Annotated in this window: 86 protein-coding genes, 1 rRNA gene, 1 other RNA gene and 1 pseudogene (1 of these 89 only partly in view); 29 read left to right on the top strand and 60 right to left on the bottom strand. The window is 70.8% G+C overall.

Features of this window, described 5'->3' with window-relative positions; translation table 11 throughout:
- The 3 genes from LY41_RS21840 to LY41_RS21830 form a co-directional block, all read right to left on the bottom strand.
- Positions 1–147, bottom strand: a 16S ribosomal RNA gene (locus tag LY41_RS21840); the annotation flags it as partial.
- A gap of 389 nt (positions 148–536) precedes the next feature.
- The gene (glnA, locus tag LY41_RS21835; RefSeq protein WP_253866129.1) at positions 537–1,880 is read right to left on the bottom strand and encodes a type I glutamate--ammonia ligase; all 1,344 of its coding nucleotides are present in this window, start codon (positions 1,878–1,880) and stop codon (positions 537–539) included.
- Positions 1,881–2,032: 152 nt separating this feature from the next.
- Positions 2,033–2,635: a DJ-1/PfpI family protein gene (locus tag LY41_RS21830; protein ID WP_253866127.1), complete on the bottom strand. Its 603-nt coding sequence runs from the start codon at positions 2,633–2,635 to the stop codon at positions 2,033–2,035.
- Positions 2,636–2,755: 120 nt separating this feature from the next.
- Here LY41_RS21830 and LY41_RS21825 point away from each other — a divergent pair, with 120 nt between their 5' ends.
- Both LY41_RS21825 and LY41_RS21820 read left to right on the top strand, forming a co-directional pair.
- The gene (locus LY41_RS21825; RefSeq protein ID WP_253866126.1) at positions 2,756–3,760 is read left to right on the top strand and encodes a GlxA family transcriptional regulator; all 1,005 of its coding nucleotides are present in this window, start codon (positions 2,756–2,758) and stop codon (positions 3,758–3,760) included.
- A 53-nt stretch (positions 3,761–3,813) separates the two neighbouring features.
- A complete protein-coding gene (locus LY41_RS21820) occupies positions 3,814–4,590 on the top strand; it encodes an LppX_LprAFG lipoprotein (RefSeq protein WP_253866125.1) in 777 nt (258 codons plus the stop codon).
- 72 nt (positions 4,591–4,662) lie between these two features.
- Here LY41_RS21820 and LY41_RS21815 read toward each other — a convergent pair whose 3' ends face one another.
- A complete protein-coding gene (locus tag LY41_RS21815) occupies positions 4,663–6,222 on the bottom strand; it encodes an alpha/beta hydrolase (RefSeq protein ID WP_253866124.1) in 1,560 nt (519 codons plus the stop codon).
- 49 nt (positions 6,223–6,271) lie between these two features.
- On the opposite strand from LY41_RS21815, the gene secA2 reads away from it, so the two are divergent.
- Both secA2 and LY41_RS21805 read left to right on the top strand, forming a co-directional pair.
- A complete protein-coding gene (secA2, locus tag LY41_RS21810; protein ID WP_253866123.1) occupies positions 6,272–8,875 on the top strand; it encodes an accessory Sec system translocase SecA2 in 2,604 nt (867 codons plus the stop codon).
- A gap of 53 nt (positions 8,876–8,928) precedes the next feature.
- Positions 8,929–10,647, top strand: a complete 1,719-nt coding sequence (locus tag LY41_RS21805; RefSeq protein WP_253866122.1) for an NAD+ synthase — start codon at positions 8,929–8,931, stop codon at positions 10,645–10,647.
- 8 nt (positions 10,648–10,655) lie between these two features.
- On the opposite strand, the gene LY41_RS21800 is transcribed toward LY41_RS21805, so the two are convergent.
- Positions 10,656–11,336: a DUF998 domain-containing protein gene (locus LY41_RS21800; protein WP_253866121.1), complete on the bottom strand. Its 681-nt coding sequence runs from the start codon at positions 11,334–11,336 to the stop codon at positions 10,656–10,658.
- A 222-nt stretch (positions 11,337–11,558) separates the two neighbouring features.
- Between LY41_RS21800 and panB the strand changes: the two genes are divergently transcribed.
- Positions 11,559–12,458: a 3-methyl-2-oxobutanoate hydroxymethyltransferase gene (gene panB, locus LY41_RS21795; protein WP_253866120.1), complete on the top strand. Its 900-nt coding sequence runs from the start codon at positions 11,559–11,561 to the stop codon at positions 12,456–12,458.
- 13 nt (positions 12,459–12,471) lie between these two features.
- On the opposite strand, the gene LY41_RS21790 is transcribed toward panB, so the two are convergent.
- Positions 12,472–13,275: a helical backbone metal receptor gene (locus LY41_RS21790; RefSeq protein WP_253866119.1), complete on the bottom strand. Its 804-nt coding sequence runs from the start codon at positions 13,273–13,275 to the stop codon at positions 12,472–12,474.
- Positions 13,276–13,373: 98 nt separating this feature from the next.
- Here LY41_RS21790 and LY41_RS21785 point away from each other — a divergent pair, with 98 nt between their 5' ends.
- Positions 13,374–14,318: an ATP-binding protein gene (locus tag LY41_RS21785; RefSeq protein ID WP_253866118.1), complete on the top strand. Its 945-nt coding sequence runs from the start codon at positions 13,374–13,376 to the stop codon at positions 14,316–14,318.
- Positions 14,319–14,324: 6 nt separating this feature from the next.
- Here LY41_RS21785 and LY41_RS21780 read toward each other — a convergent pair whose 3' ends face one another.
- The 15 genes from LY41_RS21780 to LY41_RS21710 all read right to left on the bottom strand — a co-directional run bounded on the left by LY41_RS21780 (position 14,325) and on the right by LY41_RS21710 (position 28,687).
- Positions 14,325–14,594 carry a hypothetical protein gene (locus tag LY41_RS21780; protein WP_253866116.1) on the bottom strand — a complete coding sequence of 90 codons (270 nt, stop codon included), beginning with the start codon at positions 14,592–14,594 and terminating at the stop codon, positions 14,325–14,327.
- A 24-nt stretch (positions 14,595–14,618) separates the two neighbouring features.
- Positions 14,619–15,563: a hypothetical protein gene (locus tag LY41_RS21775; protein WP_253866114.1), complete on the bottom strand. Its 945-nt coding sequence runs from the start codon at positions 15,561–15,563 to the stop codon at positions 14,619–14,621.
- A gap of 15 nt (positions 15,564–15,578) precedes the next feature.
- Entirely contained in the window at positions 15,579–16,580 is a 1,002-nt protein-coding gene (locus LY41_RS21770; RefSeq protein ID WP_253866112.1) for a C40 family peptidase, read from the bottom strand.
- Positions 16,581–16,582: 2 nt separating this feature from the next.
- On the bottom strand, positions 16,583–17,209 hold the full coding sequence (locus LY41_RS21765) for a hypothetical protein (protein ID WP_253866110.1): 627 nt from the start codon (positions 17,207–17,209) through the stop codon (positions 16,583–16,585).
- An 8-nt stretch (positions 17,210–17,217) separates the two neighbouring features.
- Entirely contained in the window at positions 17,218–19,305 is a 2,088-nt protein-coding gene (locus LY41_RS21760) for a magnesium transporter (protein WP_253866108.1), read from the bottom strand.
- Entirely contained in the window at positions 19,302–22,397 is a 3,096-nt protein-coding gene (locus tag LY41_RS21755; protein ID WP_253866106.1) for an ATP-binding protein, read from the bottom strand. Before LY41_RS21755 ends, LY41_RS21760 begins: the two co-directional genes overlap by 4 nt.
- 3 nt (positions 22,398–22,400) lie before the next feature.
- Positions 22,401–22,907 carry a hypothetical protein gene (locus LY41_RS21750; RefSeq protein ID WP_253866104.1) on the bottom strand — a complete coding sequence of 169 codons (507 nt, stop codon included), beginning with the start codon at positions 22,905–22,907 and terminating at the stop codon, positions 22,401–22,403.
- Between the two features lie 15 nt (positions 22,908–22,922).
- Positions 22,923–23,186, bottom strand: coding sequence for a hypothetical protein (locus LY41_RS21745; RefSeq protein WP_253866102.1), 264 nt, complete (start codon positions 23,184–23,186; stop codon positions 22,923–22,925).
- Between the two features lie 620 nt (positions 23,187–23,806).
- Positions 23,807–24,112 carry a putative quinol monooxygenase gene (locus tag LY41_RS21740; RefSeq protein WP_253866100.1) on the bottom strand — a complete coding sequence of 102 codons (306 nt, stop codon included), beginning with the start codon at positions 24,110–24,112 and terminating at the stop codon, positions 23,807–23,809.
- Positions 24,113–24,181: 69 nt separating this feature from the next.
- Positions 24,182–24,856, bottom strand: coding sequence for a class I SAM-dependent DNA methyltransferase (locus tag LY41_RS21735; protein WP_253866098.1), 675 nt, complete (start codon positions 24,854–24,856; stop codon positions 24,182–24,184).
- Positions 24,857–24,951: 95 nt separating this feature from the next.
- A complete protein-coding gene (locus tag LY41_RS21730; protein ID WP_253866096.1) occupies positions 24,952–25,224 on the bottom strand; it encodes a hypothetical protein in 273 nt (90 codons plus the stop codon).
- A gap of 206 nt (positions 25,225–25,430) precedes the next feature.
- Positions 25,431–25,854: RNase P RNA component class A (gene rnpB / locus LY41_RS21725), an RNA gene on the bottom strand.
- Positions 25,855–25,893: 39 nt separating this feature from the next.
- Positions 25,894–27,093: a bifunctional RNase H/acid phosphatase gene (locus LY41_RS21720; RefSeq protein WP_253866094.1), complete on the bottom strand. Its 1,200-nt coding sequence runs from the start codon at positions 27,091–27,093 to the stop codon at positions 25,894–25,896.
- Positions 27,090–27,827 (bottom strand): zinc ribbon domain-containing protein, encoded by a 738-nt coding sequence (locus tag LY41_RS21715; protein WP_253866092.1) that lies wholly within the window; start codon positions 27,825–27,827, stop codon positions 27,090–27,092. The genes LY41_RS21720 and LY41_RS21715 overlap by 4 nt, the downstream gene beginning before the upstream one ends.
- Positions 27,824–28,687 carry a Nif3-like dinuclear metal center hexameric protein gene (locus LY41_RS21710; RefSeq protein ID WP_253866090.1) on the bottom strand — a complete coding sequence of 288 codons (864 nt, stop codon included), beginning with the start codon at positions 28,685–28,687 and terminating at the stop codon, positions 27,824–27,826. The genes LY41_RS21715 and LY41_RS21710 overlap by 4 nt, the downstream gene beginning before the upstream one ends.
- A 459-nt stretch (positions 28,688–29,146) precedes the next feature.
- On the opposite strand from LY41_RS21710, the gene LY41_RS21705 reads away from it, so the two are divergent.
- The 5 genes from LY41_RS21705 to LY41_RS21685 all read left to right on the top strand — a co-directional run bounded on the left by LY41_RS21705 (position 29,147) and on the right by LY41_RS21685 (position 33,891).
- Positions 29,147–30,637 (top strand): HNH endonuclease signature motif containing protein, encoded by a 1,491-nt coding sequence (locus LY41_RS21705; RefSeq protein ID WP_253866089.1) that lies wholly within the window; start codon positions 29,147–29,149, stop codon positions 30,635–30,637.
- Positions 30,638–30,644: 7 nt separating this feature from the next.
- On the top strand, positions 30,645–31,130 hold the full coding sequence (locus LY41_RS21700; RefSeq protein ID WP_253866088.1) for a low molecular weight protein-tyrosine-phosphatase: 486 nt from the start codon (positions 30,645–30,647) through the stop codon (positions 31,128–31,130).
- Entirely contained in the window at positions 31,109–32,023 is a 915-nt protein-coding gene (locus LY41_RS21695; RefSeq protein ID WP_253866087.1) for a fructosamine kinase family protein, read from the top strand. The genes LY41_RS21700 and LY41_RS21695 overlap by 22 nt, the downstream gene beginning before the upstream one ends.
- A gap of 66 nt (positions 32,024–32,089) precedes the next feature.
- Positions 32,090–33,013, top strand: a complete 924-nt coding sequence (locus tag LY41_RS21690; RefSeq protein ID WP_253866086.1) for an SURF1 family cytochrome oxidase biogenesis protein — start codon at positions 32,090–32,092, stop codon at positions 33,011–33,013.
- A 131-nt stretch (positions 33,014–33,144) separates the two neighbouring features.
- On the top strand, positions 33,145–33,891 hold the full coding sequence (locus LY41_RS21685) for a M15 family metallopeptidase (RefSeq protein WP_253866085.1): 747 nt from the start codon (positions 33,145–33,147) through the stop codon (positions 33,889–33,891).
- 82 nt (positions 33,892–33,973) lie between these two features.
- Here LY41_RS21685 and LY41_RS21680 read toward each other — a convergent pair whose 3' ends face one another.
- The 6 genes from LY41_RS21680 to LY41_RS21655 form a co-directional block, all read right to left on the bottom strand.
- Positions 33,974–34,924 (bottom strand): cobalamin biosynthesis protein, encoded by a 951-nt coding sequence (locus LY41_RS21680; RefSeq protein ID WP_253866083.1) that lies wholly within the window; start codon positions 34,922–34,924, stop codon positions 33,974–33,976.
- 89 nt (positions 34,925–35,013) lie between these two features.
- Positions 35,014–36,003, bottom strand: a complete 990-nt coding sequence (gene nudC / locus LY41_RS21675; RefSeq protein WP_253866162.1) for an NAD(+) diphosphatase — start codon at positions 36,001–36,003, stop codon at positions 35,014–35,016.
- Positions 35,997–37,382 (bottom strand): M16 family metallopeptidase, encoded by a 1,386-nt coding sequence (locus LY41_RS21670; RefSeq protein ID WP_253866082.1) that lies wholly within the window; start codon positions 37,380–37,382, stop codon positions 35,997–35,999. The genes nudC and LY41_RS21670 overlap by 7 nt, the downstream gene beginning before the upstream one ends.
- Positions 37,379–38,665 (bottom strand): M16 family metallopeptidase, encoded by a 1,287-nt coding sequence (locus LY41_RS21665; RefSeq protein ID WP_253866081.1) that lies wholly within the window; start codon positions 38,663–38,665, stop codon positions 37,379–37,381. The genes LY41_RS21670 and LY41_RS21665 overlap by 4 nt, the downstream gene beginning before the upstream one ends.
- Positions 38,666–38,742: 77 nt before the next feature.
- Positions 38,743–39,636, bottom strand: coding sequence for a YciC family protein (locus LY41_RS21660; RefSeq protein WP_253866080.1), 894 nt, complete (start codon positions 39,634–39,636; stop codon positions 38,743–38,745).
- Between the two features lie 75 nt (positions 39,637–39,711).
- A complete protein-coding gene (locus LY41_RS21655; protein ID WP_253866079.1) occupies positions 39,712–40,668 on the bottom strand; it encodes a DUF7847 domain-containing protein in 957 nt (318 codons plus the stop codon).
- A gap of 114 nt (positions 40,669–40,782) precedes the next feature.
- Here LY41_RS21655 and LY41_RS21650 point away from each other — a divergent pair, with 114 nt between their 5' ends.
- Both LY41_RS21650 and LY41_RS21645 read left to right on the top strand, forming a co-directional pair.
- Complete coding sequence (locus tag LY41_RS21650; RefSeq protein ID WP_253866078.1) at positions 40,783–42,042, top strand: neutral zinc metallopeptidase; 1,260 nt, start codon at positions 40,783–40,785, stop codon at positions 42,040–42,042.
- A gap of 198 nt (positions 42,043–42,240) precedes the next feature.
- Entirely contained in the window at positions 42,241–43,212 is a 972-nt protein-coding gene (locus tag LY41_RS21645) for a neutral zinc metallopeptidase (protein WP_253866077.1), read from the top strand.
- A 31-nt stretch (positions 43,213–43,243) separates the two neighbouring features.
- Here LY41_RS21645 and LY41_RS21640 read toward each other — a convergent pair whose 3' ends face one another.
- The 4 genes from LY41_RS21640 to LY41_RS21625 all read right to left on the bottom strand — a co-directional run bounded on the left by LY41_RS21640 (position 43,244) and on the right by LY41_RS21625 (position 51,767).
- Positions 43,244–43,732 carry a hypothetical protein gene (locus LY41_RS21640; protein ID WP_253866075.1) on the bottom strand — a complete coding sequence of 163 codons (489 nt, stop codon included), beginning with the start codon at positions 43,730–43,732 and terminating at the stop codon, positions 43,244–43,246.
- A 189-nt stretch (positions 43,733–43,921) separates the two neighbouring features.
- Positions 43,922–44,929, bottom strand: a complete 1,008-nt coding sequence (locus tag LY41_RS21635) for a potassium channel family protein (protein WP_253866161.1) — start codon at positions 44,927–44,929, stop codon at positions 43,922–43,924.
- An 83-nt stretch (positions 44,930–45,012) separates the two neighbouring features.
- Positions 45,013–48,375: an ATP-dependent helicase gene (locus tag LY41_RS21630; protein WP_253866073.1), complete on the bottom strand. Its 3,363-nt coding sequence runs from the start codon at positions 48,373–48,375 to the stop codon at positions 45,013–45,015.
- Entirely contained in the window at positions 48,372–51,767 is a 3,396-nt protein-coding gene (locus tag LY41_RS21625) for an ATP-dependent helicase (protein WP_253866071.1), read from the bottom strand. Before LY41_RS21625 ends, LY41_RS21630 begins: the two co-directional genes overlap by 4 nt.
- A 304-nt stretch (positions 51,768–52,071) precedes the next feature.
- On the opposite strand from LY41_RS21625, the gene LY41_RS21620 reads away from it, so the two are divergent.
- The 3 genes from LY41_RS21620 (at position 52,072) to LY41_RS21610 (ending at position 54,047) form a co-directional block, all read left to right on the top strand.
- The gene (locus tag LY41_RS21620) at positions 52,072–52,362 is read left to right on the top strand and encodes an MGMT family protein (RefSeq protein WP_253866069.1); all 291 of its coding nucleotides are present in this window, start codon (positions 52,072–52,074) and stop codon (positions 52,360–52,362) included.
- Between the two features lie 58 nt (positions 52,363–52,420).
- On the top strand, positions 52,421–53,488 hold the full coding sequence (locus LY41_RS21615) for a siderophore-interacting protein (RefSeq protein WP_308292291.1): 1,068 nt from the start codon (positions 52,421–52,423) through the stop codon (positions 53,486–53,488).
- A gap of 61 nt (positions 53,489–53,549) precedes the next feature.
- The gene (locus tag LY41_RS21610; RefSeq protein ID WP_253866067.1) at positions 53,550–54,047 is read left to right on the top strand and encodes a DUF3558 family protein; all 498 of its coding nucleotides are present in this window, start codon (positions 53,550–53,552) and stop codon (positions 54,045–54,047) included.
- Between the two features lie 34 nt (positions 54,048–54,081).
- Here LY41_RS21610 and LY41_RS21605 read toward each other — a convergent pair whose 3' ends face one another.
- The 14 genes from LY41_RS21605 to LY41_RS21535 all read right to left on the bottom strand — a co-directional run bounded on the left by LY41_RS21605 (position 54,082) and on the right by LY41_RS21535 (position 71,923).
- The gene (locus LY41_RS21605; RefSeq protein WP_253866065.1) at positions 54,082–54,975 is read right to left on the bottom strand and encodes a uroporphyrinogen-III synthase; all 894 of its coding nucleotides are present in this window, start codon (positions 54,973–54,975) and stop codon (positions 54,082–54,084) included.
- The gene (locus tag LY41_RS21600; protein ID WP_253866063.1) at positions 54,864–55,721 is read right to left on the bottom strand and encodes a sirohydrochlorin chelatase; all 858 of its coding nucleotides are present in this window, start codon (positions 55,719–55,721) and stop codon (positions 54,864–54,866) included. The genes LY41_RS21605 and LY41_RS21600 overlap by 112 nt, the downstream gene beginning before the upstream one ends.
- Positions 55,718–56,833, bottom strand: a complete 1,116-nt coding sequence (locus LY41_RS21595) for a uroporphyrinogen-III synthase (RefSeq protein WP_253866061.1) — start codon at positions 56,831–56,833, stop codon at positions 55,718–55,720. The genes LY41_RS21600 and LY41_RS21595 overlap by 4 nt, the downstream gene beginning before the upstream one ends.
- Positions 56,830–57,192: a nitrite reductase small subunit NirD gene (gene nirD, locus LY41_RS21590; protein WP_253866060.1), complete on the bottom strand. Its 363-nt coding sequence runs from the start codon at positions 57,190–57,192 to the stop codon at positions 56,830–56,832. The genes LY41_RS21595 and nirD overlap by 4 nt, the downstream gene beginning before the upstream one ends.
- Positions 57,189–59,708, bottom strand: a complete 2,520-nt coding sequence (gene nirB, locus LY41_RS21585) for a nitrite reductase large subunit NirB (protein ID WP_253866059.1) — start codon at positions 59,706–59,708, stop codon at positions 57,189–57,191. The genes nirD and nirB overlap by 4 nt, the downstream gene beginning before the upstream one ends.
- Positions 59,709–59,883: 175 nt before the next feature.
- The gene (locus LY41_RS21580) at positions 59,884–61,272 is read right to left on the bottom strand and encodes an MFS transporter (RefSeq protein WP_253866058.1); all 1,389 of its coding nucleotides are present in this window, start codon (positions 61,270–61,272) and stop codon (positions 59,884–59,886) included.
- Positions 61,273–62,506: 1,234 nt separating this feature from the next.
- Positions 62,507–63,958, bottom strand: coding sequence for an FAD-dependent oxidoreductase (locus tag LY41_RS21570; RefSeq protein ID WP_253866057.1), 1,452 nt, complete (start codon positions 63,956–63,958; stop codon positions 62,507–62,509).
- Entirely contained in the window at positions 63,955–66,105 is a 2,151-nt protein-coding gene (locus LY41_RS21565) for a molybdopterin oxidoreductase family protein (protein ID WP_308292292.1), read from the bottom strand. The genes LY41_RS21570 and LY41_RS21565 overlap by 4 nt, the downstream gene beginning before the upstream one ends.
- A 271-nt stretch (positions 66,106–66,376) precedes the next feature.
- Positions 66,377–66,745, bottom strand: coding sequence for a nuclear transport factor 2 family protein (locus LY41_RS21560; RefSeq protein WP_253866056.1), 369 nt, complete (start codon positions 66,743–66,745; stop codon positions 66,377–66,379).
- The gene (locus tag LY41_RS21555; RefSeq protein WP_253866054.1) at positions 66,742–67,065 is read right to left on the bottom strand and encodes an imine reductase family protein; all 324 of its coding nucleotides are present in this window, start codon (positions 67,063–67,065) and stop codon (positions 66,742–66,744) included. The genes LY41_RS21560 and LY41_RS21555 overlap by 4 nt, the downstream gene beginning before the upstream one ends.
- Before the next feature lie 56 nt (positions 67,066–67,121).
- Entirely contained in the window at positions 67,122–67,928 is an 807-nt protein-coding gene (locus LY41_RS21550) for a TIGR02569 family protein (RefSeq protein ID WP_253866052.1), read from the bottom strand.
- A 319-nt stretch (positions 67,929–68,247) separates the two neighbouring features.
- Positions 68,248–69,426 (bottom strand): adenylyltransferase/sulfurtransferase MoeZ, encoded by a 1,179-nt coding sequence (gene moeZ / locus LY41_RS21545; RefSeq protein ID WP_253866051.1) that lies wholly within the window; start codon positions 69,424–69,426, stop codon positions 68,248–68,250.
- A gap of 106 nt (positions 69,427–69,532) precedes the next feature.
- On the bottom strand, positions 69,533–70,762 hold the full coding sequence (locus LY41_RS21540; protein WP_253866049.1) for a DUF3152 domain-containing protein: 1,230 nt from the start codon (positions 70,760–70,762) through the stop codon (positions 69,533–69,535).
- Positions 70,763–70,813: 51 nt separating this feature from the next.
- Positions 70,814–71,923, bottom strand: a complete 1,110-nt coding sequence (locus LY41_RS21535; protein WP_372493334.1) for an alpha/beta fold hydrolase — start codon at positions 71,921–71,923, stop codon at positions 70,814–70,816.
- 85 nt (positions 71,924–72,008) lie between these two features.
- On the opposite strand from LY41_RS21535, the gene LY41_RS21530 reads away from it, so the two are divergent.
- Positions 72,009–72,632 (top strand): TetR/AcrR family transcriptional regulator, encoded by a 624-nt coding sequence (locus LY41_RS21530; protein WP_253866048.1) that lies wholly within the window; start codon positions 72,009–72,011, stop codon positions 72,630–72,632.
- Here the strand turns inward: LY41_RS21530 and LY41_RS21525 are convergent.
- Both LY41_RS21525 and LY41_RS21520 read right to left on the bottom strand, forming a co-directional pair.
- The gene (locus LY41_RS21525) at positions 72,571–73,572 is read right to left on the bottom strand and encodes an alpha/beta fold hydrolase (protein WP_253866047.1); all 1,002 of its coding nucleotides are present in this window, start codon (positions 73,570–73,572) and stop codon (positions 72,571–72,573) included. The genes LY41_RS21530 and LY41_RS21525 overlap by 62 nt on opposite strands.
- Positions 73,573–73,655: 83 nt before the next feature.
- Positions 73,656–74,561 (bottom strand): AurF N-oxygenase family protein, encoded by a 906-nt coding sequence (locus tag LY41_RS21520; RefSeq protein WP_253866046.1) that lies wholly within the window; start codon positions 74,559–74,561, stop codon positions 73,656–73,658.
- Positions 74,562–74,641: 80 nt separating this feature from the next.
- Between LY41_RS21520 and LY41_RS21515 the strand changes: the two genes are divergently transcribed.
- Together LY41_RS21515 and LY41_RS21510 are read left to right on the top strand one after the other, a co-directional pair.
- Entirely contained in the window at positions 74,642–75,472 is an 831-nt protein-coding gene (locus LY41_RS21515; protein WP_372493333.1) for a TetR/AcrR family transcriptional regulator, read from the top strand.
- Positions 75,469–75,801: a DUF4873 domain-containing protein gene (locus LY41_RS21510; protein ID WP_253866044.1), complete on the top strand. Its 333-nt coding sequence runs from the start codon at positions 75,469–75,471 to the stop codon at positions 75,799–75,801. Before LY41_RS21515 ends, LY41_RS21510 begins: the two co-directional genes overlap by 4 nt.
- Positions 75,802–75,918: 117 nt before the next feature.
- Here the strand turns inward: LY41_RS21510 and LY41_RS21505 are convergent, their stop codons facing one another.
- Both LY41_RS21505 and LY41_RS21500 read right to left on the bottom strand, forming a co-directional pair.
- Positions 75,919–76,149 (bottom strand): DUF3107 domain-containing protein, encoded by a 231-nt coding sequence (locus LY41_RS21505; protein WP_253866043.1) that lies wholly within the window; start codon positions 76,147–76,149, stop codon positions 75,919–75,921.
- 88 nt (positions 76,150–76,237) lie between these two features.
- On the bottom strand, positions 76,238–76,894 hold the full coding sequence (locus tag LY41_RS21500) for a ferritin-like fold-containing protein (RefSeq protein ID WP_253866041.1): 657 nt from the start codon (positions 76,892–76,894) through the stop codon (positions 76,238–76,240).
- A 321-nt stretch (positions 76,895–77,215) separates the two neighbouring features.
- Here LY41_RS21500 and LY41_RS21495 point away from each other — a divergent pair, with 321 nt between their 5' ends.
- The 3 genes from LY41_RS21495 to LY41_RS21485 are packed head-to-tail and all read left to right on the top strand — an operon-like array spanning position 77,216 to position 81,187.
- On the top strand, positions 77,216–78,997 hold the full coding sequence (locus tag LY41_RS21495) for a DEAD/DEAH box helicase (protein ID WP_443678877.1): 1,782 nt from the start codon (positions 77,216–77,218) through the stop codon (positions 78,995–78,997).
- A gap of 5 nt (positions 78,998–79,002) precedes the next feature.
- Entirely contained in the window at positions 79,003–80,307 is a 1,305-nt protein-coding gene (locus LY41_RS21490) for an Rv3212 family protein (RefSeq protein WP_253866039.1), read from the top strand.
- Between the two features lie 49 nt (positions 80,308–80,356).
- The gene (locus LY41_RS21485; protein WP_253866037.1) at positions 80,357–81,187 is read left to right on the top strand and encodes an alpha/beta fold hydrolase; all 831 of its coding nucleotides are present in this window, start codon (positions 80,357–80,359) and stop codon (positions 81,185–81,187) included.
- Between the two features lie 173 nt (positions 81,188–81,360).
- Here the strand turns inward: LY41_RS21485 and LY41_RS21480 are convergent, their stop codons facing one another.
- Positions 81,361–82,290, bottom strand: coding sequence for a LysR family transcriptional regulator (locus LY41_RS21480; RefSeq protein ID WP_253866035.1), 930 nt, complete (start codon positions 82,288–82,290; stop codon positions 81,361–81,363).
- A 3-nt stretch (positions 82,291–82,293) separates the two neighbouring features.
- Between LY41_RS21480 and LY41_RS21475 the strand changes: the two genes are divergently transcribed.
- The 3 genes and pseudogenes from LY41_RS21475 to LY41_RS21465 all read left to right on the top strand — a co-directional run bounded on the left by LY41_RS21475 (position 82,294) and on the right by LY41_RS21465 (position 85,020).
- Positions 82,294–82,932, top strand: a complete 639-nt coding sequence (locus LY41_RS21475) for a sugar O-acetyltransferase (RefSeq protein WP_253866033.1) — start codon at positions 82,294–82,296, stop codon at positions 82,930–82,932.
- Positions 82,933–83,015: 83 nt separating this feature from the next.
- A pseudogene (locus LY41_RS21470) lies at positions 83,016–83,165 on the top strand (IS30 family transposase); the annotation flags it as partial.
- A 205-nt stretch (positions 83,166–83,370) separates the two neighbouring features.
- Positions 83,371–85,020, top strand: coding sequence for a gamma-glutamyltransferase (locus LY41_RS21465; protein ID WP_253866031.1), 1,650 nt, complete (start codon positions 83,371–83,373; stop codon positions 85,018–85,020).
- A gap of 268 nt (positions 85,021–85,288) precedes the next feature.
- Here the strand turns inward: LY41_RS21465 and LY41_RS21460 are convergent, their stop codons facing one another.
- Entirely contained in the window at positions 85,289–85,696 is a 408-nt protein-coding gene (locus LY41_RS21460; protein WP_253866029.1) for a hypothetical protein, read from the bottom strand.
- Between the two features lie 175 nt (positions 85,697–85,871).
- Here LY41_RS21460 and LY41_RS21455 point away from each other — a divergent pair, with 175 nt between their 5' ends.
- Positions 85,872–87,074 carry a PucR family transcriptional regulator gene (locus LY41_RS21455; protein WP_253866027.1) on the top strand — a complete coding sequence of 401 codons (1,203 nt, stop codon included), beginning with the start codon at positions 85,872–85,874 and terminating at the stop codon, positions 87,072–87,074.
- A 24-nt stretch (positions 87,075–87,098) separates the two neighbouring features.
- On the opposite strand, the gene LY41_RS21450 is transcribed toward LY41_RS21455, so the two are convergent.
- The 7 genes from LY41_RS21450 to LY41_RS21420 form a co-directional block, all read right to left on the bottom strand.
- Positions 87,099–88,394: an NAD(P)/FAD-dependent oxidoreductase gene (locus LY41_RS21450; RefSeq protein WP_253866025.1), complete on the bottom strand. Its 1,296-nt coding sequence runs from the start codon at positions 88,392–88,394 to the stop codon at positions 87,099–87,101.
- Between the two features lie 171 nt (positions 88,395–88,565).
- Positions 88,566–88,889 (bottom strand): hypothetical protein, encoded by a 324-nt coding sequence (locus LY41_RS21445; protein WP_253866023.1) that lies wholly within the window; start codon positions 88,887–88,889, stop codon positions 88,566–88,568.
- A gap of 2 nt (positions 88,890–88,891) precedes the next feature.
- Positions 88,892–89,854, bottom strand: a complete 963-nt coding sequence (locus LY41_RS21440; protein ID WP_253866021.1) for a RecB family exonuclease — start codon at positions 89,852–89,854, stop codon at positions 88,892–88,894.
- Between the two features lie 31 nt (positions 89,855–89,885).
- The gene (locus tag LY41_RS21435) at positions 89,886–90,503 is read right to left on the bottom strand and encodes a MarC family protein (protein ID WP_253866019.1); all 618 of its coding nucleotides are present in this window, start codon (positions 90,501–90,503) and stop codon (positions 89,886–89,888) included.
- Between the two features lie 9 nt (positions 90,504–90,512).
- Positions 90,513–91,385, bottom strand: a complete 873-nt coding sequence (locus LY41_RS21430; RefSeq protein WP_253866017.1) for a PHP domain-containing protein — start codon at positions 91,383–91,385, stop codon at positions 90,513–90,515.
- An 88-nt stretch (positions 91,386–91,473) separates the two neighbouring features.
- Entirely contained in the window at positions 91,474–92,034 is a 561-nt protein-coding gene (locus tag LY41_RS21425; RefSeq protein ID WP_253866015.1) for a PH domain-containing protein, read from the bottom strand.
- 19 nt (positions 92,035–92,053) lie between these two features.
- The gene (locus LY41_RS21420; RefSeq protein WP_253866013.1) at positions 92,054–92,215 is read right to left on the bottom strand and encodes a hypothetical protein; all 162 of its coding nucleotides are present in this window, start codon (positions 92,213–92,215) and stop codon (positions 92,054–92,056) included.
- Between the two features lie 247 nt (positions 92,216–92,462).
- On the opposite strand from LY41_RS21420, the gene LY41_RS21415 reads away from it, so the two are divergent.
- Entirely contained in the window at positions 92,463–92,867 is a 405-nt protein-coding gene (locus LY41_RS21415; RefSeq protein WP_253866011.1) for an NUDIX hydrolase, read from the top strand.
- Between the two features lie 55 nt (positions 92,868–92,922).
- On the opposite strand, the gene LY41_RS21410 is transcribed toward LY41_RS21415, so the two are convergent.
- A complete protein-coding gene (locus LY41_RS21410; RefSeq protein WP_253866009.1) occupies positions 92,923–94,032 on the bottom strand; it encodes a DUF2332 domain-containing protein in 1,110 nt (369 codons plus the stop codon).
- A gap of 521 nt (positions 94,033–94,553) precedes the next feature.
- On the opposite strand from LY41_RS21410, the gene corA reads away from it, so the two are divergent.
- The gene (gene corA, locus LY41_RS21405) at positions 94,554–95,651 is read left to right on the top strand and encodes a magnesium/cobalt transporter CorA (RefSeq protein ID WP_253866007.1); all 1,098 of its coding nucleotides are present in this window, start codon (positions 94,554–94,556) and stop codon (positions 95,649–95,651) included.
- A gap of 208 nt (positions 95,652–95,859) precedes the next feature.
- On the opposite strand, the gene LY41_RS21400 is transcribed toward corA, so the two are convergent.
- The gene (locus tag LY41_RS21400) at positions 95,860–96,381 is read right to left on the bottom strand and encodes a YflT domain-containing protein (protein WP_253866005.1); all 522 of its coding nucleotides are present in this window, start codon (positions 96,379–96,381) and stop codon (positions 95,860–95,862) included.
- 304 nt (positions 96,382–96,685) lie between these two features.
- Between LY41_RS21400 and LY41_RS21395 the strand changes: the two genes are divergently transcribed.
- Positions 96,686–97,024: the 5' end (the start) of a magnesium transporter MgtE N-terminal domain-containing protein gene (locus tag LY41_RS21395; RefSeq protein WP_253866003.1), read on the top strand. Its footprint extends 1,080 nt past the window's final position; the window shows 339 of its 1,419 coding nt (coding positions 1–339); the start codon lies at positions 96,686–96,688; the stop codon falls past the right edge of the window.

Raw genomic sequence — 97,024 nt, 5'->3', positions numbered from 1 at the left:
GCTTATCCCAGAGTACAAGGCAGATTACCCACGTGTTACTCACCCGTTCGCCACTCATCCACACCCGAAGATGCTTCAGCGTACGACTTGCATGTGTTAAGCACGCCGCCAGCGTTCGTCCTGAGCCAGGATCAAACTCTCCAACAATGCATTGAAAAATCCAAACCAAGCAAAAAACACAACACCACAACCAACCACGCCAAACACGCGATCAACCATGGCCCTGCGCTAGCTCAAAAAAACCCCAAAAAAGAGGCCCTAAGCAACAAAACAAAGCTCACAAACACACTGTTGAGTTCTCAAACAACACGCAGTTGGTTATTTGGCCCGAAAGCGCCAGCAACCACAGTAACTTATCTCGTGGAGATTCGTTGCTCTGGGTTGTGACCCTCTTGAGGGCCGACCAGAAAGCCTACCCGGTCCGTCTCGCGGAGTCAACCTCCGCCTCGTCCCGTCCGCTCCCTGGCGACAAAGAGAACATTACACGGCCGCGACACCCTCTGAAACAGGGGGGTCCCTTTTTGCGAAGCCGCAGGTCAGAGCACTGGAAGGAGGGTCCGGAGCTCGTACGGCGTCACCGAGCTCCGGTAGTTGTTCCACTCCGTGCGCTTGTTCCGGAGGAAGAAGTCGAAGACGTGCTCGCCGAGCGCCTCGGGCAGCAGCTCCGAGCTCTCCATCTCCGTCAGTGCCTCGCCGAGGTTCTGCGGCAGCTGCTTGTAACCGGCAGCCTTGCGCTCGACCTCGGACAGCGCCCAGATGTCGTCCTCCGCCGCGGGCGGCAGCTCGTAGCCCTTCTCGATCCCGCGCAGACCGGCGGCCAGGATCACCGAGTACGCCAGGTACGGGTTGCACGCCGAGTCGAGCGAGCGGATCTCCACCCGCCGCGACGACGCCTTTCCCGGCGAGTACATCGGCACCCGCACCAGCGCCGACCGGTTCGCCCGGCCCCACGACACCGCCGTCGGAGCCTCTCCGCCGACGATCAGCCGCTTGTACGAGTTCACCCACTGGTTCGTGACCGCGGAGATCTCCCGAGCGTGGTACAGCAGCCCGGCGACGAACGCCTTGCCGGTCTCCGACAGCTCGTACGGATCCTCGGGGTCGTAGAAGGCGTTGCGGTCGCCCTCGAACAACGACACGTGGGTGTGCATGCCCGAGCCCGGATGGCCGGTGAACGGCTTCGGCATGAACGTCGCGCGCACCCCCTGGGTCAGCGCGACCTCCTTGACCACGTACCGGAACGTCATGACGTTGTCGGCCATGGTCAGCGCGTCGGCGTAACGCAGGTCGATCTCCTGCTGCCCGGGCGCGCCCTCGTGGTGACTGAACTCCACCGAGATGCCCATCGCCTCGAGCGCCTCGATGGCGTGCCGCCGGAAGTGCGTGGCCGTGGCGTGGCTGGCCTGGTCGAAGTAACCGCCGTTGTCGGCGGGGACCGGTTCCTTACCGTCCTCGGGCAGGTCCTGAAGGAGGTAGAACTCGATCTCCGGGTGGACGTAGCAGGTGAACCCCGCCTCGCCCGCCTTCGACAACTGGCGGCGCAGCACGTGCCGGGGATCCGCCCACGACGGCGAGGCGTCGGGCATCGCGATGTCGCAGAACATCCGCGCCGAGTAGTGCCCGCCGTCGGCCTGTTCCCACGGCAGCACCTGGAACGTCGACGGGTCCGGCTTGGCGATCATGTCCGACTCGTAGACCCGCGCGAAGCCCTCGATCGCGGATCCGTCGAACCCGATCCCTTCGGAGAACGCGCCTTCCAGCTCCGCGGGGGCGATCGCCACCGACTTGAGGAAGCCGAGTACGTCCGTGAACCAGAGCCGCACGAAGCGGATGTCGCGTTCTTCGAGTGTGCGCAGCACGAACTCCTGCTGACGATCCATGTGCGTGACCCTATGCGGGCCGTGTTAACTCGGTGTTTCGTGGGTTTCGCCGATTCGGCGGATACTCGGCACCCCTGGGCACGGCACCCCTGGGCACGGCACCGCCACGGCTCACCGGCACGGCTCACCGGCACGGGGCGCGACCGGCGTGCTCACACCGGTGGCTGCGGGTCGTACTGAATTCCCCGCCGCACGTCACGGGCACGTTCCGGAGAGGCCAGCCGGGAAACCAGGTGCAGCGCCATGTCGATCCCCGCCGAGATCCCGGCGGAGGTGACGATGTCGCCGTCGTCGACGAACCGCGCGTCGGGACGCACGTCGATCGTCGGGTCGAGTTCGGCGAGATACCCCAGGGACGCCCAGTGCGTCGTCGCCGGACGCCCGCTCAGCAGACCTGCCGCGGCGAAGACCAGCGAACCGGTGCACACACCCGCCACCAGAGGCACCGACCTGCGCTGCGACCTGATCCATTCGACGTGCTCGACGTCGGCGAGCTGCGGGCGCGTCCCGTCGCCGCCGGGATGCACGAGGACGTCGAGGGCCGGCATCTCGCCGATCGCATAGTGCGGCTCGACGGTCAGCCCTTTCGCACAGGTCACGGGCTTTCCCTCGGTCGAGCAGCAGAACACTCGCCACCCGTCGTCCGGGTACGTGCGCGCCCAGAACGACAGCACTTCCCACGGCCCGATCGCGTCGAGCTCCTCGACACCCGGGAACAGCAGGATCCCGATGTTGCGAACGTTCCCGTCGACCATTGCTCACTCCCATCGAAGGCACCCGTCGCGGCGGCCGGTCGTCCCGGCGGTCACCAGCGTGATCGACCTCCGCGGCCGATGACGAGTGGCAGGAATGCCAATATGTGCGACGATCTTGCCATGGACGTGCACCGGGTCGTGGTCCTCGCCATCGGCGAGGTCGTGGGCTACGACCTGCAGATCCCGCCGCAGCTCTTCGCATCCGCCGAACACGGCGGACGGCCGTTGTACGACGTGCGCGTCTGCGGGGTCGACGACCGGCCGGTGCGGGTGTCGTCCGGGTACTCCGCACTGCTCGACCACGGCCCCGACGCGCTCGACGACGCCGACACCGTGATCGTGCCCGGCACCCGGCTGCCCGGCCCGCGCCGCGACGGCTCCCTCCCGGACGACGTCGCCGCCGCACTGGCACGCGCGCCCGCATCCGCCCGCATCATGTCGATCTGCACCGGCGCATACGTGCTCGCCGCGGCCGGAATACTGAACGGCCGCCCGGCGACCACGCACTGGGCACACGCCGAGCGATTCCGCGCCCTCTACCCGGACGTGCACCTCGACGAGAACGTGCTGTTCGTCGACGACGGCGACGTGCTCACCTCCGCCGGCCTCGCCGCGGGTGTCGATCTCTGCCTGCACGTCGTCCGCTCCGACCACGGCAGCGACGTCGCCAACCGCGCCGCCCGGTACTGCGTCGTCCCACCGTGGCGCGACGGCGGGCAATCGCAGTACATCGACCGTCCGATCAGCGATGCCGGCGCCGGCAGCACCGCACCCACCAGGGCCTGGGCGCTGGAGCGGCTCCACGAACCACTCGGACTGGCGGCGCTGGCCACCCACGCGCGGATGAGCATGCGCACCTTCAACCGCCGCTTCCGCGACGAAACCGGCCTGCCGCCGCACACCTGGCTGACCCACCAGCGCGTCCTGCACGCCCGGCACCTGCTCGAAGTCACCGAACTGACCGTCGACCAGATCGCCGCCGAATCGGGCCTCGGCACCGCGGCATCGCTGCGCAAACACCTGCGCGCCGCCCTCGGCGTCTCCCCGCTCGCATACCGGCGCACCTTCGCCGCCCGCACCGAGGCGACCGCCGCACGGCGAGCCGAACCGGCACACCACCGGTAACCGCTCCCACCGCCCAACCGGGCGACCTTCGGTCGGCAGTACGGTCTCAAGACATGTCTCGGCGGATTCTGGTCGTCACCGCATCGCTCGTCGCGCTCGTCGCCGGGTGCACCTCCTCACCCGAGGCACCCGAGAGCGAGCCGCCAGGCGCCTCGCTGGTCCGAGACGCCTCGATCGCGCTCCGCGACGTCACCAGCGTCCGCTTCGACCTGCACACCCAGGGGGCGCTGCCCGGCTTTCCGATCCGGTCGCTCGACGGCGTGGCCACCCGCTCGGGCTGGGCGGCGGGCGAGGTCGACCTGCAGCTGCCCGCCGAACGCGTGCAGTACGAGTACGAACTCGGCCACCGGGACGGCGGGTCCTCGTCCGGCGGTTCGCCCACGTCGGCGGTGCCCGACGGCAGCAGCGCCGAGGCGGCCCACGACAACACCGTCACGCTGACCGACTCCGACGACGTGACCACCACGGCCGTCCTGCCGGAACGGTTCACCGCGAAGAGCCTGCTCGCCCGCGACGGCGGTCTGCGCGACCTGCTCGGCGATGCGACCGAACTGAGCACCGAGAGCCGCGAGGACATCGAGGACGTGCCCACCTACCGCGTCAGCGGCACCCTTCCCCAGGCCGACATCTCCGAACTGCTGCCCGGCGTGACCGACGACGTCGCGGTCAAGTTCTGGGTCACCGACAATCCCGAGCGGACCCTGTTGCGCGTGTGGCTGCAGGTGCCGCCGCGGCGGCCGAACCAGGGCGCCACGATGATCGAACTCGGACTGAGCGAGCACAACCAGCCGATCGACGTCTCCAGCACGCCGCCGTCACCGAGCAGCTGACGCCACCCATCCCGCCCGCAGCCGCTCACCGCCCGCAGCCGCACGTCACGGCCGGTCCGGCGGCCACGCCGCTCACGTGCAGCGCTTGCCCTCCTGCGGCAGGGTGCCGTCGATCAGGTAGCGCGCGCCCACCTGGTCCACGCACTGGTTACCCTGCAGGAACACCGTGTGCTGGTCGCCCTCGAACGTGAGCAGCCTGCCGTTCATGGCCTCGGCCAGCTGCACCCCGGCCTGATACGGCGTCGCGGGATCGTTGGTGGTGGAGACGACCAACGCGGGCGGCACGCCGTCGACGTCGGGCAGATGCGGTTCGGACGTGTGCTCCACGGGCCAGAACGCGCACGCATCCCGTGCCGCCGACGGCCGGGTTCCCGGATCGAGGAACGGTGCGACCTCGGCGTACCGCCGCTGCGCCCGGCGGATCTTCGTCTTGTCCTCGACGGGCGGATCGTCGATGCAGCGGATCGCCACGAACGCGTCCTGGGTGTTGGCGTACCCGCCCGAGGAGTCACGCTGGTTGTACATGTCGGCCAACGCCATCAGGGTCGAACCCGTACCCTGCGACAACTCGGTCAGCCCGGTCTTCAGTTGCGGCCACATGCGCTCCGAGTACAGCGCCTGGACGGTGCCCGTCGTGGCGTCGTCGTAGGACAGCACGCGGTCGCCGACGTCGACGGGGTCGTCGAGCAGGGGCCGCACCAGGTCCTGGTACGCCGTCGTCGGGTTGCCGCTCAGCGGACAGTCCGACTGCTCCTGGCACCACGTCGCGAACTCCTCGAACGACGCGCCGAAACCCTCCCCCTGGGACACGAGCGACTCCACCGTGTCCTGTTCGGGATCGAGCGCGCCGTCGAGGACGAGGGAGCGGACGTTGCCGGGGAACCGCTCGGCGTAGGTGTAGCCGATGCGGGTGCCGTACGAGTAGCCCAGGTAGTTGAGCTTGCGGTCGCCGAGCACCGAACGCAGCACGTCCATGTCCTGGACGACCTCGCGGGTACCGAGGTGGGCGAGCATGTCCTTGCCGTGCTCGGTGCGCTGCGCGCACTTGGCGGCGAACTCGCGTTGCTGCTGCTCCACGGCCTGCACGCTCCGGCTGCTGCCGTCGTATTCGATGTCGTCGGCGCGGTCGGCGTCGCGTTCCTCGTCGGTCAGGCATTCGATCGCCGGCTCGCTCGCGCCGATACCGCGCGGGTCGAAGCCGACCAGGTCGAACCGCTGGCCGATCTCGGTGTCGGCGGTCGGGCCCGCCATCGACGCCGCACTCATCATGCCCGAGGCACCGGGCCCGCCCGGGTTGACGAGCAGCGAGCCGATCCGGTCGTCCCCGGTCGCCTCGTGCCGCAGCAGGCCGAGCGAGATCGTCGTACCGTCGGGCTCGGTGTAGTCCAGCGGCACGCTCAACCGCGCACATTCGAGCCCTTCCGCCCCGAACGCCGAGCGCGCCGTGCCGGAGGTGGCGTACGGCTCGCATTCACCCCAGTCGAGGGCCTGCCCGTAGAACCGGTCGAGCCCCTGTGGCACGGGCCCGACGGGACCCTTCTGCTCGGGCTGGTCGGATGAGCAGGCGGTCGTCAGCCCGCCCAAGGCGAGTACACAGGTGGCGAGGGCCAGGTAGCGTTCGACAGAAAGCACAGAGGTGATCGTGCCATCGCAGGACGAGAAGCGAGATGGGAGACCACGCGTGGCGTTGATGAGCCGGCTGGGCAAGCGGTTGCGCAGGATCATCCAGCGCCCGGCGAGCGTGGAGCTGACTCGGTACGAGGCGTTGCTGCCGCGGATCGAGAAGCGTGAGCCGGAACTGGAGAAGCTCGACGACGGCGCGCTGACGGCCGCCGCCACCGAACTGGGGGACGAGCTGTCCGCCACCGGGACGTTCAGCGACCGGCAGCTCATCGAGGTGTGCGCCCTCGGCAGGGAGGCGGCGCGCCGCTGCCTGGGTGAGCGGGCGTTCGACGTGCAGCTGCTGGGCACGATGGGCCTGCTGACCGGGCACGTCGTGCAGATGCAGACCGGTGAGGGCAAGACGCTCTCCGGTGCGCTCGCCGCCGCCGGGTATGCGTTGCAGGGCAAGCGGGTGCATCTCATTTCGGTCAACGACTACCTGGCCCGCCGCGACGCCGAGTGGATGCGGCCGGTCTACGACCTGCTCGGCGTGTCCGTCGCCTGGGTCGAGCCGTCGTTGGACGCCGCCGATCGGCGCGCCGCGTACGGCGCCGAGATCTGCTACGGCGCGGTCAGCGAGATCGGCTTCGACGTGCTGCGCGACCGGCTCGTCACCGACGCGGGCGAGCTCGTGCAGGCCGAACCGGAGGTGGCCATCGTCGACGAGGCCGACTCGGTGCTCGTCGACGAGGCGCGCGTGCCACTGGTGATGGCGGGTTCGGTCGACGCGGGGGTGGCCGACCTCGAGGTCGCCGACATCGTCCGCAGACTGCGTGTCGGCCTGCACTACGAGACCGATCCCGACGGGCGCAACGCGTGGCTGACGGCCGCGGGCGCCTCGGTGGTCGAGAAGTCGCTCGGCGGTATCGATCTCTACGACGAGGACGGGGCCGACCGGCTCGCCGCCGTCAACGTCGCACTGCACGCACACGCGCTGCTGACCCGGGACGTCGACTACCTCGTGCGCGACGGCAAGGTGCAGCTGATCAACGCGTCCCGTGGCCGGGTCGCCGAACTGCAACGCTGGCCGGACGGCCTGCAGGCTGCGGTCGAGGCGAAGGAACAGCTGTCACCGTCGGACCGGGGCGAGATCCTCGACTCGATCACGGTGCAGGCACTCGTGGCGCGGTACCCCCAGGTGGCGGGTATGACCGGTACCGCGGTGGCCGTCGCCGAGCAGCTGCGCGAGTTCTACGAGCTCGAGGTCGCGGTGATCCCGCCGAACACGCCGAACGTGCGTGAGGACGCCGGGGACCGGATCTACGCGGCGCCGAGCAACAAGCTGCGCGCGATCGTGTCGGAGATCGAACAGGTGCACACCACCGGGCGGCCGATCCTCGTCGGCACCCAGGACGTGGCCGAATCCGAGGAACTCGCCGAGAAACTCGAGAAGGCCGGCCTGTCGTGCGTCGTGCTCAACGCGCGCAACGACGCCGAGGAAGCGGCGATCATCGCCGAGGCAGGCACCTACGAGCGGATCACCGTGTCGACCCAGATGGCGGGCCGCGGCACCGACATCCGCCTCGGCGGCGCCGACGGTTCCGACCGGGAACGGGTCGCCGAACTCGGCGGACTGCACGTCATCGGCACCGCGCGTTACCCCAGCAGCCGCCTCGACGACCAGCTCCGCGGCCGCGCAGGCAGGCAGGGCGATCCGGGCAGTTCGGTGTTCTTCGCCAGCCTCAACGACGAGCTCGTGCTCGGCCACGCGCCGGACGTGCCGGACGGGATCGACGCCGACTCCGAGACCGGCGAGATCACCGACGCCGCCGCCCACCGGCAGCTCAACCACGCCCAGCGCGTCGCCGAAGGCGTCGACCTGGAGATCCACCGCAACACGTGGCGCTACACGCGGTTGATCGAACACCAGCGCTCCGAACTGCTGAAATGGCGGGACGAGGTGCTGCGCACCGACGCCGCCAAGAAGACCCTCGGCGAACTCGCCGCCGCAGGCGACAGCGACGGTGACGCTGCGGGTGACGGCGCGGGTGACGGCGCGGGTGACGGCTCCGATGACAGCACCGATGACAGCACCGGTGACAGCACCGGTGACAGCACCAGGGCCAGCGACAGCGCGGGTGACGAGGCCGGGCCCGACGACCCTGCGGCCGAAGACCCGGCAGTCGGTGACCCAGCAGTCGGTGACCCGACAGCCGACGACACCGGGGACGGCGCAGCACCCGCCCGGGGTTCCGGGGCGAAGCCGCTCGACGAGGCGCGGCTGACCGAGCTGGCCGGGAAACTCGGCGAGGAGGAGCTCACGACGGTGTGCCGGCGCGTCCTGCTGTTCCACATGGACCAGCGGTGGGCCGATCACCTGGCCTTCCTCAACAACGTGCGGGAAACGATCCACCTGCGGGCGATGGCCAGGGAACAGCCGCTGGACGAGTTCCACCGGGCGGCGATCCCGGAGTTCCGCAAGATCCGCGGCGATGTCGAGTCGCGATCGACGGCGACCCTCGCGGACGTCGAGATCACCACCGACGGGATCGACCTCGCGGCGGCGGGCGTGCGCAGGCCGACGTCGACGTGGACCTACCTCGTGCAGGACAACCCGTTCGATTCGGACGCCGAGCAGGCGCTGAAGAAGGTCCGCGGAACGCTGCGCAAGAAGCGCAGCTGAACGTCCGGCGAGCGCACGCGCGAGGCGATGCGCGGGTGCGCGACAATGACGACATGCCGCACCTGCGCATCGCACTGGCCCAGATCAACCCGACCGTCGGCGACCTGACCGGGAACGCCGACCTGATCGTCGAGCGCGCCCGCGACGCCACCGACGCCGGGGCGCACGTCGTCGTGTTCCCGGAGATGACGCTGACCGGGTATCCGGTGGAGGACCTGGCGTTGCGGGAGACGTTCGCGCGCGCGTCCCGCGAGCAGGTCGCCGCCCTCGCGCGGCGGCTCGCCGACGCGGGCTGTGGTGACCTGCTGACCTACGTCGGCTACCTGGATCAGGACGCGGCGGGTCCGCGCAACGCCGTCGCCGCGCTGATGGGCGGTGAGGTCGTGGCCACGCAGTACAAGCACCACCTGCCGAACTACGGCGTGTTCGACGAACGCCGCATCTTCCAGCCCGGCGCCGAGCTCGACGTCGTGCGCCTGCACGGAATCGACATCGGCATGGTCGTCTGCGAGGACCTGTGGCAGGACGGCGGCCCGGTCGCGGCGCTCGGTGAGGCCGGCGTCGACCTGATGGTGGCGCCGAACGCCTCGCCGTACGAACGCGCGAAGGACGACGTGCGCCTGCCGCTGGTCGCGTCGCGGGCACGCGAGGCCGGCGCTCCGGTGGTCTACACCAACTGTGTCGGCGGGCAGGACGATCTCGTGTTCGACGGTGATTCGATCGTCGTGGGTGCCGACGGCACGCTGCTGGCACGCGCCTGCCAGTTCGCCGGGCAGCTGCTCGTGACCGACGTCGACGTGCAGGCCGGCGGGCACACCGCCGACGGCGAGTTCGCCGGACTGACCGTGCACCGGCACTCGCTGAGCGACGGCCCGGCACCGGCGCGCGAACCGCTGGCGGGCCCGGTGATCGGCGAGCCGCTGTCGGACGAGGCCGAGGTGTGGTCGGCCCTCGTGCTGGGGCTGCGCGACTACGTCGGCAAGAACGGATTCGGCACGGTGATGCTCGGCATGTCCGGCGGCATCGACTCGGCCGTGGTGGCCGCACTGGCGGTGGACGCACTGGGCCCGGATGCGGTGTACGGCGTGGCCATGCCGTCGGAGTACTCGTCCGACCATTCCCGGTCCGACGCTGCCGATCTCGCCGAACGGCTGGGCTGCCATTTCCGGGTCGAACCGGTGGCCGACCTGGTGCAGGGGTATGTCGACCGGCTGTCGTTGCGGGGACTGGCCGAGGAGAACATCCAGGCCCGCGTACGCGGGATGCTGCTCATGGCGCTGTCCAACCTGGACGGCCACCTGGTGCTGGCGCCCGGCAACAAGACCGAGCTCGCCGTCGGCTACTCGACGATCTACGGCGACGCCGTCGGCGGCTTCGCCCCGATCAAGGACGTGTTCAAGACCCAGGTGTGGGCGCTCGCACGCTGGCGCAACGACGAGGCCGTCAAGCGCGGGGAGACTCCGCCGGTCCCCGAGAACTCGATCAGCAAGCCGCCGTCGGCCGAGCTGCGGCCCGGCCAGGTCGACACCGACTCACTGCCGGACTACGCGCTGCTCGACGACGTGCTCGACGACTACGTCGAAGGCGACCGCGGGTACGCCGATCTGCTCGCTGCCGGATTCGACGCCGAGCTGATCGACCGGGTGGTGCGCATGGTCGACAGGGCCGAGTACAAGCGCAGGCAGTACCCGCCGGGGACGAAGATCACGTTCAAGGCGTTCGGCCGCGACCGCAGGCTGCCCATGACCAACCTCTGGCGCGAGACACACTGACCTGCGGTTCAGGCCACGCCGCCGGCGCGGTCGTGTCCGGTCCGGTGGAGGTAGGCGACCCCGGCGCCGACGACGATGCTCTCGCTGATCAGCTGCCCGCGGGAAGCCAGGCCCGCGAACTCGCCCGGTCCGACGACATCGTCGAGCACCAGTAGCAGCCACGCGACGGTGCCGAGTACGACACCGACCGTGGGCAGGATCGTCCAGCGGCCGTACCACCAGGTCAGCAACGCGACCGGGCCCACGGAGCAGAACACGTTGACCAGGATCGACGCCGCGATGTGAAGCTGACCGCCCAGCGACGGATCGGGGTCCGGTGTGCAGACGCCTCCGGCCATCGGCTGGCATTCCAGCGGGCAGATTCCCCGGACGAGGTAGAGCAGGCCGAGCATGCCGAGCAACAGCACCGTCACTCGCGCTCTGTTGTCCACCGGGGCGATGCGCAGCAACGGCGGCACCGCCAGCACGAGCGCCACCCCGGCGACCAGTTCCACGGCGCGAAACACCGGTGCATACGGCTGACCCGGCACGGCGAGCGCCGATGTCACCGTCCGCGACGGCGACATGTCGGTGCTCAGCACGAATTCCGCCACCCAGCCGAGCTGGCCGATGATGGCGATGACCAGCAGGGACATCCCCACTCTACGCACCGCGGTCAGGGTCGTGGGACCGCGGAGCTCCGGCAGCATGCCGAACTACTTATCACGCTATCGGCCCAACCGAAACCCGACATGGATTCGCACACAGCGTGATGGCCGCGTTACCCCCGCAGCGTGCCGCCGCCCGGGTGCTGTGAAGCTGCTCGCACGCACTTCCTGGCCCCGAACGGGGCTGCCACGCTCGGGAGGGTAACGATCCACGACCCGGGGACCTGCCGCGCGCGGCCTCGAGGGAAGGACGGTTCGACGACGATGTCTGTCTCCGAAACACCCGGCGACTCCACGGGCGAGCAGCCCGCACCGTACGGCTCCGGCGCTGCCCCGGCAGGCGATCCTCCCGGCCCTGCGCCCGAGCGCAGGAAGGTCCGTGTCCACCACCTCCGGCAGTGGAAGGAACGCGGCGAGCCCTGGCCGATGCTGACGGCCTACGACATGTACACGGCGAAGCTGTTCGACGAGGCGGGGATCCCGGTACTGCTCGTCGGCGACTCGGCCGCCAACAACGTCTTCGGCTACGACACGTCGCTGCCGGTGACGGTCGACGAGCTGCTGCCGCTGGTCCGTGCCGTCTCGAGCGCTGCCACGCACTCGCTCGTGGTGGCCGACCTGCCGTTCGGCTCGTACCAGGTGTCGATCGAGCAGGCCGTCGCCACGGCGGTGCGGTTCATGAAGGAGGGCCGTGCCCACGCCGTGAAGCTCGAAGGCGGGAGCCGGTTCGCCCCGCACGTCGAGGCGATCGTGGCCGCCGGGGTGCCCGTGATGGGCCACATCGGGTTCACGCCGCAGTCCGAGCACACGCTCGGCGGATACCGGGTGCAGGCACGCGGCGAAGCGGGCGTCGAACTGCTGGAGGATGCGCTCGCACTGCAGGACGCCGGGGCGTTCTCGGTGGTGATGGAGATGGTGCCCGGTGAGGCGGCGCGGCAGGTGACGCGCAAGCTGGCGATCCCGACGGTCGGCATCGGCGCCGGTGCGGAGTGCGACGCGCAGGTACTGGTGTGGCAGGACATGGCAGGCCTGCGGACCGGCGGGGCGCCCCGGTTCGTCAAGCGCTACGCCGACGTCGCGGGTGAGTTGACGCGCGCCGCGCAGGAGTTCGCCGCCGACGTGCGCGGCGGCGAGTTCCCGGCCGCCCAGCACACGTTCGACTGACCCGCCACTGCGCTCACGGGAGGACGGCCGAGAGTGTTCGGTGGGCATCCACCAGCGATGGTCCGTACCACGTCAGGTACCGACCGGAGACGAGGACGTACGGAACACCGGGGAACGCGTCGGGGCCGTCGTCGTCGGTGAACTCCCACGGCTCGTCGGGTAGCACGAGCAGGTCGGCGTCGCCGTCGGTGAACCGCAGGCGGAGCTCGTCGAGCTTCGGGCGCGGATAGCGGTCGTCGGCGTCGGCGTGGACGTGGTCGACGCCGAGCCTGCGCAGGACGTCGCCGCCGAACGTGTCCCGGCCGAGCACCACCCACGGCTTGCGCCACACCGGCACCACCGCGCGGGCCCGTACCGGCGGCGGCTCCGACGTCCACAGTCGTTCGGCCTCGGCCAGCCACGCCGGCACGGGCTCCTCCGGCGTCGCCGCTCCGGCGATGTGCATGCCGAACGGCCCCGTCAGCAGTGCGCGCAGCGAGGCGAGTGCTGCGGGCACCGTCGCGGGTGCCTCCATCACCCACACCGCGATCCCGGCCTCGCGCAGCGCCTGCACGTCCTGCGGCCGGTTCTCCTCGGCGTTGGCGAGCACGAGGTCGGGATGCAGCTGTGCCGCGGCATCCGCGGTCGGATACTTCGATCCGCCCACGCGCGGGACATCCAGCTCGGGCGGATGCGTGCAGTAGTCCGTCGCGCCGACGACGAGCCCGGGCATCGTGTGTTCGACGGCCTCGGTCAGTGCCGGTACGAGCGAGACGACCCGTCGCGGCGGTTCCGGCAGCACCACGTCGGCGCCGAGATCGTCGGTGAACGTCGTCATGCGGCCATGCTCCCCCACCCGACCCGATCGGGTCACCGCTGCCCTCGGTACCGTTCCGCCATCCAATAATGAAAACGACTTCCATTTAAGGGGTTCGTATGAAGGTGGCCTTCGTGGGCAAGGGCGGCAGCGGCAAGACGACGCTCAGCGGCCTGTTCACGTCGTATCTCGTCGGCTCGGACGCGCCGGTGCTGGCCATCGACGCCGACATCAACCAGCACCTCGCCGTCGCACTCGGCGCGGCTCCCGACGAGGCGGATGCGCTGCCGACGCTCGGTGACAACGCCGTGCTGATCAAGGACTACCTGCGCGGTGACAATCCCCGGATTCCCAGCGCCGAGTCCATGATCAAAACGACTCCGCCGGGCCGCGGCTCGCGGCTGATGACCCCGCGTGAGGACAACCCGGTCACCGACGCGTGCATGCGCGAGATCGCCGGCGCCCGCGTCGCGGTGACCGGCCGGTTCACCGACGACGACCTCGGCGTCGCCTGCTACCACTCGAAGACCGGTGCCGCGGAGCTGCTGCTCAACCACCTCGTCGACGAGGCGGGCGAGTACGTCGTCGTCGACATGACCGCGGGCGCCGACGCGTTCGCCTCCGGCCTGTTCACGCGCTTCGACGTCACGTTCCTGGTGTGCGAGCCGACGATGCGCAGCGTCGGCGTGTACCGCCAGTACACCGCCTACGCGCGCGACTTCGGCGTGCGTCTCGCCGTCGTGGGCAACAAGGTCGCCGACGACGAGGACGTGGAGTTCCTGCGCGAGGAGGTCGGCGAGGACCTGGTCGGCTGGCTGTCGACGTCGCGGCACGTGCGCGCCGCCGAACGCGGCAGGCACCGTCCGATCGACGAGCTCGAACCCGCCAACCTGGCCGTGCTCGACACCATGCGCTCCACTGTGGACGCCGTCGAACGCGACCGGGCGGCCTACCAGGCGCAGGCCGTCGAGCTGCACCTGCGCAACGCCGAGGCGTGGGCCGGGTCCGCGCTCGCCGACCAGGTCGACCCGGACTTCGTGCCCGCTCCCCCTGCTCGCGTGTAGACCGGCCTACCGGTCGGTTCCTGCCACCCCGCCGCTGCCGTTGTCGCCGCTGCCGTTGTCGTCGTTGTCGTCGCCCGCGGCCCATTCGGCGTCGGCTTCATCGGCGGCCTCGGTCCGCGCCCGGGCGATCTCGAGGGCCTGCCGGGCCGTCGCCTCGTCCGGGTACGGCCCGAGCAGGTCGATCGACCTCGACACCTCGCCGTGCTCGATCTCCCCGGTGCGGGTGTTGTACCACCAGCCCGACGGCGGGTTCGCATCCTTCTGTCGCCAGCCCATACCTCGAGCCTGGCACACCCTGTGTCACCTGCGAAAGCGGTACGGAATCTCCGTCGGTTCCGCGCCCGTCGGCCCGAACACCGCCGCGTCGGCAGCCGCCCGAGCGTCTCCGGAATCCCCGTCTCCGGAACCCGCGGCTGCAGAGCTCGCGTCGGCGGAACCGGTGTCCGCGGAACCCGCGTCGGCGGAGCCTGCCGTGTCGCGTGCCGGCATCTCGTCGAACCAGTCCCGCTGTGCGGTAGCGGACTCGTGCGGCGCAGGCGTCCCGCTCTGCGGGGCGACGGCCGGGAACGAACCACTCGCCGTGACCGGTCCCGACGCGGGCGGGGCCTGCGTCGGAGGAGCCTGCGCGGGCGGCGGGGTCTGTGCGGGCGGCGGGGTCTGTGCGGGCGGCGCGGTGAAACCCGACGGCGGTGTCTGCCACACCGGCTCCGGACCGATGTTCATGGGCGCGGCCCTGCTCTGCTGCGCCGCGGCGGGCGTCTCCTCGGGGCGGCTGCCCCGTACGACCGGGTCCAGACAGGACACGAGCACGGTCACCGAGTCCGGATCGTCGACCTTCCGGCCACTGCGCTCGCGGTAGACCATCTCGCCCTCGGAGTCGATCTCGACGAGGTAACCGGCCTCGGCCAGCTGCTCCTCGTCGAGGTCCACGAGCCGTTCGGGCCGCGAGGGAACGACGCGGTAGGCGGGCCAGTCCAGCCGCACGTGGCCGTCGTGGAACTGGGCGAGCAGGTTCGCCAGCTGCTGCTGCCACGGCAACGGCATGTCCTGCACGAGGGCCCGTGGCAGCACGACGTAGCCATCGGTGACGCCGGGCGGCTCACGCCGCAGGTAATCGGACAGGGGCGTGCTCGAGGCGGGCGGAGCGCTCCGCGGAGCCGGTGGACGCGACTGCATCGCGAACGGATCGATCTGCGCTCCGCCGCGGCCCGCGTTCTTGCCGCGCTTGCCCCACTTCTTGCCCACGACTTCCTCCTGCGTTCACACACCGGGCCGGACGGCCTGCGGGACGAGACCACCCTCGTCCCAGGACACGTCACGGACGTGCACCGGGACGCCACTCTGCTGCGCCTCGACCATTCTGCCGTCCCCGAGATACATCGCCACGTGGTGAATCGTGCTCGGGTCGGCCGTATCGTACGCCCAGAACAGCAGGTCACCCGGCTGTGCCTGTTCGACCGGTAACATCGAGCCCGCCCGGTACTGGTCGCGCGAGACCCGTGGGATCGTGATACCGGCGGCCTCGTAGGCGCGCAACATGAGGCCGGAGCAATCATACGAATCGGGGCCGGTCGCACCCCAGACGTACGGTTTGCCACGCTCGCCCATCGCGAAGTCGATCGCCTGCTGCACCGTCGAGTTCGACGCCAGCACCACACCGCCGCCGGATGTGCCGCAGCCACTCGCGTTGCGGATCTCGCCGACGTTCTGCACGAGGTGGACGGCCATCGGCTCCCACTCGTGGTACCGGTCCGGGAACGCCGACCGCTCGACCTCCTGGGCCGCCTCGCCCGGGCGCATGTGCTGCCAGCCGGGCACGTCTTCGAGCACGTCGTAGAACTTGTTGACCTGGTACGGCGGGTCGGTGACCTGCGCGGGCGTGCCCCAGCCCATCGACGGGCGCATCTGGAAGATGCCCAGCGAGTCGCGGTCGCCGTAGTCGAGGTTCTTCAGCCGCGACTCGGTCATACCCGCCTGGATCGCGATCTGCCACGCCCGCGGCGACAGGTCCCGTTCCTTGCCGATCTTGATGATGAGCGACACGATCTCGCGCTGTTCGCCCTGCAGCGACGAGGCGTCGGCCGCGCCGTTGTGGCCCTGGCCCGGCCTGCTCGGCCCGATCGCGGCGTCGCACGACAGTTCCGTGACTCCGCCGCTCATGGCCTGCTGCCGTGATCCGTCGATGACGGTGATCAGTCCGAGCGCGAGCACCACCGTGAGGGCCGCGGCCGTGATGCATCCGAAGAGCAGTCCCCCGCGCACGGCTAGCCCACCCGGCTGTAGTCGGACACGCGCCAACCCTCGTCGGTCTTGATCACGGTGACCGACAGGTCCGGGCCGTCGGTGGAGATCAGCGCCTCGACCGAACGGGGGTACGAGTCGCCGGCCTCGGCCGTGCCCTCGACCGTGGTTGCCGGGATGTTCGCCGGGTCGACGCTGCGCATGACGGGCAGGAACTCGGCCGTGGTGTACGGGCGCAGACCGTCGAGCCACGCGTCGACCGTCGTGTCGTCGTCGTGCTCGACCCACGCCGCGGCCCACTGCTCGGCGACGCGCAGTGCCTGCGGCGCCGCCGGCGCCTGGGAGGGCGTCTCCCGCGGCTCGGTCAGCCGGGTGACCGGCGGCGCCCCGGAGTCACCGGAACCACCGGAGTCACCGGCACCGTTCGACGTGCCCGGCTCACCCGCCTGCGCGCTGCCGGATTCGGATGTGGGCGGGGTGGACCCCGAGGCCTGCCCGTCGGACACCAGCCGGGGGACGACGATGCCGGCCGCGGCGATGATCGCGACGAACAGGATGATCGTGCCGACCAGATGCGACGGTGAGCGCATCGGCCAGCTCCACAGACGCCGGTAGATCGCCGCGCGGCCGCGGTTGGTGCGAATCGGCATGCCCGCCCCTACCGCACCGCGTGATCGGTGTCACGGATGTCGTCGGGACGCACCTCGAGCCCCCGGGACGGCCGGTACAGGACGTACACGGGCTTGCCGGCGACGAGTTCGCTGTCGGCGCGCCGCGGTTCCGGAGCGGCGGGCGCGGGTGCGGGTGCGGGTGCAGGGGCTGGCGCGGGTGCGGGCACGGCCTGGGCACCGCCCTGACCGCCGGCCCGCCCCGCGGGGGACACGCCTGGCTCGCTCATCCGCGACGGCACCACGAACGGATCCGCGTCGTCGACGCGGTCGATGCCGCGATCGGTGACCGGTGCCGTGTCGACGCGCCTGCTGGGCGCCACCATCGGCTGCCGGTCGCCCGGCCCGCGGTTCGGTGGGGACGTGCTGAACACCGGAGGGGCAGCACCGCCGCCCGCGGGCAGTCCCGGGCTCGCACCGCCCACCCGCTGGGGCGTGCTCGGCCAGTGCGACGCCGGGTGCGCGCCGGTCTGCGGCCCGTCGATCCGCTGGGCGTTGGCCACGACCGCCGCCTCCGGACGGGACCGCCCGCCCGAACCGGCTGCTGCCGCGCCGCGCGTGGACGCGCCGCCCTCGGCCTCGTCGTCGCTCTTGACGTTCTGCCAGAACTCGTCCTGCGGCGTCGGCTGGGACGACTTCTTGCGGAACCGCGAGAACAGGCCTCCGCCCTGGCTCGGCACGGCGGAGCCGACCAGGCTGACCGAGGTCTCGACCATCTGCCACAGCCGCCGCGCAGGCCGTCCCACGACGAACATCATGATCGTCACCAGACCGGCGATCGCCAGCTGCACGATCATGTCCATACCGGATGCGGCGAAGATCGCCTGCAGCAGCAACGCGTGGATACCGGCGAGCACCGACAGCACGAGCAGGTTGAACGCCACGCCCCCGATGACCCGTCCGACCTTGCGCAGCACGTCGTGCTGCAGAATCGCGAGCAGGCCGATCAGCGGCGCGGTGAGGGTGAACAGCCGCACGAGAATCTGTGCGAGCAGCACCGCGACCTTGGCGACCAGTTGGAACAGCGAATACGCCAGGCTCTGCAGCATCGCCAGGAATCCCGTGCCCGCGCGGGAGCCGTCCTCGCCGCTGAAGTAGCCGCTCGAGGCCTGGAGCTGGCCGGCGATGCGGTTGAACTCCTCCTTCTTCTCGTTGATGACGCGCTCGTCGCCGTCCTCCTCGTTGCGCATCTGTTCCCACGTGAACGCCTGCGCGTCGAGCAGGTCCGGACCGTACTCCGCCGCTTCCTCGTCCTGTTGGTCGTTGCCGAACGTGCCGCGCAGCCAGTTCTTGTGGACGACCTCCTCGTGCAGGTCGGTCGGCAGGATGTGCCGGACGACGCGGTCCTGCTCCTCGTCGACGAAACCGGCCTGGATGTTGGTGGTGGTCTGGACGATCGCGTGGTCGATCTCGTCGTGATACTGCAGCAGCGCCAGCGACGAGGCCGCCAGCCACAGGCCACCGATCGCGAACAGCGCGCGCTTGCTCACCGTGGCGAGGTCGCCGCGCCAGATGTTGCGGAACAGGAAGATCGCCAGCAGCAGCGCCGCGAGGCCGAACAGCTGGGCGTAGATGTTGTTGTAGACCGCTTCCGCGCCCTGCGCGACCGCCTCGGTCAGCGGCTGGAGCACGCCGCCGTCGAGCACCTCGTAGTGCAGCGCGTTCGTCGCGCCGACGATGTTCTTGGCGACGTTGAACAGCTGGTTGCCCAGCCAGGTGTCGACGGTCGTGCTCGGATCGGTGAACGCGCTACCGCCACTGCCGTCGCAGTCGTGGACGTGCCAGACCATGCCTGCGTAGCTGTAGTCGGCGTAGACGCTGCCTGCCTCGCCGTTGCCCTCGGGATTGTCGATCGCGCCGACCATGCCGGAACCGGGCCGTTCCGGGTTCGGCGCCTCGCAGTCGGACTGCGCCTGTGCAGGTGAGGCGAGCACCGCCTGGCACGCCAGCACCGCGATCGTGGCCAGCATCGCCGGTCCGCGCCGCGCGAGCTGCGGGCGGCCCGATCCACGGCGGCGGCGCGTACGCAGCCACACCCACGCGCACACCAGCGCGGCGAGCACCGTCATCGTGATCATGCGGCGTCCCTGCCGGTGCCGTTCTTGCCCCGGCCGCCGGCGCGGGCGGGCTCCTGCCTGCCGTCGGCGCCGTCCTCGAAGGCGCCGTCCTCGAAGGTTCTGTCGTCGAAGGTTCCGCCCTCGACGGTGCTGTCGTCGGTGACGCTGTCGTCGAGGGCGCTGTCGCCTGTGGCGCCGGTCCGCAACGTGGTGTCGTCGAAGGCGTTCTCGGACAGCAGCTGGTCCTCGGTCAGCCCGACCTCCAGTTCCGCGGCCAGTTCGAGGTCTTCCTCCTGCTCGGCCCCTGGCGGCTGCGACCCCGGCTGTGTCGGCGGCTGCGACGTCGGCTGTGACGGCGGCTCCTCCACCGTCCTGCCCGGCTCGCTGCCTGCGGCCGGCTGTTCGGTGACCGCGGCCGGCCGTTCGGCGAGGGCGGGCGCCTCTGCCGCGGCCGCCTGCGCGGGCCGGTCCGGCGTCGCACCCGGCGTGGTGTCGAGCGTCTCCCGCAGCTGGTGCAGGTGCGGTCCGGTGAAGTCGACGCGGATGCGCTCCACGCCGCCCGCACCGTCGCCGAAGATGAACTGCCGCGGCTCGCGATCGCGTTCGGCCTCGCGCTGCCCGCCGGGACGGCGGCCGAGTGCGGACACGACCTGTTCGTAGCCCGCCCCCACCGGCACCTTGAGCAGCCGCAACGCGTCGGCCTGCGCCTCGTCCTCGTCGAGTCTGCCGACGAACACCGAGTCCAGCAGCGCGACGAAGCCCTGGATCCGCAGGAAGTCGGCGGGGATCTGCGACGACAGCAGCACGCGCACGTTCCACTTCCGTGAATCACGCGCGAACCGGTTCATCAGCACCCGGCCCGTCGGCACCTCCGACAGGAAGAACGCCTCGTCGATCCACACACCCTTGCGCGCCGACTTGGGCTTGTCGTAGACCGAGCGCGCCGTCAGCCAGGCGGCCAGGTTCATCATCTCGACGCCGAGCGCTTCGGCGTCGGTCCAGTGCTCGCGGCCGACGCCCTCCTTCGGCAGCGTCAGCCCCGCCATGGTGAGCACGGTGAGCCGGTCGTCCCGCTGGTCGGTGTACGGATCGGCGTCGGTCTCCGGGATGAGCAGGGACATGCGTTCGCGCAGCTCGTCGAGGAAGTCGGCGACGACGACGGCGTGGTCGTGGTGCTCGCTGGAGTCGCGGCGCAGCGCGTCGATGACCTGGCCGGGGTCGGCGTCGTGCCGCCCGCCGACCATGCGGACCGCGCGCAGCAGCACGATGCGCGTCTGCGGCATGCGTGCGACGTCGTAGGGCAGCACGCCGGTGAGCACGTCCAGCACGAGCCTGCGGCGCGTGGCCCCGGCGAGCGCGCGTTCCCGTCGCCAGGAGCGTTCCGGGTCCTCCTCGTCCAGGAAGTGCTCGAGCTGCGGTTCGGCGACGACGCGGTACGGGTTGAGGATGCCGGGCTGGGCGTTGAGCAGGTTGATCGGCCGCGCGTACGGGCGCAACTCGGGCAGCTCGCACAGCCGCGACAGCGGACCGGACGGGTCGAGGATCGTCCAGTGCGCACCGGCGCGGAGCGTCTTGTAAACGATGCCGCCACCGAGGAACGACTTGCCGCCACCGAGACCGGCGACGATCGAGGTCAGACCGGACCCGTCCCGGATCTCCTGTGCCATCCACGGATCCCATGCGACGGGACGGCGGGTGGCGGTGCAGGTTTCGCCGAGCAGGATGCCGCGGCGGTCGCCGACCTCGGCCGTGGCCGTGGGCACCGACGAGGCGGCCCAGACCACCGAGCCGCGGCGCAGGTACGCCCCGGACGCGAGCGACTCGCCCGGGATGAACTCCCTGGCCAGCGCGTACTGTGCCTCGGGGTGCTCGATGGCGATCTTCGGCTTGTACAGGTCGAGCAGCTGCTGGGCGAACTTGAGCGCCTCGCGTTCGGTGCTGCCCGAGACCGACATCCGCCACCACGAGCGCACGCGCGTGGCGAGTGCGGTGAAGCCGGACGTCATCTCGTCGTCGACCTCGAGCACCCGCGAGGCCTGCCGGGCCAGCGACTGCGGCGGTTCGAGTTCGTGCTCGTCGGTGTAGTGCTTGACCTGCGAGCGCACCTTGTTCATCTGCCGCTGCAGCTCGCCTGCCACCTCTTCGGGCCTGCGCACGTAGATGCGCGCGGACCACTCCACGGGGGCGGGCAGCCGGTCGGCGTGCTGCACCCACGGGTCGTCGACCTCGGGGATCTGCAGGCCGTGCATCTGGCCGACCGTCAGCACCGCGACATGGCGCTTGACCCCGGCGTTCGATCCGGTGCGGCCGCGGACGGCGACGGTCGGCGCGTACGGATCGGCGTGGAAGTCGGCGGCGTCGGTGAAGCTGGCGAGGTCCTCGGGCTCCCACGTCGACGTCGGCACGGCGGGCATCGTGCGCGGCGCGGGCAGGCCCAGCGAGCACGACCGGTGCATCAGCCAGGACATCTCGTCGGCGCTGACCGGCCTGCCTTCGAGACCGGAGGAGCCGATGACGCCGTCGAGGTGCTCGACCTCGGAATCGATCGCCGACAGCTCGGCGTCGACGGCCTCGGGGATGATCTTGCGCAGCAGCGGCGCAGCGCGTTCGACGGCGCGGTCCATGACCCGGCGGGTCTGGACCTGCACCCCGAGGTAGACCTCCTTCTCCGCCATCGAGCGGCCCATCAGCTGCTGCTGCTCACCGACGAGGTAGTCGTCGAAGGACTGCGCGCCCGGCACGTCGGCGGGCCGATCGTGGGCGTTGTGGACGTGCGCCTCGGCCCACATGCGGATCGGGTACGGCCGGGTCGTGACGCGCAGGTGCATCCACCGGCCCTGCAGCTCGGCGTACTGGCCCGCGATCGCGGCGATCAGGTCCTGGCGCTGCGAATCCGAGCGGAACGACCAGCGCTGGGGAGCGAGCCGGTACCAGGCGTACACCTCGTTGCCCGTGCGCAGCAGGTGGCCGTCGATCGAGCGGGCGGCGATCGACGGCGTGTAGGTGGGGATCGCCTGTTCGCCGGGCAGCCTGCGGCCCCGGCCGTCGGTCTTCGTCGACGGTGCCGGGTTCGCGGCTTTCCTGCTGGTGCCGCTTCGGTCGCGACCGAACAAGGCCTACCTCCCGACCGGCGCCGGCGTACGGCCGGGGCGCCGGTGCGCTCGTGCTGTGCTGTCTGCCGGCCGGCGTCCGGACACCGGCCCGCCGGGTCGGACCGGATACGCGGGACCGCCCGGTCGTGCCCCGCGCTTGTGCTTCGGCAGCGGGCGCTCCGCCCGGACCTTGATCTTGCTCGCGCTCGCGGCTCCGCCATCCGCGCGGGTTTTCTCCCTCGGGCTCTGCAGTTCACGCAGCCACATCGCGAACACCGCCGACAGCGGGCGCTCGTGAGTGATCTTCGCGGTGATCATCCGGGTGATCGCGATGGCCAGGACGAACGCCCACGCCGTACTGAAGAACCCGAACCCGATGCCGACCTGCCGTTCGAGGCCCAGGATCACCAGGAACAACGGGATGCCGACGCCCCAGGCGACGTACCGGGCACGCCACGGGAACGTCGCCTTCGGCGGGCCGAGCCATACGGCGTCGACACGATAGATCTCGTCGTCGGTACGAATGCGCACGTCCGCGAGCCCGCCTCAGCCTGTGAACAAGCCGGCGAGCCACTCGCCGACGTCGACACCGAGCCCGCTGACGGCGAGACCGATGAGCGCGAGGGCGATCACGACGCCCCCGAGTCTGCGCATCACGCCGGCGTTGTCGCCCTTGCCGCCACCCAGCCAGAGCAGCAGCAGTGCGACGGCGAGCAGCACGAGCGGGACAACGTTGTCGAGGAGCCAACTGCGGACTCCTCCGGTGTCGAGCTCGCCTTGCGCCAGTGCCGCAAGCGTCATCGTGGTCATCGCTTACTCCCGAGTGCCTGGAGTGTGGTGCCGGTGCAGATGGTCCACACCGTGCGAGTGGTCCAGCACTTCCCGTGTTCGAACAACATCATGGCGTGACGACGTGTGGCGGTCAAAGACCCGTACACCCGGAGCGCGCCCCTGAAAGGAGGGTCCCGCCTCCGTGGGCGCCGCGCGCGTGCACACCCACCTCGTCCGACCTCCATCATCACTGCCCGAAGCTCCAGGGTTAACGGTGACCACCCGGTTTTCCTAGTGTGCGAATGGCCTCACTCAAACGCCAAGATCGACCTCACGCTGAGTTTCCGCTGTACCCGGCCGTGCCACGGGATGCGCCAGCGCGACAAGTGAATCATGACCCGTTCGGCCGTATCACAGCGCTCCACTGTGTAAAGGCCCTGTATAGACCTCCGAACCGAACGATCTGACCGATCCGGTGAAAACCGACCCCGTCGCACCGCTCACCCCGCGTGAAGAACCACTGTAAGTGGTCTAATCACCCGTTCGGGTCGGTTTCGGCCACATGGCGATGCTTCAACCGGATGGCGGTGCGACCGCCATCGCCGGAACAGGGCCGGAGCGCGTAGCGGGACGACCGGACCCGCGTCCTACCCCGCGTCCTACGGAGTGTCGCGAAGCGGGGAGCCGACGACGTCGAAGCGGAAGCCGCCGAACACGCCGGAGAGCATCGGGCGCGCCTGCTCGATCGATTCCCGGACGGCGGGCAGCTGCAACGACGCCTGGTGCGCCTCGGCACTGGTCCACAGCTCCATGACGTACACCGTGTCGGGATCCTCACCGACTCCGACCTCGTAAAGCAGGCAGCCCGCCTCGCCGAGCACGTCGCTGCGCCGGGAAAGGTGGGCGGCGAGCTCATCACGTCTCCCGGGCACCGCACCGAGCGTTCCCACGTTGGCGAAGGTCATGCTGCCAACCTACCTCCGGCAGTTCTCGGCGCCGGGAGGTCCCCGGTACGCCCGGGCAACGCCCGCCGGTCACGCCACGTCGCAGACCCGGCGGGCGACGAGTGCCGCATGGGGACGATGACCGGGATCGTCGCGGGTCTCGCTCTCCTCGACGTGGAATCCCGCGTCGAGGAGCAGCCGCGACATCTCCTCGACCGGCCAGAAGTAGGCGGTCGTGACGGCGTGCGGGAACGGTTCGACCCGCGAGCCGTCGACCTGGCGGGCCATACCGAGCAGCAGACTGCCGCCGTCGCGCAGGCAGCGCGCGAACTCGCCGAGAATGCGGGGCACGTCGTCGGGGCGGGAGTGGATGATCGAGTACCACGACAGGATCCCCGCCACCGAGCCGTCGGGGACGCCGAGTGCATCCAGCTCGGCGACACGGAACGGGGTGGACGGGAATCGCGCGCGGGCGATGTCGACGAACTCCGGCACCAGGTCCACACCTTCGACGCGGCTGCCCACGCGGACGCTGTGCTCGTCGATGGTGTGGTCGTCGGTGCTGTGCTCGTCGGTGTTGCGGCGGAGGAAGTCGGTCCACTGTCCCGGTCCGCACCCGGCGTCGACGATGCGGCCGTCGACGCTCGCGGCCCAGCGGGCCACGAGGTTCCGGTCCGGTTCGGCCATGAGTTCGGGCGCGCAGGCGAAGTCGGCGTACTCGAGAGCCCGCCTGCCGTAGGCGTCGCGTACGTCAGCTGTCGACACCGGCCACCTCCGCGAGCACTCGCTTCCGTCGGCGACCGGACCCGGGCGGAGCCCCGTGGCCACGACGGCTTGCACCCGGACCGACCTCGCAGGAGTCAACGGTCACGGTGGAACTCGAAACCGCCCGCGTAGGCCTCGATCGCCTGCAACTGCAGCACCGCGACCAGGAGCTTCTCGTCCTCCACGAGCTGCTCGTCGGGGATGATGCCGCGCATCGAGTCGGTCTGCGCATGCATCGCCGCCGCGTCGTCGGGATGTGGCCGTACTCCGTAGGCACCGGCCTTCGCGCGCCAATGCGCCACAACGGGGTCGGTATCGATGTCCGGCTCGGCGGTGACTACGTAACGTGCCGGCTCCCCGTCGCTCATGCCGCCCGCTCCGACCAGCGCACGGGATTGCCCACCGTCATCCGGCAGAGCTCCGGGTGTGCTCGTCCCTCGCAATGAGTCGATCATCCCCTTGCATCCGCCGCGCCCCAGCGGCGAGTCAGCCTACCAGCTGCCGATGTCGGCCAACGTCCGGAAACGGTAAAAGTGCAGGTGAGAGACCTGATCCGAGAATCGGCGCAGGTGGGAGGACGAGTTGGCATGTAAGCCGGATTCTGTTCCCACGGCTCGGCCGTGGGCGGCGACCATCCATCTCGGCCTGCCGTTGCCGGCAGGCTCCAGCGGTCTACCCGCAAGCCTCGGACGGGCCGCCCTCGAACGCCTGCGCAGGAGCCCTGAGGCTCCCTCTTGACCTTGCTCCGGGTGGGGTTTACCGAGCCGCCCCGGTCGCCCGGGACGCTGGTGGTCTCTTACACCGCCGTTTCACCCTTACCCGGCCACCGCACCGGCGCCACCGGCACCGGTGCAGCACCGCCGGGCGGTCTGTTTTCTGTGGCACTGTCCCGCGGGTCACCCCGGGTTGCCGTTAGCAACCACCCTGCCCTGCGGAGTCCGGACTTTCCTCGAAACCACGCCACGCGGGCGCGGCGTCGCGGCCGCCCTGCCAACTCGTCCTCGGCGATCAGGCTACTCGGTCCCCGTCGGCGGGTGTCACCGAAGGTGGGACACGTCGTTGACCAGCCGCACGCTGGCGTTGCCGTCCGGATAGAAGTCGGCGATCGACAGCGACGCCGGGTCGAGATGCAGCCGGAACAGCAGCGACGCGCCGCCGTCGAGCGCCAGTCGCAGCAGCATCTTGATCGGCGTCACGTGGCTGACGACCACGACCGTCCGGCCCGCGTACTGCTGGATCAACCGGTCGTAGGCCTGCTGCACGCGGGCGTACACGACGTCGAAGCTCTCACCGTCCGGCGGCGGCACCGACGTGTCGCTCATCCACCTGCTGTGCACGTCGGGGTGGCGCCGTGACGCCTCGGCGAACGTCAGCCCTTCCCAGGCGCCGAAATCGGTCTCCCGCAACGGCTGCAGCGTCTCCATCGACGTGCCGAGCGCCTCGGCGACGGCCTGCGCCGTTGCCGAGGCGCGCGTGAGCGGCGATGCGACGATCACGGGATCGGCGTCGCGTACATCGTCCATTCCGGCCAGTCGTTTCGCCACGGCCTGCGCCTGCCACCGGCCCGTCTCGGTCAGCGCGACGTCGCCGAGCCCGGAGTAGCGCCGGTCGACCGACATCTCGGTCTGCCCGTGCCGGACGAGCAGCAGTCGCGTCGGGGTTCCCGTGGCGCCCGTCCAGCCCGTCGGCGCGCCGCCGGCGTTCGCGGACCCGGCGGTGGCTGCCGCAGCGGTGTCCGCCTTGGCGGTGTCCGCCTTGGCTGGTTCGTTCAGCGGCAACGCGGCCTGCTCGGCTTCGGCGGCCGGTTCCGGCTCGGCGGCGCCGCCGGAGGCCTGCGTGTCCATGGCCTCGTTGGCGAGCCGGTCGGCATGCGAGTTCTTCGCGCGGGGGATCCACTCGTACCGCACCCGATCGAAGCGGCCCGCGAGGTCACGCGCCTCGAGCGCCAGCGGCTGCAACGCGGCGTTCTTGATCTTCCACCGCCCGCACATCTGCTCGACGACGAGCTTGGAATCCATTTTTACGTCCACAGTGGACGCTCCGGCTGCGGCCGCGGCTTCGAGGCCCGCGACGAGGCCGCTGTACTCGGCGACGTTGTTGGTCGCGGTGCCGATTCCCACGGCCCGCTCGGCCAGCACCTCGCCCGTGTCGGCGTCCTTCACCACCGCGCCGTAGCCGGCGGGCCCGGGATTGCCGCGCGAACCACCGTCGGCCTCGACGACGACATGTCCGCTCACAGGCCCGACTCCCCGGTACGAACGAGGATCGCGCCGCAGTTCTCGCACGTGATGACGTCGTCGGCGGCGGCGTTCTTGATGTCCGACAGCTGACTGCGGTCGAGCTCCAGCTTGCACGCACCGCACTGGCGCGCGCGCAGGTGTCCGGCGCCGATCCCGCGCTGTTGGCGCACGCGGTCGTACGTCTGCAGCAGCGCCTCCGGGAACTTCGGCGCCAGCGCGCCGCGATCGGCGTCCCGGCGGGCCTGTGTGGCATCGAGATCGGCGAGCACCTCGTCGCGCCGCGTCACCGCGTCCTCGAGATCCTGCTGCGCCTTGTCGACCTCGGCCGCCGCGCGCTGCACCTCGATGTCGGCCGCCTCGCGCCGTTCCATCAGCTCGAGCTGGTCGTCCTCGAGCACCTGTTGCCTGCGGGCGAGCGTTTCCAGCTCGTGCTCCAGCTCGGTCAGCTGCTTCGCCCCGGCCGAACCGGATTCCATGAGCTTGCGGTCTCGGTCCACGCGGGCGCGCACGGAGTCGACCTCGCGCTCCTGCCGCGTCACCTCGCGTTCCAGATCGGACGCCGACGTCTGCGCGGTCACGAGCGCATCCCGCTTGTCCCGCAGGGTCTTCTCGATACCCTCGATCTCGGCCAGCTCGGGCAGGTTCCGGCGCCGGTGTGCGACACGTGCGAGCTCCGCGTCTATTTCGGCGAGGTCCAGCAACTCACGCTGCAGGGACGGGTCTGCCTTCACTTCGTACTCCCGTTCGCTCGGACGTTCCACGGATCGGTGCACCGGGTGGAGACGTGAACCTCGACGTTACCCGCCTCCCGGATCACCTCGGCGGCTTGGCCGCACCACGGCCACTCGCTCGCCCAATGCGTCAGACCCACCAGTGCGGGGACCGTGCCCGGCTGCTCGAGGTGCTCACCCGCCGGGTGGTGCCGCAGGTCCGCCGTGACGTAGGCGTCGACGCCCGCCGCGGTCGCCGTGTCGAGAAAACCGTCGCCCGCGCCGCCGGAGACCGCCACGGTGCGGATCGGGCGGTCGGCCTCGCCCGCGCCGTGGACGCCGGGGGCGGTGGCCGGCAGTGCCGCGCCGACGCGCTCGACGAACGCCGCGAACGGTTCCGGCTCCGGCAACACGGCGATGCGGCCGAGGCCGGTGTGGGCGCCGTCGGCGTGCGGGACGAGGGGACGCTCGACGTCGAGACCGATCGCGACGGCCAGCGCGTCGGAAACGCCGGGGGCGGCCGCATCGGCGTTGGTGTGCGCACAGAACAGCGCCACGCCCTCGCGGATCATGCGATGGACGAGTGAGCCCTTCGCGGTGTCCGCGGGGACGCCGTGGACACCGCGCAACATCAGCGGATGGTGGGCGACGATCAGCTGCGCGCCGAGGTCGAGGGCCTCCTCCACGGTGGCGGCGACCGGGTCGACACAGACGAGAACGCGGTCGGCACGCTCGGCCGGATCGCCGCACACGAGGCCGACCGCATCCCACGATTCTGCGAGCTCGCGAGGATACGCCGTGTCCAGCGCAGCAACGATGTCGGCGACGGCCGGAGGGCCGGAGGCGGTGGCGGTGCCGGAGTCGGCGGCGGTGGCGGACATGGCGCGATCCTCCCATGCAACGACGTCGCCGTGAGCGTTACGTCTCTGCCTGCCCGCCTGGATCCGGGAGCGGCTATCCGGTGCCGCGTCGCGGCAGCGAGCGCCCTTGCTGCCGCGAGCGTCTTTGCTGAACCGAGCGTCTTTGCTGAACCGAGCGTCTTTGCTGAACCGTGGCGGCGCCACCCGTTGCCGCCTGTGCTGCGCCTGCCCGCTCCACGGCCGTTCGGGTGACACACGACCAGCGCAACCAGTCGATACCGGACGTCTCGACAAAACCCACTCACACCGGAGCGCCGAGCGTGGTCAGGACGGTCGACACGCCCCAGGCGAACGTCGGGCGTGCGCGAGTGGTGACTTTCGTTCGCCGCGGACAAGGCCGAGACAATTACCGTTCGAAGTTTCCCGGTACACGAACAGGTGTTCGCAACGACTCTCGATATCCGTAACATCGGACGGGTGATGACCGGGGAAGCAGAGCTGAACGAGACGGTCCGCATCGAGCAGGACATCGCACGGCTGCACGCGCGATTCGTCGACGCGACCGCGCGATTCGTGGACGTGCGCGGATGCACGGACGAGTCCGCCGCGGAGGTCGGAGTCGCGCTCGGGTGGGCCGGAAGCTTCGCCCGGCGGCGGTTGGAGCTCGCAACACAACTGGTGACGCGGCTGCCCCGCACGCTCGACGCGTTGCGCCGCGGGGAGGTCGACCTGGTGAAGGCCTCGAAGGTCGCCGGTCCGACCACCCCACTGCCGGACACACTGGCGACGCGGGTCGACCACCTGGTCGCCGACCGTCTCGCGGGCGCAACCGCCGGGTCGATCCAACGGACCGTCAAGAAGGCCGTGCTCGACGTCGACCCCGAAGGACAGTCCGAGCGAGCCGAACACGAACGCGCACAACGACATGTTCGGCTGACGCACGGCGACGGCACCATGGCCACGCTGGCCGGAGAGCTGCCGGCCGAAACGGCCCAGGCCGCCTACGCTCGAGTGGACACGACGGCCCGAGCTCTGCGCCGCAGTGGCGACCGCCGGAGCCTGGACCAGCTCCGTGCCGACGTCTACGGCGGCTTCCTCCTCGGTCACGACCCCCTCGGCCACGACAAGGAGGCAACCAGCCCGCTGCCGGCGCAGACACCGTCACCGGCGCCCGTCACACCACCGGCACCGCCGCGACCGTCCACGAAAGCGGACGTGTTCGTCCACATCGACCTCGCCACGTTGGCCGGGCTGGCGAACGACCCGGCCGAACTCGCCGGGCACGGCCCACTGCCCGCCTCCGTCGCGCGTGCGATCGCCCACGACCCGACATCCACCTGGCGGCGGATCATCACCGATCCCCACACCGGCGCACCACTCGACGTCGGCCGCACCCGGTACCGGCCGCCGAAGGCGCTGGCCGACTACGTCAAAGTCCGCGATCGCACCTGCCGCTTCCCCGGATGCCACCGGCCCTCCGACCACGTCGACCTGGACCACGTCGTCCCGCACGGTTGCGACGGACCCACCTGCGCAGCCAACCTCATCGGGCTCTGCCGACCCCACCACCGGGTCAAGCACACCGCAGGCTGGACATTCCGGCTGAACCCGGACGGCACGCTGCACATCACGACACCCACCGGCCGGAGAATCGCCACCCCACCGGCGCACGAGACGGACCTCGGCACTCACGGCGACGACACCGCCGGAAACGACACCGCCGGCACGCCGCCACCCGACGCGCAGGAACCGCGTCGAAGACCCGAGCCACACACCGGCCGACGATCACGCAGGAAAATCCGCAAACGGGGCGGACGCAGCCCGCGGCGTGACACCACCTCACAGGACGAGACCGGCCCGCAGGACGAGACCGGCCGACAACCGGAACCCCGTGAACACGACCCGACGAGCGGCGATACATCCGTAACGGCAACCGGTGGCACGAGCCCGCCCGCCGATTCGGCAGACTGAGACGGTGATGGACCAGCAGCAGCCCGACGACACCCTCCACATCTGCTTCGTCTGCACGGGCAACATCTGTCGCTCCCCGATGGCGGCGCTCGTCTTCCGACGGCGCCTCGAGGACGCCGGTCTCGCCGATCACGTCACCGTGACGAGTGCAGGCGTCGGACCGTGGCACGCGGGCGAACCCGCGGACTCGCGCGCCCGCGCCACACTGCGAACCGCCGGGTATCCGGACGACCACGTCGCCGCACAGCTCGACCGCCGCCACAACGATGCCGACCTGTTCGTCGTCGCCACGAAGAGTCATCTGCGCGACGTCACCGCGTTCACACGAGACCCCGAGCGCGTTGTCCTGCTCCGCACGTTCGACCCGTCGGCGCCGGCCGACGCCGAAGTACCCGACCCCTACTACGGCGGCGACAGCGGCTTCACCGACGTCCTCACGATGATCGAAAACGCCATGCCGGAGCTGATTTCATGGGTTCGCGCCCGATTGTGACCGCCCGCGACGCGATCGTCCGCCACACCGGCTCCGCACCCATCGACCTCCGACCGCTCGGTGGCGGAGCCAGCGTCGCCCGCCTCGACGACCGGGCAACCACGGTCGTGGCCAAACCCGCAGCCGGACCGAACGCCACCGCAGCCGAAGGCGCGGGGCTGCGCTGGCTCGCCGAAACCGGCGACGTGCCCGTCCCCCGTGCGTACGGCTGGGACGACGACTGGCTCGTGCTCGACTACGTCGAGCCCGCCAGGGGTTCCCCCACACCCGCCGCGGCCGAAGCGTTCGGGCGCGGACTCGCCGCCCTGCACCTGCGCGGCGCACCCGGCTTCGGCGCACCACCCCCGGAGGGGCCTGCCGACGCCTGGATCGGACTCGCCCCGATGGCCAACAACGACGAAACCGCTCGCAACGACACCACCTGGGCCGCCTTCTACGCCCGCAGCCGCATCGAACCGTACGTCCGCACCGCTGTCGACCAGGGTGTCATCGACGCCGACGACGCAGCCGTGTTCGACACCGTGTGCGCGCGCCTCCCCGAGCTGCAACCCGGCGTCGAACCACCTGCCCGCCTCCACGGCGACCTGTGGACCGGCAACGTCCACTGGGGCGCCGACGGCCACGCCTGGCTCATCGACCCCGCGGCCCACGGCGGCCACCGCGAAACCGACCTCGCGATGCTGCGCCTGTTCGGAACACCACAACTCGACCGCATCCTCGGCGCCTACGCCGAGGCCGCCGACGAAGCAGGCCACCCCCTGAAGACCGGCCACGAAGACCGCGTCGGACTGCACCAGCTGTTTCCCCTCCTCGTCCACACCGTGCTGTTCGGCGGTGGCTACGCCCGCCAGGCCCTCACCGCCGCACGACAGGCCCTGCGCGCAGCTAGCTGAGACGCACGCCGCGCGAGGCACGACCAGGCGGTGGGTCACCGGGGCTCGCCGCCTACCGTGGTAGGCGTGCGGTGGAAGTTCCTGCTCAAGCCCGGCTGGCTGGCGTTGACGGTGGTGGTGTTCGTCTTCGCCGCCCTGTGCTTCACCGTGCTCGCCCCGTGGCAGTTCGACCGGCACGAAGAACGCGCCGCCCGGAACACCGCCGTGTCCTCCTCGACGACTGCCGCTCCGCAACCGCTGTCCGAACTGCTGCCCGGCGACACCGCCCCCGACGGCGACACCGAGTGGCGGCGCACGATCATCGAAGGCACGTACCTACCGGAGGACGAGGTCATCGCGCGCCTGCGTACCGTGCAGGGCGAGCCGGCATTCGAGGTACTCACACCGATGCGTACGACCAACGGCAGCACCGTGCTGATCAACCGCGGTTTCGTACGTCCCGCAAACGACACCGGCGTCCCCGACGTCGCCACCCCGCCGCAGGGCCGGGTCACCGTCGAGGCCCGCGTACGCATCGACGAGAACGATCCGTCGAACCGGGACGCGTTCGCCGACGGGAGCACCGACGGCAGGCTGCATGCGTACTCGGTGGATTCCCAGGTCGTGGCACGCGCAACGGACCTGGACCTCAAGCCCGGGTACTACCAGCTCGAAACCGGCGAACCCGGCGTGCTCACCGCATTACCGCTCCCTCAGCTCGAAGCAGGGCCGTACTTCTCCTACGCACTGCAGTGGATCGCGTTCGGCGCCATGGCCCTGCTCGGCTGGCTGTACTTCACCATCCGCGAAGCCCGCCCCGGCGGTGCTCTCGCGGACTCCGACCCGGCGGTGTCGGCTGCCACCACGGAAGTGGCCACCGCGGAGGCGGCTTCCGCCGGGCCGGAACCGACGGCGGCACGCGAACAGCCGGGCAACCGGCCGAGCAGGCAGAAGCGCAAGTCGGTGGCGCAGATCCTCGCCGAGGACGACGACGCCGACGCGCTCCACTGAGCGTCACTCCTTCCGCCCAGAACCTTCGTCGGTACTTCTCGCCGACCGACCACAGGACCGAGGCGACTCGGGCAGATTGCGTCGTGCGTGCCGACTCCTCTCGCGGCACACGGACAATCTCCGGAGGTCCCATGCGTAAGCGACTCTTCTCCCTACTGGCAGCTGCGCTCGTCGCAGCGGGTGGACTCACCGCCGCCACCGCGGTGACGACGCCCGCCCCTGCCAACGCGGCCTCGTGTTACGAATGGTCGAGCACCCTGTCGCGCGGCGACAGCGGTTCTGCGGTCAAGGAATTGCAGATCCGCGTCGCCGGCTGGGTCTCGTCGGCCGAGCATCTCGTCATCGACGGCAAGTACGGCCCTGCGACCGAGGCGGCGGTCACACGCTTCCAGTCCGGATACGGCCTCGCCGTCGACGGTGTCGCCGGCCCGCAGACGTTCGGCAAGATCTACGACCTCACGTCGAGCGACTGCACGCCGATCCACTTCTCCTACTCGGAATTCGACGACAACTGCGGTGCCAACAACTTCAACGGTGGTGCCGTGTCGGCGTCGACCGCGAAGGAGAACACCCGCCGCGTCATGTGGCAGCTCGAAGCGATGCGCCACAAGCTCGGCGACCGTCCTGTCGGCATCACGTCCGGTTTCCGTAGCTACTCCTGCAACAGCGCCGTAGGCGGCTCGCCGTCGAGCCGCCACCTCTACGGCGAGACCGCCGATCTGGGCATCAGCGTCAACGTTCATTCCCAGTGCACGCTCTACCGCGCAGCGTGGAAGGCCGGTTTCACCGAGATCCTCGGGCCGGGCTACTCCGGTCACAACGACCACGTCCATGTGGCCAACGACCCGAGTCCGTTCCGTAGCGCCCCGAGCTGCTGACGGTTCACGCCCTGCCGACGGGGGTGGTTTCCGGCCTCGCGCCGGGGACCATCCCCGTTTCTCGTGTGCGCGGGCACGCTACCTATCGGCGACGACGTCCGCCGAAGCTCGACACGGCTCCCAGGACGGCGGACACGCCGACGGCGCACAGCCCGACCACCCGGGACAGTTCGACGGCGCGCGTGACATGACCGGCGTCGGGGTTGCGGCCCGCACCGAGCACCGGCAGCTCTGCCACCCCACCCGGATACACTGTGCGGCCGCCGAGACGGATCTCGAGTGCGCCGGCGAAGGCCGCCTCGGCGCGCCCGGCATTCGGGCTGGGGTGGGCGGCGGTGTCACGGCGCCACGCCTGCCAGGCGCTCCGCGCGGATCCGCCGACCACCGGTGCGGCCGCCGTGGTGAGCGTGGCCGTGAGCCGTGCGGGCACGAGGTTCGCGGCTTCGTCGAGCCGCCTCGCGGCCGGGTCGGCCGAGCGGCCGGCACCGATATCGAACGCCGCGCTCGGCCGCCTGCCGAGGAGGGTGACGGTACGGGCACCCAGTATTCCGGGCAGTCCCGCGACGGCGCCCCAGACGAGCGGCGACACCACGGCGTTCGAGGTCTGGTCCGCGACGACTTCGATCGCGGCGCGCGACAGTCCTGGCAGGTCGAGGTCCTCGGTGCAGCGCGGGTCGGTTGCGGAGATGCGCGCGCGGGCGGTGTCGAGGTCGCCGTTTTCGAGGTCGCGGGCCAGTTCGGTGCCGTCGGCGGCGATCCGCGCTCCCCCGAGGGCCGACCAGGTGCCCGCGGCGACGGCGAGGGTGCGCAGCAGCCCGCGGCGACCGACGGCGCGTTCGATCAGCATGCCCGCGGCCACCGCGCTCGCGGCCACCACGGTCGTCGCGCCGGCGCTGCCGATGCGGCCCGTCAACGCGTCGGCCGCCTGCGGCAGCGCTGCGACGGGCCGGGACGGAGCGGCCCGCCGCGGCTTGCCGACCAGACCATCCGCGACCACACCGAGTAGCAACCCGACGGCTCGATGCGCACTCACGATCCCGAAACCCCCACACCGGTGAAACTACGCCGCAGCCTACCGAGGTGCGTATCCCGCCTCGACGGGTCGCCACCCCGAGGGTGGCGTCACTGCTCGGCGCTGGCCCACGAACGGAGCATGACCGATGCGATCGACGTGCTGCCCGGCAGTATCAACTCGTCGTGCTCACCGTCGAACGCCGCTCGCACGTCGGCACGGCTGAACCACCGCGCCTCCTCGATTTCCCCGTCGGCGGGCGTCGGTGCGGCACCACACGCGGTCCGCGCCGCGAATCCGACCATGATCGACCGCGGGAACGGCCACGGCTGGCTGCCCAGGTAGCGCACATCGCCGACATCGACGCCGACCTCTTCGCGCACTTCACGTTCGACGCAGCCTTCGAGCGACTCACCCGCCTCGACGAATCCCGCCAGCACCGAGTACCGCTTCGGTGGCCACACCGGCTGGCGCGCCAGCAGTACGTGCGCACCGTTGACGCCCACGTCGTCGTGCACGAGGCAGATCACGGCCGGATCGGTGCGCGGATACTCCTCCCGGTCACATCCGGTGCAGCGGGATGCCCAGCCGAACTGCACCCGCTGCACCGCCGCACCGCATCGCGCGCAGAACCTGCCGCGCCGGTGCCAGTTCCGCAACGCCTCGGCTGTCGTCAACAGGCCGGCCGACGTGCCGTCCAGCAGCGCGCCGTGACCGCGCAGGTCGAGCCATGCTTCGTCGGCGCTGACCGGCACGTCCTGCCGCACTCCCCAGCCGCCGTCGAGTTCGATCGTCTCCGAATCGGACGGCGGGTCGACGGGCAGCATCCAGTGGTCCACGCCGTCCCACTCACCGAGGAACGACGCCTCGGCGGGCGGCTCCCCGGTGAACTCGGCGGCCTTCCGGGTGCTCACCGGTGCGGCATCGGATTCGATCGCCTCACACCGAACGGGTGTCCGGCCCCAGCGGTCGACGACCACGATCCGCGCGTTCGGCCACCGCGCCGTGAGGCGCTCCGGGTCGTTCCGGAGCGCCTCCTGCCGGTCCACGGTGGACCGGGACAGTGCCGGAACTTCCGTCAGCTCGAACGGCCTCACGATTCCCGGTCCGCGACGCGCACACCGCCGAGCGCCTCGAGCTGCGGGCCGAGCACGTCGGCGTCCCCGACGACGACACCGGTGAACCGGGTCGGCGCGAAGATCTCCAGCGCCGCCTCGGCCACCTGCTCGGTGGTCACCGCGGCGAGCCGCTGCGGATGGCCGAGCAGCCAGTCGAGCCCGAGGCCCACGGCGGCGAGGCCGATCAGCTGGTTGGCCAGCCCCGCCTGCGAAGCCGACCCGATCAACAGGGTTCCGGTGGCGTACTGGCGCACCGTGTCGACCTCGGAGTCGGTCGGCGGTACGAGGCCGAGCCTGCCGAGTTCGTAGCGTGTCTCCAGCAGCGCTGCCGCGGTGACGTCGCTCGCGGTGTCGGCGTCGACCTGCACGGTCGCCGTGCCGCCGGTGAACTCGAATCCGGAGTGGGCCCCGTAGGTGTAGCCCTTGTCCTCGCGGATGTTCTCCACCAGGCGCGACGAGAAATAGCCGCCGAAGGTCAGGTTCGCCAGCTGCAGTGCCGGGTAGCGCTCCGCGGTGCGCGGCAGGCTCTGCGCCGACAGGCGGATCTGCGACTGCACGGCACCCGCGCGCGGCACGAGCTCCAGGTCGCCGCCCGCCAGGCCGGGCAGCTCGGGCAGATCCCGCGCGACGGCGTCGGACCGCCAGCCGTGCAGAGCCTGTTCGACCTCGGCCACCGCGGACTGCGGATCGATGTCGCCGACGAGCACCAGCACCGAGCCGCGCGGCAGGACCGCCGCGGGGTGCAGCGCGCGCACCGCGTCCGGCGTCACCTGCTGGACGTCCTCGAGCTGCGGCACCTCGCGGGTGTACGGGTGGTCGCCGTACCGCTGCCGCTGCAGCGCCTCGCGCGCGATCACGCGCGGCTGCGTGCGTGCGACGGCCAGGCGTTCGACCAGCCGCGCCGCCTCGCGCTCGACCTCGTGGTCGGCGTAGGTGGCTTCGGTGAGGATGTCGCCGAGCACGTCGAGCAGCGTCGGCAGGCCGCTCGCCAGCGCGCTCGCCGAGATGGACAGGTGCTCGGGGTCGACGGCCACGCCGAGGTCGCCACCGATGAGCGCCAGGTCGGTGTCCATCGCGACCCGGTCACGACGGCGCGTGCCGGTGGCGATCGTGTCGGCCAGCACCTCGGCCGTCGCCGGGTGCAGCGGGTCGTCGCCGGCGAACGGGATCGTCATGCGCAGCTCGGCCATCGGCGAGCCGGGTTTGCGCACCGCCAGCACCCGCAGTCCGTTGTCGATCTCGGTGTCGACGTGTTCCGGTGGAACCGCCGTGCGCTGGTCGCCCAGCGGCGGCAGCTCCCGCGGCCCTGCCGGTGTCCGGCCGATCTCCTCCGCGGTCCGGTGGGTCTGCGATGCGGTCACTGGGTACCTCCCTGCGCGGGCTCGACGAGAAGGACGGCGCGCGAATCCGGCCGCAGGCCCTTCGCCGCGTGCGACACCTGGTCCGCCGAGACGGCGGCGATGCGGTCGGCGACTTCGTGCATGAGCGCGGCGTCGCCGTAGAGCAGTTCGAACGAGCCGAACCCGAGGGTGCGGTTCACGAGCCGGTCGTGGTCGGCGTGCAACATCGCGCTCCACCGCGCCGTGACCCGTGCCAGTTCGTCGGCCGTGGGCGGTTGCGCGGCGATCGAGTCCAGCTCCTCGTCGACGGCACCGAGGATGCGGTCCACCCCGACGTCGGGCGTGTGCATCGCGGTGATCGAGAACGTGTCGGGGTCGCGCGCCTCGAAGGGCCCGAACAGTCCCGCACCGGCGCTGATGTCGGTGACGAGCGGCTGCCCGTGCACGAGGCGCTGCTGCAACCGGGATCCGTCGCCGTCGACGAGAACGCTGGCGAGCACGAGGTGCGCCAGGTAGGCCTCGAGCTCGCCGACCGGGTCGGGCATGCGATAGCCGACGGCCAGCGCGGGCAGCGGTGCGTGCGGGTCGGCGTGCGTCTCGCGGATCTCGCTCGTCGGCCGGGGTTCGGCGAACGACGGCCGCTCGGGCCGCGGGCGCGCGGGCACGTCGCCGAAGTGTTTCTCGATCAGCGCTCGCGCCCGGTCGACCTCGATGTCACCCGCGACGGTGAGTACCGCGTTGGCGGGCGCGTAGTAGGTGTCGAAGAACGCCGCACAGTCCTCGAGGCTGGCTTGCTCGAGATCGGTGAAGTCGCCGTAGCCGTTGTGCGCGTTGGGGAACGTGTTGTACAGCACCGGCGGCAGCAGGATCCACGGGAACCCGCCGTAGGGCCGGTTCAGCACGTTGAGCCGGATCTCCTCCTTGACCACGTCGATCTGGTTGGCCAGGTTCTCGGCGGTCAGCTTCGGCGCGCGCATGCGGTCCGCCTCGAGGAACAGCGCGCGTTCGAGCGCCGCGGACGGCAGCACCTCGAAGTAGTCCGTGTAGTCCGGGTGGGTCGACCCGTTGAACGAGCCTCCACTGCCCTGGACGTGCCGGAAATGAGCCAGCTTCTCGAGGCTTTCGCTGCCCTGGAACATCAGGTGCTCGAACAGGTGCGCGAAGCCGGTGCGACCTTCGGGTTCGGAACGGAAACCCACGTCGTAGTGCACGCTGACGCCGACGACCGGGGCGCTCCGGTCCGGCGCGAGAACTACCCGTAGGCCGTTGTCCAGGGTCAGTCTGTGGAGAACGGGTTCGGCCATGGGGCCACTCTACGGGAGGCCCGCGCGGTCACGTCTCCTTCACCGGTATCGGGCCGCTGCCCGGCGGCTGTCGGGCGTCAGCCCGACAGCCCTGCCGTACGCCGGAGCTCGGAACCCAGGTTCTCGCGCCGCATCCGCTGGTCGAGGTAGATCAACGCGGTGACGGCGGCACTGAACGGCACCGCGACGGTCTGGGCGACGACGCTCCCGATCCCGAGGATGAGCCGGTGCCCGGTCAGCGTGTCGTCCGCCAACGGCGTGGTACCCGCTCCCAGTGGCAGCAGCTGCGCGAACAGCAGCTGGACGACCAGGCTGACCAGCAGCGTGATCAGCAGTGCCACGACCAGCAGGCCGGACACGCGCCACCACGAGCCGCCGACCAGGTTCACCGATCGCTTCAGCCCTTCGGCGACCGTGCCGCGTTCCTGCATCAGCGCAGGCACGGCCAGGCTGAGGAACACGTAGGCCGCGATTCCGGGGAGGACCAGCAGCATCAGGCCGACCGTGGTGATCACCGTGACGACGACGGTCAGCCCGAACAGCGGCAGCAGCCGCGGTCGCAGCTCGGCCCACGCCTCGCCGAACGTGATCGGCTCGCCCAGCACTGCGCGGCCGACCACCACCGTCAGGACGCCGACGACGAGCGCGTGGGTCAGCAGCGTGACGAGCACACCGGCGAAGCTGGCGAGCAGCTCGTTCACCGGCGTCTGCCACCCCCGCCGCACGGGCAGCCCGTACACCTCGGTGAGGAACACCAGCACGACGCCGACCACCGCGATGACGGCCGAAGCAGGGAAAACGACCCGGGCGTACCTGCACATCGTGGCCACGGCACCCTCGGTGATCTCGGCCAACCGCAGCGGGCGCAGCGGGACCACCCCGGGCTGCGGTCCCCCGTCCCCGTCGCCCGGCGACGGGTAACGCGGCAGCTCCGAGCCGTCGCCGTTCGACATATCACCCGAATCGCTCATAACGCAGACTCTGTCACCCGCGGTCCGGGTGGCAGACCCCGACGTTGGTCGGGAGTCGGCGTCGTGACCCGGCGCTCACCTGCCGGCGGCGCGGCGCAGCTCCGGGGCGAGGTTCTCGCGGCGGATGCGCTGGTCGATGTAGATCAGCGCGGCGACCAGCGACATGAACGGCGTGATGATCGTGCTGGTGATGACGGTGCCGATCTCCTGGACGAGCACGTCGCCGCCGCTGAGCGCCTCGCCCGGCGCGGGCGAGGCCAGCGAGAACGGAAGCCCCACGACCAGGCTGACCCCGATGCTGATGACCACGGACACGAGCAGGAACCCGAACACCCGCCACCACGAGCCCTTGACCAGGGCGACCGACCGCTTGATCGCGGAACCGATCGTGCCGCGCTCGAGAACCAGCGCCGCCGTCGCCAGGCTCAGGTAGACCCAGATCGCGATGACCGGCAGCAGCGTCAGCAGCGCCCCGAAGGCACCCATCGTCGTGATGAACAGGGCCCCGAGCACACCGCCGACGACCATCTGCAGCACCGTGATGACGACCGCCAGGCCGAGCACGGACAGCAGCCGCGGCTTGAGCTCGGCCCACGCCTCGCCGAACGTGATCGGCTTGCCGAGCACGGCACGGCCGACCACGGTCATCAGCAGCCCCGTGAGCACGGCCTGCACCAGCAGCATGACGGCGAGCTGGATGCCGAACGCGGGCAGCATGTCCCCGAGCATGTTCTCCAGCTGCTGCATCTGCCGTTCCGGCGACGCGGCCGCGTCGATCTGCGCGACGTCGGCGAGCATCGACCGCGTCACGAAGTAGGACACGGCGGCGCTGATCACCGCGATGACGAACGACGTACCGAACACGATGCCCGCGTACGCACGCATCGTCGCGAACGCTCCCCCGATGACCTCGCCGAGGCGCAGCGGCTCCAACGGGACCACCCCGGGCTGCCGTCCCACGTCACCGCCGCCCGACGACGGGTAGCGGGGCAGCTCGGAATCACCGTTCGACATGCCACTCGAATCGCTCATAACGCCGATCCTGCCATCCGCGCCCCGCGGGAACAGGGAGGACCGCACCGTGAGCGGACTCGGCGTCACTTATGCTCTGGCGCGCACGCGATCGTCACTGGGGGACTACGCCGTATGACGCAACCACCGCCCGGCCCGTACGGACCGCCCGGTGGCGATCCCTACGGGCAGCAGCCGCCACCGGGCGCACCCGGCCACCGGCATCCGCAGGGCGGGCACGGCCCTGCCCAGCACGGCGGGCCCCCACCGGCCGGATCGCCCCAGCACGGCGCTCCCCAGTACGGCGCTCCCCAGTACGGACCGCCCCCGTACGGCTCCCCGCAGTACGGTTCCCCGCAGTACGGACCGCCGCGGCCGCCGAAGTCGAACGGTCCGGTGATCGCGGCCGCACTCGGCGGGGTCGGCGTACTGGGGCTGGTCGTGGTCCTCATCGCAACGCTGACCGGCGGAAGCGACACGTCCGAGCGGTACGCGCATCGCGGCGTGGACGCGCCCACGACGTCGGAGATCACGTCGGAGCCGGCGCCGACCACCGGGACGACGACGGACACCACGTCCTCCTCGAGCGTGGCCGAGCCCAGTACGACGGGCAGCATCGTCACGTTCACCGAGGAGTCCGGCGGCGTCGAAGCGCCCGCAGGCCCCCGAAAGGTCTACAAGCTGGGCCACCACCCGCTGTTCGGGAACGAGGACGGCGGCCTCACGGCGAACGCGTGCCCGCTGCCGGCGTGGCAGGACACCGCCTCGGCGGCGAAAGCGTTCCTCACCGCGGCGAACGACTGTCTGAACACCACGTGGGGCGATCTGCTGCGCGCCTACAACCTGCCGTTCGAACGGCCGACGCTGCACTTCCCGAGCGGCCGCTCGTACAGCACGCCGTGTGGCAAGCAGCAGGTCGACATCACGCAGGCAGCCCTGTACTGCCGGGGAGATCTGTACATGCCGATCGCCGGGCTGCAGTTCGGCGATCGGCCGAACCAGCCGGGCGTCCACCTCGCCTTGCTGGCCCACGAGTACGGCCACCACGTTCAGCACATGTCCGGCATATCCCAAACGGCCTGGCGGCAGATCGAGGACGCGGGCGGACTCGGCACGACGAAGGGTGACGCGGTCTCCCGGCGGGTGGAACTGCAGGCCCAGTGCTTCTCGGGCATGTTCATGGGGTCCCACACCGGGCGCAGCGGCCCGAACGGCATCACCCAGAGAATGCTCAACAACGCCTGGAACGAGCAGCAGACCCGCGGCGACGACACGTCCGGCACCAACGACCACGGCTCGAACGCGAACTACGCGGCCTGGTGGCAGCAGGGCAGCCGCGACAACCGCCTCTACCAGTGCAACACCTGGCTCGCCGACGCCGGCTCCGTGTCCTGACGCTCCGTGCCCTGATGCTCCGTGCCCGCGGCGCCCCGGCCGATGTTTCCACCCGACCCGACCCGGCCCGGCGCCGCAGTCCCGAACCGACGGAGTGTCCCGCCTCGACGGAGCGTCGGCGCCACTCGCCCCGCGGTTGTACCTAGAGTGCCCGGCTATGGTGAGGGAAGCGACCAGCGAACCGGACGGGGCCGCGACATGACAGATTCCGGGCCGGACACACCGTCCGGTGAGGATTCCGGCGACACGCCGGATCCCGCTCGCACGCGGCGCGGCGGCACCCGCGCCCGCGTGCCGCTCGCCGTGTTCTCGCTGGCCGGTGTCGTGCTGCTCGCACTGGCGAGCGTGCTGGCACTGGTCGTCTTCACCGGCGACGACGAGGACAGCGGCGCTCCCTCCGGCGGCGGCCACGCGGGGTCGGCGCGGGCCACGGAAACGGTGCCGGGAAACATCCGCGCCCTGGGCGACCGCCCGCTGCTGAAGGATCCCGACGCGGGGCTGCAGGCCGTGACGTGCTCGCTTCCCCCGTGGGAGAGCAGCCCCGAGGCGGCGAAGCAGTTCTTCACCACCGCGACCGACTGCCTCAACCGCGCGTGGGAGCCGTTCCTGCGCCGCTACGACCTGCCGTTCCGCGAACCCACGCTGCACTTCCCCGACGGCACGTCGTTCCGCACGCCGTGCGGGGACATCCAGGTCGACGTGACGACCGCGGCCTACTACTGCAACGACCACCTCTACGTGCCGTTCGGCGGGCTGCAGACCGACTACTACGGCGAGCAGGCAGGCATCTACCTGTCCGTGCTGGCCCACGAGTACGGCCACCACGTACAGGAGGTCGCGGGGATCATGGACGGTGTGTGGGCGCAGATCAACGCGGTCGGCCAGCACAGCGACGAGGGACAGGATCTCTCGCGCAGGCGGGAGCTGCAGGCGCAGTGCTTCTCCGGCATGTTCATGGGCGCCCACACCGGCCGCAGCGGTCCCGACGGTGTCACCCAGCAGATGTTCGACGCCGCCTGGTACGACCAGGACACCCGCGGCGACGACACCTCCGGCACCACCGACCACGGGTCGAACGCCAACTACGCGGCCTGGTGGCGCGCGGGGGCGGAGTCGAACCGCAGCATCGACTGCAACACCTTCACCTCCGAGGCCTCGGAGGTGTCCTGACCCCGGTCTGCACCCCTCCCCCCGGGTACGGCTACGCGAACCGCGCCGGCGCGGTTCCCTGGCGGCGTCCCCGCACCACCAGAAAGGCGTAGCCGCCGCCCGCGGCGCAGCTCAGGACGAGCAACGCCATGCCGAGCGAGCGGCCCAGCTCACTCATGCCGGCGTCCGTGCTGGCCAGCTGCACCGGCAACGGCTCACCCGCAGGCTCGGCCTGCTCGTCGGGGACGGCGATCCGCACGGCTTCGTCCTTGTCGTGCCCGCAGCCGCTGAGCGTGCCCTGCCGGGTGGTGCCACCGTCGGTGAACCGCACGATCTCCTCCGCGGCCGGGTCGGTGCACTCCGTGGGCTCGGTGACGGTGGCCTCGACGGTGCGGTGGTCCGCACCGGAGGCCGCGGCGAACAGCGACGGGCCGGCCAGCCACGCCAGCGCCGTGATCACGAGGCCGGCGACGACCGCCAGCCCGCCCGACCGCCAGCCGACCGCGATCGCCGACGTGCCCGATTCCGCTTGTTGCCGCACGCGCCCAATCGTCGCAGATATGCCGGCACCGGCCCAGAAAAGCCGGGGCAGCCAACATCACAACGTGACCTCGCAGCGTGACCGCCCGCCGCACGTCGACCACCCGCGCATAGGTAGGAGATCTCCGCAGGTCAGCGAACCACTGGCAACGTCGAGCGCTCGCCGGACCGGGGATGCGGTGGGCGCTCGTCAGCGGTCGTCGTCATCCTTCGATTGCGCAGTGTGACGGACATACAGCAGACGGTCACCGGGTTCGAGGGCATCGGCCTCGGGCGCATCCACCCGGTAGAGCTGCCCCGCACGGACGAGGCCGAGCACCGTGTCCGGCAGATGCCGCGGTGAACCGCCCTCCTCCTTCGGCGTGACCGGCCGTTCGGCGATCGCCAGTCCGGTCTCCGGGGTGAGCAGGTCCTCGACCATGTCGACCACCAGCGGCGTGCGCGTGGCCATGCCCAGCAGTCTGCCCGCGGTCTCGCTGGAGACCACGACCTGATCGGCACCCGACTGCTTCAGCAGGTGCACGTTCTCGGCCTCCCGCACCGAAGCCAGGATGCTCGCCTTCGGCGCCAGCTCGCGCGCCGTGAGCGTGACCAGCACCGCGGTGTCGTCGCGGTTCGGCGCGATGACCACCGAACGAGCTCGCTGCACACCTGCGACGCGCAGCACGTCGGCACGGGTGGCACTGCCGTGGACGGTGATCAGGCCGAGCGCGCTGGCGGCGTCGAGCGCCTGCTGGTCGGTGTCGACGACCACGACCTGGTTCGCCTCGACGTCCTGCTCGGCCAGCAGGGAGTTGATCGCCGACCGGCCCTTCGTGCCGAATCCGATGACCACCACATGGTCTCGCACCTTGTTCCTCCACTTCTGGATCCGCAGCGCCTGGCGGGAACGCTCCGTCAGCACTTCCAGTGTGGTGCCGACCAGCACGATCAGGAACGCCACCCGCAGCGGGGTGATGACGATGATGTTGATCAACCGCGCGAAGTCGGTCACCGGTGCGATGTCGCCGTAGCCGGTGGTCGACAGCGACACGGTCGCGTAGTAGATGCAGTCGAGGAACGAGACACCGTCCCCGTTCACATCGGTGTACCCGTCGCGGCCGATGTACACGATGATCACGGCCACGAACAGGAACAGCAGCGCGCCGACGATACGCCGGACGATCGCGTTGAGCGGGCTGACCTTCGCGTCCGGCATCCGGATGACGCCGACCAGCGCATGGCCCGGTTGTTCGGACAGCGGTCGCTGCCGGAGCAATCCCTTGATCACGCTGCGCAACCCTAGCCGCTTTCATCCACCGATCGCAGCAACGCGCGCAAACCGTCGGCATCGCGCAGATCGGCCGGGCGGACGGTGCGGTCGTCACGCACGTAGTGGAACGCCGCGCGCACCTTCTCCAACGGAGCCCCGGCCAGCCCCGCCCAGGCGAGACGGTAGGCCGCGAGCTGCACCGACACCGCAGACATCGCCGACTCGTCGGGCATCCCGCCGGTCTTCCAGTCGACGACGGTCCACCCGCCGTCGGCGTCGGCGAACACCGCATCCATCCGGCCACGCACCGTGACACCGTCGACGACCGTGGAGAACGGCACCTCGACGTCGTGCGGCGTGCGGCGCGCCCACTCGCTGCGTTCGAACGCCTCGCACAGGGCGTCCAGTTCCTCGTCCGGCGCCTCCCCCGGATCCGCCGCGCCGGGCAGGTCGTCCAGGTCGAACAGCCGATCACCCGCGAATCGGCGTTCCAGCCACCCGTGGAACGCGGTGCCGCGGCGGGCGTAGGCGTTCGGCGGGAACGGCAGCGGCCGCCGCAGCCGCCGGGCCAGTGCGTCCGGCCGCCCCGCGAGCTCGACGAGCTGGCTCACCGACAGTTGTCCCGGCAGCGCGATGTCCTCGCTGCGCCCCGAGGCACGTTCGCGTTCGGCCAGCAGGACGTCCGTATCGGCGGCCCAGCCCTCGGGGTCGGCGCCGGGGTCGGTGTCGGTCTCGGTGTCGGCGCCGGTCTCGATGTCCGTGCCGGTCTCGGCCGGGTCCGGGCCCGGCCGATCGGCGAGCGGCAGCGCGAGCTGATCCGGCTGCTCGGCAGCAGCGGACGAGACCGGCCGCGCGGACGGCTCGGGCTCGTCCGCCGCCGCCATCGCCGCGAGTACGGCGTCGGCACCCTCGCGGACGGCGTCCCTGCGCGCGCCGAGCGGGTCGGCGGGCCAGCTCACCGGCTCGGCGTTCTCCCCCGCGAGCGGGTTCTCGGCGCCCTCCTCCGGCTCCTCGGCCCACGTGGTGACCACTCCGATCGTCTCGTCGGCGGCGATCGTGTCCTTGACCTCGGTGAGGAACGTCGACGGCCCCTTCGGCGACCCACTGGTCTCGCCCCACCAGTGGCCGGAGACGAGCAGGTGCTGTTCGCTCCGGGTCAGGGCGACGTAGCAGAGTCGGCGTTCCTCCTCGGCGTGCCGGTCGACGAAGGCCGCCTCGTGTTCCTTGCAGGTGTCGAGGACCTCCTTACGGTTCTCGTCGCCGCGCAGGGCCAGTCCGGGCAGGTCCTGGCAGTCGCCGCGCAGCGGCGCGGGCAGTTCGGTGACGGTCCGCAGCCACGACGACGACCGCCGGTCACCGGGAAACACGCCCTTCACCAGGTGCGGCACGGCCACGACTCGCCATTCGAGGCCCTTCGACGAGTGCACGGTGAGCACCTGCACGCGGTCGGCGGCGACCTCGACCTCGCCGGGCGGCAGACCGTCCTCGGCGTGTTCGGCGGTGGCGAGATAGTCCACGAACGACAGCAGCGTGCCGGTGGGCGAGTTCTCGGCGTACTCGGTGACGACGTCGGCGAACGCCTCGAGGTGCACCCGGCCCGCGCCACCGGGGCGGGCCATGGCCTCGACGTCGAGCAGCATGGTGCGCTCGACGTCGGCGACGAGTTCGGGCAACGGCTGGTCCAGCCGCCTGCGCAGCGCCCCGAGTTCCTTGCTGAGCCGCGTGATGCGCCCGTAGCCCGTCTCCGAATACCGTCCCGGGTCTCCGGGGTCGTCGAGTGCGTCGACCAGGCCGGCCTCCTCGGCGCGTTCGGTGACGATGTCGTCGCCGTCGGCGGACAGTTCGTTCGCCCTGCGCCACAGCGCGCCCAGGTCGGCGGCGGCGATCCGCCAGCGCGCCCCGGTGAGCAGCCGCGCCGCGGCGGTGCCCGACAGCGGTTCGGCCAGCACCCGCAGCGTCGCGACGAGGTCGGCCACCTCGGGTTCGTCGAGCAGCCCGCCGAGGCCGACGACCTCGACGGGCAGGCCGCGGGCGCGCAGCCGTTCGGCGATCGGCGCCATGTCGGCGCGGCGGCGCACCAGCACCGCGGCGGTGGGCGGGGCTCCCGTCGCGTCCCGTTCGGCGTACCAGGTGCCGGCGAGTTCGTCGGCGAGCCATTCGCGCTCGGCACGTACGTCCGGCAGCAGTCCGCACCGGACGTCGGCGGCGGGCGCGCCGTCACGGGCACGGAGCTGCTGCACGCCGAGACCGCCCGCTCGCAGCGGTTCGGCGACGGCGTTGGCGAGCGTCAGCACCTCGGGCGGGTTCCGGAAGCTGGTGAGCATGCCGTGCTCACTCGCGGGCAGGCTGCGCCCGGTCTCACGGTTCTCGCGCGGGAAGTCGGTGGTGAACCGCGGCAGGTTGGCCGCGCTCGCACCGCGCCAGCCGTAGATCGCCTGCGCCGGGTCGCCCACGGCCGTCACGGGCAGCGCCTCGGCGTCGGCCCCGCCGAACAGCGATCGCAGCAGCACCCGCTGGGCGTGTCCGGTGTCCTGGTACTCGTCGAGCAGCACGGCGCCGTAGCGCTCGCGCTCGGTGGCGACGACCTCGGGATGCCCCTCGGCGAGCCGGGCGGCCAGCGACATCTGGTCGGCGAAGTCGAGCGCCCCCTCGGCGCGTTTGCGCTGGTTGTAGGCCTCCACGAGCGGCAGCAACGAGAGCCGGAACCGTTGAGAGGTCAGGATCTTCTGCAGGTCGACGGGCATCGCCGCGCGCTGGCCCTTCGCCCGCGGTGCGTTCTCGATCAGCTCGCACAGCCACGTCGTGTGCTCGCGCAGCTGCTCCTGCTCGACGAGGTGTTCCGCGAGTTCGCCCGTCAGCCCGAGCAGCTGCGCCGTGACACTGGCAGGCACGAGATCGGTGTCCAGGTCGTGGTCCCACGTCGACACCACGCGGTGCGCCAGCCGCCACGAGGCGGTCGCCGACAACAGGCGGGCACCGGGCTGGACCGGCAGCCGCAGACCGTGTTCGCCGAGCAGCCGTCCGGCGTAGGCGTGGTACGTGAGCACCGTGGGTTCGCCTGCCAGCACCGATGCCCGCCGCGTACCGCCGGGGTCGACGCGGTCGAGCAGGCCCGACCCCGCCAGCACGCGCAGCCGCGCGCGCACCCGGTCGGCGAGCTGCCGCGCCGCCTTGCGGGTGAACGTCAGGCCCAGCACGCGCTCGGGCGTGACGAGACCGTTCGCGACCAGCCACACCACGCGCGCGGCCATCGTCTCCGTCTTGCCCGCGCCCGCACCGGCGACGACCAGCGACGGCTCCGGCGGCGCGGCGATCACCGCCGCCTGTTCGCCGGTCGGCGTCGGCAGGCCGAGCGCGTCGGCGACCTCGGCGGGACTCACCTGGTATGTCACGGCCCTGTCACCTGCCTGCCCTCGGGACGCGCCGGGCACGACGAACGCGCCGGGCAGCGATCGCAGTCCTGGTTCTCGCGCGCCTCGTACACCGGGCCCGCGGTGGCGGCCGCCGCCTCGCGCACCAGGCGAAGCCAGTGCACCTCGCCGTGCTCGTCCAACGGCGGTTGCTCCCGTTCACTGGAACCGGTCTTGTTGTGGGATTTGGCGACGTAGACGAGCTTCGCACCGCCGGGCTTGGTCGTGGGCTGCGTGGTCGTGGGCTGCGTGGTCGTGGGCTGCGTGGCTGTGGAGTGCGTGGTCTTCAGGTGGTGCTCGAACGCACCGAGCAGCACCGCCAGTTGATAGGCCGCGAGCTGCGGGTGCTGCTCGGCGTCCTTGCCGCTCACCGCGCTCTTGCCGGTCTTGAGGTCGACCACGACGGGCCTGCCCTGACCGTCCACTTCGAGCCGGTCGACCCGGCCGGTCAACGTGACCCGCAGCTCGGCATCGGCGTCCCCCGATTCTGCTGTGCCGGCCGTGTCTGCCGGATCCCTGTCGGCCGCGTCCGTGCCTGCCGGGTCGAGGGTCGCCGGCAGCTCCACCGCCATCTCCTGTTCCACGGCGAGCTGGGTGAGATCCTGCCTGCTCTGCTGCAGCCAGTTCAGGAAGTTCTGCACCATCTGTTCGACCCGCACCCGCTCGCGGCGGGAGAACCACGGCGCACCGGCGTCCACTTTGGTCCACGCCTTGTCGAGTTCGGCCGCGATCTCGGCGTTGTCGGCTCCGGACGCGGCCGCCTGCGCGAGTGCGTGCACGAGGGTTCCGGTGACGGCGGCGAGCTGCGACGGGTCGGCGCCGCCGTGGCGTTCGATCAGCCACCGCAGGGGGCACTTCGCGAGCACTTCGACCGTGGACGGCGACACGCGCACGGGCTCGCCGGGCGTGCGGAGTGGTTGGGCGGTGCTGGGTTCGTGCAGGCCGTACCACTGGCTCGGATGCGCACCGGGCACGCCTGCACGCGCGAGGCGGGCGAGCTGCGTCGCGGCGCGGTCCCGGCGTTCGGCCGGTTCCTCGGCGTCGCACACCACCGAGCGCAGCTCGCCGACCAGTTCCGGCAGCACCAGCGCCCGTTCCCGCTGGTAGATCCGCACATCCGGGCCCGCGTCGGCGGCGTCGTCCTCGTGGGCGAGCAGTTCCTCGACGAACCGTGAAGGCTGTTCGTCCTCGCCCTGCACCGCGGTGACCAGTAGCTCCGAGCGTGCCCGGCTCGCAGCCACGTAGAACAGCCGTCGTTCCTCGGCCAGCAGCGGCGCGATCACCGACACGCCGTCGCTGTCCACTCCGGACAGCAGGTCGACGAGCCGCTCCACACCCAGGAGCGTGCCGCGGGGACGCAGGTCCGGCCAGCCGCCTTCCTGGGCGCCCGCCACGGCGACGACCGTCCATTCGCGACCCGCCGCGGCGTGCGCCGTCAGCAGGGACACCCCGCTGCCGCGAGCGGCGACGGGTGCGAGGCTGTCGCCCGCGATGTGCTGCGAGGTCAGGTATTCGGCGAAACCGCCGACGCTCGCCTTCGGCAGCCTGTCGACATAGCGACCGGCGGCGTCGAAGAGGGCGACGACGGCGTCGAGGTCGCGGTCGGCCTGCGCGGCGAGGGACCCGCCGCGTTCGATCTGCCGCAGCAGCCGCTGCTCCAGCCCGCTGGCCTGCCACACGCGCCAGAGCACGTTCTCCACGTCCATGCCGCTCTGCGCCGCGTCCCGCGCCGTGGTCAGCAACCCGCCGACCCGGCGGACCGGCGCGGCCTCGGCGTCGGCGAGGCCGGCGAGGATGTCACCGCCGCGCAGTACCTCGACGAGCAGTTCGTCGCTCGAACGTTCGCCGCCTCCGGTGAGCTCGAGTCGCCGCAGTCCGCGCCGCAATCGCCGCAGTGCCAGCGGATCCGCACCGCCGAGCGGGGAGGCGAGCAGCATTTCGGCGACGTCGGCGTCGAGTGCGTCGGGGTCGGTGGTCAGGCGCAGGATCTCCAGCAGCGGGCGCACACCGGACTGGCGGGCCAGCGGCACCTCCTCGGCGGCCGACGCGATCGGCACCCCCGCGGCGGCCAGCGCGCGCTGCAGCACCGGCATCGACCGTGTCGGCGAGCGCACCAGCACCGCCATGTCCTCCCACGGCACCTCGTCGAGCAGGTGTGCGCGGCGGAGCCGGTCGGCGAGCCACGACGCCTCCGCGGCGGGGGTCGGGAACAACCGCGCGCGCACCACCCCGGGGACCTCGGCGGGGTCCGTCGCCGGGTCCGGGCGCCGGGTGTGGCGGGCGGACCCGGTGCCGGCGAACCCGCGGGCGATCCGGGTCACGGCGTCGTGCACGGCGGGTGCGGGCCGGTGGGTGCGGGTCAGCGTCACGGTCTCCGCCGCGTCGACGTCGGACAGCAGCGTCGGGTCCGCGCCGCGGAACGAGAACACGGACTGGTCGGGGTCGCCCGCGAGCACGAAGTCGTCGGCCGTGCCGCCGAGCAGGCGCAGCAGCCGCAGCTGCAGCGGGTCGAGGTGCTGGGCGTCGTCGACGAGCACGTGCCGCAGCCGGTGTTGTTCGCGCCGCAGCAGCTCGGGGTCGCCTTCGAGTTCGACGAGCGCGCTCGCGACGAGTTCGGCGGCGTCCATGGCGGGCGCGCCGGGGCTGCCCATCGCGTGGCCTCCGGAACCGTGCAGCAGTGTGACCTCCTCGTACTGCCGCCAGAAGTTCCCCGCCGCGACCCATTCCTCCCGCCCTTCCTGGCCGCCGATCTTGACCAGGTCCTCGGGGCCGAGGCCGCGTTCGGCGGCGCGCAGGACGAGGTCGCGCAGTTCCTCCGCGAACCCGGCGACGCCGAGCGCCGGGCGGAGCCGCTCCGGCCAGTCGTACGCGCCCCGGTCGAGGTCGCCCGCGAGGAGTTCGCGCACCACGACGTCCTGTTCCGGCCCGGACAGCAGCCGCGGCTCGGGCTGACCGGTGAGGTTCGCCTGCAGCCGGAGGACGGCGAACGCCTGCGAGTGCACGGTGCGCACCATCGGTTCGCGCACCGTGCGATGGGTTCCCGTGGCGCCCGGTGCCTCCGCGCCTTCCGCGTCTTCCGTGGCGTCGGCTGAGTCGGCTGCCGTGACGCGGCGGGTGATGTCCCGGCGCACGGCGTTCGCGGCGCGCCGGGACGCGGTGACGACGAGGATGCTCTCGGGGTCGGCACCGTGGCGGATGCGTTCGGCGGCCAGCTCGGCGGTCAGCGCTGTCTTGCCGGTGCCGGGACCGCCGACGACCCGGACGAACCCCGCGGGTGCCTCGAGCAGCCGAGCGGGCTCGGACTCCCAGACATGACCGGGTGCGGCCGGTACGGACGGCCGCACCAACCGGGCATTCGGACCACTCCTGCTCACGGCTTCCGATGGAACCACGCCACCCCGACAGTCCCGCGAGGACGTCGGCGTGGCGGCACGTCGGAGTGACGGGGTGTTCCGTGTCCCAAAGGGCACCTTCGGGGCGCTCAACGCCCCGAATCCTCCCTTCGCTGTGGGCACTCCGGCCGCACACGCCCCTCGGCGAGCCGCGTCAACGAGGGGAGATTTGTGGCTCCCGCACGTCTCCCACCACCCCGACGGACGCGCTCCGCGCGGCAGCGCCGGAACAACGCCCCGAAGGTGCCCTTCGGGGTACATCCGGGGTACACCTACGCTCGCCGGTATGGACGAGCAGTTGCACGAGCGGATCCGCGACGCCGTCACGACGATCCCGCCCGGCACCGTCGCCACCTACGGCGACGTCGCCGCCCTCGCCGGCGCTCCGACACCCCGGCTGGTCGGGCGGGTCCTGTCGGAGGACGGCGCCGACATCCCCTGGCATCGCGTGCTGCGCGCCAACGGCACCCCGGCGCCGCACATAGTGCACCGGCAACTCGAACTGCTCCGCGGCGAAGGCGTCCTCGCCGACGGGCAGCGCATCGACCTGCGCACCTACCGGTGGCGGCCCGACTGAGCGCGAGTTGCCACACCACGCGCGGCCGAGGGGTTGCGCATTCGGTTAGGCTTGCCTAATGACCGTCACGGCGCAGTCCCACGCGGCCCCCTCCACGGCATCGGCACCAGAACCGGCGGACGCCCCGGCGCCGGACGCCCCGAGCGCGGCGCCCACGCAGGCCTCTCCCGCCGAGGCCGCCGCCGGCGAGACCTCCGCTGCTGTCACGGTCGCCGAAGCCCCGCAGACCTCCGCGACGCAGGACGACCCGCACCCCGCGCAACCGGCACGACCGCAACTCACTTTCCGGCGCCTGACGGTATCGGCGACGCGGCGGCTCACCCCGCACCTGCTGCGCGTGACGCTGACCGGTGACGACCTGGACGGTTTCGGCACGGCCGCACCCGACCAGTACGTCAAGGTCTTCTTTCCCCACGGCGACCGCACCCGCCCGGACCTGCCGCCGCCGATCGAGGGCGACACCGCGTCCTGGTACCGCACCTACCTGGCCATGCCCGACGACGTCCGCCCGCCGATGCGCACCTACACCGTCCGCGCGTTCCGGCCGGAGCAGTGCGAACTGGACCTCGACTTCGTGCTCCACCCCGACGGCGGCCCGGCCTCGACCTGGGCCTCGAGTGCACGCCCGGGCGACGAGGTCGCACTGATGGGCCCGCACGGCATCTACGCCGTCCCCGAGGACGCGACCTGGCAGCTGCTCGTCGGCGACGAGTCGGCGATCCCCGCGATCGCCGCGATCCTGGAACAGCTGCCCCGCGACGCCTGCGCCCGCGTGTTCATCGAGGTCGGCGATCCCGCCGACCGGTTCGATCTCCCGAGTCCGGCCGCCGACGTCGACGTCCGCTGGATCGTCCGCAGCCCCGGCTCCTACGGCGACGCGGTGCTCGACGCGGTCCGCGCGGCCGACCTTCCCCCCGCAGCTCCGTACGCGTGGCTGGCCGGTGAGGCCGAGCTCGTCAAGTTCGCGCGGCGCCACCTCGTCCGCGACCGCGGCGTCGACAAGCGCGCCGTCACGTTCACCGGGTACTGGCGCAAGGGCCGCTCGGAGGAGGAGATCGGCAGGGAGAGCCTCGCCGAGTCGGCTTCGACTTCGGCTTCGGCTTCGGCTTCGGCTTCGGCGAGCTAGCACGCCACGGCGTTACGATGACGCGACTCCGGCCCTCCGACCGATCGAGGTTCACCGTCGCATGGCTCGTTCCGCTCGCCGCATCACCCTGGTCACCGGAAGCGTAATCATGGCCGCGACCGTCGTGGCGGGGTGTGGCTCCGGCGCGGCGAGCGGTTCGGACAAGCGACTCGGTGATCGCGGACCGTGTGACCTGGTCACTCCGGCCGAGCTGGAGGACCTCGTCGGTGCCCGGTACGGGAGCGGCGAGGCCGAGGGGCCGCAGTGCTCCTTCTCGCCCGTGGAGACCCTCGGCTCACCGCACGTGACGATCGGGGCGGGGATCAGCCTGACCGCGGACACGGCGAACGTCGAGCTGAGCGACACCGAGGTGCGCGGCATCGCCGCCACCGCGATGAGGACCAAGCCACGGGGCACCTCGTGCATGGTCGAGGTCGCGCTCGTTCCCTCGGACGAGGCGCAGACGTTCAACGCCGACGTCGGCGGGGTGACCGACGGTGCCCCGTGCCGGCTGGCCGAGCGCGTAGCCGGTCACATCCTCGACACGCTGCCCGGTTGATCGACCCTGCCCGGCTGATCGGCGCCGTCGGGGACTATCCGAGTTCCGCCGCGAGCAGCTTCACCAGCGCGCCGAGCCGCTGCCGCTCGGGCTGCACGACCCGCACGCCCGCGTCGACCAGCGGCGCCGCCGTCACCGGCCCGACGCACGCACACAGCACGTCGGTACCGAGGCGGGCCAGCAGCTCGTCGTAGCGGCCGTCGTCGCGCGCGAGCTGCAACAGGTTCGCCGTCGCGGGCGCGCTGGTGAACGCCAGCGCCTGCAGCCGGCCGTCGAGCACGCCGTCGACGAGCCTGCGCGCCGGTCCCAGGTCGGCGGGCCACTGCCACCGGTACGGCTGCACCTCGACGACCGACGCCCCCGCTTCCCGCAGCGGATCGGTGAACTCCGGCAGCGCCTGCCCGTGCAGCTGCACCGCCACGCGACGACCGGCCAAGCCCTGCCCCGCGGAGTCCTGCCCGGCGGAACCCTGCCCCGCGGAGTCCTGCCCGGCGGAACCCTGCCCGGCGCCCTCCTGCCTGGCGGAGCCCTGCTCGAGCAGGTGCGCGAACAGCTCCCGGTTGCTCTCCTCCGGTGACGACCATTCCTCGGCGAGCCCGTGCCCGCGCACCGCGCCCGTCGCCTTCGGCCCGCGCACGAACAGCCGCGCCCGCGACAGCACGCCCGTCAGCTCGTCGGCGAGACCCCAGCCGCCTGCGGCCGACAGCCACCCGCGGAACCCGGCGCCGGTCGTGACGGCCACCAGGTCGACCCCGCCCGCGATGACCTCGTCGGTCGCCGCGCGCAGCCGGTCGTCGTCGGCCAGTGGCACGATGCTCAGCGTCGGGCCGTGCCACACCGACGCGCCCCGCCGTTCCAGTGCCTCGATGAACTCACCGGAACGCCGCTCCGCCGTGATGCCGATGGCGACGTCGTCGAGCTCTGCCATGCATCCCCGCTCTCACCCGCTACCCACGAACGGCCACGATAACCCGCCTCCGCGGTAGCACCCGAGCTGCAATCGTGACCGGCGTCGGCGTAGCGGCGCAGTACCAGGTCGGCCACCGCGGGATGCGCACCGAGCGGGGCCGACACGGCGTCGGCACCCGCGGCCTCCAGCCGCCGCTGGAACAGGCCCGGCGCCAGCAGCCACGACGCGACGACCACCCGGCCTCCGGGGCGGCGAGTCTCGGCCACCACCTCGGCGATGCCGGGCTCGGCCGTGGCCGCATATCCGATCCGCACCGGTGTACCCAGCCGCGCGCCGAGCGCCCGCGCCGCCGTGGCCACCTCGCCGAGCGCCCACGGGTCACTCGATCCGGCGGCAGCCAGCACCACGGCGTCTCCCGTCCGGTAGCCGGCCTGCCGCACACGATCGACGAGTACGTCGATCAGCTCGGGCGCCGGGCCGAACGCCGGGGACACCGGGGTCCGCGGCAGCGCACTCGCCGCGATCTGCTCCGGGATGTCGGTCCGCACGTGGTAACCGGCGGCCAGGAACGCAGGCACCACGACAGGGCCGGCCGGTCCGGAATCCGGCTCGAGTCCGTCGAGGACGGTCGTGACGTCGGGATCGCGGACGTCCGCATACGCGACCGTCACCGCCGCTCCCCGTGCCCGCACGCGGCCGGCCAGCTCCGCGATCACCTCGGGCCCGGCGGGGTCGCGCGTACCGTGCGCGGTCAGCACGATCATGCGTCGTTCCCCACGGCCACGGCCAGCCGGTATCCGCGCTTGACCACCGTCTGCACCAGTGCCCCCTCCCCGAGCGAGGTGCGGAGCCTGCCGATCGCGGTCTCCACGGCGTGTTCCTCGCCGCCGCCGGGCAGCGCCGACGTCAGTTCGCGCCGCGACACCACGTGCCCCGGCCGCTGCGCCAGTGCACGCAGCACCGCCATCGGCGCGGGTGCCACCTCGCGCAGTTGCCCGTCCACAATGGCCGCCTGGCCGCGCAGTTCGATCTCCCTGCCCGCCGCGGCCAGCCGTGGCGACCGCGCCACGAGCGTGGCAGCCACCTCTCGTGCCAGCGCGCCGATCCGCGCCCGCTGCGGCTGCACCGTCGGAATCCCCACCGCCGCGAGCGGACCGGCCGTGATCGGGCCGACGCACGCGACCAGTGTCCGCCGGATCAGCGCATCCACCAGGCCGGCGTGGCGCCCGGTGCGGGACGCCATCGCGAGCATGCTCGCCGCCGCCGGCGCACTGGTGAACGGCATCGCATCGATCGAGCCGTCGAGCACCGAGTCGATCAACCGGTCCAGCGGGCCCGGATCGGCCGGTCCCGCCCAGCGGTAGACCGGGATCTCCACCACCTCGGCACCGGCCGCCCGCAGCGAGTCCACGAAGTACGGCAGCGGTTCGCCGTGCAGTTGCACCGCGATGCGCAGTCCCTCCACGCCGGAATCGAGCAGATACTGCAGCAGTTCGGCGTTGCTCTCCGAATCGGGTGCGTACACCTCGGACAGTCCCGCCGCGCGCACCGCGCCCTTCGCCTTGGGCCCCCGGGTGAGCACGTTCGTGCGCCCGAGCCGTCCGATCAGCTCATCGCCGATTCCCCAGCCTTCGGCCGCCTCGACCCAGCCGCGGAACCCGATGCCGGTGGTCGCGACGACGGCGTCGACCGGTTCGTCGAGCAGCAGCCGGGTGGCCGCGTGCAGTTCGGAGTCGTCGGCCAGCGGGACGATCCGGATCGCAGGGCCGTAGCGCACGGTGGCGCCCTTGCGCACCAGTAGCGCGCCGAGCTCGTCGGCCCGGCGCGCCGCGGTGATGCCGATCGCGTACCCCGCGAGCGGCGGGACGTCCGTCATCGCACTCCCACGTGGACGAGGTCGCCGGTGACCCGCACCGGATACGCCTCGATCCGGACGCCGTCGTCGTCGAGACACCGGCCGGTGCGCAGGTCGAAGTTCTGCTTGTAGATCGGCGAGGCCACGGCGGGGACGCCACCGACGTCACCGACGATGCCGCGCGAGAGCACGGCCGCACCGGAGAACGGGTCCACATTGGATAGACCGTGGAGTTCGCCGTCGCCGGTGCGGAAGACCGCGACCTGAACGTCGCCGTCCAGCAGTGCGGCCACGCCACCGGCGCGGGGCACCTGCTCCACCCGGCACACCGGTGTCCACGTCTCGGACCCACCGACCTGCTCGTCCGGCAGTACGGTCATCGGTTCGCCACCTCCGGTACGCCCAGCATCACGGGCACGGGCTGCTCACGTTCGGTCTCGAAGGCGATCGTCGGATCCGGCGTACCGGGCGCGTTCACGAACGACGTGAACCGCGCCAGCTTGTCCGGATCCTCCAGCACGCCCTTCCATTCGTCCTCGTAGTTCGCGACGTGCTCGGCCATCGCCGCCTCCAGCTCGTCGCAGATGCCGAGGCTGTCGTCGACGACCACGGACCGCAGGTGGTCGAGGCCGCCCTCCAGCTCGTCCAGCCACGCCGCGGTGCGCTGCAGCCGGTCGGCGGTGCGGACGTAGAACATGACGAACCGGTCGATGATCCGGACCAGCTCCTCGGTGCCGGCACCGGACACGAGCAGATCGGCGTGCCGCGGGACCGCCCCGCCGTTCCCGCCCACGTACAGGTTCCAGCCGTGTTCGGTCGCGATGACGCCGAAGTCCTTGCTGCGGGCCTCCGCGCATTCGCGCTGGCACCCGGAGACGCCGGCCTTGAGCTTGTGCGGGGACCGCAGTCCGCGGTAACGCAGTTCGAGCTCCACGGCGAGGCCCACACTGTCCTGCTGGCCGTAGCGGCACCACGTCGTGCCGACACACGACTTCACGGTCCGCAGCGCCTTCCCGTAGGCGTGACCCGATTCGAACCCGGCATCCACGAGCCTGCGCCAGATCTGCGGCAACTGCTCGACGGTCGCACCGAACAGGTCGACGCGCTGACCGCCCGTGATCTTGGTGTAGAGGCCGAATTCCTTGGCCACCTCACCGAGCACGATCAGCCGCTCCGGTGTGATCTCCCCGGCCGGCACGCGCGGGACGACCGAGTACGTGCCGTTGCGCTGCATGTTCGCGAGGAACCGGTCGTTGGTGTCCTGCAGCGTGGCCTGCTCGCCGCCGAGGACGTGGCCGTTGCCGAGGGTCGCCAGGATCGAGGCCACGGCGGGTTTGCAGACGGCGCAGCCCGCGCCCGTGCCGTGGTTGGCGATCAGCTCGCTGAACGTCGTGATCCGCGTGGCGCGGACGATCTCGAACAGCTCGGCGCGCGACTGCGTGAAGTGCTCGCACAGCGCCGTCGACTGCTCGACGCCGCACGCCGACAGCAGTTTGCCCAGCATCGGCACGCACGAGCCGCACGACGTGCCCGCGCGGGTGCAGTTCTTGATCGCCCCGACGCTGTCGCAGCCCTCGTCGTGGATCGCCTGGTTGATCGCGCCCTTCGTGACCGCGTTGCACGAGCAGATCTGCGCGTCGTCGGGCAGCGCCTCGACCCCGACGGCGTCATCGCCGCCGCTGGCGGGACCGATCAGTGCTGCCGGCTCGCCGGGCAGCTCGCTGCCGACCAGCGGACGCAGCAGGTTGTACTCGCCCGCATCACCGACGAGCACCCCGCCGAGCAGTGTCGTCGCGTCGTCGGAGACCACGAGCTTCTTGTACGAACCGTTCACCGCGTCGTTGAACACGACCTCGAGCGAACCGTCGGTCGCGGCGTGTGCGTCGCCGAAACTGGCGACGTCGACACCCATGAGCTTGAGTTTGGTCGAGGTGTCCGCGCCGGGGAACGACGCATCCCTGCCCAGCAGGGTCGCGGCGGCCACCTCCGCCATGGAGTAGCCCGGCGCGACGAGGCCGTACACGCGCCCCGCCACCGAGGCGCACTCGCCGACGGCGAAGATGTCCGGGTCGCTGGTGCGGCACGTCTCATCGGTGAGCACCCCGCCGCGTTCGCCGAGCTCGAGGCCCGCCTCCCGGCCGAGGTCGTCGCGCGGGCGCACACCCGCCGAGAACACGAGCAGGTCGACGTCCAGTTCGGTGCCGTTGCCGAGCCGGGCCTGCAGCCGGTCGCCGTCCTGCGCGATCGCCGACGTCGACGTTCCCGTGTGGACGGTCACGTCGAGGTCGGTGATCAGCCGGTGCAACAGCGCACCGCCACCGTCGTCGACCTGCAGCGGCATCAGCCGCGGCGCCATCTCGACCACGTGCGGCGAGAGTCCCATGTCGCGCAGCGCCTTGGCCGCCTCGAGTCCGAGCAGCCCGCCGCCGACCACCGCCGCCGCGGGCCGGCCCCGCCGCAGGCGGGCACGATCCACCGCCGTGCGGATGTCGTCGAGGTCCTCGATCGTCCGGTACACGAACACCCCGGGCAGGTCCTTGCCCTCGACCGGCGGCACGAACGGCCGCGACCCCGTCGCCAGCGCGAGCGCGTCGTAGGACTGCACCCGCCCGCTCCGGGTCGTGACCTGCTTGGCCTCCCGGTCGATCGCGACGACCGGATCGCCCAGCACCAGGTCCACCCGGTCGTCGTCGGCGTACTCGGCACCCGGAAGCCCCAGCTCGCCCGGATCCCACGTGTCCACATAGGACGTGAGCGCGACCCGGTCGTAGGCGGGCCGGGACTCCTCACCGAACACGACGACCCGCCACGTCCCGTCGACGTCGTCGGTCCGCAACGCCTCCACCAGGCGGTGGGCCACCATGCCGTGCCCGGCGACCACCAACGTTCGACTCATGACTCGCACCTCCACCGATGACTGCGTTCCATGCTGGCCAGTGGTCGTATCCTGACCACTTCCGTCGTGTTTCGAGGGCGTTACCAACAGTTCCCTTTCCATGTCAGGGACCGTGACGGCGGCGAGTCCGGCGGCCCCGCCCGCCGGAGGACTCCGCACCGGGCCACGGGTGTTCTCACACGCGCGCGTACGCCAGGCTCGGCACGCGGTCGACGGCGAAACTCGTGCGCAGGTAGAACCACCACGTCGTCGCCATGCACACGCCGTAGAAGGCCAGGATCGCGACGAGTGCGGGTGTCAGGGTTCCGCCGCCTTCCAGCGAGAACTTGAAGACGAGGTTCACCAGCACACCGCCGAAGGCACCCAGCGCACCCGCGACGCCGACGACCGCGCCCGCCTGCCGTTTGGCCGCCTTGGCGACCGCGTCCGGGTCCGCGTCCGCGCCTGCGCCCTTCTTCGCCTCCTCGGCGAAGATCACCGGAATCATGCGGTAGGTCGAACCGTTGCCGATCCCGGTCAGCACGAACAGCAGGATGAACGAGCCGAAGAACAGCGCGAAGCTCTGCTGCGCGACGCTGATCAGCACGCCGACCGTGCCGAGCGCCAGCCCCGCGAAGTTCCACTGCGTGATGCGGGCGCCGCCGAGCCGGTCGGCGAGCCAGCCGCCGAACGGCCGGGTGACCGACCCGATGAGCGCGCCGAGGAACGCCAGTCCGACGAAGGCGGTGTGCTCGGAGAACGTGAGCTGGATCAACGAGGGGAAGGCGAACGAGAAGCCGATGAACGAACCGAACGTTCCGATGTAGAGCACCGACATCACCCACGTGTGCTTGGTGCGCATCGCCGCGCGGTAGGAGCTGCCGTCCGGTTTGGCCGACGTGATGGAGTCCATCATCGTCCACGAGCACACCGCCGCGACGACGATCAGCGGCAGCCACATCAGGGCCGCGTAGGCGAGGGTGATGCCGGTGCCGATGCTGATCACCAGCGGCACCAGCAGCTGTGTGACCGCCACGCCGAGGTTGCCGCCCGCCGCGTTGAGGCCCAGCGCGAGGCCCTTCTTGCCCTCGGGGAAGAAGAACGAGATGTTGCTCATCGACGACGAGAAGTTGCCGCCGCCGCAACCCATCGCGGCCGCGGTGAGCAGGAAGAACCAGAACGGGGCCTGGGTGGTCACCGCGACGACCAGCATGAGGCACGGGATCAGCAGCAGGGACGCGCTGACGGTGGTCCACGCTCGCCCGCCGAACTTCGGGATCGCGAACGTGTAGGGCACGCGCAGCAGCGCCCCGACCAGGTTCGGCACGATGATCAGCCAGAAGGTCTGGCCGACACCGAAGTGCACGCCCGCCTCGCCGAGGTTGACCACGACGATGCTCATGAGGATCCATACGTTGAAGCCGAGGTGTTCGGCCAGGACCGAGAAGCCGAGGTTGCGCCAGGCGACCTTCTTGCCGGTGGCGTTCCAGAACGCGGGGTCCTCGGGCTCCCAGTTGTCGATCCACCGTCCTCGCCCTCGCGCGAGCGCGGGCTCGTCGGCCGGTTTCTCGGGTGCGAGCGTCATGGAAGTCTCCTTCGTCCGGCGTCGCGGGACGGCCTGTCGGAAACGTCGCCGGTGGCGACGTGGCGTGTGGTCACGCTAGGAAGCGGCTGTTTCAACCGGCCGTGTCCGCGATTCCGTCCGTGCTACCGCTTCCTCACCGCGGGCGACGGCGGCTGTGAGGACGCGGGCGACGGTGCAGCCGAGAGCGAGCGCCGACAGACTTCCGCAGCGCATTGCCGGGCCGGTGCTGCGCAGGTCGAGACTGTCCGGCTATGGAACCGGCCGACCAGGCGCTGGGCCCGGTCTCGAGGTGCGCCATTGGTCGGCTTCTCGACGTGAGAGACTCTGATTCACCCCATTGTGTTCTGGTTGTTTCGATCAGAAGTTCGATATATTGGGTGTTGTGGATGACATGGGGGACAACGGTGTTGGTGACAAGGTCGAGGAGCTACGGGAGACCCGTGTCCAGCGGGCACAGCTCGACGCTCGGGAGTTGGCAGTGCTGGCCGATATCGCGGCGGCGGTGGGTGATGATCGGGGGTTGGCCGAAGAGTTGACGCCGGTGTTGCGGGTCTCGACCCGCGAGGTCGAACGGCGCATCGATGACGGGAGATCGTTGACGGGGCGGATGCCGCAGTTGCTCGCCGCGATGCGCGCCGGTGAGGTCGAGTCGTACGGAGCGCGGCGGGTGTTGACGGTGGTCGACCCCGGCGGGCAGGTTGAGCGGGCTCGCCGGGTCCGAGCGGAACGCCGCGTGGAACTCACGCCCGGCGAACATGTGATGTCGTCGTTGGAGGTGCATCTGCCGGCGGAGGTGGCCGGCGCGTGCTACTCCCGCGTCGATGGGATGGCCCGGTCGCTACGTCGTAGTGGCGACGGGCGCACCCTCGACCAACTGCGGGCGGACGTGACCGCGGACCTGCTGCTGGGCCGTGATCCCGGGGTCGCGCCGGCGGAAGCGGCGGCCATGGTCTCGCTGCACGTGCCCGCCGGTGGCCAACAGTGGCCCACGCTGCCGGCGACACCACCGACTCAAAGACCAACCCGGCTGGAACACCCGCTACGACCCCACCCACGGGGTAACCCGGGTGACGGGACCACACGGGGCGACCTACACCGCACACCGCCAACCCGTCCTCACCCCGAAACGAACTACCCCGGCACGGCCTGCCCCGGTCGGTCGCCAAGCCATCGGAGTCGAACCGACGCGAGACACCACCGGCCGGGAACGGCAGAACCACGACAGCCCACCGTTCTAGTCGAGGCTGGTGAGCCACTCGGTGATACCGCACACCGCCTCACGGCAGCTGCCGCACCCGGTACTGGCGCGGGTCCGCTGCGCGATCGCGTCCACTGTGGACGCACCGCCGCGGTAGGCCTCGATGATCTTCGCCTTGCTGACGGAGTTGCAGCGGCAGACGATCGCCGAGCCGGGCAGATCGGCCGGACTGGCCGCCGCGGGCGCGGCCGACGGCAGCGCCCTGCCGAGCAGCAGCGCGAGCCGGTCCTCCGGCACCCGGGTCCCGCGGTCGTACAACTGCGTGATCGTCGCGGCGGCATCGGGAACGCCGACGGCGATGGCGCCCGCCACCTTCTCGTCGCGCACCACCAGCTTGGCGTACCGGCCGCGTGCCGGATCGTCGACGCACACGACCTCCGTCTCGTCGTCGGCGGTGTCCGATTCGACCGCGGTGTCGCCGAGCGCCGCGACGTCCACGCCCTTCGCCTTGAGCCGCGTGACGACGGACGTCCCCCGGTAGCGCGAGGCGGTGTCGGCGCCGGTGAGCAGGTCGGCCAGGACGCTCGCCTGCTCCCATGCGGGCTGGACCAGCCCGGACGGGGTGCCGGGATACTGCGAGCAGTCGCCGATCGCGTGGATGCGCCCATCGCTGGTGCGCAGGGACTCGTCGACGACCACGCCCCTGTCGACGGCCAGGCCCGCTTCGGCGGCCAGGCCCGTCTCGGCACGCACCCCGGTCGAGACGACCAGCAGGTCGGCCTCGACGTGGCTGCCGTCGTCGAGCTTCAGGCCGTCGCCGGGCAGGTACTTCGCCGCACCCCGGCCCAGCCGGAAATCGATGCCGAGCTCGTCGAACGTGCGGGTGAGCACCCGGCCGGAGCCGGGGTCGAGCTGCCGTTCCATCGGGTGCTGCGCCGGATGCACCACCGTCACGCGGTTGCCCCGTCCGGCGAGGCCGCGCGCGGCTTCGAGGCCCAGCAGCCCGCCGCCGAGTACCGCGACCGGCGCGCCGACCTTCGCGGCGTCGAGAATCCGGTCGCAGTCGTCGAGGTTGCGGAACGCCAGGGCACCGTCGGCGAGCTCACCGTCGTCGTCGACCAGTCCGTCGACAGGCGGAACCCACGGCCTGCTGCCCGTCGCCAGCACCAGCGCGTCGTAGGCCACCGTGGTGCCGTCGGACAGTTCGACCGTCCGATTCGGACGGTCGATGCGCCGCGCAGCCACGTCCAGTCGCAGGTCGACGTGGTGGCGCTCCGCCCAGTCCTCGTCGTGCAACCGGACGCTGTCGGGCCGCATGGTGCCGGCGACGACGGCCGAGAGAAGCACGCGGTTGTAGGCAGCGTGCGGCTCGGCGCCGACGACCGTCAGCGCGACCCGCTCGCCGTCCGGATCACGGTTGCGGATCTCGTCGGCGAGCCGGGCTCCTGCCATGCCGTAGCCGAGGACGACCACTCTGCGGGCGTTCACGATTCACCGTCCTTGTCCTGCCGGTCGGAGGTTCGGGATCCCGGTGCGGAGACCGTCCCCGCCGGAACGTCCGCCGCCGGAACGATCCGGGCGGCGCACACCTTGAACTCGGGCATCCTGCTCGTCGGATCGAGCGCGGGGTTGGTGATGAGGTTGGCCCGCTGCCCGCCGGGAAAGTGGAACGGCACGAACACGACGTCCGGCCGCATCGAGGCAACACAGCGCACCGGGGCGGTCACGGCGCCGCGGCGGGACTCGACGGTCGCCCGATCGCCCGCGCCGAGACCGGCCCGCGCGGCCGTGTCCGGATGCACCTCGATGTGGGCCTCCGGCACGGCGCCGGCCAGCTCCGGCACGGCCCGCGTCTGCGCACCCGACTGGTAGTGCTGCAGCACGCGTCCGGTCGTGGCCTGCAGCGGGAACTCCGCGTCCGGCGGTTCGGCGGGACCGGTGTGGTCGACGGCCACGAACCGCGCGCGGCCGTCGTCGTGGGCGAAGGCGTCGAGGAACAGGCGGGGCGTGCCGGGGTGATCGGTGGCGGGCACCGGCCAGTGCAACGCCTCGCCGTCCCGCAGCCGCTCGTAGGTCACGCCGGAGTAGTCGGCCACGCCACCCGCCGACGCGGCACGCAACTCGGTGAAGATCGCTTCGGGGTCGGCGGGGAACCGGCCCGCAGGCTGGCCGAGCCGCTCGGCGAGCCCTGCGAGGACGTCGAGGTCGCTGCGCACCTCGTCCGGCGGGTCGATCGCCTTGCGGCGCAGCAGCACCCGGCCTTCGAGGTTGGTCATGGTGCCGTCCTCCTCGGCCCACTGGGTCACGGGCAGCACGACGTCGGCCATCGCGGCGGTCTCCGACAGCACGACGTCGGCGGTGACGAGGAAGTCGAGCGCTCCCAGCCGATCGGCCACCCGCTGCGAGCGCGGCGCCGAGACGGCGACGTTGCTGCCGAACACGAGCATCGCCTTCGGCCCGTCCGGTTCGCCGAGCGCGTCGAGCAGTTCGTAGGCCGACCGGCCGGGTGCGGGCAGCGAGTCCGGGTCGACGCCCCACACGCCCGCGACGTGCTCGCGCGCCGCGGGGTCGGCCAGTGCGCGGTAGCCGGGCAGTTGATCGGCCTTCTGCCCGTGTTCACGGCCGCCCTGGCCGTTGCCCTGGCCGGTCAGACAGCCGTAGCCGGAGCCTGCCCTGCCCGGCAGGCCGTGGGCGAGTGCGACGTTGATCCACGCGCTGACGGTGTCGACCCCGGTGGCGTGCTGTTCCGCACCGCGCGCGGTGAGCACGTACGCGCCCCGCGCGCCCGCGAGCCGATGCGCGAGCGCGCGCTGGTCGGCGGCGCTGACACCGGTGATGCGTTCGACGTGCTCGGGCCAGTACCGGGCGACGGTCCGCCACATCTCGTCGAACCCGGCGGTGCGGCCGGCCACGTACGTCCCGTCGAGCAGCCCTTCGGCGACGGTCGCGTGCAGCACGCCCAGCGCCAGCGCCAGATCGGTGCCGGGAGCGGGTGCGAGGTGCACGTTCGCCTGCTCGGCCGTCGGCGTGCGCCGCGGGTCGACGACGACCAGCCCGCCCCGGGCGGCCGCGCCCTGCAGATGCTGCAGGAACGGCGGCATCGTCTCCGCCGGATTCGACCCGACCAGCACGATCACGTCGGCATCGGCCAGGTCGGTCATCGGGAACGGCATGCCCCGGTCGGCGCCGAACGCCGCCTTGCCCGCCGCCGCGGCCGACGACATGCAGAACCGGCCGTTGTAGTCGATCTGCGCCGTCCCGAGCGCCACCCGCGCGAACTTGCCCAGCAGATAGGCCTTCTCGTTGGTCAGCCCACCGCCGCCGAAGACGGCCACGGCGTCGTGACCGTGTTCGGCCTGCAGCGCGGTGAGCCTGGCCGCGATCACGTCGAGTGCGTCGTCCCAGGTCGCGGGGTGCAGCTCACCGCCGGTGCGGACGAGCGGCGTCGTCAACCGCGCAGGCGAGTCCAACAGCGAGGCCGACGTCCAGCCTTTCTGGCACAGCCCGCCGCCGTTGGCGGGAAAGCTCCGCGGCGCCACGTCCACGGTGCCGCCCGCAGGCGTCAGCGCCATGCCGCACTGCAGTGCGCAGTACGGACAGTGCGTGTCGGTCGGGGCCTCGTCGCCCGCGTCCACGGTCGTGTCCGGTTCCGATTCCGTGTCCGGTTCCGGGCCGGACGCGGCTCGCCCGCCCGCATCCGACCCGGACGGGGTGTCGGCTGTCAGCGTCAACGGGCACCTCCTGTTGGTCGCCGGCGTCCCGTCGACGGTAGGAAGCGCGTGTTACCCGGAAGTGCGCTGATGTTTCAGGCGGTTGACGTTGCTCCGCGACCCGCGCGAGGACGCGGTGAGCACGGCGGCCCGCACGCTCCGCGCCCTCGCGGCAGTCGGTCGAAGAAGCCGTGGGTCAGTCGAAGAAGCCGTAGACAGTGGCGATCCGGCCCTGCTCGAGCACCACGACGTCCCGGCCCGTGGCCGCGGACCCGCCGCGAACGGAGGCGAAACTCCACTCGAAGTGCGCAAGACCGTGGTGACCGTGCACCGCGCCGAGCACGAAGCCGAAGCCGGGGAACTGCTCCTGCCAGCCCGCGACATAGGCGTCGATCGCCGATCTGCCCCGGACCGAGGTGTTGGGATCGACGTAGTGGGCATCGGCGGTGAACACCTCGGCACCGAGTGTTCGTCGCGTGCACGGGTTCCGCTCGTTCCACACCGCGATGTAGGCCGCCACCAGCACGGTGACGTCGTTACCGGTCTCGCCGGTCTCGCCGGTCATGCGGTTCCCGCCGTTCGGGCGAACTGCTCGACCAGAGCGGGGTAACTCTTCGCCGCCCCGCCCTCGGCGACCGCCCGGTCCACCAGCGACTGGAACAGCCTCGGCATTTCCGCGTTGACACCCAGCCGCTCGCTCTCCGCGACGAGGTGGGCCAGCCCACCCGCGTGCGTGGTCAGCGTCGCGTCGTCGGGCGGATAGGTGCCGTTGTCGACCTGATCGGCACAGTCGGGCAGCCACTCGATCGTGCCCTGCGCCAGCGGCGCCGCGAACGGCGTATAGGTGGCCGCATCGACACCGGCGGTCGAGCGGCGCGACCGCACCGGAATCGGCGTCCGCCTGAGCTGCGCGGAACCGTCCGACCGAGCCGGTGCGGGGCCTACAGCAGTTCACTGACCCGGGCTGCCGCGGCGCGCAGGCGGGTGGCCCCGACGTCGGCCGAACCGGGGTGGCGCGCGTGATACGCCAGCCGGAACAACGTCGCACGCAGCAGCAGCTGCGCCCAGTCGGGCAGGTACGACCAGCGGTGCAGCAGTGTCATGTCGGCCCCGCCCCACGCGACGGCGTCGATCGCGGCGACGGCGGCTCCCCATTCGGCGGGCCGGAAGTGCGGCACCAGGTCCACGATGCCGGGCGGGGCGTCACCGTCGAACAGGACCGTGCCGAACAGTTCGCCGTGCACCACCTGCGGGCGCGAGGACAGCGGTTTGCGCGCGGGCGCGAGGATCTCGAACCAGCGGCCGCCGTTGGCCTCGTCGAGTTCGATGTCGACCTCGCCCCAGGCCATGCGCTCGGCGTGCGCAGCGATGCCCTGTCGGCCTGCCAGGAATTCCGGTTCGGGCAGATCGGCCGTGGCCCGCTGCAGTTTGATCGCGGTGAGCACCGTGTCGTCGGGGCGGTTCTCGGGTCTGCCGGAGACGAACCGGCTGGCGCCCCAGCCGCCCATCACCCAGCGGCCGTCGGTCGTGTTCAGCGGCCGCGCGATGCGCAGGCCGGGCGCGTCGAGTGCGGCGAGGGTGCGCGCCAGCCAGACGGCGTGCGCCCGGTCGGCGACCTTCCGCAGCACGACGTCGCCGTAGCGCCACACGGCCGCACCGGGCAGCTGCTCGCCGTCGTCGTCTCCGGCGGTGGTCAGGCCGAAGGCCGCGCGCACGTGCGACGGCGGACGTTCGGCTCCATACCCCACGCCGACGGACGGTACCGGCGCCACCACGCGACCGGGTGAGCGACCCGCCGGTGCCGCCGACGGTGTCCCCGGAACGGCGCAGGGCCCGGCAAAACAGCTTTTCAGGGGCACGGTTTTTCAGGGGCACGGTGTTTTTCAGGGGAACAGTGTCCGCAGAAAGACGGTGCCCCCGGACAAGACAGGGTCCCGGAAAAGACGAAGGCCCCGGAGCCGGGTTTCCAGCTCCGGGGCCTCCGCCGCACCCTGCAACCGGCCAGCTGGCCTGAGCAAGTCTCAGCCGGCAGCACAAGACGACGCCTTCAACAGGCGCTGCCACCCATCAGTATGTAGGCAAGCTCGTGTCGATCTGTTTCGCCCATGCCAACACGCCGCCGCCGAGGTGTGTTGCGCTCGAAAAACCGGCCTTGTGCAGGGCGGCGAGCGCCTCGGCGCTGCGCTGGCCCGATTTGCAGTGCAGCACGACCGGCTTGTCCTGCGGCAGCTCCGCGAGCGCCTCCCCCGACAGGATCCGGTCCTTCGGGATCAGCGTCGCGCCTCGGATGTTGACGATCTCGTACTCGTGCGGCTCGCGGACGTCGATCAGCTCGAAGTTCTCGCCGGCGTCGAACTTGGCCTTGAGCTCGGCGGGCGTGATCGTGCTGCCGGTCGCAGCCTGCTGCGCGTCGTCGGAGACGACACCGCAGAACGACTCGTAGTCGATCAGTTCGGTGATCTTCGGGGTCTCGGGATCCTTGCGGATCTTGACCTCGCGATACTTCATCTCGAGCGCGTCGTAGCTGATCAGCCGGCCGAGCAGCGGCTCACCGATACCGGCGATGAGCTTGACCGCCTCGGTCACCATGATCGAACCGATCGACGCGCACAGCACGCCCAGCACGCCGCCCTCGGCGCACGAGGGGACCATGCCGGGAGGCGGCGGCTCCGGGTACAGGTCGCGGTAGTTCAGGCCGCGGCCGTCCGGTGCGTCCTCCCAGAACACGCTGACCTGGCCCTCGAACCGGAAGATCGAGCCCCACACGTACGGCTTGCCGAGGATCACCGCGGCGTCGTTGACCAGGTACCGCGTGGCGAAGTTGTCGGTGCCGTCGAGGATCAGGTCGTAATCGCGGAAGACGTCGAGCGCGTTGTCGTTCGACAGCTGCTCCTGGTGGAGCACGACGTCGACGTACGGGTTCACCTCCGCGACCGATTCCTTGGCCGAGACGGCCTTCGGCTTGTCGATGTCCGACTGACCGTGGATCACCTGCCGCTGCAGGTTCGACTCGTCCACGACGTCGAAGTCGATCACGCCGAGGGTGCCCACCCCCGCCGCGGCGAGGTACAGCAGCGCCGGGCTGCCGAGCCCGCCCGCGCCGATCACGAGCACCTTGGCGTTCTTCAGCCGCTTCTGCCCGTCCATTCCGACATCCGGGATGATCAGGTGCCTGCTGTACCTGGCGACCTCATCCTTGGTCAGCTCGGCAGCCGGCTCGACGAGCGGCGGCAGCGCAGTCGACATCACGTCCTCCATCTCGCGCTAGTCGCAGTCCATTCATTCATAACCGGTCGAAGCCCCGGAACCTTCCCGGTGTCCACATCCTGGACAGGTTCCGGGGAGATGCGGATCACTGAGCCTGGGGGTTCGGGAACGCGTTCGGCCGGCAGGTCTTGCCGTCGGCGGGCACACTGCCGGCGTCACCGCCCTGAGTGTCGTTGAGCTTGGCGACGTAGTCGTTCGCGACGCCGAACGTCTGCTGCATCATCACCGGCGCCAGGGTGCCCTCCTCGGCGCACCCGACGTGACCATTGCCGAGGGCGTGGCCGACCTCGTGGTTCACGGCGTACTGGCGATACGCCGTGAGGTCGCTGCTGAACGCCTTCGCACCCCGCACCCAGCGGGCGAGGTTGATCACGACCTCACCGTCGATGTGGCACGACGCCGGGTACGGAATCGCGTCGCCGCAGACGTCCTTCGCCGTCTCGGGGGTGGTGAGCCTCACGTAGAAGTCGGCGTCGGGTCCGCTGTCGTCGACCCGTTGCAGGCGCACGTCGCCGCTGCTGATCCAGCCGCGCTCGTCGTCGGAGAGGATGCCCTCCACGGTGGCGGCGTAGCTGTCCTCGCCCGCGATGGCGGCCGGATCGACGCCGTCCTCGACCTCGACCGTGTAGCGCAGCAGCCTGCCGCCCTCACCGACGGACTCGCTGCCGCCCGGCACGACGTGCCACGTGCCCTGTCCACTGCGCGTGAAATCGCTGCCGTCGGGCAGTTCGGCCGTGGGGATGTTCAGGTCCTGCTTCTCCGCCGGGATCTCCTCGACCCCGTCGCGACCGCCGTCGGCCTCGCCCGCGCCGGCGGCGGCGGACGTGTCGTCCGCCCGGGCACCCGGTTCGTCGGGATCAGTCTTGGTGGTGTCGACGACGACGAGCGCGGTGACCACGAGCAGCACCGGGATCGCGTACACCCGCCAGCCGTAGGTGGCGATCAGCCTGCGCAGGCCGGATTTCGGCTTCGTCCGAGATGTCGGCTTCTTCGGGCGCGCGCCCCGTTCGGCATCCTCCGGCCCGAGTTCCCCCGCCTCGGTTTCCCCCGCACCATTGCCGGACTCCTGCGGGTCCGGGTCGAGGGCCACGTCGAGGCCGGAGCGGCCACCCACGTCGGCATCGCGGTCGTCGTCCTGGTCGTGGGGCCGCCACGACGCGCGCAGCGGCTCACCGGCTCTGCGGGATCCGGGCCCGTCGCGGTCGTCGTCCGGCCGCGCACCGGCCGCGCGGTGGTGGCGCACGCGGCCCGGACCGCGGCCGGAATACCCGGTCCGCGCACCGTCTCGCCGTGCTTCGTGCGACACCCTGTCCACGCCGCCCAGCGTGCCACACCTGTCCGACCCCGGACGGTGTCACCCGATCGGCTACCAGCGGGCGTCGGCGACGTGTTCCCACATGCCGAGGACGGCTCTGGCCACGGTCACGGGGCGTTCCATCTGCGCGACGTGACCCGTGCGGGGCAGTACCAGCAGCCGGGCCGACGGGATCGTCTCCGCCGTTCGCCGAGCGCGGCGCACCGAGATCACCCTGTCCTCGGTTCCCCACACCACGAGCGTCGGCACCCGCACCTGCGGCGCGACCGACCACAGCGACCCCGGCCCCGGCGTGAACCACGAACGGAAGATCTCCAGGGTGCTGCGTGCCAGCGCGGCACCCGCCCACTGCTGCGCCGAGCGTGCCGTGAACTCCTCGGCCTGCTCGGCGAGCCGGTGCCGGGGGAACCGGTCGGCGTCGGCGTAGACGAGGCGGATCGTCTGCAGCGCGCGCTCCTCGGGTGTCAGTCGCGCCAGCCGCCTGCGCGCGGGTGCGCCGACCACGGGCAGCATCGCGAGCGCCATCCGGGGATCGGACAGCCTGCGCGGATCCGGCCTGCGGTCGGGCATCGCGGGCGAGACGAGCGTGAGCGTCCGTACGAGCTCCGGCCTGCGCGCCGCCAGCAGCAGTGAGATCGCACCGCCCATCGAGTTGCCGACCAGGTGCACCGGACGTGCCAGCGACTCCACGTACCCGGCGACGACGTCGGCATGCGCGTCGAGGCTGAAGGGGAACCCGCCGGGCGGTGCCGAGAACCCGAACCCGGGCAGGTCCGGCGCGATCCCCTCGGCGTACGGCGCCAGCTGTGCGGCCAGATCCGTCCAGTTCGTCGAGGAACCGCCCAGCCCGTGGACGTAGACGGCCGTCTCGTCCCCGGCACCCGGTGTGCGGCGCACGTGGAGCCGCACCCCGTCCTGTCCGTGCCCGTGCCCGTCGTGAGCACCGTGTCCGCCGTCAGCACTGTGCTCGCGGTCACCCCCGGCCCACGCGGGTTCCCAGGAGCCCGCCCACGGGGGCAACATCGGGTCCCAATCGGGCAGCGGTGCCCGCGACAGCGGCACGTGGGTCAGCGGTCCGCGGCCCGGGCCTCCCGGCCCGGTGGCCGGGCGCGGGCGGTGCTGCGGAATCGGGGCACTCGTCGACGATGCGGTCTCGGACACGGCGTCCAGCATGCCGCATGAACTCGATGTTTGGCGTTACTTACATACCGCCGAGTAATGTGCTCCGGGAAGTCTGGAGGCGAAGATGACCGACACGGCGCACGGCAAGGGCGTGCGGCTGCCCCGCACGCAGCGACGTGCCCAGCTGCTGACAGCGGCACAACAGGTGTTCGCCGCGAACGGCTACCACTCGGCGGCGATGGACGACATCGCCGAGCATGCGGGTGTCAGCAAGCCGGTGCTCTACCAGCATTTTCCCGGCAAGCTCGACCTCTACATCGCACTGCTGGAAAGCCACGTCGACGACCTGGTGCGCGCCGTCGAGGGCGCGCTGGCCTCCACCACCGACAACAAGCAGCGCGTGCAGAACGCCGTCGGCGCGTTCTTCGACTTCGTCAACGGCGACGTGGGCGCCTTCCGCATGGTCTTCGAATCCGACCTCCGTGGCGAGCCCGACGTGCAGCGGGCCGTCGACAGGGCGACGACCGCCACGGTGGACGCGATCGCGAAAACGATCATGTCCGACGCCGGGCTCGACGCGGAGCGCGCGCGGCTGCTGGCCGTCGGCCTCGTGGGCATGAGCCAGGTCAGCGCGCGCTACTGGCTCGATCACGGCAGCGACGTCAGCCGCGACGACGCCGTACGGCTCACGTCGACGCTGGCGTGGCGCGGGATCGGTGCGGGCTTTCCGCTGCACCATCCGCTGTAGCACCCGCGGGCTCGCCGGAGCCGTTCCCCGCGGCGGCCGCGTCGGCCACCGCACCGGTGACCAGCACTCCGATCGCCTCGGCCACCCCGGTGCAGCGCTCCTGCGTGATCATGTGTCCCGCACCGGGGAAGACCACGAACCGGGCATCCGGCAGCTGTTCGGCGATCGCCTCGGCGTGCTCCACCGGAATCAGCCGGTCGCGGTCGCCCGCGAGCACCACCGTCGGCACGGCTGCCAGTGCCGACAGTGCGGCCGCGCGATCGTGCAGCGAGATCGCGTTCTGGAACCCGCCGAGGCTGCGCGGATCTGCCTTGCGCAGCTGGTCGGCCACCGAACGCACGTCGGCCTTCCTGGGCCGTTTGCCGAACACCAGCAACCGACTGCCCAGTGCCGCGAACGGGCCTGCCACCGGCAGCCGATCCCGCCGGTAGGCCACCAGCAGCTTCGCGAGACGGCGTTCCAGGCGCGCTGCTCCCCTGCCCAGCGCGCCCGGAAAACCGAGCGTGAGGTGGTCCATGTTCCCCGACGACGTCGCCACGAACGCCGCGCCGGCGACGCGCCGCGCCACCAGGTCCGGGTGCCGGTCCGCGAGCGCCATGATCGTCATGCCGCCCATCGAATGCCCCGCCAGCACCACGGGCCCCGACGGCGCCTGGGTCGCGATGACCTCGGCGAGGTCATCGGCCAGCCGGTCGATGGTCGCCGACTCCGGCCCGGCCGGTTCGGAGTCGCCGTGGCCACGCAGGTCGTAGCGCACGGTCCGCACCGGCGAGGCGAGTTCGCCCACCACGCGATCCCAGGTGCGCCGGTCCTGGGTCCACCCGTGCACGAGCACGAGTGTCACCGGTGAACCGGCGCCGCCTGCGGGCTCGCCGGTCTCGACGGCGAGCCGCGTGCCGTCCGACGCGGTCACGGTGGTCACGGTCGTCACGGTCGGCATAGTTGTTGGCACAGTTACTGCCCTCGCCGGCGTCGTCGTTGTTGTCGGCGTCGTTGTTATCGGCGTCGTCACCACGGCTGTGCTCACGTGTTCGGCAGCAGGCCCGCGCTGCGCCACAGCTTCATGCCGGGCCTGCCGACCAGGCCGGCCTCGTCGAGGAACGGCATGATCTTCTCGCCCGAGAACAGCAGCGTGGCCCGGAAATGCGGATTGCTCAGGGCCGCCTGGTACCCCTCCTTCGGGCGGATGCCGACGGCCTTGTAGACGTGCGGGTTGATCAGGCTGCGGGTGATGTGCCACGACACGTAGGCGATCAGCCAGCGCTGATAGGCCAGTTCCACCCTGCCCATGCCCTTGATCCGCCGGGTGACCTCTTCACGCGCGAACGTGACGTGCCGTGCCTCTTCCAGCACGTGAATGCGGTTGACCATGCGCACCAACGGCTGGATCTCCGGGTCGTTCATCTGCTCGCGCTGGAGCCGGTCGAGGATCTCCTCGGCGATCAGGATCGAACCGTAGAGCGCGGGGCCGTAGCCGATGGCCGGAAGGATCTTGGCCACCCGGTGACGCCACTTCACGGGGCCGTAGTGCGGGCAGCCGAACGCGTTCGACATGCGCGCGAACATCGTGGAGTGTCGGCACTCGTCGGCGATCTCCGTCAGCGCATACTGCGCGTGGCTCGTGGTCGGGTCGCCGTTGTCGACCTCCTTGAGCAACAGCTGCATGAGGATGACCTCGAACCAGATGCCGTTCGTGGCGATGCTGGCCATCTCGTGCTTGCCGAGCTCGATGCGCTGCTCGGGCGTGAGCCGGTCCCACAGCTCGGTGCCGTAGAGGCTCGAACGCTCCTCGGGGATGAACCGCTTGCCCTCGACCAGGGGCGCGTCCCAATCGATGTCGACTTCGGGGTCGTAGAACTTGTTCGCCGACGACTTCAGAAGACGCTCGGCCGTCTTCTCGCGCCCGGCATCGCCCAGGGTCCGCGTCATCGCGGTCCACCACCTTTCACGGCTGTGTGAATGACTGCTCCGGTTTAATGTAACTTCCGGTAACAGTTACTTCTGGTAGCATGCGAGGCATGCCGGACCCTGTCAAGCCGAGCAAGCACACGTCGTCGGACAAGGTGCCACCCAGAAGTGGTGACGCCCGCAAGGACCGCTGGCGCAAGCACCGCATCGCCCGCCGGGCCGAGTTCGTCGACGCCGCACTCGTCGCGCTCGAAGAACACGGCCCCGACCTGGGCATGGAGCACGTGGCCGCCGCCGCGGGCGTGACGAAGCCGGTGCTCTACCGGCACTTCGAGGACAAATCCGACCTCTACCTCGCGCTCGGCGACCGCGGCACCGAGATCCTCCTCGAACGCCTCATGCCCGCGATCAACACCGAGCACGCCCCGGTGCCCCGCATCCGCATGGCGCTCGATGCGTTCTTCACCGTGCTCGAGGAGCACCCCAACCTCTATCGCCTGCTCGCAAGCAGACGGTTCGCCAACCGCCCGCTGGACGGCGATGTCACCGATGTCGTCGCCGAGGACAAGGCGCTCATCGCCAACGCGCTGACCGCCCTGCTCGGGGACTACCTGCGCATGTTCAGCGTCGACTCCGGTGCCGCCGAACCCTGGGCGCACGGTGTGGTCGGGATGGTGCACAACACCGGCGAGTGGTGGCTGGCCAGGCGCAGCATGAGCCGGGACGCCGTGGTGGAGTACCTGACCCAGATCATCTGGGCCGCCATCGACGGCCTCGCGAAACAGCACGGCGTCGAGATCGACCCCGACCGGCCGGTCGAGACCAACAAGATCGTCCAGTTCCACCGTGACGACGACACCGCCGCCACGGGCGACACCACCGCCAAAGGCGACACCGCACGCCCCATCGACGAAGCCGGAGCAGCACAATGAGCGAACACGACCACGACGAGGACGGCTACGCCGGCACCGCGACGCTACTGGTCGAGGAGACCGAACTGGAGGTCGAGGTCGAACTGCGCGGCCACTTCCAGCCGATCGACGGGTACTACCACTGGTACGGCCGGATCAAGCGCAACGACGAACTCCTGGAGCTCACCGGAGGCAAGAAGCGGAAGGTGCAGCTGCGCACGCCGCAGGGCGGCGCCGACGGCGAGATCTCCGACGTCGACCCGTGGGACCGGTACCGGATCACGGGCACGAGCACACCCCCGTTCGCGGTGCCCACCTCGCTCGACGAGGTCGAAGCCACCGCATCCTGAACGGGCCGCACCGGGGCCGGGCGTCCCGGCCCCGGAATGCCCGGCCCTGGAACGACGAATGCCGCGTCCTCCCGCTCGGGAGGACGCGGCATTCGAGTGTCCGGGTGCGGCCGCCGGTCAGTTGCTGACCGAGAAGCCGACGCGACGGGCGTCCGACGGCGCGATCTCGACGTATGCGATCCGATCGGACGGGACCAGGTACTTGCGGCCCTTGTCGTCGGTCAGGCTGAACAGGCCGTCGTCGGCACTCAGTGCGTCGGCGACCAGCTTCTCGACCTCGTCGGCCGTCTGGCCGCTGGACACCACCAGTTCCCGCGGGGTGTCCTTGATGCCGATCTTGACCTCCACGTGCAACCTCCGCTGCGAAAAGTTGAGCCTGTTCGTTCGCCGCCCAGGTTAGCGCGCCGAACCGGAAAAAGCCCCCAAGGGCAGGTCCTCAGCCCAGGCCCAGGACCTGCATCCGCTTGGCGTGTCCCTGCTGGAGCTTGCGGAACAGCGCCGCGATGCCGGACAGATCGACCGAACCCGCCACGATGAGTTCGGCGAGCCCGTCCCGCTCGGCAACGATGTACTGCGCCTGCGTCAGCGCCTCCCCGAGCAGCCGCCGCGACCACAGCGACAGCCGGTCGCGCTGGCTGCTGTCGGCCTCGATGGCGGCCGCCACCTCGCGTTCGGCGAAGGCGGAGTGGCCGGTGTCGTCGAGCACGGTGAGCACGATCCTGCGTATCTCGTCGTCGAGCACGGTCGCGAGCTCGCGATACAGATCGGCGGCGAGGTTGTCCACGACATACGCCTTGACCAGGGACTCGAGCCACGTACGCGGAGCGGTCGACTCCTGGAACGCGTCGACGTGCTGGCGGAACGGCTGCATCGCCTCCTCGACCGACGCGCCGTGGGCGTGCAGATGGTTGGCGAGCATCTCGTAGTGCCCGATCTCCGCACCGGCCATGGACGCCAGCGCGACCCGTCCGGCCAGGGTCGGAGCCGACCGCGCATCCTCGGCCAGCCGGTCGAACGCCGACAACTCGCCGTAAGCAAGGACCCCGAGCAGATCCACCACGCCGCCACTGATTTCCGCACGCGCCTCCGTCACGCCGTTCACCGTAGTCGAGAGCGCAAACCGGCCTGCAGTTACCAACGACACGTGATCGAATGCGGGCGGCGTCACGATATGTCGGCGACGTCGCTGTACACTCGAGAAGCGAGAGCGATTCTCACCACTCGTGGACCGCCGCGAAGAATAGGTTCGTAGCGCATGAACACGCAGGTGAGAAGCAATGTGCGTGCACGCCTCGGCGATGTTCCCACACCGTAATTGTTCGTCGGTCGCAGCCGCGAAACACGGATGTGAGTGTGGTCGAGCCATCGCGGTATATGCCTGGCTTGCGCGCCGGTATGAGAGAGGCGATTTCCCATCATCCAGGACCACGACACGACCGCCGGCACCGATACCGCCGACGGTCCCACAACCGATGTCGCACCCGACGTTTCCCAGGCCGCTGCAGAAGCCGCCACTCCGGCCTTCGCCGAGTTCGGCCTGAAGCCCGAGATCATCTCGGCGCTCGAGGCATCGGGGAAACACCGGACCTTCGCCATCCAGTCGCTGACCCTGCCGCTGGCCCTCAAGGGCGACGACGTCATCGGGCAGGCCAGGACCGGCATGGGCAAGACCCTCGGCTTCGGCGTCCCGCTGCTGCAGCGGCTCGAAACCCCCGGCGACGGCACGCCGCAGGCGCTGATCGTCGTCCCGACCCGCGAACTGTGCGTCCAGGTCACCAAGGACCTGGTCGAGGCGGGTGCGAACCTCGGCGTCACGGTCGAGTCGATCTACGGCGGCAGGCCGTACGAACCGCAGATCGAGGCACTACGGCGGGGCGTCGACATCGTCGTCGGCACGCCGGGCAGGCTGCTCGACCTCGCCGAACAGCGCCACCTGGTGCTCGGCAAGGTCCGTTCGCTGGTGCTCGACGAGGCCGACGAGATGCTCGACCTGGGCTTCCTGCCCGACATCGAGCGCATCCTGCGGATGGTGCCGGACGAGCGGCAGACGATGCTGTTCTCGGCCACCATGCCCGGACCGATCATCAACCTGGCCAGGACGTTCCTGAGCCAGCCGACGCACATCCGCGCCGAGGAGAACGACGCGGGCGCCATCCACGAGCGCACCACGCAGTTCGTCTACCGGGCGCACTCGCTGGACAAGCCCGAACTGGTCGCGAAGGTGCTCCAGGCCTCCGGCCGCGGGCTGACGATGATCTTCACGCGCACCAAACGCACCGCGCAGAAGGTGGCCGACGAGCTCACCGACCGCGGGTTCGCCGCGGCGGCCGTGCACGGTGACCTCGGCCAGGGTGCGCGCGAACAGGCGCTGCGCGCCTTCCGTTCCTCGAAGGTCGACGTGCTCGTCGCCACCGACGTCGCCGCGCGCGGCATCGACGTCGACGACGTGACCCACGTCATCAACTACCAGATGCCCGAGGACGAGAAGACCTACGTCCACCGCATCGGCCGCACCGGCCGCGCGGGCAAGACCGGCGTCGCGGTCACGCTCGTCGACTGGGACGAGATGCCCCGGTGGAAGCTGATCTCCGACGAGCTCGGCCTGGACCAGCCCGAGCCGGTGGAGACCTACTCGACGTCCAAGCACCTCTTCTCGGACCTCGACATCCCCGAGGGCGCGACGGGCCGGCTGCCGTTGAGCAAGCGCACCCGGGAGGGACTGTCCGCCGAGGACGCCGAGGACCTGGGCGACAAGCGGCGCGAACGGCGCGGGTCCCGTGAAAGCGGGTCCCGTGAGGGCGGGTCCCGCGAGGGCGGCTCCGGCCGTGCACAGAGCCGCAAACCGCGCAGGCGTACCCGTGGCGGCAAGTCCGCCGACGGCGGTTCCGCCGAGTCCGCCGACACCGAGACCCCGGCCGACGGTGAGGCCCACACCTCGTCGTCGTCCGGTTCGGGCCGGTCGCGGTCGCGCCGCCGGACCCGCGGGGGCGGCAGCGGCTCGAAACCGGCCACGGAGAGCCACGCCTCGGCCGACGGCGCCACCTCCGGTGACGCCCCGGACGACGGCGGGCAGCGCCCCGCGCGCAGGCGCCGTCGTCGTGGCGGCCGCGGCCGGGGCGGTCCCGCCTCCGAGACCGCGCAGGACAACACACCGCAGGAGACCAACACGAGCGAAACGTCCGCCGCGGCAGACTGACGTCCGTGAGCTCCATCGGATCAGCGTCGCCGGACCCTGACGACACGGCCGGCGAGACGATCCACGACGACGGCGGCTCCGCACCGGCCACGGTGCGGAGCCGCCGCTCGCCGTGGAACCGCAGGCGCGACCGCGTCACCGCCGCGCTGCTCGGCGTGGGCGCCGTCGTGGCAGGCGTCGTCGTCTGGGCCGGCAGCGACAGCCGCGCCACGATCAGCGAGACCGCTCCCCCGCCTGCACACACTCCCGCGCAACCTGCGTCCGTGCCCGCCGAGTTCCACGAGGCGTGGCGGGCACCCAGCGCCGCGACTCCCGCGCCCGTCGCGACGGCCGGCACGGTCGTCACCGCCGACGGCGGGGAGGTCACCGGCCGCGACCCCGGAACCGGCGACGTCCGCTGGCGATACGCCCGCGACCTGCCGTTGTGCACGGTCGGCGCCGAATGGGAACGCGCCCTCGCGCTCCACCGCACCGCGGCGGGCTGCAGCGAAGTCACCCAGCTCGACGCCGAGACCGGCAGGCGCACGGCGCAGCGCAACGGCGATGCCGAGCACGGCACCCGGCTCATCGGCGACGGCGGGTACGTGACCGCCACCGGCGACCGGCTGCTCAACAGCTGGCGCGACGACCTGGTCAGGAGTATGGAGTTCGGCCAGGTGTACGCGCAGGTCAACGCGGGATACCAACCGCGGCCCGACTGCGAGTACGGCACCGTCGCCACGGCATCGGGCCGCGTCGGCGTGATCGAACGCTGCCCCGGCCGCAGCGGGGCACTGTTGACCGTATTGAAGGCCGCGCCCGAGGAGTCCGACCAGCCGGAACAGGAGTTCTCCCAGACCTTGCCCGAACGCGGTGCCAAGCTGATCGCGATGGTGCCCGGCGGTTCGGCGGTGCTACTGCCGGAGGCGGAGGAACTGGTGCTGTACGACCCGGAGGGCCGGGAGCGGACACGGTATCCGCTCGACCTGCCGCAGTCCGATCTGGACCGTGAACCGAGCGACGGCGTCATGCCCACCGCCCGTGGCCCGCAGAACGTCTACTGGTTCACCGGATCCCGCACCATGGCACTGTCCACTGCGGACCTGACGCCGAAGTGGACGGTGCACAACACCCGCGGGGCGGGCACGTCGATGGCGGGCCGCTACCTCGCGCCGGTCGGCGGCGGTCTGGCCGTGCTCGACCCCCGCAGCGGCGACACGGTGCGCACGATCGCCGTCGACCGCGACGGCTACCGCGGGCCGATCGAGACGGCCACCGCGGGACCGGTGGTGCTCGAACGCCGCGGCGACGAGGTGGTGGCACTGCGATGACCGGAGGGCCCCGGATGACGGGATACCCCCTGATGACGGGAGAGCCCCGATGACCACGTTCTCCCAACTGTCCCCGCACGGCGGCAGGCGGATCGATCTTCCCGGCGGCATCGCCGCGCTGTCCGGGCCCGAGCCCGCCGACACCGTGGGTACCGCCCTGCTCGTGCCCGGCTACACCGGGTCCAAAGAGGACTTCGCGCCGCTGCTCGACGGCATCGCCGACGGCGGGCTGCACCCCCTCGCGATCGACCTGCCCGGCCAGTACGAATCACCCGGCCCCGACGACGAAACGGCCTATCTGCCGGACCGGCTCGGCGAGGTCGTCGCCGGGCTGATCACCTCGCTCGACGGCCCCGTCGTACTGGTCGGCCACTCCTACGGCGGGCTGGTTTCGCGCGGCGCCGTTCTGGCGGGCGCACCGGCAGCCGGCCTGACCCTCCTCGACAGCGGCCCTGCCCGGCTGCCGCACGGATTGCGCGCCCAGGCGCTCGAGGCGGGCGAGCCGCTGCTGCGCACCCAGGGTGTCGAGGCCGTGTACGCGATCCGTGAGCAGCTCGGCGGCCTGCCCGCCGCGGAACTGCGCACGTTCCTGCGGCAGCGGTTCGTCTCCTCGAGCGCGGCCGGCCTGCTGGGCATGGCCCGCGGCCTGCGCACCGAATCCGACCGCACCGACGAACTCGCTCGCGCGCTCGGCGACCGCCCGGCACTGGTCGTCGCGGGCGAACACGACGACGCCTGGACGGTCGACGAGCAGAAGGACATGGCCCGCAGGCTCGCCGCGACGTTCACGGTCGTCCCGCAGGCGGCGCACTCTCCCAACACCGAGAACCCGCACGCCCTGCTCGACATCCTGCTCACCGAATGGCGCGCCTGGCTCTAGGGTCCCGCGTGTCCTGCACTCAAGGGTGCGTGTCCTGCATTCAGCCGCGCGTGTTCTGCACTCAAACCCGCGTGTTCTGCGTTCGGGCGGCCTCGACCGGCCGGGTGACCGGCGAGTGGCCCGGAACAACCTTCCCGACCTCACCTCGGCGGTTTCCGGCGATCCACCGGAGTTCAGTGAGCCATCCAGTCCGGTGTCCACGTATCGTCCGGGGTTCGCGGCCGTGTGGTGAGCAGATGGTCGCGTAGTGCGGCCAGGCGAGGGTGCTGGTCTCCACTGCGGGACAGCAGGACGTGCGGGTAGACCGGAGTGGGTTCGCGCAACGGGATGCGCCGCAGGTCGTGATTCCCGGGCCACAGATACCGGTCCCCGCTGCCGACGAGGGTGGCCAACGAATCCGTGTCGGCCAGCGCGTCCATCAGTGCCTCGTCCCCGAAGTGAGGGCCGAGCGCGTCGATGTTCAGCCCGAGGGCCCCGGACAGTGCGCGGTAGAACGCGTCCCACTCCGATCCCGGTCTGATCCCGGGGATCCAGATCCGATGGCCGGCCAGATCCGCGGACCTGACCCACGCCGCATCCGCCATCGGATGGCCGGGCCCGACCAGGAGCTCCAGAGGAACGTCCAGGAGTCGTTCGGCGCTGACACCTGCCGGCACCTGGGATGCCGGCAGAGCGCGGAACGACGCGTCGACGGATCCACCGAGCACTGCCTGAGCGGCCTGATCGGCGTTCTCCTCGCTCAACGTGACCACGTCGAGGTCCATCTCGGGGCAAGAACGGTAGAACCGGTACACGGCCTGCGCCGGAGCGATACGCCGGTGGAGGACGTCGACACGCAAGGGCCTGCTGCCGGGGCGCACCGCCTGCTCGGCGTGATCGAGAGCCGTGAGGACGTTCTTGGCATGCGGCAGGAAGACCTGCCCGTCCAGGGTCGGCCGGGAGCCGCGAGTGGTCCGCACCAGGAGCGTGACCTCGAGGTTCCTCTCCAGCGTCGCGATCCGCTTGGAGACCGCCTGCTGGCTGATCCACAGCTCGTCCGCCGCGGCCTGGAACTGGCCGGTCTCGGCGACGACCACGAACGTCCGCAGTGTTTCGACATCCACGTCGTGACCGTACTTCCACAACTCACGGTTGTTTATGGCGTCCGTGTCCGTTGTTTGATCGCATGTTCCACGCGGTGGTGGGGTCAGCGCATGTCTACCCGCACAGCACAAATCATGTACGTCCATACGTCCGAGTTCGCGCGCCATGCGGAACGAATCGCGGCGGTGACCGATGCAACGTCCCGGCTGAACGTGCTGCCGTTCAGCGACAGCGAAGGGCGCGCAGAACTACTTTCCGTTGTGTTCGGTGAGCAGCTTCCGGAGTCGGTCACCATCCACCCGCCGCTGTTCACCGAGTACGGCCTGAACACGACATTCGGGGAGAACGTCTTCGTCAACCAGGGCTGCACGCTCATGGACAAGGGCGGCATCCACCTGGGCAACCGCGTCATGATCGCCCCGAAGGTCAGCCTCATCACCGGAGGCCATCCGCTGCCTCTCACCGAGCGCCGCGAGTACCTCTCCTTCGCCCCGATCGTCATCGAAGACGACGTGTGGATCGGGGCCGCTGCCGTGATCACTCAGGGAGTGACCATCGGCGCCGGTGCGGTGGTCGCCGCAGGAGCCGTCGTCACTCGTGATGTTCCTGTCGGCACCGTGGTCGCGGGAGTCCCCGCCCAGGTGATCAAGACGATCGACTGAGCCCCGACCGGGCCGCCGGCGGTCCGTGACCACGGCACCAGCAGGGCCCAGCGACTGAATCGGCCCACCGCCGGGTGAAGTGGGCCCTGACCTGGGACCAGGAAAACGAGCTCTTCCACCACGAGCGGATAGAACGCTCCACCGGCACGAAGATCTACTTCGAGGACCCGCACTCTCCGTGGCAGCGCGGCACCAACGAGAACACCAACGGCCTCCTACGGCCCGGCGCGCCTGGCCCGGGGGATTGATCGTCAGGTGCCGCAACGGTCAATCGATCCATCCGCCACGACACCCGTCCGACGCGAGCCCGGCCGTGCGTGACTCTCTGCAGGCCGTCGTGGTGGCGGCCGGCTCCTTCGACAGACGTCGCAGGAACGGGACGGTCGTTGCTACTGTTGCCGCTGGCTCGACTCCGTCTCTGCGGGCATCGTGGCCCGTATGGTCTGTAACCGACAGGGCCGCGTCGGCCCCAAGTCTCCGATCACCGGTTCGCACGCGGTCGCGTCCAGCCAGCACCCAGTCGTCACCGACGTGATGCTGGAAACCATGCGGGACGGCGGTAACGCCGTCGACGCGGCGATCGCCGGATGCATGGTCCAGGCAGTCGTCCAGCAGGACATGACCAATCACGCGGGGACGGTCACCGCGCTGGTGCACGAGGCGGACAGCGGCCGAACCTACGAGCTCAACAGCAGCGGCACGATCGTGCCGGGACTGCCGAAGTTCGCACCGGTGCCGATGGGCAAGGGCCTCTACGCCGCGGCGCCCGGCATGCCGATCGGGGTGATCCCGGGGTTCATGCCCGGGATCAAGTCGCTCTACGAGCGCTTCGCCACGAAGCCGTGGGCTCAGCTGTGCGAATCGGCCATCGACTGGGCCGAGCAGGGGCACGAGGTCACCTCGTTCGAGCACCTCGTGATGGCACAGACCGTCGACTTCTTCCTCTACACCGAGTCCGGACGCCGCCACTTCACCCCGGACGGGCACCTGCCGCAGGTCGGTGACCGCTGGGCCTCGGCCGAGCTCGCCGCCACCATGCGCAAGGTCGCAGCCGAGGGCCCCGACCACTTCATCACCGGCGAGTGGGCCGAGCAGTTCGTGGCCAGGGCCAACGCGCTCGGCTGGGCGATCAAGCCCGAGCACATGACCGAGATCCCGCCGCGCTGGTCGGACCCCTACATGTGGACGCACAAGGGCCATACCGTCGTGCAGCAGTCGCCGCCGGAGCGCCAGGGCGTGTTCTGCCAGATCGTGCTCGGCATGCTCTCCGAGCTCGACGTCGTGTCGCTCGGGCACTGGTCGGAATCGGCGGATTCGCTCTACTACCTGGCCCATGCGCTGCGCCGGGCTGGCCTGGAGACCGGCCTGCTCAACGACCCGACCGTGTTCGGCGACGCCAGTACCGCCATGGCGACGCCCGAGATGATCGCCGGTTTCGCCCGGATTCTGCGCGACGCGCGCTCGCACACCGACCTGACCCAGCACGTCGCACTCACCCGCGGACTCCCCGCCATGGCAGCGTCGGGAGCGTCCAAGCAGCCCGCCGGCAGCTGCGAGCTATCCATCGTGGACCAGAACGGCAACTGGGTACAGATGATGAACACGCTGCAGGGCAGCGGGATCCCGGGCGAGGTCGTCGGAGGCGTTCCGATGGTGGGCAGCCACTCGATGAACAGCCTCACCTCGGCGATGGAGGGCTGGCACGTCGGAGGCGGACGTGTCCGGTCGATCCTGTCCAACACGATGGTGCTGCGCGACGGCACCCCGCGCCTTGCGCTCGGGTCCCCCGGCAACGTGCACTGCACCGTCCCGCAGGTGCTGTCCAACATCCTGGACTTCGGGATGGACCCCTACGACGCCGACGACTCGCCGCGCTGCCTGCCCTACGAGGACAACCACACGATCTCGATCGAGAGCCGGGTGTCCCCCGAGGTGCCCGACGGGCTGGCCCGGATGGGCGTGCTGCTCAACCCGTTGCCCGCCTACGACTACCACATGGGCACCTACCAGATGAGCTGGCGCTCCGACGACGACGTCCTGCACAGCAGTACCGGACCGCGCCGCGAGGGCAAGGCGGCCGGGTTCTGAGAGACAAGGAGGGCCCACATGTGGCTGATCGGTGCCGCCGTCGTCGACGGCACGGGTCGTGACCCACAGAACGGCCGGGCCGTACTCGTCGAGGACGGCCGGATCGCGGACGTCGGCAACCCGCTGGAGAACCCGAAGCTGTTCGCCGATCCGGGCGCCGTCGCGCCCGTCGTGCAGGGCGGGCGTGTCGTGCGGGACCGGACGGGTGCTCTTCGACCCGGTCATCGAGAAGCCGGACCGGCTGCCGTTCGTCTCCTGGATCTCCCCGTCACCGAACGGCCGGATCATCCTCGCGGTGGGGGTGTGTGCCGACGGCAGCGCGCACTGGTTGCCCGACTCCAGCGGGTTCTTCTTCGCCGCGATCGAAGGCGATGCGATCGACCTGTCGAACCGGGTCTGGTTGCACCCCGGGGAACCGACGACAGAGGCGGCGGTCGACTGGCCACCGGGCAACGACCACGGTTGGGCCACCGACAAGGAGGTCGCGCTCGCCGAGCACACCGAGTGGCCGGCCCGGCATCATCCGCCAGTACTCGCGCAGCAGTCCGCTCAGCGAGCGGCGTCGGTTCGTACGGTCCTGGGCGAGTTCGTTGACACCGGGCATCGTCGAGCTGCCGACCAGCGCCGTGAAGAACGCACGGCGCCGACGCGGCGCGTGCTCGAGCCCGAACGTCAACGCGCCGGTGTACTCGCCCCCGCCGAGAACCCCTGCGCCGATCCTGCACACCATGAGCAGGATCGGCGCAGGAGGAGAGCCGGATGTCGCCGATACCGCGCTGGCGGTGCGCCATCTGTCAAACTCGGGTCAGCCGGCACGATGACCGTGCCGACGTGGACGGAGGATCGCGCCAATGGCGGACGACGGCCTGCAGGAGATCGTCGACGAACTCGCCCAGCGGCTGCAGAGATCGGTCGCGATCGACGATCCGGCGATCCGCCTGCTGGCCGCGAGCCGGCACTTCGGGGACGAGGACCCGGTACGGGTGACCTCGGTCCTCAACCGGTCGGTGAGCCCCGACCTCACCGAGGAGGTGCTCGGTCACGGTATCGCGACCTGGACGCGGCCGGGACACGTGGTCATCCCGGCCGAGAACACGCTGCCCAGGCTGTGCGCTCCGGTGCGTTGCAACGGTCTGCTGCTGGGCTACCTGTGGCTGATCGACACTGCCGGCACGCTCGCCCCGGACAAGATCGCGTTGACCGAGGACGCCGCCGCCAGGGCCGGGGTCGTGCTCTACCGGCGACTGATCCTGCACGAGCGCTCCAAGGCGCGCCACGAGACGTTCCTGCGCGAACTGGTCTCGTCCGACCGTTCGGCCCGCGTCCGTGCCGCCGAGAACCTGCGTGCGGAGAACCCGTTCTCCGATCGCCGCACGTCGTTTCTCGTCCTGGGCGTCCAGGTCGAGGGAGGTGACGACGCGTCGGCCGTCGCGCTCGAGTCCGCCGTTGAGGAGGGCGTGCGCGCCCGCGACGACGTTGCCCTCACCGTGACGAACCGTTCGAGGGCCTGGATCCTCTACGCCGCACGCCCGAGCGAGGTGCCGGTCGACGCCCTCAGCAGCCGGATCCTCGCCCGGTTCCGGTCCCTGGCCGGTGACGGGGCACGGGTGGTGATCGGCGTCGGCTCCTCGGTCGAGGACCTCGAGTCCGTGGTGGACTCCCATCGCCACGCGTTCCTGGCTGCCCGTGCCGCCCTGCTCGTGCCCTCGGTCGACACCGTGGCCCGGTGGGGCGAGTTGGGCCCCTACGAGGTCCTGCTCCGGCTTCCGGTCGAGGATCTCCTGCTCGCCTCGCAGGTACCCGCCCTGGCCGAGCTGGAACGCCGCGATCCGCACGGTGTGCTGATCGACACGCTCGAGGCGTTCTTCGACCACGCGGGCGACGTCCGCCGTACCGCCGATCTGCTGTGCGTGCACCGCGCAACCCTCTACCACCGCCTCAAGCGCATCGAGACGCACACCGGCTACCGGCTGGGCCGCGGAGACGACTGGCTGACACTGCACCTGGGGGTGAAGCTGCGCGCTCTCGCCGCGGCATACCGGCGTCAGACCTGAGAACGTCCGACCCGGACGCCCGTCCTAGCCCATCACCGTGCCGGAGGTCCCGGTGGCGACCTTGCGGCGCCGGGAGAAGGCGCCCAGGTCGATCGTCTGGCTGGTGTACTGCCCCCGGAACTGCACCGGATCGGCGTCGTGGTTGCGTCCACTCTCGACCTGTTCGATGATCGCGGCCAGGAATTCCCCGGCCAGCGGCGCGTTCTTGAACTGGTTGCCGCTGGTGCCGATCGCGACGTAGAAGCCGTCCAGCTCGGTGCGGTCGTAGATCGGGGCCCAGTCGTCGGCGACGTCGTAGACGCCCACCACACCGCGGGGCCGGCTCGGGACGGCCAGTTCGGTCAGGCGCCGGGCCGCCCGCGTCACCTGCGCATCGAACACAGCTGCCGTGGCGTGGGGGTGCGCCTCGTCGGGATCGTCGAGCCAGTCCAGAGGATCGCACTCGGGTTCGGTGCCCCCGATCAACAGGCCACCTCCGGCCTCGCCCCGCATGTACGTGCCGAGGTCCATGTCGGCGATGCTGATGCCGGGTGAACCGGCCGGGGCGAATCCGGCCGGCGCGGTGGCGTACGCCACCTCCTGTCGCAATGGGCGCACGCCGATCGTGAAGTCCGAGCCGACACCGGCCAGCCCGTTGAGCGCTCCCGACCACGGCCCGGCCGCGTTGACCACGGTGCGGCACGGGACGGTGCTGCCGTCGTCGAGCCGGACGCCGGTCACCCGTCCGCTTTCGGTGTCAAGCCCGACCACGGCGGTGCGGAGCCGGAACTGCGCACCGTGGTGGGCCGCAGCCGTGGCCAGGTTCTGGGCGGCGAGCTGCGGATCGCCGACGTAGCCCGCGTCCGGTGTGTACACCGCACCCAGTTCGCCCCTCGGCTCGTCCCAGAACCGCTCGTCGTCGATGCGCTTGGGCGGCCAGTGCCGGCCGGCGTCGATACCCGGGATCCGGCCCCGCAGGGTGGCGCTGTCCCACTCCTCGTAGGGCACGCCGACGTCGTCGAACAGGCGCACGTACCCGGCACGGGGCGCGAGTTCCACGTCGAGCATCGCGAGCCCGCAACGCTCGAAACGGACCGTCTCGCCGACATCGCATCCGAGGTGCTCACCCCAGTGCTGCCAGCGGTGCTGGGCCTCCCAGGCCGTGGCGACGCCGGCACGGGTGGAGAAGTTGAACCGCACCACCGCGCTCGACGAGCTCGTCGAGCCGTGCCCCACCCCGCTCGCCTTGTCGACGACGAGCACCTCCCGGCCGGAACGGGCGAGTTCGAGCGCGATCGACGCTCCGATCACGCCGGCTCCGACGACGACATCCACGTTCATGCGCCCAGTCTGGTCAGCTCACCCTGCCCGTACATCCGCCCGACGCCGAACACCGCCACCGTCTGATACGACAGATGTCGTGTGCTCGCGAAGCCCGACCGACCTGCTGTGCCGACGGCACGTTCGACGCACGTTCTTCCTGTCCGCGTTCGCAGCACTGTCCGACCCGCCTCACGCCCACCAGCAGGTCCACAACACGGCACCGGCGAGGCCGACCACACCGGCACCCGCCAGCCCGGCGACCGGGCCCCGTCCCCGGTCGACCAGCAGGACCTGCAGGGCGAGTGCCGCCAGCGCACCGAGCACGTGCCACACAGCGACCGCGGTGCCGGGCCCGCTGTCGCTGACCAGCGCCACCACCAGCACCACGGCCGCCAGCAACGCGAACCCCGCGGCGACCGAGCCGGTGAGGCCCCGCCACACGCGGCCACCCGTGCCCACTGCATTCTGCTCGGTCACGGGCGTCTCCAGTGGTTCGGTGCGATCGGTGGCCATGGTCATACTCGTCCTGCCCGGTGCCCGGCGCCACCGGCTTGACCGCCACCAGCGTGACCGCCACCGACCTGACCGCCGCCGGCCGGGTCGCCGTCGGCGGTGGTCCCGGGGAGCGGGGCGAGCAGGTCCCACGACCGCGCCGCCGGTCCCGCCTGCTGTCCTGCCGGACAGCTCGGCCGGAAGTCGCACCAGCAGCAGCGGCGACCGGTCCGTGCGGGAAACAGCTCGTCCGGGTCGCCGCCGTCGGCCAGCTCGTCCGTGGCCTGCTGCAGCTCGGTGGCGGTCTCCTCGGCGCGGGTGAGCTGCCGGCGCAGGCTGTCGGACGTGTGCTCGGCGGCCGCCACCGTGCCGCTCGGCAGGTGGTGCAGCTCGACGTGCCGGCACGAGGTGTGCAACGTCCGTTCGGCCGCGACGGCATACAGCGCAAGCGCTTGCGACGAGCGCGCCTCGTGCTCGTCGGGCGGCCGCCTGCCGGTCTTGTAGTCGACGACCACGAGCTCGCCGTCGCGCTCGTCGATCCGGTCCGCGCGGCCTTCCACGATCATCGACGCCGGTCCGTCACCGCCTGCCGCCGGCGCCGAGACCCACCGCTCGACTCCGCGGGGATCGTCGCTCAGGTCCTGTTCGGCCACGTAACGGGCGGCCCAGTCCTTCGCGAGCCGCCGATACTCCGCGGCCTGCTCGGGGTCGGCGAACCCGGCATCCTTCCAATGCTGCCCCACGAGCGCAGCGGCACGCGCCGGCGTGCGCTCGGCGGCGGGCAGGTCGAACAGCGCGCGCAGGGCGTTGTGCACCACCGCGCCGAGCGTGCTGTGCGCCCACGGCCCGGTGCGCTGCGGGGTGGGCCGGTCGACGTAGGCCAGCCGGTACCGGCGCGGACAGTCGTCGAACGTCGACAACCGCGCCGGCGTCACCTTCATCAGGCGACGCGGCGACACGCCGAAGTCGAACCCCAGTTGCTCCATTCCGCGCACGGTACCGCCGGTCCCCGACACCTCACGCGCCGGTGATGAAGCCGCGGATCGAATCGGCCACGAGCTGCACCGCGATCGCGGCCAGCAGCAGACCGGCGATCTTCGCGAGCAACGTGATACCGCTCTCCCGCAGCACCTTGATCAGCACACCGGAGTAGCGCATACACGCCCACAGGATCACGTGGACGGCCACGATGGCGCACGCCAGCGCGAGGTATCCGCCGGGATCGCCGTCGGCTTCGCGGACGAACACGATCGTCGCCGCGATCGCACCCGGCCCGGCCAGCAGCGGTGTCCCCAGCGGCACCAGTGCGACGTTGACGTCCTCGGCCGCCTCGGGTTCGTTGCCGCCCTTGGTGGTGAGCAGTTCCAGCGCGATGAGCAGCAGGAGCAGCCCGCCGGCGCCCTGCAGCGCCGGGATGCCGATACCGAGATAAGCGAGGATCGCCTGTCCTGCGACCGCGAACAGCGCCACGACCAGGAAGGACACCAGTACGGCCTGCAACGCCGCCCGCGCCCGCGCCCGTGGCTGTTTGCGGCCCACGAGGCTCAGGAACACCGGCACCGTGCCCGGCGGGTCCATGATGACCACGAGCGTGATGAGTGCTTCGACGAAGATCGTCAGGTTGAAGTAGTCCATCCGCCCGCCTCAGCCGCCGACCACGACGCCGGCGCCCGTGGCCTGCGCGACCAGGGCATCGAACTCCTCCGGTGGCGTGACCTCCTGGCCGATCCGGATCGACTTGTTCGTGCCGTGATAATCGCTCGAGCCGGTGCGCACGAGGCCGAGGTCCTTCCCGAGCGCACGCAGCTCACCGCGGGTGCGCTCGTCGTGATTGGGGTGGTCGACCTCGACGCCGGTCAGCCCGCGGCGCGCCAGCGTCTCGACGACGTCGGCCGTCACGGTCGGACCGCGCCGGAACGCGAACGGATGTGCCAGCACCGTCACGCCGCCGGCCTCGGTAATCATGTCGATAGCATGTTCGACCGGAGTGTCCCGTCGCGGCACCGAGTACCCGCGGCCGCCGACCAGATAGCTCGCGAAGGCCTCGTCGACCGTGGCGCACAACCCCGCCCGCACGAGCGCCTGTGCCAGATGCGGCCTGCCCGCCGGAGCGTCCGGACCGAGCCCGGCCAGGATCTCGTCGGCGTCCACCGGCAGCCCGTCGGCGGCCATCCGGTCGGCGATCGTCCGCAGCCGCGACCGCCGCTGCTCCCGCAGCCGCCGTTGCTCGGCCACGAGCGCAGGTGCCTCGGGGTCGAACAGGTAGGCCAGCAGGTGCACGCTGACCCGCCCACCTCGGCCGTCGTCGGATTCGCACGACAGCTCCGCCCCTGGCACGAGCCGCATCCCCGACGGCAGCGCGTCGGCGGCAGGCCGCCAGCCCGCGGTCGTGTCGTGGTCGGTCAGTGCCACGACACCGAGCCCGGCGGCGGCCGCCTCGGCCACGAGCTCGCCCGGGTCGTCCGTGCCGTCGGAGACGGTGGAGTGGGTATGCAGGTCGATGCGCACGGCGACCATTGTCCAACACGCACGCGTGGCGAGCCCACGGCAGGCGCCGCGGAGCGGTCAGCGGTGCGCGATCGCGCACCCGAGGAGATCCCTCGGTTCAGCCGCGGACCTTCTTGCCCCGCGCAGCGCGCTGAGCCTTGATCATGGAGAACCGCTCGGCCTGCTTCTGCTTGTCGCCGAAGACGAGCTCCGAGATCGTGTCGTAGAAGTCCTCGGGCGCGGGCAGGTACCGGATCCTGTTCAGAGCCTGGATCTGACCGGCGGATTCGATGACCGTGGTGCCGTAGCCGAAGATGCGCCCACCGAAGGTCCGCTCATAGGTCAGGTCGGTGACCTTGGTGATCGGCATCATCAGCACCTTCGTGGTCCAGACGCCGGTGGTCATGATGAACCGCTTGTCGGTCACGACGAGCCGTTCGACCCACCACTCGACGACCTTGTACGCGAACCAGAGCACAACGCCGAGCGCGGCGTACCAGAGCAGGTTCTGCACGACCCACATCGACGGCGGGAGGATGTACGAGATCATCACACAGATCGCGATCATGGCGATGGCCTCGAAGACGTTCCACCCGAGACACGCCCAGTGGCGTCGGATGCGGATCACCCGTCGCTCGGTGTCGAGGAGGTACTCGTCCGGGTCGCGTGGCGCGAACATAGACCGAGGGTAACGCGCGTCAGCTGAAGATGTTGCTGACGAACGTGATCACGGCTTCGGCGGCGTCACGCAGGGAACCGATGATGTTGTTGACAAAACCCGCAGCTTGACCTGGCTGCGCGATCACGAAGAACAGAACCAACGCGACAGCGGCAATTCCTGCGAGCTTCTTCGCGTTCACGGCGATCAATCCCGTCTCTCGAGTGCAGACCAGTTGCTTGGACCTGTTGGGTGAGGTGCCACTAAGTTTGTACCGCACTACCTATCGCTACGGGAGGTAAGTCCTGCGCTTGGGGCAGTACGCACGGCGATCGTAGCGCGATGGCTACCCATTGTAATCGCAGGGGCGGCCGATTCCGTACCGCCGGAACGCCGTCGCGCGGCGGTCCCGCGCGACGGGAGACGAGGCAGCGAAAGGCGGGGCGGTCATGGATCACATCCGGTGTGTCGGCGGCATCGTGCACGATGCCGCGGGCAGGCTGCTGCTCATCCGGCGAGTCAACGATCCCGGCCGGGACCGCTGGTCACTACCGGGAGGGCGCGTCGAACCGGGCGAGACGGACCACGCCGCGGTGGTGCGTGAACTCGCCGAGGAGACCGGGTTGACCGTCGAGGCCGGCGCACTCGTCGGCAGCATCACGCGCGAGCCGTACCTGATCAACGACTACCGCTGCGGCGTCCGCAGCGGACGACTGACCCCGGGTGACGACGCCTCCGACGCCCGCTGGGTCGACCACACCGAGATCACCCGAATGGACGTTCACGGCGAGCTGACGGATACCCTGATGGACACGCTACGTGAATGGGGTGTTCTGCCTCACGACTCTCCGTAAGGAGTTGTGACGGGTGTCATGGCGATCGCCGCCGGCGCCCGGAGCGGGCGGCGCCTCACGCACCGAGCCAGGTCATCCGCTGGCCGTGCGGGTCGGCGAGCGCGAGCGCCTGCCCGTTCGGCGTGCCGTTTTTCCAGGTCACAAGACCGAGAGTGGGACGGGCCGTGGTGCGGTACGCCACATCGTCCCGGCCCGGCAGGACCGCGTCGAGGCCCGCCTCGTACGGCTCGAGCGACACCCACCACAACGGCCGCCGCCCGGCGAGTTCACCCATCGCAGTGAGGAGCGCATCGCGTCGCTCGGCGGCCATGTACATCAGCACGTGACTCGTGAAGACGACGAGCGGCAGCTCCTCGGGTACCCGCCCGGCCGCCAGGGGCAACTCGTCGACGGCGTCGCCCGTGACGAGGTCCGGCACGTCCTTGGCCTGTGCGGCCGCGGCGGTGCGCAGCATGCGGATCCGGTCCGGCTGATCGGCCCAGACACACGCCTCGAGCCACGCGAGCTCCTCGTCGTCCTGCGCATCGACCGGGTTGCGATCCAGGCCGACCTTCGCGCCGACGTTCAGCTTGGTGGGAACGGTCGGCGGCTCCGCCCCTTCGGCGAGTTCGACGGCGCAGTGCAGTCCCACGGGCGTCTTCTTCGGCCCGGCGGTGAGCTGTTCCCCGCCCGGCAACCGGTACTGGTAGGCGTACCGGTCCATACCCAGCATCAACCCCGCGCTGCAGCCGACCTCGAGCAGGCCGACCTTGCCCTTGGCCTGCTTCGCCGCGCGCGTCACGGCCGGGTACAGCACGGCGGCGCGGTTGACCTCGTTGGTCTGGGTGAACCGCGTGCGGAGGAGTTCCTTCACCCGCTCGCTGCGCTCGAGCAGGAACGTGCGGAACTCGGGCCACGTCGCGGCGTCCACGCCGTCCATCCCGCCGAGCGACGGGTAGTACCGCGACAGCGGATGGATCGGTTCCGCCTGGATCAGCCGGTGGGCCGCCGCCAGCAACAGCGTCGGGTGCGCGTCGCCGCCGGTACCCGCCTCCGACAGCAGCGCGGCGACGTCGTCGTCGGTGGCGGCGCAGCCCGCGAGATGGGAGTACAGCGGCGAGATTCCGGCCGCTTCGTGCTCGGCGAACCGGCGCAGGCGTTCCTTGGCCGCATCCGTGTCAACCATGCAACCGCTCCAACCCGACCAGTACCCACGATCCGAACCGCACGTCAGAGCCCTCCTCGAAGATCCCCCAGCGATGGTGCGAGACAACCTTAGGGGTACCCTTGACCATCGGCGCACGATGCGTCAACGCGAGCAACACCACGTCGCGCGCAGGCCGGCCGGAGGAGGTGAGGGATGCAGATGAGCAGTGACGACAGTCCGTCCAGTACGTCGAATCCGCCCAGTACGTCGAATCCGCTCAGTACCCCCAGCCCGCTCAGTACGGGCACCGCTTCCTCACGCCGGTCCGAATCAGCCTGACCCTCCGGCGAGCGGCGGTCTTCGACGGTGTCGGACACCGCACTCCCCTTGCCGTGAGCGGCATGCGCCAGGGGTCGTAGGCGGCGAGCCTCCGCTCGCCGCGGGCCATCCTTCGTTCCAGCGCGGAAGCGGTCATGAGTATCGGCCCACGCGAGCCGGCAGCACACCGGTTCGCCCGGGCACCTCAGTGATGATCCGGCGACACCCAGCCTGGAGAAGCCATGCCTGCGATCCCCTCCTTCGGCAGCCTGCGAGGCCGCGGCGGCAAAGGCGGCCGCCGCACACCGGCGCCGGCACCGCAGCGCCGGCCGCAGCCGCTGTCGGCGTCCGTCGTCGACTGCGGCGTCTACATCGGCGGCGAGCGCAAGCCCGGAACCTGGACGCACGAAGAGGCGATCAACGAGGTCCGCGACCGCGACGACGGCTTCGTGTGGATCGGCCTCCACGAGCCGACCGAACCCCAGATCCAGGGCATCGCCGAGACGTTCGGCCTGCACGAGCTCGCCGTCGAGGACGCCGTGCACGCCCACCAGCGCCCGAAGCTCGAACGCTACGACGACACGTTGTTCATGGTGTTCCGCACCGTGCGCTACGTCGAGCACTCCTCGCCGACGACGGCCAACGAGATCGTCGAATCCGGCGAGCTCATGGCGTTCCTGGGCAAGCACTTCATCATCACGGTGCGGCACGGGAACCACATCGGACTGGCGCAGTTGCGGCGCGAGCTGGACGCCGATCCGGAACGGCTGCAGAACGGGCCGGCCGACGTCCTGCACGCGATCGCCGACCACGTCGTCGACCACTTCCTCGACGTCACCGACAAGATCGAGGACGACATCGACGAGATGGAGTCCGAGGTGTTCGCCCCGCGCAGCAACGTCACGTCGGAGCAGATCTACCTGTTCAAACGTGAGGTGCTGGAGCTGCGGCGTGCGGTCTCACCGCTGGCGACGCCGCTGCGCAGGCTCTCCGAGGGCTACACCCGGCTCGTGCCCGAGGACGTGCGCTCGTACTTCCGCAACGTGCACGACCACGTCACGACGGTCGCCGAACGCGTCGAATCATTCGACGAGCTGCTGACCACACTGGTCGACGCCACGCTGGGGAAGATCACGCTGCAGCTGAACTCGGACATGCGCAAGATCACCGCCTGGGCGGCGATCATCGCCGTGCCGACCGCCATCGCGGGCATCTACGGCATGAACTTCGAGTACATGCCGGAGGTGAACTTCAAGTACGGCTATCCGCTCGTACTCGCGATCATTCTCGGCCTCTGCCTGCTGCTCTATCGAATATTCCGGAAGAACCGCTGGCTCTGAGCACCCGCTCGAGCCGGCGCTGAGGGGCACCGTCCGGTTTCGACCGATCATTCATGGGGAGACGTCATGATCCGCAAGCTCACCGACCTGAAGTTCTGGGGCGTCACGCTCGGCATCGCCTGGCTCGTCCTGGTCATCGCGTTCATCGCGGTGAACCCCGACGCCGCCGCGGTGACGCACTGAACCACGCCCGCGGTCGCCGGGCAGGTCAGCCGTGGGTGCCCATGCTCAGCTTGGCGAGCATGTCGCGCCCCTGCTCGGCGTTGCGCGGCTGGCACAGCACGTCGTAGCGACCGGCCACCAGCTGACTCGACGACGAGAAATCCCGGCGACCACGGGTCGAGGCGTAGCTCACCGCCGCGAACGCGACACCGAAACCGATACCGACGAGAAGTCCGATGAGGATCGGCGCCAGCGCCATCCCCTCCGCGTTGCTGAACATGCTCAGCAACAGACCGACGAACAAACCGAACCACGCGCCGGACGCCGCGCCGGTCCCGAGCACGCGCCCCCACGACAACCGCCCGATCACGCGTTCCACGAGCATCAGGTCGACCCCGACGATCGTGACGTCGCGCACGGCGAAGTCGTTATCGGCGAGGTGGTCGACGGCGCGCTGTGCCTCCTCGTAGGTGTTGTACGAACCGATCGGCCACCCGGTCGGCGGAGTGGGAAGCCGCGGCTGCCCCGGCGCCTGACGGCCTGACGACAGTGGACCGGTCACGATCATCACCTGTGCTTTCGACTGCTCTGCTGTGCTTTCGACTGCTCTGCTGTGCTTTCGGCTGCTCTGCTGTGCTTTCGACTGCTCTGCGTTGTCAGCTTCTCGGCTGCTCTGCGTTGTCAGCACTGTAGGCAGCGACCCACATGCCCGGATACCCGCGGCGATCTGCCGTCATGCCTGCTCACGCCGACAGGACCCACCACAACCATACGTCCCTCGGCGGAGCGATGATCACCGGACACCGCTCCGCGACGCGCCGTGTGGTGATCATCGGTGGGCAGGGTGGCCACGGCACGCCTACGCTGGGCCCATGGCGGCCGTCAACCGGGTTTTCGCAGCTCAGCTGGCAGGACTACCGGTCTTCGGGCCCGACGGCGAGTCGATCGGCAAGGTGCGCGACCTCGTCGCCGGCCTCCGGCTGGACCGGCAGCCGCCGCGAGTGCTGGGCCTGGTCGTGGAGGTCTCGACCCGTCGCCGCGTGTTCGTCCCGATGTTGCGTGTCACCTCGATCGAATCGAAAGCCGTCACCCTCGCCACCGGGTCGGTGAACATGCGGCGGTTCCACCAGCGGCCCAACGAAGTCCTGGTGCTCGGACAGCTCCTCGACGCCCGCGCACACCTGGCGTCGGAGGGCACGCGGCTCACGGTC

It is taken from the genome of Prauserella halophila, from assembly GCF_024171895.1.
Lineage (GTDB): Bacteria > Actinomycetota > Actinomycetes > Mycobacteriales > Pseudonocardiaceae > Prauserella > Prauserella halophila.
Note: the sequence above shows the minus strand (reverse complement) of the source record. Positions and strands in the feature narration are given on the sequence as shown.

Coding starts and splice junctions, on each gene's coding strand:
- glnA (WP_253866129.1), bottom strand. CDS start 1,880: ATGGATCGTCAGCAGGAGTTCGTGCTGCGCACACTCGAAGAACGCGAC.
- LY41_RS21830 (WP_253866127.1), bottom strand. CDS start 2,635: ATGGTCGACGGGAACGTTCGCAACATCGGGATCCTGCTGTTCCCGGGT.
- LY41_RS21825 (WP_253866126.1), top strand. CDS start 2,756: ATGGACGTGCACCGGGTCGTGGTCCTCGCCATCGGCGAGGTCGTGGGC.
- LY41_RS21820 (WP_253866125.1), top strand. CDS start 3,814: ATGTCTCGGCGGATTCTGGTCGTCACCGCATCGCTCGTCGCGCTCGTC.
- LY41_RS21805 (WP_253866122.1), top strand. CDS start 8,929: ATGCCGCACCTGCGCATCGCACTGGCCCAGATCAACCCGACCGTCGGC.
- LY41_RS21800 (WP_253866121.1), bottom strand. CDS start 11,336: ATGCTGCCGGAGCTCCGCGGTCCCACGACCCTGACCGCGGTGCGTAGA.
- panB (WP_253866120.1), top strand. CDS start 11,559: ATGTCTGTCTCCGAAACACCCGGCGACTCCACGGGCGAGCAGCCCGCA.
- LY41_RS21790 (WP_253866119.1), bottom strand. CDS start 13,275: ATGACGACGTTCACCGACGATCTCGGCGCCGACGTGGTGCTGCCGGAA.
- LY41_RS21785 (WP_253866118.1), top strand. CDS start 13,374: ATGAAGGTGGCCTTCGTGGGCAAGGGCGGCAGCGGCAAGACGACGCTC.
- LY41_RS21780 (WP_253866116.1), bottom strand. CDS start 14,594: ATGGGCTGGCGACAGAAGGATGCGAACCCGCCGTCGGGCTGGTGGTAC.
- LY41_RS21765 (WP_253866110.1), bottom strand. CDS start 17,209: ATGCCGATTCGCACCAACCGCGGCCGCGCGGCGATCTACCGGCGTCTG.
- LY41_RS21760 (WP_253866108.1), bottom strand. CDS start 19,305: ATGATCACGATGACGGTGCTCGCCGCGCTGGTGTGCGCGTGGGTGTGG.
- LY41_RS21745 (WP_253866102.1), bottom strand. CDS start 23,186: ATGACCACGATGACGCTTGCGGCACTGGCGCAAGGCGAGCTCGACACC.
- LY41_RS21740 (WP_253866100.1), bottom strand. CDS start 24,112: ATGACCTTCGCCAACGTGGGAACGCTCGGTGCGGTGCCCGGGAGACGT.
- LY41_RS21730 (WP_253866096.1), bottom strand. CDS start 25,224: ATGAGCGACGGGGAGCCGGCACGTTACGTAGTCACCGCCGAGCCGGAC.
- LY41_RS21710 (WP_253866090.1), bottom strand. CDS start 28,687: ATGTCCGCCACCGCCGCCGACTCCGGCACCGCCACCGCCTCCGGCCCT.
- LY41_RS21705 (WP_253866089.1), top strand. CDS start 29,147: ATGACCGGGGAAGCAGAGCTGAACGAGACGGTCCGCATCGAGCAGGAC.
- LY41_RS21700 (WP_253866088.1), top strand. CDS start 30,645: ATGGACCAGCAGCAGCCCGACGACACCCTCCACATCTGCTTCGTCTGC.
- LY41_RS21695 (WP_253866087.1), top strand. CDS start 31,109: ATGGGTTCGCGCCCGATTGTGACCGCCCGCGACGCGATCGTCCGCCAC.
- LY41_RS21685 (WP_253866085.1), top strand. CDS start 33,145: ATGCGTAAGCGACTCTTCTCCCTACTGGCAGCTGCGCTCGTCGCAGCG.
- LY41_RS21665 (WP_253866081.1), bottom strand. CDS start 38,665: ATGGCCGAACCCGTTCTCCACAGACTGACCCTGGACAACGGCCTACGG.
- LY41_RS21660 (WP_253866080.1), bottom strand. CDS start 39,636: ATGAGCGATTCGGGTGATATGTCGAACGGCGACGGCTCGGAGCTGCCG.
- LY41_RS21655 (WP_253866079.1), bottom strand. CDS start 40,668: ATGAGCGATTCGAGTGGCATGTCGAACGGTGATTCCGAGCTGCCCCGC.
- LY41_RS21650 (WP_253866078.1), top strand. CDS start 40,783: ATGACGCAACCACCGCCCGGCCCGTACGGACCGCCCGGTGGCGATCCC.
- LY41_RS21645 (WP_253866077.1), top strand. CDS start 42,241: ATGACAGATTCCGGGCCGGACACACCGTCCGGTGAGGATTCCGGCGAC.
- LY41_RS21635 (WP_253866161.1), bottom strand. CDS start 44,929: ATGCCGGACGCGAAGGTCAGCCCGCTCAACGCGATCGTCCGGCGTATC.
- LY41_RS21620 (WP_253866069.1), top strand. CDS start 52,072: ATGGACGAGCAGTTGCACGAGCGGATCCGCGACGCCGTCACGACGATC.
- LY41_RS21615 (WP_308292291.1), top strand. CDS start 52,421: ATGACCGTCACGGCGCAGTCCCACGCGGCCCCCTCCACGGCATCGGCA.
- LY41_RS21610 (WP_253866067.1), top strand. CDS start 53,550: ATGGCTCGTTCCGCTCGCCGCATCACCCTGGTCACCGGAAGCGTAATC.
- LY41_RS21605 (WP_253866065.1), bottom strand. CDS start 54,975: ATGGCAGAGCTCGACGACGTCGCCATCGGCATCACGGCGGAGCGGCGT.
- LY41_RS21600 (WP_253866063.1), bottom strand. CDS start 55,721: ATGATCGTGCTGACCGCGCACGGTACGCGCGACCCCGCCGGGCCCGAG.
- LY41_RS21595 (WP_253866061.1), bottom strand. CDS start 56,833: ATGACGGACGTCCCGCCGCTCGCGGGGTACGCGATCGGCATCACCGCG.
- nirD (WP_253866060.1), bottom strand. CDS start 57,192: ATGACCGTACTGCCGGACGAGCAGGTCGGTGGGTCCGAGACGTGGACA.
- nirB (WP_253866059.1), bottom strand. CDS start 59,708: ATGAGTCGAACGTTGGTGGTCGCCGGGCACGGCATGGTGGCCCACCGC.
- LY41_RS21580 (WP_253866058.1), bottom strand. CDS start 61,272: ATGACGCTCGCACCCGAGAAACCGGCCGACGAGCCCGCGCTCGCGCGA.
- LY41_RS21560 (WP_253866056.1), bottom strand. CDS start 66,745: ATGACCGGCGAGACCGGCGAGACCGGTAACGACGTCACCGTGCTGGTG.
- moeZ (WP_253866051.1), bottom strand. CDS start 69,426: ATGTCGACTGCGCTGCCGCCGCTCGTCGAGCCGGCTGCCGAGCTGACC.
- LY41_RS21530 (WP_253866048.1), top strand. CDS start 72,009: ATGACCGACACGGCGCACGGCAAGGGCGTGCGGCTGCCCCGCACGCAG.
- LY41_RS21525 (WP_253866047.1), bottom strand. CDS start 73,572: ATGCCGACCGTGACGACCGTGACCACCGTGACCGCGTCGGACGGCACG.
- LY41_RS21520 (WP_253866046.1), bottom strand. CDS start 74,561: ATGACGCGGACCCTGGGCGATGCCGGGCGCGAGAAGACGGCCGAGCGT.
- LY41_RS21515 (WP_372493333.1), top strand. CDS start 74,642: ATGCGAGGCATGCCGGACCCTGTCAAGCCGAGCAAGCACACGTCGTCG.
- LY41_RS21510 (WP_253866044.1), top strand. CDS start 75,469: ATGAGCGAACACGACCACGACGAGGACGGCTACGCCGGCACCGCGACG.
- LY41_RS21485 (WP_253866037.1), top strand. CDS start 80,357: ATGACCACGTTCTCCCAACTGTCCCCGCACGGCGGCAGGCGGATCGAT.
- LY41_RS21465 (WP_253866031.1), top strand. CDS start 83,371: ATGGTCTGTAACCGACAGGGCCGCGTCGGCCCCAAGTCTCCGATCACC.
- LY41_RS21455 (WP_253866027.1), top strand. CDS start 85,872: ATGGCGGACGACGGCCTGCAGGAGATCGTCGACGAACTCGCCCAGCGG.
- LY41_RS21450 (WP_253866025.1), bottom strand. CDS start 88,394: ATGAACGTGGATGTCGTCGTCGGAGCCGGCGTGATCGGAGCGTCGATC.
- LY41_RS21445 (WP_253866023.1), bottom strand. CDS start 88,889: ATGGCCACCGATCGCACCGAACCACTGGAGACGCCCGTGACCGAGCAG.
- LY41_RS21440 (WP_253866021.1), bottom strand. CDS start 89,854: ATGGAGCAACTGGGGTTCGACTTCGGCGTGTCGCCGCGTCGCCTGATG.
- LY41_RS21435 (WP_253866019.1), bottom strand. CDS start 90,503: ATGGACTACTTCAACCTGACGATCTTCGTCGAAGCACTCATCACGCTC.
- LY41_RS21430 (WP_253866017.1), bottom strand. CDS start 91,385: ATGGTCGCCGTGCGCATCGACCTGCATACCCACTCCACCGTCTCCGAC.
- LY41_RS21425 (WP_253866015.1), bottom strand. CDS start 92,034: ATGTTCGCGCCACGCGACCCGGACGAGTACCTCCTCGACACCGAGCGA.
- LY41_RS21415 (WP_253866011.1), top strand. CDS start 92,463: ATGGATCACATCCGGTGTGTCGGCGGCATCGTGCACGATGCCGCGGGC.
- LY41_RS21410 (WP_253866009.1), bottom strand. CDS start 94,032: ATGGTTGACACGGATGCGGCCAAGGAACGCCTGCGCCGGTTCGCCGAG.
- corA (WP_253866007.1), top strand. CDS start 94,554: ATGCCTGCGATCCCCTCCTTCGGCAGCCTGCGAGGCCGCGGCGGCAAA.
- LY41_RS21400 (WP_253866005.1), bottom strand. CDS start 96,381: ATGATCGTGACCGGTCCACTGTCGTCAGGCCGTCAGGCGCCGGGGCAG.